The sequence below is a fragment of the Tabrizicola sp. genome, from assembly GCF_022842145.1.
Lineage (GTDB): Bacteria > Pseudomonadota > Alphaproteobacteria > Rhodobacterales > Rhodobacteraceae > Tabrizicola.
The window spans coordinates 1-109,131 of sequence record NZ_JALHQD010000008.1 but is presented as its reverse complement, the minus strand read 5'-3'; the positions used below and the strand labels follow the sequence as shown (position 1 = coordinate 109,131).

The 109,131-nt window shown below is 64.8% G+C and carries 117 protein-coding genes and 3 tRNA genes (1 of these 120 only partly in view); 54 read left to right on the top strand and 66 right to left on the bottom strand.

The genetic code is table 11. The features are described from left to right. On the bottom strand, positions 1 to 157 hold the 5' portion of the coding sequence (locus Q0C42_RS17420) for an ABC transporter ATP-binding protein (protein WP_295078874.1). 635 nt of this gene lie to the left of the window's left edge; 157 of the gene's 792 nt are visible here — the first part of the coding sequence; it begins with the start codon at positions 155 to 157; the stop codon falls past the left edge of the window. A 92-nt stretch (positions 158 to 249) separates the two neighbouring features. Here Q0C42_RS17420 and Q0C42_RS17415 point away from each other — a divergent pair, with 92 nt between their 5' ends. Continuing rightward, positions 250 to 390: a hypothetical protein gene (locus Q0C42_RS17415; RefSeq protein ID WP_295078871.1), complete on the top strand. Its 141-nt coding sequence runs from the start codon at positions 250 to 252 to the stop codon at positions 388 to 390. Between the two features lie 5 nt (positions 391 to 395). On the opposite strand, the gene hydA is transcribed toward Q0C42_RS17415, so the two are convergent. The 3 genes from hydA to Q0C42_RS17400 are packed head-to-tail and all read right to left on the bottom strand — an operon-like array spanning position 396 to position 3,595. Next, a complete protein-coding gene (gene hydA, locus Q0C42_RS17410; RefSeq protein ID WP_295078868.1) occupies positions 396 to 1,847 on the bottom strand; it encodes a dihydropyrimidinase in 1,452 nt (483 codons plus the stop codon). A gap of 21 nt (positions 1,848 to 1,868) precedes the next feature. Then, positions 1,869 to 2,348, bottom strand: a complete 480-nt coding sequence (locus tag Q0C42_RS17405; protein ID WP_295078865.1) for a hypothetical protein — start codon at positions 2,346 to 2,348, stop codon at positions 1,869 to 1,871. Continuing rightward, on the bottom strand, positions 2,345 to 3,595 hold the full coding sequence (locus Q0C42_RS17400) for a Zn-dependent hydrolase (RefSeq protein WP_295078862.1): 1,251 nt from the start codon (positions 3,593 to 3,595) through the stop codon (positions 2,345 to 2,347). The genes Q0C42_RS17405 and Q0C42_RS17400 overlap by 4 nt, the downstream gene beginning before the upstream one ends. Positions 3,596 to 3,715: 120 nt before the next feature. Between Q0C42_RS17400 and Q0C42_RS17395 the strand changes: the two genes are divergently transcribed. The 4 genes from Q0C42_RS17395 (at position 3,716) to Q0C42_RS17380 (ending at position 6,143) form a co-directional block, all read left to right on the top strand. Next, entirely contained in the window at positions 3,716 to 4,363 is a 648-nt protein-coding gene (locus Q0C42_RS17395; protein ID WP_295078858.1) for a TetR/AcrR family transcriptional regulator, read from the top strand. Between the two features lie 9 nt (positions 4,364 to 4,372). Continuing rightward, on the top strand, positions 4,373 to 4,825 hold the full coding sequence (locus tag Q0C42_RS17390; RefSeq protein ID WP_295078855.1) for a heme-binding protein: 453 nt from the start codon (positions 4,373 to 4,375) through the stop codon (positions 4,823 to 4,825). Positions 4,826 to 5,145: 320 nt separating this feature from the next. Next, positions 5,146 to 5,766: a TetR family transcriptional regulator C-terminal domain-containing protein gene (locus tag Q0C42_RS17385; protein WP_295078852.1), complete on the top strand. Its 621-nt coding sequence runs from the start codon at positions 5,146 to 5,148 to the stop codon at positions 5,764 to 5,766. Positions 5,767 to 5,849: 83 nt separating this feature from the next. Continuing rightward, positions 5,850 to 6,143, top strand: coding sequence for a hypothetical protein (locus tag Q0C42_RS17380; protein ID WP_295078849.1), 294 nt, complete (start codon positions 5,850 to 5,852; stop codon positions 6,141 to 6,143). Between the two features lie 81 nt (positions 6,144 to 6,224). On the opposite strand, the gene preA is transcribed toward Q0C42_RS17380, so the two are convergent. From preA to Q0C42_RS17365, 3 genes are all read right to left on the bottom strand, one after another. Then, the gene (gene preA, locus Q0C42_RS17375) at positions 6,225 to 7,523 is read right to left on the bottom strand and encodes an NAD-dependent dihydropyrimidine dehydrogenase subunit PreA (RefSeq protein WP_295078846.1); all 1,299 of its coding nucleotides are present in this window, start codon (positions 7,521 to 7,523) and stop codon (positions 6,225 to 6,227) included. Between the two features lie 69 nt (positions 7,524 to 7,592). Further along, complete coding sequence (locus tag Q0C42_RS17370; RefSeq protein WP_295078843.1) at positions 7,593 to 8,123, bottom strand: DedA family protein; 531 nt, start codon at positions 8,121 to 8,123, stop codon at positions 7,593 to 7,595. A gap of 66 nt (positions 8,124 to 8,189) precedes the next feature. Next, a complete protein-coding gene (locus Q0C42_RS17365; RefSeq protein WP_295078840.1) occupies positions 8,190 to 9,509 on the bottom strand; it encodes an NAD(P)-dependent oxidoreductase in 1,320 nt (439 codons plus the stop codon). Between the two features lie 249 nt (positions 9,510 to 9,758). On the opposite strand from Q0C42_RS17365, the gene accB reads away from it, so the two are divergent. The 3 genes from accB (at position 9,759) to aat (ending at position 12,354) form a co-directional block, all read left to right on the top strand. Then, positions 9,759 to 10,244, top strand: coding sequence for an acetyl-CoA carboxylase biotin carboxyl carrier protein (gene accB / locus Q0C42_RS17360; RefSeq protein WP_295078837.1), 486 nt, complete (start codon positions 9,759 to 9,761; stop codon positions 10,242 to 10,244). A 12-nt stretch (positions 10,245 to 10,256) separates the two neighbouring features. Next, positions 10,257 to 11,603 carry an acetyl-CoA carboxylase biotin carboxylase subunit gene (gene accC / locus Q0C42_RS17355; RefSeq protein WP_295078834.1) on the top strand — a complete coding sequence of 449 codons (1,347 nt, stop codon included), beginning with the start codon at positions 10,257 to 10,259 and terminating at the stop codon, positions 11,601 to 11,603. An 82-nt stretch (positions 11,604 to 11,685) separates the two neighbouring features. Further along, the gene (aat, locus tag Q0C42_RS17350) at positions 11,686 to 12,354 is read left to right on the top strand and encodes a leucyl/phenylalanyl-tRNA--protein transferase (protein WP_295078831.1); all 669 of its coding nucleotides are present in this window, start codon (positions 11,686 to 11,688) and stop codon (positions 12,352 to 12,354) included. Here the strand turns inward: aat and Q0C42_RS17345 are convergent. From Q0C42_RS17345 to Q0C42_RS17325, 5 genes are all read right to left on the bottom strand, one after another. After that, complete coding sequence (locus tag Q0C42_RS17345) at positions 12,276 to 12,698, bottom strand: DUF2155 domain-containing protein (protein ID WP_295078828.1); 423 nt, start codon at positions 12,696 to 12,698, stop codon at positions 12,276 to 12,278. The genes aat and Q0C42_RS17345 overlap by 79 nt on opposite strands. Continuing rightward, the gene (gene mlaD / locus Q0C42_RS17340) at positions 12,695 to 13,174 is read right to left on the bottom strand and encodes an outer membrane lipid asymmetry maintenance protein MlaD (protein ID WP_295078824.1); all 480 of its coding nucleotides are present in this window, start codon (positions 13,172 to 13,174) and stop codon (positions 12,695 to 12,697) included. Before mlaD ends, Q0C42_RS17345 begins: the two co-directional genes overlap by 4 nt. Further along, positions 13,174 to 13,548 (bottom strand): NADH:ubiquinone oxidoreductase subunit NDUFA12, encoded by a 375-nt coding sequence (locus tag Q0C42_RS17335; RefSeq protein ID WP_295078821.1) that lies wholly within the window; start codon positions 13,546 to 13,548, stop codon positions 13,174 to 13,176. The genes mlaD and Q0C42_RS17335 overlap by 1 nt, the downstream gene beginning before the upstream one ends. A gap of 214 nt (positions 13,549 to 13,762) precedes the next feature. Next, positions 13,763 to 15,025, bottom strand: coding sequence for an ATP-dependent Clp protease ATP-binding subunit ClpX (gene clpX / locus Q0C42_RS17330; RefSeq protein ID WP_295078819.1), 1,263 nt, complete (start codon positions 15,023 to 15,025; stop codon positions 13,763 to 13,765). A gap of 120 nt (positions 15,026 to 15,145) precedes the next feature. Then, a complete protein-coding gene (locus Q0C42_RS17325) occupies positions 15,146 to 15,778 on the bottom strand; it encodes an ATP-dependent Clp protease proteolytic subunit (protein ID WP_295078817.1) in 633 nt (210 codons plus the stop codon). Positions 15,779 to 15,933: 155 nt separating this feature from the next. Between Q0C42_RS17325 and Q0C42_RS17320 the strand changes: the two genes are divergently transcribed. Further along, positions 15,934 to 17,094 carry an FAD-binding domain-containing protein gene (locus tag Q0C42_RS17320; protein ID WP_295078814.1) on the top strand — a complete coding sequence of 387 codons (1,161 nt, stop codon included), beginning with the start codon at positions 15,934 to 15,936 and terminating at the stop codon, positions 17,092 to 17,094. Here the strand turns inward: Q0C42_RS17320 and Q0C42_RS17315 are convergent. Next, positions 17,091 to 17,699, bottom strand: coding sequence for a CDP-alcohol phosphatidyltransferase family protein (locus tag Q0C42_RS17315; RefSeq protein ID WP_295078811.1), 609 nt, complete (start codon positions 17,697 to 17,699; stop codon positions 17,091 to 17,093). The two genes, Q0C42_RS17320 and Q0C42_RS17315, sit on opposite strands and share 4 nt — an antisense overlap. 314 nt (positions 17,700 to 18,013) lie before the next feature. Here Q0C42_RS17315 and Q0C42_RS17310 point away from each other — a divergent pair, with 314 nt between their 5' ends. Beyond that, positions 18,014 to 18,400: a CAP domain-containing protein gene (locus Q0C42_RS17310; RefSeq protein WP_295078808.1), complete on the top strand. Its 387-nt coding sequence runs from the start codon at positions 18,014 to 18,016 to the stop codon at positions 18,398 to 18,400. 2 nt (positions 18,401 to 18,402) lie between these two features. On the opposite strand, the gene Q0C42_RS17305 is transcribed toward Q0C42_RS17310, so the two are convergent. Continuing rightward, positions 18,403 to 19,722, bottom strand: a complete 1,320-nt coding sequence (locus Q0C42_RS17305; protein WP_295078805.1) for an ATP-binding protein — start codon at positions 19,720 to 19,722, stop codon at positions 18,403 to 18,405. A gap of 44 nt (positions 19,723 to 19,766) precedes the next feature. On the opposite strand from Q0C42_RS17305, the gene Q0C42_RS17300 reads away from it, so the two are divergent. Beyond that, entirely contained in the window at positions 19,767 to 20,633 is an 867-nt protein-coding gene (locus tag Q0C42_RS17300; RefSeq protein ID WP_295078802.1) for an MBL fold metallo-hydrolase, read from the top strand. A gap of 69 nt (positions 20,634 to 20,702) precedes the next feature. Then, positions 20,703 to 20,777, top strand: a tRNA-Asn gene (locus Q0C42_RS17295). Between the two features lie 733 nt (positions 20,778 to 21,510). Here Q0C42_RS17295 and Q0C42_RS17290 read toward each other — a convergent pair. Continuing rightward, positions 21,511 to 21,747 (bottom strand): hypothetical protein, encoded by a 237-nt coding sequence (locus tag Q0C42_RS17290; RefSeq protein WP_295078799.1) that lies wholly within the window; start codon positions 21,745 to 21,747, stop codon positions 21,511 to 21,513. Between the two features lie 489 nt (positions 21,748 to 22,236). Here Q0C42_RS17290 and Q0C42_RS17285 point away from each other — a divergent pair. The 3 genes from Q0C42_RS17285 (at position 22,237) to Q0C42_RS17275 (ending at position 23,105) form a co-directional block, all read left to right on the top strand. Next, positions 22,237 to 22,310, top strand: a tRNA-Gly gene (locus tag Q0C42_RS17285). 71 nt (positions 22,311 to 22,381) lie between these two features. Next, positions 22,382 to 22,693: a hypothetical protein gene (locus Q0C42_RS17280; protein ID WP_295078796.1), complete on the top strand. Its 312-nt coding sequence runs from the start codon at positions 22,382 to 22,384 to the stop codon at positions 22,691 to 22,693. Between the two features lie 58 nt (positions 22,694 to 22,751). Next, positions 22,752 to 23,105, top strand: a complete 354-nt coding sequence (locus Q0C42_RS17275; protein ID WP_295078793.1) for a RidA family protein — start codon at positions 22,752 to 22,754, stop codon at positions 23,103 to 23,105. A 70-nt stretch (positions 23,106 to 23,175) separates the two neighbouring features. Here Q0C42_RS17275 and pgi read toward each other — a convergent pair whose 3' ends face one another. The 6 genes from pgi to Q0C42_RS17245 form a co-directional block, all read right to left on the bottom strand. Then, the gene (pgi, locus tag Q0C42_RS17270; protein WP_295078790.1) at positions 23,176 to 24,774 is read right to left on the bottom strand and encodes a glucose-6-phosphate isomerase; all 1,599 of its coding nucleotides are present in this window, start codon (positions 24,772 to 24,774) and stop codon (positions 23,176 to 23,178) included. A 1-nt stretch (position 24,775) separates the two neighbouring features. Next, positions 24,776 to 25,447 carry a 6-phosphogluconolactonase gene (gene pgl, locus Q0C42_RS17265; RefSeq protein ID WP_295078787.1) on the bottom strand — a complete coding sequence of 224 codons (672 nt, stop codon included), beginning with the start codon at positions 25,445 to 25,447 and terminating at the stop codon, positions 24,776 to 24,778. Continuing rightward, a complete protein-coding gene (zwf, locus tag Q0C42_RS17260; RefSeq protein WP_295078784.1) occupies positions 25,444 to 26,898 on the bottom strand; it encodes a glucose-6-phosphate dehydrogenase in 1,455 nt (484 codons plus the stop codon). Before zwf ends, pgl begins: the two co-directional genes overlap by 4 nt. Positions 26,899 to 26,992: 94 nt before the next feature. Beyond that, entirely contained in the window at positions 26,993 to 27,691 is a 699-nt protein-coding gene (locus tag Q0C42_RS17255; protein WP_295078781.1) for an MgtC/SapB family protein, read from the bottom strand. 77 nt (positions 27,692 to 27,768) lie between these two features. After that, the gene (locus Q0C42_RS17250) at positions 27,769 to 28,704 is read right to left on the bottom strand and encodes a DMT family transporter (RefSeq protein ID WP_295078778.1); all 936 of its coding nucleotides are present in this window, start codon (positions 28,702 to 28,704) and stop codon (positions 27,769 to 27,771) included. An 84-nt stretch (positions 28,705 to 28,788) separates the two neighbouring features. Then, positions 28,789 to 29,373, bottom strand: a complete 585-nt coding sequence (locus Q0C42_RS17245; protein ID WP_295078775.1) for an HNH endonuclease — start codon at positions 29,371 to 29,373, stop codon at positions 28,789 to 28,791. Between the two features lie 320 nt (positions 29,374 to 29,693). Between Q0C42_RS17245 and Q0C42_RS17240 the strand changes: the two genes are divergently transcribed. Genes Q0C42_RS17240 through Q0C42_RS17230 form a run of 3 tightly spaced genes read left to right on the top strand, consistent with a single transcriptional unit; the run spans position 29,694 to position 31,900 of the window. Then, on the top strand, positions 29,694 to 30,161 hold the full coding sequence (locus Q0C42_RS17240; protein ID WP_295078772.1) for a lytic transglycosylase domain-containing protein: 468 nt from the start codon (positions 29,694 to 29,696) through the stop codon (positions 30,159 to 30,161). 24 nt (positions 30,162 to 30,185) lie between these two features. Continuing rightward, positions 30,186 to 31,106, top strand: a complete 921-nt coding sequence (locus Q0C42_RS17235; protein WP_295078768.1) for a diacylglycerol kinase family protein — start codon at positions 30,186 to 30,188, stop codon at positions 31,104 to 31,106. Continuing rightward, positions 31,103 to 31,900 (top strand): metallophosphoesterase, encoded by a 798-nt coding sequence (locus Q0C42_RS17230; protein ID WP_295078765.1) that lies wholly within the window; start codon positions 31,103 to 31,105, stop codon positions 31,898 to 31,900. The genes Q0C42_RS17235 and Q0C42_RS17230 overlap by 4 nt, the downstream gene beginning before the upstream one ends. Position 31,901: 1 nt before the next feature. Here Q0C42_RS17230 and Q0C42_RS17225 read toward each other — a convergent pair whose 3' ends face one another. From Q0C42_RS17225 to Q0C42_RS17200, 6 genes are all read right to left on the bottom strand, one after another. Continuing rightward, the gene (locus tag Q0C42_RS17225) at positions 31,902 to 33,533 is read right to left on the bottom strand and encodes an alpha-D-glucose phosphate-specific phosphoglucomutase (RefSeq protein WP_295078762.1); all 1,632 of its coding nucleotides are present in this window, start codon (positions 33,531 to 33,533) and stop codon (positions 31,902 to 31,904) included. Then, a complete protein-coding gene (gene glgX, locus Q0C42_RS17220; RefSeq protein WP_295078759.1) occupies positions 33,530 to 35,656 on the bottom strand; it encodes a glycogen debranching protein GlgX in 2,127 nt (708 codons plus the stop codon). The genes Q0C42_RS17225 and glgX overlap by 4 nt, the downstream gene beginning before the upstream one ends. Further along, a complete protein-coding gene (gene glgA / locus Q0C42_RS17215; RefSeq protein ID WP_295078756.1) occupies positions 35,653 to 37,077 on the bottom strand; it encodes a glycogen synthase GlgA in 1,425 nt (474 codons plus the stop codon). The genes glgX and glgA overlap by 4 nt, the downstream gene beginning before the upstream one ends. A gap of 64 nt (positions 37,078 to 37,141) precedes the next feature. Further along, entirely contained in the window at positions 37,142 to 38,413 is a 1,272-nt protein-coding gene (glgC, locus tag Q0C42_RS17210; RefSeq protein ID WP_295078753.1) for a glucose-1-phosphate adenylyltransferase, read from the bottom strand. A 37-nt stretch (positions 38,414 to 38,450) separates the two neighbouring features. Then, positions 38,451 to 40,622, bottom strand: a complete 2,172-nt coding sequence (glgB, locus tag Q0C42_RS17205) for a 1,4-alpha-glucan branching protein GlgB (RefSeq protein WP_295078750.1) — start codon at positions 40,620 to 40,622, stop codon at positions 38,451 to 38,453. A 34-nt stretch (positions 40,623 to 40,656) separates the two neighbouring features. Further along, entirely contained in the window at positions 40,657 to 43,050 is a 2,394-nt protein-coding gene (locus tag Q0C42_RS17200; protein WP_295078747.1) for a glycogen/starch/alpha-glucan phosphorylase, read from the bottom strand. Between the two features lie 252 nt (positions 43,051 to 43,302). Here Q0C42_RS17200 and Q0C42_RS17195 point away from each other — a divergent pair, with 252 nt between their 5' ends. After that, a complete protein-coding gene (locus Q0C42_RS17195) occupies positions 43,303 to 43,500 on the top strand; it encodes a heavy-metal-associated domain-containing protein (protein WP_295078744.1) in 198 nt (65 codons plus the stop codon). Here the strand turns inward: Q0C42_RS17195 and Q0C42_RS17190 are convergent. Both Q0C42_RS17190 and argE read right to left on the bottom strand, forming a co-directional pair. Then, positions 43,497 to 44,837: an FAD-binding oxidoreductase gene (locus Q0C42_RS17190; RefSeq protein WP_295078741.1), complete on the bottom strand. Its 1,341-nt coding sequence runs from the start codon at positions 44,835 to 44,837 to the stop codon at positions 43,497 to 43,499. The two genes, Q0C42_RS17195 and Q0C42_RS17190, sit on opposite strands and share 4 nt — an antisense overlap. Continuing rightward, a complete protein-coding gene (gene argE, locus Q0C42_RS17185) occupies positions 44,834 to 45,991 on the bottom strand; it encodes an acetylornithine deacetylase (protein ID WP_295078738.1) in 1,158 nt (385 codons plus the stop codon). The genes Q0C42_RS17190 and argE overlap by 4 nt, the downstream gene beginning before the upstream one ends. Before the next feature lie 249 nt (positions 45,992 to 46,240). Here argE and Q0C42_RS17180 point away from each other — a divergent pair, with 249 nt between their 5' ends. From Q0C42_RS17180 to Q0C42_RS17160, 5 genes are all read left to right on the top strand, one after another. Beyond that, positions 46,241 to 47,263: an ABC transporter ATP-binding protein gene (locus Q0C42_RS17180; RefSeq protein ID WP_295078735.1), complete on the top strand. Its 1,023-nt coding sequence runs from the start codon at positions 46,241 to 46,243 to the stop codon at positions 47,261 to 47,263. Continuing rightward, positions 47,256 to 48,302, top strand: a complete 1,047-nt coding sequence (locus Q0C42_RS17175; RefSeq protein WP_295078731.1) for an ABC transporter ATP-binding protein — start codon at positions 47,256 to 47,258, stop codon at positions 48,300 to 48,302. Before Q0C42_RS17180 ends, Q0C42_RS17175 begins: the two co-directional genes overlap by 8 nt. Continuing rightward, positions 48,299 to 50,002: a peptide ABC transporter substrate-binding protein gene (locus Q0C42_RS17170; RefSeq protein ID WP_295078728.1), complete on the top strand. Its 1,704-nt coding sequence runs from the start codon at positions 48,299 to 48,301 to the stop codon at positions 50,000 to 50,002. Before Q0C42_RS17175 ends, Q0C42_RS17170 begins: the two co-directional genes overlap by 4 nt. A gap of 75 nt (positions 50,003 to 50,077) precedes the next feature. Next, the gene (locus Q0C42_RS17165) at positions 50,078 to 51,085 is read left to right on the top strand and encodes an ABC transporter permease (protein WP_295078724.1); all 1,008 of its coding nucleotides are present in this window, start codon (positions 50,078 to 50,080) and stop codon (positions 51,083 to 51,085) included. Beyond that, positions 51,078 to 52,016: an ABC transporter permease gene (locus Q0C42_RS17160; protein ID WP_295078721.1), complete on the top strand. Its 939-nt coding sequence runs from the start codon at positions 51,078 to 51,080 to the stop codon at positions 52,014 to 52,016. Before Q0C42_RS17165 ends, Q0C42_RS17160 begins: the two co-directional genes overlap by 8 nt. A gap of 66 nt (positions 52,017 to 52,082) precedes the next feature. Here Q0C42_RS17160 and Q0C42_RS17155 read toward each other — a convergent pair whose 3' ends face one another. The 5 genes from Q0C42_RS17155 to Q0C42_RS17135 form a co-directional block, all read right to left on the bottom strand. Then, a complete protein-coding gene (locus Q0C42_RS17155; RefSeq protein ID WP_295078718.1) occupies positions 52,083 to 53,366 on the bottom strand; it encodes a DUF3422 family protein in 1,284 nt (427 codons plus the stop codon). A 290-nt stretch (positions 53,367 to 53,656) separates the two neighbouring features. Then, positions 53,657 to 53,932 carry a hypothetical protein gene (locus Q0C42_RS17150; protein WP_295078716.1) on the bottom strand — a complete coding sequence of 92 codons (276 nt, stop codon included), beginning with the start codon at positions 53,930 to 53,932 and terminating at the stop codon, positions 53,657 to 53,659. Positions 53,933 to 54,051: 119 nt separating this feature from the next. Next, positions 54,052 to 55,485, bottom strand: a complete 1,434-nt coding sequence (locus Q0C42_RS17145) for an NAD(P)(+) transhydrogenase (Re/Si-specific) subunit beta (protein ID WP_295078714.1) — start codon at positions 55,483 to 55,485, stop codon at positions 54,052 to 54,054. Positions 55,486 to 55,495: 10 nt separating this feature from the next. Then, positions 55,496 to 57,070 carry a Re/Si-specific NAD(P)(+) transhydrogenase subunit alpha gene (locus Q0C42_RS17140; RefSeq protein ID WP_295078710.1) on the bottom strand — a complete coding sequence of 525 codons (1,575 nt, stop codon included), beginning with the start codon at positions 57,068 to 57,070 and terminating at the stop codon, positions 55,496 to 55,498. A 100-nt stretch (positions 57,071 to 57,170) separates the two neighbouring features. Next, entirely contained in the window at positions 57,171 to 57,632 is a 462-nt protein-coding gene (locus tag Q0C42_RS17135; protein ID WP_295078708.1) for an isoprenylcysteine carboxylmethyltransferase family protein, read from the bottom strand. Between the two features lie 172 nt (positions 57,633 to 57,804). Between Q0C42_RS17135 and kynU the strand changes: the two genes are divergently transcribed. From kynU to Q0C42_RS17115, 4 genes are all read left to right on the top strand, one after another. Continuing rightward, positions 57,805 to 59,001 (top strand): kynureninase, encoded by a 1,197-nt coding sequence (gene kynU / locus Q0C42_RS17130; RefSeq protein WP_295078705.1) that lies wholly within the window; start codon positions 57,805 to 57,807, stop codon positions 58,999 to 59,001. A 15-nt stretch (positions 59,002 to 59,016) separates the two neighbouring features. Then, on the top strand, positions 59,017 to 60,228 hold the full coding sequence (locus Q0C42_RS17125; protein WP_295078702.1) for a cellulase family glycosylhydrolase: 1,212 nt from the start codon (positions 59,017 to 59,019) through the stop codon (positions 60,226 to 60,228). A 125-nt stretch (positions 60,229 to 60,353) separates the two neighbouring features. Continuing rightward, on the top strand, positions 60,354 to 61,193 hold the full coding sequence (gene kynA / locus Q0C42_RS17120) for a tryptophan 2,3-dioxygenase (protein ID WP_295078699.1): 840 nt from the start codon (positions 60,354 to 60,356) through the stop codon (positions 61,191 to 61,193). Positions 61,194 to 61,379: 186 nt separating this feature from the next. Beyond that, positions 61,380 to 62,333, top strand: coding sequence for a L,D-transpeptidase (locus Q0C42_RS17115; RefSeq protein ID WP_295078696.1), 954 nt, complete (start codon positions 61,380 to 61,382; stop codon positions 62,331 to 62,333). Positions 62,334 to 62,393: 60 nt separating this feature from the next. Here the strand turns inward: Q0C42_RS17115 and Q0C42_RS17110 are convergent, their stop codons facing one another. Together Q0C42_RS17110 and Q0C42_RS17105 are read right to left on the bottom strand one after the other, a co-directional pair. Further along, a complete protein-coding gene (locus tag Q0C42_RS17110) occupies positions 62,394 to 63,077 on the bottom strand; it encodes a D-lyxose/D-mannose family sugar isomerase (protein ID WP_295078693.1) in 684 nt (227 codons plus the stop codon). Positions 63,078 to 63,139: 62 nt separating this feature from the next. Then, positions 63,140 to 64,696: a helicase HerA-like domain-containing protein gene (locus tag Q0C42_RS17105; protein ID WP_295078690.1), complete on the bottom strand. Its 1,557-nt coding sequence runs from the start codon at positions 64,694 to 64,696 to the stop codon at positions 63,140 to 63,142. Between the two features lie 434 nt (positions 64,697 to 65,130). On the opposite strand from Q0C42_RS17105, the gene Q0C42_RS17100 reads away from it, so the two are divergent. Next, positions 65,131 to 65,853, top strand: coding sequence for an invasion associated locus B family protein (locus Q0C42_RS17100; protein ID WP_295078687.1), 723 nt, complete (start codon positions 65,131 to 65,133; stop codon positions 65,851 to 65,853). Positions 65,854 to 65,906: 53 nt separating this feature from the next. Here Q0C42_RS17100 and Q0C42_RS17095 read toward each other — a convergent pair whose 3' ends face one another. The 5 genes from Q0C42_RS17095 to Q0C42_RS17075 are packed head-to-tail and all read right to left on the bottom strand — an operon-like array spanning position 65,907 to position 70,375. Continuing rightward, positions 65,907 to 67,103, bottom strand: coding sequence for a beta-ketoacyl synthase (locus tag Q0C42_RS17095; protein ID WP_295078684.1), 1,197 nt, complete (start codon positions 67,101 to 67,103; stop codon positions 65,907 to 65,909). Beyond that, a complete protein-coding gene (locus tag Q0C42_RS17090) occupies positions 67,100 to 67,372 on the bottom strand; it encodes an acyl carrier protein (RefSeq protein ID WP_295078681.1) in 273 nt (90 codons plus the stop codon). The genes Q0C42_RS17095 and Q0C42_RS17090 overlap by 4 nt, the downstream gene beginning before the upstream one ends. 3 nt (positions 67,373 to 67,375) lie before the next feature. Beyond that, entirely contained in the window at positions 67,376 to 68,464 is a 1,089-nt protein-coding gene (gene lpxD, locus Q0C42_RS17085; protein ID WP_295078678.1) for a UDP-3-O-(3-hydroxymyristoyl)glucosamine N-acyltransferase, read from the bottom strand. Between the two features lie 27 nt (positions 68,465 to 68,491). Next, positions 68,492 to 70,099: a L,D-transpeptidase family protein gene (locus Q0C42_RS17080; protein WP_295078675.1), complete on the bottom strand. Its 1,608-nt coding sequence runs from the start codon at positions 70,097 to 70,099 to the stop codon at positions 68,492 to 68,494. Next, complete coding sequence (locus Q0C42_RS17075) at positions 70,100 to 70,375, bottom strand: hypothetical protein (protein ID WP_295078672.1); 276 nt, start codon at positions 70,373 to 70,375, stop codon at positions 70,100 to 70,102. A gap of 49 nt (positions 70,376 to 70,424) precedes the next feature. Here Q0C42_RS17075 and Q0C42_RS17070 point away from each other — a divergent pair, with 49 nt between their 5' ends. Beyond that, positions 70,425 to 70,994, top strand: a complete 570-nt coding sequence (locus Q0C42_RS17070) for a DUF882 domain-containing protein (RefSeq protein ID WP_295078669.1) — start codon at positions 70,425 to 70,427, stop codon at positions 70,992 to 70,994. A 120-nt stretch (positions 70,995 to 71,114) separates the two neighbouring features. Here the strand turns inward: Q0C42_RS17070 and Q0C42_RS17065 are convergent, their stop codons facing one another. Both Q0C42_RS17065 and Q0C42_RS17060 read right to left on the bottom strand, forming a co-directional pair. Beyond that, positions 71,115 to 71,897, bottom strand: coding sequence for an RlmE family RNA methyltransferase (locus Q0C42_RS17065; RefSeq protein ID WP_295078666.1), 783 nt, complete (start codon positions 71,895 to 71,897; stop codon positions 71,115 to 71,117). Continuing rightward, positions 71,894 to 73,048 (bottom strand): Ppx/GppA phosphatase family protein, encoded by a 1,155-nt coding sequence (locus Q0C42_RS17060; protein ID WP_295078664.1) that lies wholly within the window; start codon positions 73,046 to 73,048, stop codon positions 71,894 to 71,896. The genes Q0C42_RS17065 and Q0C42_RS17060 overlap by 4 nt, the downstream gene beginning before the upstream one ends. A 185-nt stretch (positions 73,049 to 73,233) precedes the next feature. Between Q0C42_RS17060 and Q0C42_RS17055 the strand changes: the two genes are divergently transcribed. The 5 genes from Q0C42_RS17055 (at position 73,234) to Q0C42_RS17035 (ending at position 77,422) form a co-directional block, all read left to right on the top strand. Then, entirely contained in the window at positions 73,234 to 73,911 is a 678-nt protein-coding gene (locus tag Q0C42_RS17055) for an outer membrane beta-barrel protein (RefSeq protein WP_295078661.1), read from the top strand. A gap of 220 nt (positions 73,912 to 74,131) precedes the next feature. Beyond that, positions 74,132 to 74,434, top strand: a complete 303-nt coding sequence (locus tag Q0C42_RS17050; RefSeq protein ID WP_295079209.1) for a virulence factor — start codon at positions 74,132 to 74,134, stop codon at positions 74,432 to 74,434. Positions 74,435 to 74,477: 43 nt separating this feature from the next. Continuing rightward, complete coding sequence (locus tag Q0C42_RS17045) at positions 74,478 to 75,395, top strand: methylenetetrahydrofolate reductase (RefSeq protein WP_295078658.1); 918 nt, start codon at positions 74,478 to 74,480, stop codon at positions 75,393 to 75,395. A gap of 15 nt (positions 75,396 to 75,410) precedes the next feature. Continuing rightward, a complete protein-coding gene (locus Q0C42_RS17040) occupies positions 75,411 to 76,391 on the top strand; it encodes a methyltetrahydrofolate cobalamin methyltransferase (protein WP_295078655.1) in 981 nt (326 codons plus the stop codon). Between the two features lie 494 nt (positions 76,392 to 76,885). Next, on the top strand, positions 76,886 to 77,422 hold the full coding sequence (locus Q0C42_RS17035) for a DUF4157 domain-containing protein (RefSeq protein ID WP_295078652.1): 537 nt from the start codon (positions 76,886 to 76,888) through the stop codon (positions 77,420 to 77,422). Between the two features lie 90 nt (positions 77,423 to 77,512). On the opposite strand, the gene Q0C42_RS17030 is transcribed toward Q0C42_RS17035, so the two are convergent. Continuing rightward, on the bottom strand, positions 77,513 to 78,238 hold the full coding sequence (locus Q0C42_RS17030) for a GNAT family N-acyltransferase (RefSeq protein WP_295078650.1): 726 nt from the start codon (positions 78,236 to 78,238) through the stop codon (positions 77,513 to 77,515). A 52-nt stretch (positions 78,239 to 78,290) separates the two neighbouring features. On the opposite strand from Q0C42_RS17030, the gene msrB reads away from it, so the two are divergent. After that, positions 78,291 to 78,683 (top strand): peptide-methionine (R)-S-oxide reductase MsrB, encoded by a 393-nt coding sequence (msrB, locus tag Q0C42_RS17025; RefSeq protein ID WP_295078646.1) that lies wholly within the window; start codon positions 78,291 to 78,293, stop codon positions 78,681 to 78,683. Positions 78,684 to 78,686: 3 nt separating this feature from the next. Here msrB and Q0C42_RS17020 read toward each other — a convergent pair whose 3' ends face one another. Beyond that, positions 78,687 to 79,175: an outer membrane protein assembly factor BamE gene (locus Q0C42_RS17020; protein WP_295078644.1), complete on the bottom strand. Its 489-nt coding sequence runs from the start codon at positions 79,173 to 79,175 to the stop codon at positions 78,687 to 78,689. A gap of 143 nt (positions 79,176 to 79,318) precedes the next feature. Here Q0C42_RS17020 and Q0C42_RS17015 point away from each other — a divergent pair, with 143 nt between their 5' ends. From Q0C42_RS17015 to Q0C42_RS16975, 9 genes are all read left to right on the top strand, one after another. Beyond that, complete coding sequence (locus Q0C42_RS17015) at positions 79,319 to 79,894, top strand: YceD family protein (protein ID WP_295078642.1); 576 nt, start codon at positions 79,319 to 79,321, stop codon at positions 79,892 to 79,894. Between the two features lie 181 nt (positions 79,895 to 80,075). Then, positions 80,076 to 80,282, top strand: a complete 207-nt coding sequence (gene rpmF / locus Q0C42_RS17010) for a 50S ribosomal protein L32 (RefSeq protein ID WP_295078639.1) — start codon at positions 80,076 to 80,078, stop codon at positions 80,280 to 80,282. Between the two features lie 24 nt (positions 80,283 to 80,306). After that, entirely contained in the window at positions 80,307 to 81,443 is a 1,137-nt protein-coding gene (gene plsX, locus Q0C42_RS17005) for a phosphate acyltransferase PlsX (protein ID WP_295078636.1), read from the top strand. Next, entirely contained in the window at positions 81,440 to 82,411 is a 972-nt protein-coding gene (locus Q0C42_RS17000; protein WP_295078633.1) for a beta-ketoacyl-ACP synthase III, read from the top strand. Before plsX ends, Q0C42_RS17000 begins: the two co-directional genes overlap by 4 nt. A gap of 90 nt (positions 82,412 to 82,501) precedes the next feature. Beyond that, positions 82,502 to 82,804: an integration host factor subunit alpha gene (gene ihfA / locus Q0C42_RS16995; RefSeq protein ID WP_295078630.1), complete on the top strand. Its 303-nt coding sequence runs from the start codon at positions 82,502 to 82,504 to the stop codon at positions 82,802 to 82,804. Between the two features lie 9 nt (positions 82,805 to 82,813). Continuing rightward, positions 82,814 to 83,467 (top strand): MerR family transcriptional regulator, encoded by a 654-nt coding sequence (locus tag Q0C42_RS16990; protein ID WP_295078627.1) that lies wholly within the window; start codon positions 82,814 to 82,816, stop codon positions 83,465 to 83,467. A 60-nt stretch (positions 83,468 to 83,527) separates the two neighbouring features. Next, positions 83,528 to 83,605: transfer RNA gene (locus Q0C42_RS16985), tRNA-Pro, on the top strand. Between the two features lie 67 nt (positions 83,606 to 83,672). Next, entirely contained in the window at positions 83,673 to 84,752 is a 1,080-nt protein-coding gene (locus tag Q0C42_RS16980) for a 2'-deoxycytidine 5'-triphosphate deaminase (RefSeq protein WP_295078624.1), read from the top strand. A gap of 47 nt (positions 84,753 to 84,799) precedes the next feature. Further along, positions 84,800 to 85,273 carry a hypothetical protein gene (locus Q0C42_RS16975; protein WP_295078621.1) on the top strand — a complete coding sequence of 158 codons (474 nt, stop codon included), beginning with the start codon at positions 84,800 to 84,802 and terminating at the stop codon, positions 85,271 to 85,273. Here the strand turns inward: Q0C42_RS16975 and Q0C42_RS16970 are convergent. The 11 genes from Q0C42_RS16970 to epmA form a co-directional block, all read right to left on the bottom strand. Beyond that, a complete protein-coding gene (locus Q0C42_RS16970; protein WP_295078618.1) occupies positions 85,251 to 85,451 on the bottom strand; it encodes a hypothetical protein in 201 nt (66 codons plus the stop codon). The two genes, Q0C42_RS16975 and Q0C42_RS16970, sit on opposite strands and share 23 nt — an antisense overlap. Positions 85,452 to 85,522: 71 nt before the next feature. Next, a complete protein-coding gene (gene scpB, locus Q0C42_RS16965; RefSeq protein ID WP_295078615.1) occupies positions 85,523 to 86,161 on the bottom strand; it encodes an SMC-Scp complex subunit ScpB in 639 nt (212 codons plus the stop codon). After that, complete coding sequence (locus Q0C42_RS16960) at positions 86,161 to 86,952, bottom strand: ScpA family protein (RefSeq protein WP_295078612.1); 792 nt, start codon at positions 86,950 to 86,952, stop codon at positions 86,161 to 86,163. The genes scpB and Q0C42_RS16960 overlap by 1 nt, the downstream gene beginning before the upstream one ends. Continuing rightward, positions 86,945 to 87,940, bottom strand: coding sequence for a glycoside hydrolase family 3 N-terminal domain-containing protein (locus tag Q0C42_RS16955; RefSeq protein WP_295078609.1), 996 nt, complete (start codon positions 87,938 to 87,940; stop codon positions 86,945 to 86,947). The genes Q0C42_RS16960 and Q0C42_RS16955 overlap by 8 nt, the downstream gene beginning before the upstream one ends. Further along, entirely contained in the window at positions 87,937 to 88,929 is a 993-nt protein-coding gene (locus tag Q0C42_RS16950; RefSeq protein ID WP_295078606.1) for an SPOR domain-containing protein, read from the bottom strand. Before Q0C42_RS16950 ends, Q0C42_RS16955 begins: the two co-directional genes overlap by 4 nt. Before the next feature lie 71 nt (positions 88,930 to 89,000). Then, complete coding sequence (gene argS / locus Q0C42_RS16945) at positions 89,001 to 90,746, bottom strand: arginine--tRNA ligase (protein ID WP_295078603.1); 1,746 nt, start codon at positions 90,744 to 90,746, stop codon at positions 89,001 to 89,003. 70 nt (positions 90,747 to 90,816) lie between these two features. After that, on the bottom strand, positions 90,817 to 91,290 hold the full coding sequence (locus tag Q0C42_RS16940) for a holin family protein (RefSeq protein WP_295078600.1): 474 nt from the start codon (positions 91,288 to 91,290) through the stop codon (positions 90,817 to 90,819). Beyond that, a complete protein-coding gene (locus Q0C42_RS16935) occupies positions 91,281 to 91,892 on the bottom strand; it encodes a holin-associated N-acetylmuramidase (protein WP_295078597.1) in 612 nt (203 codons plus the stop codon). The genes Q0C42_RS16940 and Q0C42_RS16935 overlap by 10 nt, the downstream gene beginning before the upstream one ends. Before the next feature lie 69 nt (positions 91,893 to 91,961). Next, positions 91,962 to 92,417, bottom strand: a complete 456-nt coding sequence (gene ccmE, locus Q0C42_RS16930) for a cytochrome c maturation protein CcmE (RefSeq protein ID WP_295079207.1) — start codon at positions 92,415 to 92,417, stop codon at positions 91,962 to 91,964. A 98-nt stretch (positions 92,418 to 92,515) separates the two neighbouring features. Beyond that, complete coding sequence (gene argC, locus Q0C42_RS16925; RefSeq protein ID WP_295078594.1) at positions 92,516 to 93,544, bottom strand: N-acetyl-gamma-glutamyl-phosphate reductase; 1,029 nt, start codon at positions 93,542 to 93,544, stop codon at positions 92,516 to 92,518. A 367-nt stretch (positions 93,545 to 93,911) separates the two neighbouring features. Then, positions 93,912 to 94,964, bottom strand: coding sequence for an EF-P lysine aminoacylase EpmA (epmA, locus tag Q0C42_RS16920; RefSeq protein ID WP_295078592.1), 1,053 nt, complete (start codon positions 94,962 to 94,964; stop codon positions 93,912 to 93,914). 84 nt (positions 94,965 to 95,048) lie between these two features. On the opposite strand from epmA, the gene efp reads away from it, so the two are divergent. Both efp and Q0C42_RS16910 read left to right on the top strand, forming a co-directional pair. Further along, a complete protein-coding gene (gene efp / locus Q0C42_RS16915; RefSeq protein ID WP_295078589.1) occupies positions 95,049 to 95,615 on the top strand; it encodes an elongation factor P in 567 nt (188 codons plus the stop codon). A gap of 159 nt (positions 95,616 to 95,774) precedes the next feature. Next, positions 95,775 to 96,554 (top strand): formate/nitrite transporter family protein, encoded by a 780-nt coding sequence (locus Q0C42_RS16910; protein WP_295078586.1) that lies wholly within the window; start codon positions 95,775 to 95,777, stop codon positions 96,552 to 96,554. A gap of 52 nt (positions 96,555 to 96,606) precedes the next feature. Here the strand turns inward: Q0C42_RS16910 and Q0C42_RS16905 are convergent, their stop codons facing one another. Next, positions 96,607 to 97,347 carry a DUF1684 domain-containing protein gene (locus Q0C42_RS16905; RefSeq protein ID WP_295078583.1) on the bottom strand — a complete coding sequence of 247 codons (741 nt, stop codon included), beginning with the start codon at positions 97,345 to 97,347 and terminating at the stop codon, positions 96,607 to 96,609. After that, on the bottom strand, positions 97,347 to 98,159 hold the full coding sequence (gene murI / locus Q0C42_RS16900; protein WP_295078580.1) for a glutamate racemase: 813 nt from the start codon (positions 98,157 to 98,159) through the stop codon (positions 97,347 to 97,349). The genes Q0C42_RS16905 and murI overlap by 1 nt, the downstream gene beginning before the upstream one ends. Positions 98,160 to 98,348: 189 nt before the next feature. On the opposite strand from murI, the gene Q0C42_RS16895 reads away from it, so the two are divergent. Then, entirely contained in the window at positions 98,349 to 99,254 is a 906-nt protein-coding gene (locus Q0C42_RS16895) for a LysR family transcriptional regulator (protein ID WP_295078577.1), read from the top strand. A gap of 236 nt (positions 99,255 to 99,490) precedes the next feature. Here the strand turns inward: Q0C42_RS16895 and Q0C42_RS16890 are convergent, their stop codons facing one another. The 5 genes from Q0C42_RS16890 to Q0C42_RS16870 all read right to left on the bottom strand — a co-directional run bounded on the left by Q0C42_RS16890 (position 99,491) and on the right by Q0C42_RS16870 (position 102,597). Further along, complete coding sequence (locus Q0C42_RS16890; RefSeq protein WP_295078574.1) at positions 99,491 to 99,985, bottom strand: hypothetical protein; 495 nt, start codon at positions 99,983 to 99,985, stop codon at positions 99,491 to 99,493. A gap of 100 nt (positions 99,986 to 100,085) precedes the next feature. After that, a complete protein-coding gene (locus Q0C42_RS16885) occupies positions 100,086 to 101,285 on the bottom strand; it encodes a DUF6596 domain-containing protein (RefSeq protein ID WP_295078571.1) in 1,200 nt (399 codons plus the stop codon). Then, positions 101,285 to 101,632, bottom strand: coding sequence for a YciI family protein (locus Q0C42_RS16880; protein WP_295078568.1), 348 nt, complete (start codon positions 101,630 to 101,632; stop codon positions 101,285 to 101,287). The genes Q0C42_RS16885 and Q0C42_RS16880 overlap by 1 nt, the downstream gene beginning before the upstream one ends. Positions 101,633 to 101,811: 179 nt before the next feature. Next, complete coding sequence (locus tag Q0C42_RS16875) at positions 101,812 to 102,174, bottom strand: YciI family protein (protein WP_295078565.1); 363 nt, start codon at positions 102,172 to 102,174, stop codon at positions 101,812 to 101,814. 30 nt (positions 102,175 to 102,204) lie between these two features. After that, a complete protein-coding gene (locus tag Q0C42_RS16870) occupies positions 102,205 to 102,597 on the bottom strand; it encodes an MAPEG family protein (RefSeq protein WP_295078562.1) in 393 nt (130 codons plus the stop codon). Positions 102,598 to 102,822: 225 nt separating this feature from the next. On the opposite strand from Q0C42_RS16870, the gene purL reads away from it, so the two are divergent. From purL to grxD, 5 genes are all read left to right on the top strand, one after another. Next, positions 102,823 to 104,976 carry a phosphoribosylformylglycinamidine synthase subunit PurL gene (purL, locus tag Q0C42_RS16865; RefSeq protein ID WP_295078559.1) on the top strand — a complete coding sequence of 718 codons (2,154 nt, stop codon included), beginning with the start codon at positions 102,823 to 102,825 and terminating at the stop codon, positions 104,974 to 104,976. Beyond that, the gene (locus Q0C42_RS16860) at positions 104,976 to 105,476 is read left to right on the top strand and encodes a GNAT family protein (protein ID WP_295078556.1); all 501 of its coding nucleotides are present in this window, start codon (positions 104,976 to 104,978) and stop codon (positions 105,474 to 105,476) included. The genes purL and Q0C42_RS16860 overlap by 1 nt, the downstream gene beginning before the upstream one ends. A gap of 27 nt (positions 105,477 to 105,503) precedes the next feature. Continuing rightward, positions 105,504 to 105,740, top strand: coding sequence for a BolA/IbaG family iron-sulfur metabolism protein (locus tag Q0C42_RS16855; RefSeq protein ID WP_295078553.1), 237 nt, complete (start codon positions 105,504 to 105,506; stop codon positions 105,738 to 105,740). Between the two features lie 83 nt (positions 105,741 to 105,823). Beyond that, positions 105,824 to 106,027, top strand: coding sequence for a hypothetical protein (locus Q0C42_RS16850; protein ID WP_295078550.1), 204 nt, complete (start codon positions 105,824 to 105,826; stop codon positions 106,025 to 106,027). Positions 106,028 to 106,217: 190 nt separating this feature from the next. Continuing rightward, positions 106,218 to 106,577, top strand: a complete 360-nt coding sequence (grxD, locus tag Q0C42_RS16845; RefSeq protein WP_295079206.1) for a Grx4 family monothiol glutaredoxin — start codon at positions 106,218 to 106,220, stop codon at positions 106,575 to 106,577. Between the two features lie 45 nt (positions 106,578 to 106,622). Here the strand turns inward: grxD and Q0C42_RS16840 are convergent, their stop codons facing one another. From Q0C42_RS16840 to Q0C42_RS16830, 3 genes are read right to left on the bottom strand one after another with little or no spacing between them, the layout of a single operon-like run. Continuing rightward, entirely contained in the window at positions 106,623 to 106,940 is a 318-nt protein-coding gene (locus tag Q0C42_RS16840; protein ID WP_295078547.1) for an MliC family protein, read from the bottom strand. Then, a complete protein-coding gene (locus Q0C42_RS16835; protein WP_295078545.1) occupies positions 106,937 to 107,302 on the bottom strand; it encodes a cell division protein ZapA in 366 nt (121 codons plus the stop codon). The genes Q0C42_RS16840 and Q0C42_RS16835 overlap by 4 nt, the downstream gene beginning before the upstream one ends. After that, positions 107,295 to 107,789 (bottom strand): hypothetical protein, encoded by a 495-nt coding sequence (locus tag Q0C42_RS16830; RefSeq protein ID WP_295078542.1) that lies wholly within the window; start codon positions 107,787 to 107,789, stop codon positions 107,295 to 107,297. The genes Q0C42_RS16835 and Q0C42_RS16830 overlap by 8 nt, the downstream gene beginning before the upstream one ends. Before the next feature lie 209 nt (positions 107,790 to 107,998). Here Q0C42_RS16830 and Q0C42_RS16825 point away from each other — a divergent pair. Beyond that, positions 107,999 to 109,131 (top strand): 1-deoxy-D-xylulose-5-phosphate synthase N-terminal domain-containing protein (locus Q0C42_RS16825; RefSeq protein WP_295078539.1); only part of this gene is annotated, 1,133 nt, incomplete at its 3' end.

Sequence of the window (109,131 nt, the reverse complement as noted above, 5' to 3'; positions counted from 1 at the left end):
TCTTGCCGCAGCCGGACGGCCCGATGAAACTGACGAAATCCCCCCGGTTGACGGTCAGGTTCACATCCTTCAACGCCTGCACCGGGCCGTCGGCGGTCTGGAACACCAGGTTCACCCCCTTCGCCTCGATCACCGGCTGGCTCACTCCGTCCTTCACGCCGCCTTCCCTTCACATTCCCGTTGCCTGTCGCTGCGACACTTGTGCCGCGCAGGGAGCGTCCCCACCTCGTCCCGATAAGGAGGACCGCCATGCTTATCAACGCCTTGCAGACGACCCTCGCCTTTGCTCCCGCCCCCGAGGACCTGGAAGAGGTTTTCTTCGACGCCCCCATCATCGCTTTCGCGCCCGCCGAACGGGACGAGGAGGAAAGCGAACAAGGGGAGCCCTGACACCGTCAGACCCCCGTCGCCGGAATGCCGGTCCGTTCGACGGGCCGAGGTGCAGTCAGGTCCTTCCACTGGGTCAGCGCACGGTTGACCGCCGGACGCGCCTGCCGCGCGACAAACTTGCCGTGGCCTTCCTGCGTGCGCACCTCGCCATCGTGGATCGCGACGTGGCCACGGGTCAGGGTGAAACGGGGCAGGCCCTTCACGGCATGACCCTCGAAGACGTTGTAGTCGATCGACGACTGCTGTTTCCCTGCGGCGATGGTTTTCGTCTTTTCGGGGTCCCAGACCACAAGGTCGGCATCCGCGCCCACCAGAACCGCGCCCTTCTTCGGGTAGCAGTTCAGAATTTTCGCGATATTGGTTGAGGTTACGGCGACAAACTCATTTGGCGTCAGTCGACCCGTTGCGACCCCATGGGTCCAGAGCATCGGCATCCGGTCCTCAAGCCCTCCGGTCCCGTTCGGGATCTTGGCGAAGTTACCGACGCCGAAGCGCTTCTGTTCCGTGGTGAAGGCGCAGTGATCGGTGGCGACGACGGAGAGACTGCCGGACATCAGCCCAGCCCAAAGGCTGTCCTGATGCTGCTTGTTGCGGAAGGGTGGCGACATCACGCGGCGGGCGGCATGGTCCCAGTCAGGATGGAAGTATTCGCTTTCGTCCAGCGTCAGGTGCTGGATCAGGGGCTCGCCCCAGACCCGTTTGCCTTGGCTCCGTGCGCGCCGGATCGCCTCGTGCGCGTCCTCGCAGCTTACATGGACCACGTACAGCGGCACGCCCGCCATGTCGGCAATCATGATCGCGCGGTTGGTGGCCTCACCCTCCACCTGCGGCGGGCGGGAATAGGCGTGACCCTCTGGCCCGGTGTTGCCCTCGGCCAAGAGCTTTGCGGTCAGTTCGGCCACCACATCGCCGTTCTCGGCGTGGACCATCGCAAGGCCGCCCACGTCGCCTACCCTGCGGAAAGAATTGAACAACTCATCGTCATTCACCATCAGCGCGCCCTTGTAGGCCATGAAGTGCTTGAAGCTGGTGATCCCGGCCTTGGCGGACTCTTCGATCCCGGTCCAGACCTTCTCGCCCCACCAGGTGACAGCCATGTGGTAGGAATAATCGCAGGTCGCGCGGGTGGATTTGTTCGACCAGACCTTGGCCGCATCCATCAGGTCCTGACCTTGCCCCGGCAGGATGAAGTCGACGACCATCGTGGTCCCGCCGCTGAGGGCCGCCCGGGTGCCGGACTCAAAATCATCCGCCGAGTAGGTGCCCATGAAGGGCATCTCCAGATGCGTATGCGGATCAATGCCGCCGGGCATCACATAACAGCCGGTCGCGTCGAGTTCGGTGCCACCCTTGAGGCCCTGCCCGATCTCGGTGATCACCCCGTTCTCTACCCGCACATCGGCCTTGTAGGTGAGGTCGGCGGTGACGACGGTGCCGTTCTTGATGATGGTGGTCATTTAAAGGACTCCCCGACCGAGTTATTCTTTGAAGTGGCTACGCATCAGCGATTTGAGGTCCGTAAAGCCATCAATGCTGACAACGAGAAGAAAGGTCGGTTCAAACGGCACCAGCGCCGCAACCTGATCGCACTGGTAAAGACCGCCAAAACCGGAAAACCAGTTCGCCTTACGTGAGGCATCTGCGCTTGCACCAGTGACAACCTGGCCAGTTACCGAGTTATTCACTTCCCGCTTTAGCTTCAGGTTATAGCCGTATTCACTTAGCGAGCTGATCGGCATATTCGCTAGTAGCTTAAGTGTGGAGCCATCGACGCAAAGGCTAGAGATATAGGCATAGGCTTCTTCACCAACAGCAAGTTCCGAAAAGAAGGGTTCGTTCCCAAATTTGCGAAGTCCCTCCTTATCCGCATCCAACTGGAAGCCTTCTGCAGAACCGACGGACGGAACGAGCTGGGCAAACAACAGAGCTGAGCCGATCAAACTCCTGATTTTCGTCACCCCACCACCTCCGCCACCTCAAGCACCGCGTGCAGCAGTACGTCCGTCCCCGCCGCCGCCCACTCCGGGCTGATCTCCTCGGCCTCATTGTGGGAAAGCCCGTCCACGCAGGGGCACATCACCATCACCGTGGGCGCGACGCGGTTGATCCAGCAGGCATCGTGGCCAGCGCCGGAGACGATGTCCATGTGGGAATAGCCCAGCTTTTCCGCCGCTTGCCGGACGATCTTCACAAGGCCGGGGTCGAAGGTGACGGGGTCGAAGTGGCCCACATCCTCGATCTCACACCCCAGCCCCAGCTCCTTCGCCACCGCAAGGGCGGCCCGCGTCACTTCGGCCTTCATCGCGTCGAGCTTGGCCTGTTCTGGGGACCGGATATCCACCGTGAAGACCACCTTCCCCGGGATCACGTTGCGCGAGTTCGGGAAGACCTTGACCTGCCCCACCGCGCCCACGGCGTTCGGCTGGTGGCTCATCGCGATCTGATGCACGCGCTCGGTGATCCGCGCCATGCCAAGACCCGCGTTGACCCGCAAGTGCATCGGGGTCGATCCGGTGTGGGCGTCCTTGCCCGTCAGCGTGATCTCCAGCCACCAGAGGCCCTGGCCGTGGGTGACGACGCCAATCTCCTTGCCCTCGGCCTCGAGGATCGGGCCTTGCTCGATGTGCAGTTCCAGCATCGCGTGCATTTTTCGGGCGCCGACTCTCTCGTCGCCAACCCAACCGATGCGGGCCAGTTCGTCGCCGAAAAGCTTGCCTTCCGGGTCCTTCCGCGACTTTGCGTAGTCCTCGGTATGGATGCCTGCGAAGACGCCCGATGCCAGCATTGCAGGGGCGAACCGGGCGCCTTCTTCGTTGGTCCAGTTGGTCACCACGATGGGATGCTTCGTCTTCACGCCCATGTCGTTCAGCGTCCGCACCACCTCCAGCGCACCAAGGACGCCGAGGACGCCGTCATACTTCCCGCCCGTCGGCTGGGTGTCGAGATGCGAGCCCATGTAGACCGGGAGGGCGCTGGGGTCGTTTCCGGGGCGGGTGGCAAACATGTTGCCCATCGTGTCGACGCCCATCGACATGCCGGCCGCCGCGCACCAGCGCTGGAAGAGATGCCGCCCTTCGGAATCCGCGTCGGTCAGGGTTTGCCGGTTGCAGCCGCCCGCAACGCCGGGGCCGATCTTGGCCATTTCCTCCAAGGAATCCCACAGGCGCGCAGGATCGATCCGCAGGTTGTCCCCGGTAGCTGGCATCGTAAGCTCCCTGTGCAGCGGGGCCATGCTGCCCCTTGCCGCGACTCGTTTCCTGACCGTATGGTCAAGGTGAAGCGCACCACAACCTGACCAGACGGTCAACGAAAATATGGGAACGGCATGAGCGGCGATGCCCAGATTTCGCGCCTGAAACCCGGCCGCCGCACAGATATCCGGCGCGAGAACGAACGCGCCATTCTGGATGCCGCGGAAAAGGTGTTTGCCGAAGCCGGGTTCGGCGGCGCGACCATGCAGCTGATCGCCGACATGGCGGGGCTGCCGAAGGCAAACCTGCATTACTACTTTGCCACCAAGGAAGACCTTTACCGCCGGGTCGTGCAGCAGATCTTCGAGATCTGGCTGGATGCCGCTTCCAGCTTCGACAACGCGCCGGGGCCGGTCGAAGGCATCGGGGCCTATATCGATGCCAAGATGGACATCAGCCGCACGCATCCGCATGGCTCGAAGGTCTGGGCGTCCGAGGTGATGCACGGCGCGCCGGTGATCCAGGACTATCTGGAGACGACCTTGCGCGACTGGACCAATGGCCGGATCGCGGTGATCCAGCGCTGGATCGACGAGGGGAAGATGCAGCCGATCAACCCGCGGCATCTTCTGTACATGCTCTGGGCCACCACGCAGCACTATGCGGACTTCGGACATCAGATCCAGACGTTGAACGACGGCAAGCCCCTGACCGATACGCAGTGGCGGGAGGCGAAAACCAGCGTCAGGGACATGGTCCTGCGCGGGATCGGGGCGATCTAGGGGATGACGATGGATATTGCCGAACTGGAGGCGGAGTTCGCCTCGCTTCACCTGCCACACTTTGACGAGGCGCAGGCGCTGGCCCTGGGTCGCATCCTGGTCGACATCGCGCTGGCCGAGCGGCTGCCGGTGGTGGTCGACATCCGCACCGCGGACCGAACCCTGTTTCATGCGGGGCTGCCGGGATCGGCACCGCTGAACGACCTTTGGGCGCGGCGCAAGTCCAATACGGCGCTGATGTTCCAGCTTCCCTCGATGCTGGTGGTGGCACGCAACCGGGTGAAAGGTGAGCCTCTGGACAAGCACGGGCTTTCCGGGGCGGATTATGCCGACAGCGGGGGCGCGGTGCCGATCCGGGTGACCGGGATCGGTGTCGTAGCGGTTGCAACGGTGTCCGGTCTGCCCCAGGTCGAGGACCACAGGCTGGTCGTCCGGGCCATCAGGGCCTTGGCCGCTGGGTAAGGCCCGCTGCGGAGCAGATTGCGCAAAGCACGGGCCTCGCAGGTAGGACCTGCGACGCTTCATCACAGGTGCCTTGCATCAGGCTCCTGATCTCCTAGCTGAAGCCGAGGCCAATCAGGGAGAAACAAATGTTTTCAGGCATCAAGCGGTCGCTTCTGATCATCACGGCGATGTTCACCTTGCTGCCTTGGGGCATCATGCAGGCGGTGAACTGAACCGTCGCTGCGCCTCACGACAATGCCTGTCGGGTCTTGCGAATGATTTGACCTGACAGTCGCCCGCGCGCTATCCAAGGGGTCCGCAGCAATCATCCCGGATCCATGTCGCCCACCGCCCGTCCCCGATCGCGCATCCAGCAACGCAACCGCGAGCTTATCCTGGATGCGGCGCTGGAGGTGTTTTCGTTGCAAGGCTTCCGGGGCGCGACGCTGGACCAGATCGCCGAGGTGGCGGGGCTGTCAAAGCCTAATCTGCTGTACTACTTCCCCTCGAAGGAAGAGGTGCACACGGCGCTTCTCACCGGGCTTCTGGACACCTGGCTTGATCCATTGCGCGAAATGGACGCGCAGGGCGAGCCGCTGGCGGAAATCATGGGCTACGTGCGGCGCAAGCTGGACCTCGCCCGCGATTTTCCGCGAGAAAGTCGGCTCTTCGCCAACGAGATCCTGCAAGGGGCGCCACGCATGCGCGAGGCGATCGAAGGAGACCTGCGGCGGCTGGTGGACGAAAAGGCGCGGGTTCTGACGGCTTGGATGGAAGAGGGACGCATCGCCCGCGTCGATCCGGTGCATCTGGTGTTCTCGATCTGGGCCTTGACCCAGCACTACGCCGACTTCGATGTTCAGGTGCGCGCGGTTCTGGGCCCGGGCCATGACCCTTTTGCCGAGGCCGGCGGATTTCTCGAAACCTTGTTCACCCGACTGCTTGCACCACAAGGCTAGAGTTTTACGCAATCTTCAGCTGATAAGACGTTGCTTTTGCGTTAACATCCGCCCGCGTGCATTTACAGACGGAAGGGCAAAACATGATCAGCAATATCCGGGCTTCACTGCCGCTGGCCGACAATCCGCTTGCCACGCCTTTGCATGAACCAAAGCCGGCCGGCCAGTATCCTTCCGGCACCTCCGGTCCGGTTGCTGCCCCGTTGCAGGTGCAGGCCGTCCAGCAACCCCCGCCAAAACCTGGCGCAGGTGACCGGCATCTGGTCGAGGCGCGGATGGCCACCGAGAACAACGCGGCCGCAGCGGCAAATGCTGCGCGAGAAGCCTACATACAGGCCAGCATCGCGGCCGGAATCAGCCCGCTGCCCCTGCCCTAGACTAGGTCCAGCACCAGGTCGAAGTGGTGGCCCTTGCGTCGTGAAGAAAGGCCTTCCGCGTCGCCGCAGTCGGCGTAGCGTTCACTCTGCTGCTTGGGCCATCGGGTTGTTCGGATGCGTCGTCCAGTCGGCGTAATCTCCGACCACCTTGCCGGTGCGCGGATCAACGGTCCCCTTCGGCAGTTCGCGCATGGTGATGCAGCTTTCCACCGGGCAGACGTCGATGCAGAGGTTGCAGGCCACGCATTCGTCGTCCATCACGGTGAACACCCGGTCGGGCGACATGGCGATGGCCTGGTGGCTGGTGTCCTCGCAAGCCGCATAGCAGCGCCCGCAGGAGATGCAGAGGTCCTGGTCGATCTGGGCCTTGGTGACGTAGTTCAGGTTCAGGTGCTGCCATTCGACAAAGTTCGGCACCGCGCGGCCGACCAGGTCGGACATCGCCATCTGCTTTTCGTCGAGATACTGCGACAGGCCCGAGATCATCTCCTGCACGATCTTGAAGCCATAGGTCATGGCGGCCGTGCAGACCTGCACGTTTCCTGCGCCAAGTGCCATGAACTCCGCCGCATCGCGCCAGGTGGTCACTCCGCCGATGCCGCTGATCGGCATGCCGCGGGTTTCCTCGTACCGCGCAATCTCGGCCACCATGTTCAACGCGATGGGCTTCACGGCCGGGCCGCAATAGCCGCCGTGCGACCCCCTGCCGTCGATCATCGGGAAGGGCGAGAAGTGGTCAAGGTCGACATTGGTGATGGACTTCACCGTGTTGATCAGGCTGACCGCATCCGCCCCGCCCCGATGTGCTGCGATCGCGGGCGGCAGGATCGAGGTGATGTTGGGCGTCAGTTTCACGATGCAGGGCATGCGGGAGTACTGCTTGACCCAGCGCGTGACCATCTCGATGTATTCCGGCACTTGGCCCACAGCCGAGCCCATGCCGCGTTCGGCCATGCCGTGCGGGCAGCCGAAGTTGAGCTCGACCCCGTCCGCCTCGGTATCCTCGATGCGCTTGAGGATGTCCTTCCAGGACTCTTCGTCGCAAGGGACCATAAGGGAGATGACCAGCGCGCGGTCCTTCCACTTGCGCTTGACCTCCTTGATCTCCTGCAGGTTCACCTCCAGCGGGCGGTCGGTAATAAGTTCGATGTTGTTCAGGCCCAGGAGCCGCCGGTCCGCCCCCCAGATCGCGCCGTAACGCGGGCCGTTCACGTTGACGATCGGCGGGCCTTCCGCGCCCAAGGTCTTCCAGACCACGCCACCCCAGCCCGCCTCGAACGCGCGCTCGACGTTGTACTTCTTGTCCGTCGGTGGCGCCGAGGCCAGCCAGAACGGGTTCGGCGACTTGATGCCAATGAAATTCGAGCTGAGGTCAGCCATGATCAGCCTCCTTGCGACGGGCGGAGAGGGATGCGGGGGAAGTAAGGTGGGCGATCCGCCCAGCGTTGGTCAGAACAGCGACCAGATCCAGCCGATAAGATCGCCGCCGAACTGGCCGAGCTTCGGCACGATGAAGGCCCAGGCGACGCAGCCAAGCGTGTTCCAGAACATGAACCGCGGCAAGGACATGCCGCTCATTCCGGCCATCAGAAAGACCACGGGCCGGAAGATGGTGGTGAAATGGCCGATGAAGATCGTCACCGGGCCGTATTTGTCGAAGGTGGCCTGCGCCTTTGCCACCCAATCCGGGTGGTCGCGCAAGGGCCGCATCGTCAGGATGTGCGTGCCGTAGCGGCGCCCCAGCCAGTAGCTGAAGGTCGACCCGATCAGCGCGCCGATCGTCGCCCCGATCCAGAGCGCGGTGAAGGACAGCGCCCCGGTTGCTGCCAGCGCACCCACGGCTGCCAACACGGGCGTCGAGGGGATAAGCAGCGACAGGAAAGCGGTCGTCTCGGCCGCCGCGAAAAGCACCATGATGAACGGAAACCAGGTCTGGTTCTGTTCGATGAAGGCGATGATACTTTGCGCGAACTCTTCCAACGGCCACCTCTTCCGGCGCCCGTTCTGGCGCGGGTTCCCAAATAAAGCAAGGGAGCAAAGCAGCCATTACAGAGCCATAAGCTGGATGTGCATCGCCTCGGCAGCATCGCGGCCCTCGGCGACGGCGGTGACGGTCAGATCCTCGCCCCCCGCCGCGCAGTCGCCGCCGACCCAGACCTTCGCCGACGCACCTGCCAGCTTGCCGCCCGCGACGGGCAGCGTATCGGGCGCTCCGGTCAGGGTTTGGCCGATGGCCTTGAAGACCTGGTCGGCCTTCAGGGTAAAGGTCTCGGAGCTGAGGGTCAGGCCGTTCGGTCCTTCGGCGGTATAGGCAAACTCCACCGCTTCGGCACTGCCGTTGCCCAAGACGCGGACCGGGGCCGCGTTGTGGATGATCCGGACCCCCGCCTGGGCCGCATGCTCTTGCTCATAACCCGAGGCGGACATCTTTTCCTGGCCACGGCGGTAGACGATGGTGACGTTCTCGGCGCCAAGAAGCTTGGACTGCACGGCGGCGTCGACGGCCGTCATGCCGCCGCCGATCACCACCACGTCACGGCCGATGGGCAGGGTCGAGACATCGGAGGCCTGGCGGAGCTCGGCGATGAAATCGACGGCGTTGCGGACGCCGGACAGGTCCTCGCCCGCGGCCCGGAGCGCGTTGACGCCCGCAAGGCCGATCCCAAGGAACACCGCGTCGAAGTCACCGGTCAACTGGTCAAGACTGATGTCGCGGCCAAGCTCGACGCCGGTCCGGATCTCGATCCCGCCGATTTGCAGCAGCCAATCGACTTCCTTTTGCGCAAAGCCGCCGGTGGCCTTGTAGCTGGCGATGCCATATTCGTTCAGTCCCCCGGCCTTTGGCCGACGTTCGAAGATCACCGCGTCATGACCGTGCATCGCCAGCCGGTGCGCGCAAGCCAGACCCGCAGGCCCTGCGCCGACCACGGCAATCCGCTTGCCGGTCCTGGCGGCACGCGTGAAGGGGTGCAGGCCCTTGGCCATCGCCACGTCGGTGGCAAACCGCTGCAGACGCCCGATCTCGACCGGCTTTCCCTCGGCTGCTTCGCGGACGCAAGCTTCTTCGCAGAGGGTCTCTGTGGGGCAAACCCGGGCGCAGATCCCACCCAGGATGTTCTGGGTCCAGATCGTCGTCGCAGCCGCTTCGGGCGTACCGGTCGCGATCTGGCGGATGAAGAGCGGGATGTCGATCGAAGTCGGGCAGGCCGTGATGCAGGGTGCATCATGGCAGAAGTAGCAGCGATCGGCGGCGACCCTGGCCTCATGTCTGTCCAGCGCCGGTTCGTGGTCGGCGAAATTCCGGGCATAGGCTTCGGCTGGCAGGCGACCCGGAACGATGCCGGGCGTCAGCGGGCTGTGCGTCATGGGACGTCTGGTCCTCCCCTGTGCTTGTTTTCAGGAAGGCTGGCACAGGTCAATTTTTTTATCAAATGGTAAAGTTTCTTATCCCGAGAATTTCCCGGTGATTGCACGTTTTTCAAGCAACCCGGCTGATAGCGCCAACGCTTTCGCGGCTTTTCAGCCCCGGCCCGGTCGCGTATAAGCGCCCAATACCAGACTGTCGGGGGCTTTGGCCAACCCGCGCGCCCAGGGCAGAGAAGAACAGAGGATCCGATGAGCAAGCAGAACACCGACACCGATGTCGCCTTCATCTCGGCGCTTGCCGAGCTTCTGAACAAGAACGACCTGACCGAACTGTCGGTGAAGCGGGAATACGGCGAGGATGACAGCCTGGAAGTCCGGGTCGTCAAGCAGTCGAACGTGGTGACGGTGTCCGCGGCCCCTGCCCCGGTGCAGTATGCAGCGCCTGCGGGGGTTGCGGCGGCACCGACTGCTGCGGCAGCGCCGGAGGACCCCGCCCAGCATCCCGGGGCCGTAACCTCGCCGATGGTCGGCACGATCTATCTGGCTGCCGAACCCGGAGCCACGCCCTTCGTCGCCCTTGGCGCCCAGGTGACCGAAGGCCAGACCGTCCTGATCATCGAAGCGATGAAGACGATGAACCACATTCCGGCCCCGAAGTCGGGCACGGTGAAGCGCATCCTGGTCGAGGATGGCCATCCGGTCGAATACGGCGCCCCCCTGATGATCATCGAATAAGGGAATACACCCATGTTCGATAAGATCCTGATCGCCAACCGGGGTGAGATCGCGCTGCGCGTGATCCGGGCCTGCCAGGAAATGGGGATCAAGTCGGTCGCCGTGCATTCCACCGCCGACACCGACGCGATGCATGTCCGCATGGCAGACGAGTCTGTCTGCATCGGCCCGGCCCCGTCCTCGGAAAGCTACCTGTCCAAGGCTGCCATCATCTCGGCCTGCGAGATCACCGGCGCGCAGGCGGTACATCCCGGCTACGGTTTCCTGTCCGAAAACGCGGCCTTTGCGCAGGCATTGGAAGACCACGGCCTGACCTTCATCGGCCCTTCGGCGGAACATATCCGCATCATGGGCGACAAGATCACCGCCAAGGTCACGGCGAAGGAGCTTGGAATCCCGGTCGTCCCCGGCTCGGACGGCGGGGTTCCGGACTACGAGACCGCACGCACCGTCGCCGAGGAAATCGGCTATCCGGTGATCATCAAGGCCACCGCCGGCGGCGGCGGGCGCGGGATGAAGGTCGCCACCAACGCGACGGAACTGGAAATCGCTTTCCGCACCGCCCGGTCCGAAGCGAAGAACGCCTTCGGCAACGACGAAGTCTATATGGAGAAGTACCTCCAGCGTCCGCGGCACATCGAGATCCAGGTGTTTGGTGACGGCAAGGGCGACGCGGTGCATCTGGGCGAGCGCGACTGTTCCTTGCAGCGCCGCCACCAGAAGGTGTTCGAGGAAGCCCCCGGCCCGGCGATCACCCCGGAACTTCGCAGCAAGATCGGCATGATCTGCGCCAACGCGTTGAAGAAGCTGAAATACATCGGCGCGGGCACGATCGAGTTCCTCTACGAAGACGGCAACTTCTACTTCATCGAGATGAACACGCGGCTACAGGTCGAACATCCGGTCACCGAAGGCATCTTCGGCGTCGATCTGGTGCGCGAACAGATCCGCGTCGCCAGCGGCATGGGCCTGTCGTTCCGCCAGGAAGAGCTGGAGATCAACGGCCACTGCATCGAGGTGCGGATCAACGCCGAAAAGATCCCGAACTTCTCGCCCTGCCCCGGCCGGATCACCCAGTTCCACGCGCCGGGCGGCCTTGGCGTGCGGATGGACAGCGCGATCTACGACGGCTACCGCATTCCGCCCTATTACGACAGCCTGATCGGCAAGCTGATCGTGCACGGCCGCGACCGGCCCGAGGCATTGGCGCGGCTGAAGCGGGCACTGTCGGAACTGATCATCGACGGCATCGATACCTCAATCCCGCTGTTCCACATGCTTTTGGCCGAGCCGGACATCCAGAACGGCGAATACAACATCCACTGGCTGGAAAAGTGGCTGGAAAAGCAGTTCAACTAAGATGAGCGGGGCGTCCATCGTCGGGCGCCCTGCCGCAAAAGTCTTCGAAGACTTTTGCAAAATCCTTCGAAGGATTTTGTAGGTGGACGAAGTCCTTACCCCCGATATCCTGCTTCGCGCCTATGCGATGGGCATCTTTCCGATGTCCGATGGCCGCGACGACCCCGAGATCCACTGGGTCGACCCGCGTCGTCGGGGTGTGCTGTCGCTTGACGGTTTCCACCTGTCGCGATCTCTGGCCAAGCGCATTCGGTCCGGCCGGTTTCGCGTGACGACGGATACCGCGTTCCAGGCAGTCGTCGAGGCTTGCGCCGCGCGCGAGGAAACCTGGATCAGCCACCGTATTCAGCGACTTTACCTGCAACTCCATCGACTGGGCTTTGCCCACAGCGTCGAAGTGTGGTGCGGCGAGGAGCTTGTCGGCGGGGTGTACGGCGTTGCCCTGGGGGGCGCTTTCTTCGGAGAAAGCATGTTCTCGACTGTGACCGATGCCTCGAAAGTGGCACTCGCCTACGCCGTTCACCGCCTGCGCGAAGGGGGGTTCCGGCTGTTTGACACCCAGTTCGTCACGTCGCATCTGGCAAGTCTGGGCGGAGCCGAGATTTCCCGGGCCGATTACCATCGCCTGCTGGCCGAAGCACTGGAGACGACTGCAGACTTCTATCCGGAAAGCTACTCGCCCTCGGCCGGGGCCGTCGCTTCTTCCAGCGCGGCTGCGGGTAGAATGCAGTTCAGCACCCAGACATCGTAGCGCGGATGGTCAAGCGCGGAGAGCGCGGGAGACGATGCCAGCATCCATCCCGTGAAAAGCTCCGCCTCGGTCGTTTCTTCCAGAATTGTCAGATGCGCCTCGGCGTCCGATGCGGGGTTGCCTGTCGGATAGCGGCAACTGTCCAGCTGGACCACAAGGCGACCGAACTTCGCGGCCTGTCCCACGCTCAACTCGACATCGCCGGTTTCGCTGGTGAGCTTGTCCAGAAAGCGCAGTTCGGCACCATCCGAGTCGGTGAATTCAGGCCCGGGTTGCGGATCAGGATCACCCTCTTGCGCTGCGGCCGGGAAGGCCAGCGCAAGCACCAAGAAGAACGCTTTCATGGCGCTGCTGCCTGGTCCGCAGCGGCGTCGCCTTCGGCTCCACCGCCCGCAAACTTCATCAGAAGCGTGATCAGACTGACCGCGCCCTGGGTGTCCTCGATCTCGCCTCCGGGTTCCAGCGCCTCCAGCGCGCCGCCGGGTTGGACCTCGACAAAGGTCCCGCCCAGCAATCCTTCGGAAGAAACGAGGAGTGTTGAATCTACCGGGACCGCCACGTCGTTGCGCATCGAGATGGTGGCGTCGGCGAAGAAGGTTTCGGGGTTCAGCGACAGGGCGGTCACGGTGCCGACCTTGACTCCGGCAAGTCGCACGTCGGTCCCAACACTGACTCCTTCAATCGACCGGAAGCTTGCCGTCAACGGGTAGCTGGCGGGTTGGCTCAGCATGCCCGAGCCCTGCACCGCGTAGAGCGCAAAGCCCGCTGCCACGGCCAGAACCGCAGCCCCGGCCAGGATTTCTGCACGTTCGTAAGCCATCACTCGGGCTGCCAGGCCTCGTAATCGCGGCGCGCGACGGGTTCAATGCGACGGATCGAGCCCGGGGGCGCATAGGCCGCTTCGGTGCCGGTAAGGTTTTCCTGGTGCGGCTTTTCCCAGACCTTGTGTTTCAGCGGCGACTTGGTCGGCGGCTCGTCCCAGGTGTAATGCAGCCAGCCGTGCCAGTCGGGAGACACGCGGGAAGCTTCCATGTCGCCATTGAAGATCACCCAGCGGCGCTTGGCATCGGCAGTCTGGTAGAAGATGTTCCCCGCCTCATCCTCGCCGACCCGCACACCCTTGCGGGCGGTGAACAGCTGGGTGCCGATGGTCTGGCTGTTCCACCAGGTCAGCAGGCGTTTCAGAAAATACATGGGCGGCCTCCGTTTGCGCCACTTATGCCGGATGCCGGAAGAAAGGTCTAGGGCGGGCTGGGCAGAGTGGCGCGTTGCCGGACGTATCGGGTCGTGCCAAATACACCGTTTCCGCCATCTCGCGCCAACGGCCGTCGATCACAAAGCAAGCAGAGTGACCGTGGCAACACGCAGCATCGCACCGCCTTGCTAGAACCCAGCGACTGAGGTCGGATCAGGCCTTCACCGGCTCTTTCTTCTTTGTCTCGGTATAGACGAGCATCGGCTTCGCACCCGAATGAACCGCTTCGTCCTTGACGACAACTTCCTCGACCGAATCCATGCCCGGCAGTTCGAACATGGTGTCGAGAAGGATGTCCTCCATGATCGACCGCAAGCCCCGCGCGCCGGTCTTGCGCTTGATCGCGCGCTTTGCGATCGCGACCAGGGCATCGGAGGTGAAGGTCAGCTTGACGCCTTCGATCTCGAACAGGCGCTGGTATTGCTTGACGAGCGCGTTCTTCGGTTCGGTCAGGATCGTGACCAGCGCCGCCTCGTCCAGGTCGGTCAGCGTGGCGATGACGGGCAGGCGACCGACGAACTCCGGGATCAGACCGAACTTGAGCAGATCCTCAGGTTCCAGTTCCTTGAAGAGCTCGCCCACGCCGCGTTCTTCCGGACCCTTGACGTCGGCCCCAAAGCCGATGCCCGAGCCCTTGTTGCGCTGCGCGATGATCTTTTCCAGACCCGCGAAAGCGCCACCGCAGATGAAGAGGATGTTCGTCGTGTCGACCTGAAGGAATTCCTGCTGCGGGTGTTTGCGGCCGCCCTGCGGGGGAACGCTGGCCACGGTGCCTTCCATGATCTTCAGAAGCGCTTGCTGAACGCCCTCGCCCGACACGTCGCGGGTGATCGAAGGGTTGTCAGACTTGCGTGTGATCTTGTCGACCTCGTCGATGTAGACAATTCCGCGCTGTGCGCGTTCGACGTTGTACTCGCTGGCCTGCAGAAGCTTCAGGATGATGTTCTCGACATCCTCGCCCACGTAGCCAGCTTCGGTCAGCGTGGTCGCGTCGGCCATCGTGAAGGGCACGTCCAGGATGCGGGCGAGAGTCTGAGCCAGCAGCGTCTTGCCGCAGCCCGTGGGGCCGATCAGCAGGATGTTCGACTTCGACAGCTCGATGTCGTTCTTCGACGAATGGTTCAGCCGCTTGTAATGGTTGTGCACCGCGACCGACAGCACGCGCTTGGCGTGGATCTGGCCGATCACGTAATCGTCCAGAACCTTGCAGATTTCCCGTGGGGTCGGCACGCCGTCCGAAGATTTCAGACCGGTGGTCTTCGTCTCCTCGCGGATGATGTCCATGCACAGCTCGACGCATTCATCGCAGATGAAGACGGTCGGGCCCGCGATAAGCTTGCGCACCTCATGCTGGCTCTTGCCGCAGAACGAGCAGTACAAAGTGTTCTTGCTGTCGCCGCCGGTGTTGTTCGCCATCCGCAGTCCTCTAGTGCTTTGCCACCGGTGAAGGGGCCGGTGCCTTGCTGGAAGTTTAGGCCAACCCCCAAGGCACCACAATGCGAAAATCCCGCCGGACCATCCGGCGGGAATGGGGCGTCACTTCGACGTATCGTCGGCCTTTCCGCGGCTTTCCAGGATCTGGTCGATCAGGCCCCAGGCCTTGGCATCTTCGGCCGACATGAAGTTGTCCCTCTCGAGCGCCGCTTCGACAGTGTCGTAGTCGTTGCCGGTGTGTTTGACGTAGATCTCGTTCAACCGGCGTTTCAGCTTCTCGGTTTCCCGCGCGTGGATCATGATATCCGTCGCCTGGCCCTGATAACCGCCCGAGGGCTGGTGCACCATGACCCGGCTGTTCGGCAGGCTGAAGCGCATGCCCTTTTCCCCGGCCGTGAGCAGAAGCGAGCCCATCGAGGCCGCCTGTCCGATCACAAGGGTCGAAATCTTCGGCCGGATGTATTGCATCGTATCGTAGATCGACAGGCCCGCGGTCACGACACCGCCGGGGCTGTTGATGTACATGCTGATTTCCTTGGACGGGTTTTCCGATTCCAGGAACAGCAGCTGGGCGCAGATCAGGCTGGACATGCCGTCGTGCACGGGACCGCCCAGGAAGATGATCCGTTCCTTCAAGAGGCGGCTGAAGATGTCGTAGGCGCGTTCCCCTCGGCTCGTCTGTTCGACGACCATGGGGACGAGCGTGTTCATGTAGTGATCAACGGGATCGCGCATCGGTGCCTGCCTCTTCTGTCTTTTCCGAGGAATATCGTCGAATGTATTGCGAGAGTCTTAGTGGGGTGACACGGGGGCTGCAAGGCACCCCCGTCGCTTTTGCCGAAGGGGTGATGCAGGCTTGAATCACCGGCCCGGCGACCTAGACCCTAGCCATGTTCACGCCCACCCGCGCCGCCGGCCTTGGCCGCTTGACCGCCTTCCTGCCCCGCGCTGGCCGCGACTATGCGGCTCTGCGGAATCTTGAGCTTCCCGGCCATCCGCATGTCTCGACACTGTCGCCCTGGCTGCGGCACCGGATGGTGACAGAGGCCGAGGTGATCGCGGCGACATTGAACTCGCATTCGGGGGGTGCCGAGAAGTTCCTGGCCGAGGTCTGGTGGCGAACCTACTGGAAGGGTTGGCTGGAATTGCGGCCCGGTGTCTGGTCGGCCTATCGACAGGGCGTCACGGCGGCGTTGAACCGGCTGGCGGTGGAACCCGGTCTTGCAACACGCGCCGAGACCGCGATGCTGGGAGAGACGGGGATCGACGGGTTTGACCACTGGGCGAAGGAGCTGGTTGCCTCGGGCTACCTCCACAACCACGCGCGCATGTGGTTCGCCTCGATCTGGGTCTTCACCCTGGACCTGCCTTGGGAGCTTGGGGCCGACTTCTTCCTGCGCCACCTGATCGACGGTGACCCGGCTTCGAACACCTTGTCATGGCGCTGGGTCGCCGGGCTGCACACTCCGGGCAAGACGTATCTTGCGACAGCCGAGAACATAGCCACCAACACCCACGGCCGCTTCCGCCCCGACGGTCTGGCCCCGGCGGCACGACCACTGGCTTTGCCCCCCCTGCCCGCCCCGCTTCCTCCACCACCGGGCGACGACCCCGACTGGGACGCCCCCACGCTTCTTCTTGTCACCGAAGAGGACCTTTGCCCGCAGTTCCTGCTGGACCAGGGCTTGCGCCCCAAAGCGGTGGGTGTCCTGACCTTTGCTGCGGGTCGTTCGCCCCTTGCCGTCGCGGAACCCGTGCACCACTTCACGCGCGCGGCCATTGCCGATGCGCTGGAAAACCTGCAGGCACCCGATGCGCCGGTCGAAACTGAGCCCCGGATGATCCTGGATCTCGCAGAGCGCGAAGGGTGCCGCCAGATCGTCACCGCCTACGCGCCGACCGGCCCGATTGCCGAACAGCTGGCCATTCTCCAGCACATGGCAGACCCGCGCGGCATCCGGCTGGTCCGGGTCCTTCGGCCGCATGACCGGGCGGCTTGGCCGCATGCGACGCATGGGTTTTTCCGGTTCCGTGAAGCCGTGATGGGTTAGCGGAAGGTCCGGACCGCCAGCGTCACGCGAGCGGCGGCTGTGACCAGGCACAGGGCACCAAAGGTCCAGGCCGCAGGGACGAACAGCACCGGGAAAAGGACGATCAGCAGGAAGAAGACGATGGTTTCCGTCCCTTCCAGAAGTCCCGCGGTGAAATACAGCGACTTTTCTCCCCGCGACCGGGTTTCCATGCCCTGCTTTGCGGCAAGGACCGCATAGCCCAGAAAGGTCGCGCCGTTGACGTAGAAACTGGCCAACAGGAATGCGCCAGCCGCCCCGTTCGCGCCGGGATCAAGAAGTACGAAAGCCAGAGGGATAGCGCCGTAAAAGGTGAAGTCGCAGACGATGTCCAGGTAGCCACCGAAATCGGACTTGCCCCGCGCCCGCGCAACTGCACCGTCCAATCCGTCCGCCAGACGGCTGGCAAGGACCAGCGATGCGACCAGGAAACCGCTGTAGCCGAGCCCGACCATCCCCGCCGCAGTGAGACCGACCAGCAGCCCGACAAGTGTGACCACGTCCGCCGAAGCGCCACGGGCGGCAAGCCAGCGTCCACCCCGGTCAAGGGGCACATCGATCACTCCGCGGATCATTCCGTCCAGCATGTCGCCTCCCTGCCACCACGGCACCATGGCACGAACCGGCTGCAACAGTTTTCACGTTTCCGCAGGCCAGCGGCGAGACTTGGCGTATGCAACCCAGGATTGAGTGGCAACCAGGACCTTTCTCGCGTATTTCACGGTTTGCGCCACATTCTGCCTGATTCTGGCCCAACTGATGCGGAATCTGAAATGGTGCTACTGATGGGGGACCAATCATGCCGAAGTGCTCGACTGTTGCGGCTGCCACCGCAGCTGTTTTTCTCAGCCTCGCTGCCGCGGCCCAAGCCGGCTGCACAGTTCCGGGCAATTCCGCGGGCATGCAGCAGGAGCTGCTCAGCCACCTGAATGCCGAGCGCAAGGACCGCGGACTTCCTGCGCTGGTGATTTCGGCCAAGCTCGACAAGGCCGCGCAGGGTCATGCCTGCGACAATGCCAAGCGCAAGTCGATCAGCCATACGTCGTCAGATGGCGGGACGCTGAAGACCCGGCTGCGGCGCGCGGGATACGCATTCCGCACCGCCGCCGAAAACACCGGACGCGGGTTTGCCTCGGGGGCGCGGGCTGTCGAATGGTGGATGAACTCGCCAAAGCACAAGGACAACATCCTGCTGCGCAAAGCGCGCGAAGTGGGAGTTGGCATCGCCGTCAGCCCGGCGCCTGACAACAAGCTGCACTGGATCATCGTAGTCGGCGCCTCGAAATAGGCTTACCGCGCGATCACCAACTCGGCCCTGAGACCGCCAAGCGCGGCGCTTTGCGAAAGCCGCAGCGCGCCGCCATGGCTGAGGGCGATGTCCGACGCGATCGACAATCCCAGCCCGACCCCGGCTCCCCGGTTCGGATCGCGTGAGGAGTCAAGCCGCGTGAACGGCCGCAGCGCTTCTTCCCGGCGCTCGGTCGGAATCCCCGGGCCGTCGTCTTCGACCACGATCCTCAGACTGCGCTCCAGGAAGATCAGCCGCACTTCCACCCGCTTGCCGTAACGCTGGGCGTTTGCAATAAGGTTATCCACCGCCCGGATAACCGCTTGCGGCCGCATCTCGACGCTGTCCGGCACCCCGTCCACTGCCACCAGGGCAACCGCGCCGTCGGTCTTCTCTACAACGCCCCGGACCAGGGCCACGGCATCGGTCGACTGCGAGCCCTCCATCGCATCGCCGCGGACAAACGCCAGAAACTCGTCCACCATGCGCTCCATCTGCACGACGTCGGCTTGCAATGCCTCAACCTCGGGATCCTCGGGCATCAGCGACAGCGCCAGCCGCATCCGCGTGAGCGGCGTGCGCAGGTCGTGGCTTACACCGGACAGCATAAGCGTCCGCTGCTCGATCTGGCGCTCGATCCGGCCCCGCATGTCCATGAACGCCCGCCCTGCGGCTCGCACCTCCTGTGCCCCGCGTGGCCGGTAGTCGACAGTACGCCCCTTGCCGAACTCCTCGGCCGCTTCGGCCAGCTTGGTAATCGGGCGAAGTTGCCGACGCAGGAAGATGTAGGCGATGATCGTCAGGAGAATCGAGGCAAAGATCATCAGCACCATCAGCTGGTGCGGATTCGCGGCCGACATCCGGCGTCGGCTCACCTCGGCCAGGATGGGACCGACCGCGGTGTCGAAGCGCAACGCCACCATGCGGTTTTCGCCGGTCAGATCGACGGCCACCAGGGTGGGCAAACGCTCACGCAGCGTCGATATGATCGTATTGCCCGACAGATCGATGAAGGGTCGCTTGTCCACCAGCGGCGCATCGGGTCCGGCGGGAATCGTCAGCCCGATCTCCAGAGCCGCGGCCAAAGGCACAACCCGCGCGCGGGCGTCTGCAATGTCGGCACTGGCCTCGACCTGGTCCAAAAGGAACTCAAGGTCGATTGCGACGCCTTGCGTCATCTGGCTGGTGACATCTTCATAGAAGCGCTGGATGAATTCCGACGAGAAGACCAGCTGCAAGGCCACGATCGGCACGATCAAGATCAGTGCCGCGCGACCATATAGACCTCTGGGAAGAAGACGCTGAAAGACAGACATTGCCATTGCAGACTATCGTTACCTTCCCTGCTTGGAAAGCCGAGACCCAGATGACCAGCGACCCGCCGATCCGACATCTTCTTGCGCCGAACCCGTCGCCCTTGACCGGAAGCGGGACCAACACCTGGCTGGTGGGTGCCACCAACCTCGCCGTGATCGACCCCGGCCCCGACGACCCAGCGCACCTTGCGGCAATTCTCCACGCCGTCGGGCCGGGACAGCGCATCGGCCATATCCTGGTGACGCATGCACATCTTGACCACTCCGCGCTGGCTCGCCGCCTTTCGGATGCAACGGGCGCAGCCATCCACGCCTTCGGCGGCGCGACGGACGGCCGCAGCCCGATGATGACGGCTCTGGCCCCCACCCTGCCCGACCAAGGCGAGGGGCTGGACCGCGCCTTCGCTCCGGATCACCGCGTCGTCGACGGCCAGAACCTTCATGGTCCGGACTGGAGCCTTGCCGCCCTGCACACCCCGGGCCATCTGGGCGGACATCTTTGCTTCGCTTTGGGCGATACGCTGTTTTCGGGCGATCATGTGATGGGATGGTCGACCTCGATTGTCTCGCCGCCCGATGGCGACATGGGGGCCTATATGGCTTCGCTCGCCCAGTTGGAGGATAGCCCGTGGCAGCGTTTCCTTCCGGGACACGGGGCGGCTGTGGATCACCCCACCGAACGGGTTCGGGACCTGATCGCGCACCGATTACAACGCGAACGGCAGATCCTGGAGGCGCTGGAGACCGGCCCCGCCCGCATTCCGCAACTGACCGCGCGCATCTATCACGACATCCCGTTCCATCTCGTGCCCGCAGCCGCCCGGAACGTCTTCGCCCATCTCATTGATCTGGCTTCCAGAAGCGAGATCACTGCCACGCCGTCCTTGCTTCCCGATGCCGAATTCAGCCGGTTGTGAGACTGCCCATCTTTTCCCGCGATTTGCCCTTGCCGCACCGGAAGGGCCTTGCTATAGACCGCCCCGTGTTCCGGCGTAGCTCAGCGGTAGAGCAGTTGACTGTTAATCAATTGGTCGTAGGTTCGATCCCTACCGCCGGAGCCAAATTCTTAGGTTTACAGCTGGTTAAGAGACCGGGCGAAAACCGCCTTTCTCTCAATTGCTGGCAGGTCAACTAATTCATCACCAGAAACGAAATGCTTCGCCCAAGCGGTGCCAGTCGGTAGAAGCACTCCTGGTCAGGCGGCTTTACCGAGGCGGTTCTGGCGGTGGCCGGCGCCCCGATGAACGGACCATTAACAGCCGATTCCGCTCACCCTAAACTACCAAAAATATTGCAATTTCCTTCCAACGGGCCGGAACACTTCCGGATTGCACAGAGTTGGATCGGCATAAGTGGCAAGAATTTTCGGGATATTCGGCGGCACCTGTCTACGGCTGCGTCGAGGTGCCCGGCATTTCATTCCCTTTGCCGGGCACCTACTTTCCATCATGGCTGGTGCACATTGATCCGGCTGCGCCCTTTGGAGTTGGTCCGACTGAATGCTGTCCGGCTTCTCCACTCCATGCTCTTCCGACAAGTCGCGCACCTCGCCCGGATCTCGGCCGAGCCGTGGTTGCGGAGGTCGAGGACGCCGTTGGCATGACGACGATAGCCAGCGGGAATAGAGCGAAGCCGGACATGCAAGAACTTATCGCGACCTTCCCTCGTCTCGCAGGGTGCTGCCTTCCAACAAGGGCACCGGGTCAGTGGCACGGGCAATTGAGGCCGCACCAGCTTTCACTGATGCAGCTAGATCGCGGATCAGAGCCCGACGAGACCTGCAACCAGAAAAGCCTAGCAGGTGCACTGACCTGCTTCGCCGGGCGTATTGCAGGGGCAGTCGTCGGACCCGCCACCGCCCAAAAGAAACGCTCCGACCAGGATAAGTCCTGCGGTAAGGGCAATCTTCTCGCCGGGTGACAGGATCGCAACAGGGCGTCCCTCTTCGGGTGGTTCATCGATGATCACTGGTCCGCCCGCGTTAGCTGGTACTGCGACGAGGAGCGTCAGGGTCAAGGCAAGCAGTTTCATTGGATTTTTTCCTTTTGGTGAAAGTTGGTCGTGCCGCCTGTCAGACGAAGGCCGGTCCGTAGCCCTTGAGAAACTTCCACCGGTGTGAATTTGATCCAAGCTGAGGTCGAAAATGCACTTTCCTCGATCATTATGTCACACTGGGTCTGCCCTGGTCGCCGTGAGAGCGGAGGAGTTCCCTGCGCGCCCCGTGTCGATCTTCCGTCGATCGGCGATGAAGCTGACAGCTTCATCCACAGGCTCACGTCCCATGCATCCGGGTCGTGCAGGCAACTCCACAGACGGCATGCCAAACCCGCGCGCAATCCAATCCGACGGTGCCGCACAGGTCTCTAGAAGACTGAGATCGACCGAAACCACCTCCTGACAAGAACCCACTTCCAGACAGAAATCTCTACTCATGGCAGGCATTCCGCGTGTATGGATGCACGCAATATGCCCCGCGAGCGGCTTGCCTTCCTGCACTGGAATGGCTAAATCCAGAACTACGCGGGTGTAGCTCAATGGTAGAGCAGAAGCTTCCCAAGCTTACGACGAGGGTTCGATTCCCTTCACCCGCTCCACCGCCTCTCCAGGATTGACACGGTGGCTCCGGCGCTTATGCCTTGGTCAGTCGCTTATCCGGAGGCTCTGTATGTCCGCACGTTTTCTGGCCCTGCCTCTCTGCCTCGCGCTTGGCGCCTGTGTCCAGAAAAACGGCCCATCCGAACCCTATGACTTCGTCGGCAGCTGGGATTGCGGAATCGAGACCTTCACCTTCACCAACGCCACCTACAACGACGGCACGACGACCTATCCAATCGGAAATGTGGCGAGGAGCGGCGACAATTACACGCTGCGGTTCTCGAACGGCTATGTCATCGCCCTTGGAGCGGTCACCGCGACGGGCCTGACCTGGGTTTCGGGACAGTCCGGCGACCAGTTCAACTGCGTTCGCGTGAAGTAGCTTTCGTTCGGACCCCGAACCGGCTAATCAGCCGCCCGACGCCATCAGGAGAAACCACATGAACACCGACATCATCCGCCACGGCATAGGCCCCCGCATGTCCGAGGCCGTCGCCTACAACGGCATTCTCTGGGTCGCCGGCCAGTTGGGCGAGCCCGGCGGTTCGGTCGCCGACCAGACCCGTCAGGCTTTGGCTGCCATCGATGCGATCCTGGCAAAGGCTGGCACCGACAAGACCCGGATTCTTTCGGCGCAGATCTGGCTGGCGGATATGGCGACGTTCCCGGAAATGAACTCGGTCTGGGATACCTGGGTGCCGCAGGGTCATACCCCGGCCCGCGCGACCGGCGAGGCGAAGCTTGCGACGCCCGACTACAAGGTCGAGGTCATCGTCACCGTCGCATTGAAGTAACGTCGGCTCCCAGGGGCCTGAAATGCAAAGGACCGGAGCGGAAAGCTCCGGTTCTTTTGTCTTGCACGGTTCAGGTCCGCAGGAAGCTGACAAGCGCCGCAGTGGACCCGTCCTTGCCCGAGGTCTCCGCCTTGCCCTCCAGCACCGGCTGAAGCGCCAGGGCGAGCTCCTTGCCCAGCTCCACCCCCCACTGGTCGTAGGAGTTGATCCCCAGGATCACGCCTTCGACGAACACGCGATGCTCATAAAGCGCGATGATCTGACCCAGGACGAAGGGCGTCAGCTGGTCATAGGCGAGCACCGTCGACGGGCGGTTTCCCGGGAAGACCCGATGTCGGGCCTGGCGTTCCAACTCGGCACCGGTAGCCCCCTTCTTCGCCATGATCGCCCGCGCCTCCTCCAGCGACCGGCCGCGCAGAAGCGCCTCGGCCTGCGCAAGGCAGTTCGACACCAGAAGCAGGTGCTGATCCGCAAGGTCGGGCTCGTGGCCACGGCGGGCCACCAGGAATTCGCAGGGCACCACGCGCGTCCCCTGGTGGATCAGCTGGTAAAAGGCGTGCTGACCGTTCGTCCCCGGCTCGCCCCAGACCACGGGACCGGAGTGGGTTTCCAGGTCTGAACCGTCGATGGCAACCCGCTTGCCGTTGGATTCCATTTCCAGCTGCTGAAGATATGCGGGAAGGCGGCTAAGTCGCTGATCATATGGCAGAACCGCTCGGGTGGTATGCCCGCAGATCTGGTTGTGCCAAACGCCCACCAAGGCCAGCATAACCGGCATGTTCGCCGCAAGCGGCGCGTTCAGGAAGTGCTGGTCCATCGCCCGGCCACCGGCCAGGAACTGGTCAAACGTCTCCGGTCCAACGGCGATCATCAGCGACAGGCCAATCGGCCCCCACATCGAATAGCGCCCGCCAACCCAATCCTCGAACCCGAAAACCCGCGCCGGATCAATGCCATAGGCGGCGGTCTTGTCGCCCGCCGTGCTGACGGCCGCGAACTGCGCGGCGGGGTCCGCGACCTTCGTCTCCATCCAGCGTTTCGCAGTATCGGCGTTGGTCATCGTCTCGATCGTGGTGAAGGTCTTCGAGGCAACGATCACCAGCGTCGTTTCCGGGTTCAATCCGCGCAACGTGTCGTGGATATGCGCCCCGTCGACGTTCGAGACGAAATGACAGCGCGGCCCGTCCGCAAACGGGGCCAGCGCGAGGTAGGCCATTGCCGGCCCGAGATCAGAGCCACCTATCCCGATGTTCACCACATCGGTGATCCTGCCGCCCTGCCCCTTGAAGGCGCCCGATCGCACATCCCGCGCAAAGCCAGCACAGTCCGCGCGAATGCGACGCACGGCGGGCAGCACGTCCGCACCATCGACCGTGATCACCGCATCGTCGCCGGCCCGCAGTGCCACGTGCAGCACCGCCCGGCCTTCGGTATCATTGATCTTTGCACCTCCGAACATCGCGGCCCGCTTGTCGGCCAGGCCCGACACCTCGGCCAGCTTCACCAGAGAAGCGCGAATGTCCGCATCGATGCTGGTCTTCGAATAGTCGAACAGCATTCCGTCGACAGAAACGGAGAACTCCGCCGCGCGATTATCGTCAAACAGATCAAGGATATGTCGGCCCTTGTTCAGGTCCTGCAGGCGCTGCAGGTCAGCCCATTTGCTCATTTCATTCCGCCCAGTGCACGGTTGCGTTGTCAAGGACGGCGCGCACCGGCGCCTCCATCGGGGTCAGGGTCATCGCTCGCTCCAGCGCCGCGCGCTTCTCTGGCCCGGTGATCAGGATGTGGATGTTGAACGCCCCGCGCAGCACCGGGGCGGTCAGCGTGATCCGCGGCTCGCCCGCCGCTTCGGCCCGCATCGGCAACACAAGCGGCGCCGAGGCCGACAATGCCTCCTCCAGCCGGTCTGCGCCGGGAAAGAGACTTGCGGTATGCATGTCCGCGCCCATGCCAAGCAGCAGCACGGAGATCGGCAGATGCGGCTTCAGCCCGTCCTCCAGCGCGGCCAGGATCTCTTCCGGCTGATCCGCCGGGGCGTAAAGCGGCACGAGCTGCGCCTGTGCTGCCCGGCCGCGCAGCAACCGCTCACGCACCAGCCGGGTATTCGACCGTTCGCTGGATTCGGGCACCCAGCGTTCGTCGTTCAGCACGACCGCCACGTTGGCCCAGTCAAGATCCACCCCCGACAGCGTGTCGAAGATCGGTCCGGGAGTCGTCCCGCCTGGCACCGACAATGTCGCCTTCCCCTCCCGCCGCAGGAAATCTGCAAGCTGCCCGGCGATGGTATTCGCCAGACCCAGCATCAGGAACTCCCGGTCCGGATAGGTTTCCAGTCTCATTCGCGTATCTCCCGCCAGCGCCGCCCGTCGCGGTGCATCAGCATCAACGCGTCCTCCGGACCCGAGGATCCGGGGTCGTAGGTCTGCGGCTTGTCGCCCCGGCCTTCCCAACCCTCGATGATGGGATCGGTCCAGGCCCAGGCGGCTTCGACTTCGTCCCCGCGCATGAAGAGCGTCTGGTTTCCGCGGATGACGTCCATGATCAGGCGCTCATAGGCATCGGGGGCTTCGTCCGCCTCCGCCCCCAGGACGGCGGCAAAGGACATGTCCAAGGGCACCTGCATTAGGCGCATGCCGCCCGGCCCCGGTTCCTTGATCATCACCATCAGATTCATCCCCTCATTCGGCTGCAGCCGGATGACCAGCACGTTCTCATGCCAGCCGCTTGCGTCGTCAAAGATCGCATGGGGCGGCTGTTTGAAGGTGATTGCAATCTCGGATGCCCGCGCCCGCAGGCGCTTGCCGGTGCGCAGGTAGAACGGCACCCCCTGCCAGCGCCAGTTCGACACCTGCACCTTCAGCGCGATATAGCTTTCTGTCTTCGACGCCGGGTTCTCGCTGTGCGCCACATACCCCTTCTCTCCTCCACCCGCGCCATACTGGCCGCGAACAATGTCCTCGGGCGGCACCGGCTTCAGTGCGCGGATCACCTTGAGCTTTTCGTCCCGCACCGCGTCGGGGTCGAAGTGGTACGGTGGCTCCATCGCGATAAGGCACAGAAGCTGCATCAGGTGGTTCTGCACCATGTCCCGCATCGCGCCCGACTTGTCGTAATAGGCCCCACGCCCGTCGACGCCGACGGTTTCCGCCACGGTGATCTGGACGTGGTCGATGTATTCGGCCTTCCACAAGGGCTCGAACAGGATGTTGGCGAAACGGACCGCCATCAGGTTCTGGACTGTCTCCTTGCCCAGATAGTGATCGATCCGGTATATCTGCGTTTCGTTGAAGTGCTTGGCCAACACGGCGTTCAGCGTCCTCGCCGAGGCCAGATCCCTGCCGAACGGCTTTTCCACCACGATCCGGCTCCAGGCGTCGGCGATCCCGTGTTCGGAAAGCCGCTGTGCGATGTCGCCGAACAGGCTGGGCGCGACCGAGAAGTAGAAGGCCCGCACCACATTTTCGCGCATCAGCGCCTTCAGCGCCGCCCAACCCCCGGTCCCCGTCGCGTCGATCGAGACATAGTGGATACGGCCCAGAAACGCCTCGATCGCTGCCGCGTCCTGCCGGGCTTTGGGCACGAATTCCGCGATGGCTGCACGGACCTGCTCGCGGAAGCTTTCGTCGGTCAGATCCGCGCGGGCGGCACCGATGATCCGGCTTTCGGCCACCATCTGCCCCGCAAGAAAGCGCCGGTAGAGGCCCGGCAGGATCTTTCGACGTGCCAGGTCGCCCGTGCCGCCGAAGATCACCAGATCGAAGACATCCACCGGAATGACGCGCGAAACCATGATTGTCTCCTGCGAGGGCTGTGTTAGCGCTAACGGCGGCCTTCTACAGCCTGCATCGCCCCCTGTCTAGCATTGCCGGACCCCGGGGGAAACATCAGCCGTCCTCCAGCGCCTCCCACCGCACGCGCATCAGGCCCGGCTCGGCGGCCAGGCGCTGCACCGCCTGTTCCAGCGCCACTTCGCCAACGATTTCCGCCGTCACTGTCGCCGAAAGGTCCAGCACCTGTCCCGTTTCCGCTGTGGTGACCCCAATCTCCGAGATATGCAGCCCCCCCAGCGACAAGGTCCGCAGCATCAGGCTGCGCACCTCGGCCTCCTGCGCCGGGTTTACCGCGACCTGCACCCGGTAGGCTTTGATCACCGGCACACCCGCCCGGGTATAGCGCTTCAGAAGCTTGACCAGCGGTCGCAGGCCAAGGTTCACGAAGACCACCATCGCGGTCAGCAAGAGCGCATGTTCCCAAGCGCCATGCCCGGCCATCATCCCCACCCCGGCCGAGCACCACAGCGTCGCCGCCGTGTTCAGCCCGTGGACGTTGAACCCGTCGCGGAAAATGATCCCCGCCCCCAGAAAGCCGATCCCCGACACGATCTGCGCGGCCACGCGGGTCGGACTGACCTCATCCGGGTACAGCCCCGAGAAGATGACGAAGCTTGCGGCCCCCAGCGCGACCAGCGCATTGGTCCGCAGACCTGCCATCCGCTGCCGCATCTGGCGCTCTGACCCGATGACCGCCCCACAGGCAAGCGCCACTCCGAGGTTGATCGCGGCGACTTCAAGTGGAGTGAACATGGTAGGCCTCCTGCGCACAGAATCGCGCGGACGCCCGTTCCGCTCCGAGTTTTCGGAAAGCCCTGATGGCCGCGCCATTACTCTAGAGCCGGATGGGCCCGTTCCGACCACCATAGCAGCACCATTGCCCCCATCACCAGCGCGCACCCAATGGATTCTGCCGGCCCCAGCCGCTCGGATAGGACCATCCAGGCCAGAAGGGCCGCCAGTCCGGGTTCGACCATCGAGGCGATCAGCCCCAGTCCGGCGGACCGACAGCGGGCCATGCCCGAACAGTAGACCACATAGGCCAGCGCAGTTGGCCCGAGGCCAAGATAGAGGGTCACGCCCAACACCTTCCAGCTTTCCTCCGCCGAAAGAGCAACTGAAGCCGGATCGACCAGAAGAAGCGCCGCCAGCATCAGAAGTCCCGCCAGCGTCAGCCCGGCCCCCACGACCACCAGAGGGCCCACCGCGCGTGTCATCTCCCGCGCGGATGCCGTCATCGCGACAAAGGCAACCGACGCTATCACCGCCAGCGCCAGACCCGGCACCAGCGCTTCGGGTGCGGTGGCCGACCAGTTCCCTGCGGCAAAGACAATCAGTCCGGCCGAGGCCAGAGCCAGCGCCCCAACCGCCGCAGGGGTCAGGACGGCCCGCCCGCGCAGAAGCGACCAGCCGCAGGCCAACAAGGGCGGCAGGCAGACCGTGAGGAACACCGTCGCCGTTACGCCCAGAAGGGTGAAGGCGCGGAACAGGCAAAGCTGGAACACGGCGCAGCCCACAGCAAAGCCAAAAAGCGCACCAGGCTCCAGCCTGCGGAACGGGTGCAGCCCCTCGTGCCGGATCACCAAAGCAATCGCCAGAATGACGGGGCCACCCACCGCCAGCCGCGACACCCCAAGCGCCAGATCCGACAGGGTCTCGGTGGCCGGGACCAGTTTGCTTGCGACCCCGACCGTAGCCCAAAGCGCCGCGGCGACCATGACCTGGATCACGCCCGCGGACGACCCACCGTGAACCGCTGCAACCATCGCCGAACTCCTGCCCCGTGACATCTCGTCGGGGCAAGGTAGACGGGGCGCGGCATCCGCGCTGTTCCTGGGGGAACAGTCGGGCTAGGCCTCCAGTTCGGCGTCCCAGTAAAGATAGTCCATCCAGCTTTCATGCAGATGGTTTGGCGGGAACCGCCGGCCATGTGCCTGCATCTCCTCGGCCGAAGGGGCGCGCGGCTGCCGGTTCAGGTACATCCCCGCCTGTTTGAGGGTCCGCGAGCCCTTGCGCAGGTTGCACGGGGAACAGGCCGCGACCACGTTCTCCCAGCTGGTGATCCCGCCCTTGGACCGGGGCAGCACGTGGTCGAACGTCAGGTCCCCCTTCGCGCTGCAATACTGGCAGCAGAATTCGTCCCGCAGAAAAAGATTGAAGCGCGTGAATGCCACGCGCTTCTGGGGTCTTACGAATTCTTTCAGGACCACGACGGAAGGTATCCTGAACTCCTGCCGCTGGCTTCGGACGGTCTGGTCGTATTCCGCGACGATCTGCACGCGGTCCAGGAAGGCGGCCTTGATCGCCTCCTGCCAGGGCCAGAGACTGAGGGGGTAGTAGCTTAGCGGACGATAGTCGGCATTCAGCACCAGCGCGGGGTAGTGCTTCAGTGCCGCCGGATCGCGCACAAACTGGGTTCTGAAATCGCCGTCCATTCCGTTCAAGACTCCGCACCTATCCCGTCGACCGCAGGGCCAGCAGGGCGGGGAGTCCCGCCCCGTGTTTCGAAACTATATCTGGCGTTTCAGGCGTGACAACCCCCAAGCGCCAGAGTGACACCAAGTGCCGCAGAGCAGCGCCCAAAGGCTTCGCACACCTCGGCAACGGCAGCATGACAGCAACCACCGACCGACGGCCATTGCGGCAGACGCCCGAAAACTTGGCACGCCGGTTCCCGCCGTAGGCTCCGACCCGGGCTTGTCAGCGCGGAATGCCACGTCTAACCCTCATCCTGAAAAGCCACGGAGCCGGTGCAATGTTCCCCAATCGTCGCAATATCCTCCTGATGGCCGCCGCCGCGTTGGTGGCCGGATGCGGTCGGCGTCCGCCTGGAGACCGGGCCTCCCGCGGGGATCTTCACCCCGGCGAGACGCCCGAGATGCGGGTGCTGATCCGCCGCTATGCCGCGATTCACGACATCCCGGAAAGCCTTTTGCACCGCGTCATCCAGCGCGAAAGCGGCTACAACGCCGGGGCCCGCAATGGCCCCTATTACGGGCTTATGCAGATCCTGCCGCAGACCGCCCGCACGATGGGCTATGCAGGGCCGCCCGAGGGTCTTCTGGATGCCGAAACCAATCTTGCCTATGCCGGCAGGTATCTGCGCGGCGCCTGGATGGTTTCGGGCGGGGACGAGGACGAGGCAATCCGCTGGTACGCGCGCGGCTACTACTACGAGGCCAAGCGGAAGGGCCTTCTGGAAGAAACTGGTCTGCGCACCTAGATACCCTGCAGCAAAGGGGGTGTGATGCCTGACCGAACAGCGGACATCTGCGTCTTGTCGAACCCCCGATCCGGAACTGCCATGCGCAATCCCGGGGCCGTGGACCGTGCAATGGCGGTCTTCGGGAAGCGGGCCGAACTGCGCGCCTTTTCGGGCGATCCAGCCGACGAAGCGGCCCGCGCAATCCGGGACGGCTTCCGCATCATTGTCGCGGCGGGTGGCGATGGCACGGTGGCAGGCGTGGCCCATGCGCTGGCCGGAAGCGATGTCGCCCTGGCCGTGCTGCCGATGGGGACCTTCAACTACTTCGCTCGCGGCCTGAAGATGCCCGAAGAAGCCGAAGCCGCTGCCCGCGCCATCCTCGACGGCGCTCCGCACGACATCGCCGTCGGCACGCTGAATGGCCGCGTCTTCCTGAACAACGTCTCGATCGGACTTTATCCGGCCATCCTGGAAGAACGCGAGGCGACCTACGCGCGCTATGGGCGCTACCGGATCCTGGCCCATCTTGCCTCGCTCCGGACGATCCTGCGGTTCCAGCGGCCCTACCGGATGGACCTACTGCAGGACGAAACCCGGCACCGCATCCGCACGCCGATGCTGTTTGTGGCGCGCTCGGCTTACCAGCTCGACCAGTTCGGCCTTGAGGGAGGGCAAGCCATTTCGGACGACCGCTTCGTCCTTTTCCTGGCACATCAGCAAACCCGGCTGGCTTTTCTGCACCTGGCCTGGAAGCTGATCCGCCGCAAGGTCGACCACGGGCGCGATATTCTTGTCTCGACGCCGCGGCAGATCGCGGTGGCGGTGCAGGGGCGACGCCGGATTGCGGTGGCGCTGGACGGTGAAAAGCTGAAGATGCAACTGCCGCTGCGCATCCAGATCGCCGATCACCAATTGCAGGTGATCCTCCCATCGAACAACCCGGCCGTGGTGAAGTCGGGATGACACGGCTTCTGCATCTGTCCGATGTCCATTTCGGCGCGGTCGACCACCGTTTGGTGCAACCGTTGCTTGATCTTGCGCACAAGCTCCAGCCGGACGTCACCGTGATCTCGGGCGATCTGACCCAGCGCGCGCAGCCGGACCAGTTCGCGGCCGCCCGGGCATTCATCGACCAGCTGCCGGGACCTGTCCTCAGCGTGCCCGGAAACCACGACGCTCCGCTGTGGAACCTGCCCGTTCGACTTGCCGCACCCTTTGCACGCTACCGTCATGCCATCGGACGCGAGCTTGAACCGCTTGTTTCACTGCCGGGAGCGGTCCTTCAGGGGATAAACACCGCCAATCCTCTGGTCTGGAAGGCAGGGCACCTGACTGACGCATCGGCAGGCCGTCTGGACACCGCATTTGCCAGGGCTCCCACCCAGGCGATGCGCATCGCGGTGATGCATCACGCGCCGGTACCAGCCTCGGACGGCACACCGGCCGATCTGGCCGCGCCTGCCGCCGCGCTTGCGGCACTGGCGCGCGCGGGAACCGACATCGTCCTCTCTGGCCATACCCACATGCCCCACGCGGGCTTTGCAGAAACCGCAGCAGGTGTCCTGTTCCTGCAGGTCGGAACCGCGATCTCCACCCGCCTCAAGACCAGGACCAACGACTTTGCACTGATCGAACTGGGTTCCGGCAGCGTCACGCGACACGATTGGCTTTCGCACGGCGGAGGCCCTTTCCTGCCGTCGGCCCCCCAGCGCTTCCTGAAGACTGCCGACGGTTGGAGGCGGCTCGCCGAAAGCTAGCTCAGGTTACAACATCAGGCGCAGTGCGCCCGGTATGGGCCGCGACTCCTGCCAGTTCGTGCGCGGCGCGGATCACAGGGGCAAGCGCCTCCTGCGCGTCGTGGGCCAGCCCGTCCGGACCGGGGGCATAGCGTTCCAGGTAGACCCGCAGCGTTGCCCCTTCGGTTCCGGTTCCGGACAATCGGTACACGATCCGCGAGCCATCCTCGAACATCACGCGCACGCCCTGTTTCAGGCTGATCGAGCCATCGACCGGATCAGTATAGGCGAAATCATCCGCCGCCTGGATGGTCATGCCTTCGACCGTGAGGCCCGGCAATGCACCCAGAGACGCACGCAGTGCGGCCATCATCGCGTCGGCACGGCCCGTTTCGATCGCCTCGAAGTCATGCCGGCTGTAGTAGTTCCGCCCGTACCGCGACCAGTGGCCCTGCAGGATGTCCGACACCGACTGCTTCCGGACCGCCAGAATGTTCAGCCACAGCAGAACCGCCCAAAGCCCGTCCTTTTCGCGAACGTGATCGGACCCGGTACCGAAGCTCTCTTCGCCGCAGATCGTCGCCTTCCCGGCGTCCAGAAGGTTCCCGAAGAACTTCCACCCGGTCGGCGTCTCGAACTTCCCGATCGCCAGCGCATCCGCCACCCGGTCCGCCGCCGCACTGGTTGGCATCGACCGCGCGACACCCTTCAATCCTTTGGCATAACCCGGCGCCAGGTGCGCATTCGCCGCCAGTACTGCAAGACTGTCCGAGGGCGAGACATAGATCCCCCGCCCGACCACCATGTTGCGGTCGCCGTCGCCATCCGAGGCCGCACCAAAATCGGGCGCTGCGTCCGAGAACATCTCGTCCATCAGCGCCTTGGCCCAGGTCGGGTTCGGGTCGGGGTGCATGCCCCCGAAATCCGGCAATGGCGTCGCATTCACGCAAGTCCCCTTCGCCGCGCCCAGGCGTTTTTCCAGAATCTCCACCGCGTAAGGCCCCGTCACGGCGCACATCGAATCCATCCGCATCCGGAACCCGCCTGCGAACATCTCGCGGATTGCGGGGAAGTCGAACAGCGTCTCCATCAGCGCGGCGTAATCCCGCACCGGGTCCACGACATCCACCAGCATCGTGCCCAGTTGGTGCCGCCCGACCCGCGACAGGTCCACGTCCTGAGCCTCAAGCACCTTGTATTCGGTAATCTCGGTCGTGCGCTGGTACATCGCCTCGGTCACGCCTTCGAGCGCGGGCCCGCCGTTGGGCATGTTGAACTTGACGCCGAAATCCTCCTCCGGCCCGCCGGGGTTGTGGCTCGCCGACATGATGATCCCGCCATCGGTCTTGTTCAGCCGGATCAGGTGGCTCGCGGCGGGAGTCGACAGGATCGCCCCCTGCCCCACGATCACCCGTGCCGCGCCATTGGCCGCCGCCATACGCAGGATCACCTGCGCTGCGCGGTCGTTGAAATAGCGCCCGTCCCCACCAAGGACGAAGGTCTTCCCCTCCGCCCCCACAACATCAAAGATCGCCTGGACGAAGTTCTCCAGGTAATGCCGTCCCATGAAGACCGGAGTCTTCTTCCGCAACCCGCTGGTCCCCGGCCTCTGCCCTGCAATCGGCTGCGTCCGGACGGTGGTGATCTGGCTCATGGTCTTCCTCCCTTGCCGGTCAGTGACCGGAATAGCAGAACGGATTGCGCAGGCGCGGTTGTCAGGTCCGAGGCAAGGCCCAAGGGCGCGAAATCCGGCCGCGTCGTGTCCAGCAGCAACTCCCATCCGGGCGCAGTGTCAGGCAGGTGCAGCGCCGCCACCGCGCCGGTGTTGAAGACGGCAAACACCGCCTCGGGATTGGGGTCGCCGCCTTCCGCCTGCATGCGCATCTCGACGCAAAGGCAGCGGAATGCCGGATCGTGCCATTCTTCGGATTGCGGCACGGTCCCGTCCGGCCGCCGCCAGATCACGTCCGGCAACCCGTCGGCCAGCCGTTTGCGCGCATGCAGGAAACGGCGCTGGCGCAGGACCGGAAGCTCCCGCCGCAGCTCGGCCAGCCGTGCGACATAGCTTACCAGCCCCTCGTCCGTCTTCGCCCAGTCGATCCAGGACGTCTCGTTGTCCTGCGCATAGGCGTTGTTGTTGCCGCCCTGACTGTGTCCGATCTCATCCCCCGCCAGCAGCATTGGCACCCCTTGGGACAACATCAAGGTCGCCAGCAGGTTCCGCTTCCGAAGCGACCGCGCCGCGAGCACCTTGGCGTCCTTCGTCGGACCCTCGACCCCCATGTTGTCACTGTGGTTCTCGTGATGACCGTCACGGTTGTCCTCGCCATTGGCGAAGTTGCGTTTGATGGTGAAGCTGACCAGGTCCTCCAGGGTGAAGCCGTCATGGCTGGTGATGAAGTTCACTGACGAAGTCGCTGCCCTCCCAGAATGGTCAAAGCGTTCCGCGCTGCCCAGGATGCGCGCCGCCAGGTCGCGGGTCAGCCCCGCATCGCCCTTCCAGAACCGGCGCATACCGTCGCGGAACTTGTCGTTCCATTCCAGGAACGGATGTGGATAGGCCCCGAGTTGATAGCCGCCAGGGCCGATGTCCCAAGGCTCTGCGATCAGCTTCACGCGGCTCAGCGTCGGGTCCTGCCGGATCGCATCGAAGAAACCGCCGTTCGGGTCAAACCCGTGCGCCTCGCGTCCCAGGACCGTGCCGAGGTCAAACCGGAAGCCGTCCACATGAGTCATCTCGACCCAGTAGCGCAAGGAATCCATCACCATTCGCAGCACCATCGGATGCGTCAAGTTCAGCGTGTTGCCGGTTCCCGCGTCATTGGCATAGGTCCGACCGCCCCCGCTCAAGCGGTAGTAGCTTGCGTTGTCCAGACCCCGGAAGCTGATCGTCGGGCCCCACTCGTCGCCCTCCGCGGTGTGGTTGTAGACCACGTCCAGGATGACCTCGATCCCCGCGGTATGGAACCGGCGGACCATGGTCTGGAACTCCCACAGCGCGCCTTGGCTCATGTAGCGGGGTTCCGGCGCGAAGAACGCCATCGTGTTGTAGCCCCAGTGGTTCCGCAGTCCCTTCGACACCAGGAAGCGGTCGTCGATATAGGCCTGCACCGGCAGAAGCTCGATCGCAGTGACGCCCAGCTTCACCAGATGGTCGATCACCCGGTCCGACGAAAGGCCCAGGTAGGTCCCCCGCAACCCCTTCTCCACACCCGCATGCAGGGCGGTCATCGACTTGACGTGGGCCTCATAGACCACGGTATCGATCCGCGGGGTCCGGGGCGACTGGTCGTTGCCCCAAGTGAACGACGGGTCCGTCACCACCGCCTTCGGCACCGCAAAGGCGCTGTCGCGGGTGTCGAAGCTGAGGTCGCCGCGGGGGCTGCCGATCTTGTAGCCCATCAGCGCGTCCGACCACTTCAGCCGCCCCTCCAGCGCGCGGGCATATGGGTCCAGAAGCAGCTTGTTCGGGTTGAACCGGTGCCCCTGCTCCGGCGCATAAGGCCCATGCGCGCGAAAGCCGTAAACCGTGCCCACCGTCAGACCGCCCACATGGATGTGCCAGATGTCCCCGTCGCGCTCGATGATCGGGAGGCGGCACAGCTCCTTGCGGCCGTCCGGCGTGAACAGGCAAAGTTCGATCCGTTCGGCATGGGCCGAGAAGACCGCGAAGTTCACCCCGTCGCCGGTCAGGCTTGCGCCCATCGGCCATGGCCGGCCCGGACTGACCGCATGGCCCTGCAGCCGCGCGGGCAGCGAGACGGTCTGCGGTGTCACGCGGTCAGCCTTTCGTAAAGACCCGCATAGGCCACGGCCGAGGTTTCCCACCCGACCGGCTGCGCCATCGCGTTGGCCCGCAGCTTGGACCAAAGCTTCGGCAGGTGGTGCAGTTCCAGAAGTTGCGTCAGTGCGCGCCCGAAGGCCAGCGCATCAACGGGATGGAAGGTCACTCCGGTTGCCGCCCCCGCCGCCAAAGCCGCCGGAGACGCCCCGATTACCGTGTCTGCCAGCCCGCCGACCATGCTTACGACAGGCAAGGTGCCATAGCGAAGCCCATACATCTGTGTCAGCCCGCAGGGCTCGAACCTGCTGGGCACCAGCACTGCATCCGCCCCCGCAAACAGCCGGTGGCTTAGCTTCTCGTCATAGCCGATCTGCACTGCGACCCGCCCCGGGAACCGCCCCGCAAGGTCGCGCATAGCGGTTTCCAGATGTGGCTCGCCCGACCCCAGCACGATCAGCCCACCCCCGCCGACCACAAAGTCGGGGACCACCTGCGGCAAAAGGTCGATGCCCTTCTGGTCTGTCAGTCGGCTGACGACGATGGCCAGCGGGCCCGGCACCTCCAGCCCGAATTCATCGCACAGCTTCGTGCGCCAGGCGGCCTTGCCCGTCAGCGCCTTCGGCCCGAACGGAGGGTCCTCGACCTGCGGCGACCAGCTTTCTGTATCGACCCCATTGAGGATGCCCGAGACCACGGCAGCGCGGTTACCGATGACACCCTGCAGCCCCATCCCGAACTCTTCCCGCATGATCTCGGCCGCATAGCTGGGCGAAACCGTGGTGATCCAGTCCGCCGTCACCAATCCTGCCTTCAGGGTCGAGATACCGCCGTAATACTCCAGGGCGTCCGCGTGGAAGGCGTGGCCCGGCAGGCGCAGGATGCCCAGCATGTGTCCCGGCGCCCAGCCCTGGAAGGCGATGTTGTGGATGGTGATGACCGACTTGCAGCCGCCATTGCCGTGATAGGCAAGATAAGCCGGAGCCAGCCCCGCCTGCCAGTCATGCGCGTGCAGGACATCGGGCTTCCACCCGTCCAACCCTTCCCGCGCGATCCGGGCGGCGACCCAGGACAGCGCCGCAAAGCGGATCGCATTATCCGGGTGCTCCCCGGTCGGCCCGGAATAAGGCCCCCCCTCCCGGTCATAAAGATGCGGCGCGTCCAGAAGCAGAAGTGGTACGCCTGCTTCTTCACCCGCCAGCACCCGCCCGGCGCCACCCCAAAGGTCCGGCTCCTCCCAGACCACCGGCCAATGCGCCGAACGCTCCCGCAGCGCGCGGTAGGCTGGCAGCAAGACCCGCATGTCCCAGCCGGTCCCTGCCAGCGCCCGGGGTAAAGCACCCACCACATCCGCCAGCCCGCCAGTCTTCACCAGCGGGACGCATTCCGAGGCCACCGACAGAACCCGACCGCCCATTCGCCATGCCTTTCCGTAACTTCCCGCCCGGAGTTAACGTTTACCCCGGGCAAGGTCCAGTCGTTCAGCCAAGCGCCTTGGCCCGGGCGTCCAGCATGTCCTGGGTAATCAGCACGATCCCGCCTTCGGACCGCCGGAACCACTTCGCGTCTTCCTCAGGGTCCTCGCCCACCACTAGGGCCTCCGGGATGATGACCCCCCGGTCGATCACGCAGTTCTTCAACTGCGCCTTGCGGGCCACGCAGACCTGCGGAAGCGCCACGACGTATTCCAGACTGGACCAGGAATGCGTCCTGACCCCGGTAAACAGCAGCGAATTCGACACCGACGAGCCCGACACGATGCAGTCTCCACTGACCAGCGACGACACCGCCGACCCGCGCCGCCCATCCTCGTCATGGATGAACTTTGCTGGCGGCAGGATCTCGGCATAGGTCCAGATCGGCCACGAGCTGTCATAGATATCCAGCTTCGGGGTGAAATCCGTCAGGTCGATGTTGGCCTGCCAGAACGCGTCGATCGTCCCCACGTCGCGCCAGTAGGGCTCCGTCTCCAGCCCGCTGGTGACGCAGCTGTCCGAAAACTTGTGCGCCACGGCCTTGCCGTTCTTGACGATGTTCGGGATCAGGTCGAATCCGAAATCGTGGCTTGAATTGTCGTCCTGCATGTCCTGCAGCAGAAGGTCGCGCAGGAAGGCCCAGTCGAAAACATAGATCCCCATCGACGCCAGCGCGTGATCCGGATCGCCTGGGATCGCCGGCGGGTCCTTCGGCTTTTCCAGGAAATCGGTGATCCGCATCGTGTCATCGACGTGCATCACGCCAAAAGCCGTCGCCTCCATCCGCGGTACGGTCAGGCACCCGATGGTCACGTCCGCCGCCTGCTCGACATGCTGGCGCAGCATCACCTCGTAATCCATCTTGTAGATGTGGTCGCCTGCCAGCACGATCACGTACTTGATGCCGTAGCTGTCGATGATGTCGATGTTCTGCGCGATGGCATCCGCCGTCCCGCGATACCAGTTCACCTCGTCCATCCGCTGGCTGGCCGGCAGGATGTCCAGGTATTCGTTCCGCTCGGCCCGGAAGAAGCCCCAGCCGCGCTGGACGTGGCGGATCAGGGAGTGCGCCTTGTATTGCGTGGCAATCGCCATCTTCCGGATGCCCGAGTTCAGCGCATTCGACAGCGCAAAGTCGATGATCCGCGTCTTGCCACCGAAGTAGACCGCCGGTTTCGCGCGCCGGTCGGTCAGCTCTTTCAAGCGACTGCCACGCCCCCCCGCCAGGACGAACGCCATGGCCTGGCTCGACAGGCGCTGGTTCGGTCTTGCCTTCATCACTCTTCCCTCCCCAAAGCGGTTCAACCCGCCGAAATCAATCCTGTTGCAGATAGACTGCCGACAAGGGCGGCAGTGTGACAAGCGCCGATTGAGTAAGCCCATGCCAGGGCGTCTTTTCCGTGGTCACCCCTCCCAGGTTGCCACGGTTGCCCCCGCCGTACGCCTCGGCATCGGTGTTCAGGATCTCATGCCATTTGCCCGCGGCCGGCAGACCCAGCCGGTAGGTGCGCTCCACCGGGGTCATGTTCACCACGGCCACGACCTGCTTGTCGTTGTCGGCACCCTTGCGGATCCAGGAAAAGACACCGGCATCCGCATCATTGGACTCTATCCAGGCAAAGCCCTCGGGCCGCGTGTCGTTGACGTGCAGCGCCCGCGTTTCGCGGTAGACCCGGTTCAGATCGCGCACCAGCCGCTGCATTCCCTTATGTTCCGCAATATCAAGCTGATGCCAGTCGAGGCTCTGGTTGTGGTTCCACTCGGCGCCTTGGGCAAACTCCTGCCCCATGAACAGCAGTTTCTTGCCCGGGTGCGCCCACATGAACCCGTAATAGGCGCGCAGGTTCGCGAACTTTTCCCAAGCGGTGCCAGGCATCTTCGACAGCATGGAGCCTTTGCCGTGCACCACTTCGTCGTGGGAAATCGGCAGGATGTAATTCTCGGACCAGGCATAGACCATGCCGAAGGTCATCTGGTGATGGTGATACTTCCTGTAAAGCGGGTCCTTCTGCATGTACGAAAGGGTGTCGTTCATCCACCCCATGTTCCATTTGAACCCGAAGCCCAGCCCGCCCCAGTTCGCGGGCCGCGATACCCCCGGAAATGCCGTCGATTCCTCGGCGATCGTCATGATCCCAGGCACTTCGCCATAGGCGATGATGTTGGTCGACCGCAGGACGTCGATTGCCTCATAGTTCTCGCGGCCACCGTCCTTGTTCGGGACCCACTCTCCTTGCTTGCGGCTGTAGTCGCGGTAAAGCATCGAGGCCACCGCATCGACCCGAAGGCCGTCGATGTGATACTCCTCCAGCCAATACAGGGCGTTGCTGACCAGGTAGTTCTTTACCTCGACCCGACCGTAATTGTAGATCAGCGTGTTCCAGTCCTGATGGAACCCCTCGCGCGGGTCGGCGTGTTCGTACAGCGCCGTGCCGTCGAACTGGCCCAGCCCATGCGCATCCGTCGGGAAATGCCCCGGAACCCAATCCAGGATCACGCCCAGCCCCTTGCGGTGTGCCGCATCGACAAAGGCCCGGAACTCTTCGGGCGTGCCATGCCGGATCGTGGGTGCAAACATGCCGACCGGCTGGTATCCCCATGATCCGTCGAAGGGAAACTCGCTGACCGGCAGGCACTCGATATGGGTGAAGCCCATGTCGGCGGCATAGTCCACCAACTGCTCGGCCAGTTCCAGATAGCTCAGCATCCGGTCGCCGGGCGCACGCCGCCAGGACCCCAGATGCACTTCGTAAACGCTTATCGGGGCGTCGATGGTATGCGCCGCAGCTCGGCTTTCCATCCAGGCGCCGTCGCGCCAGTCGCCGCGAATTGTCCTGACAACAGAGGCATTTGCAGGTGGATGTTCAGAACCGAACCCCACGGGATCGGCTTTCAGCGGCAGCACCACGCCCCCTTGGCCCTTGATCTCGTACTTGTAGGCCGTGCCCTCGCCCACGCCGGGAATGAAGATCTCCCACACCCCCGTCGCGCCCCGCCGACGCATCGGGTTCCGCCGCCCGTCCCAGACGTTGAAGTCGCCCACCACGCTGACGCGTTCGGCGTTGGGTGCCCAGACGGCGAAATGCACGCCATCCACTCCCTCATGCGTTATCACGTGCGCTCCAAGCGCCTGCCACAGGCGGCGGTGAGTCCCTTCGCCCAAAAGGTACTCATCCATCTCGCCCAGCACCGGGCCGAAGCGATACGGGTCCTCGAATTCCCACGCGGAACCATGGCCTTCTGCGCGGAAGCTGTAACCGACCTTGCGCGCGATCTGATGGGTGAACACGCCCGGAACACCTGGATAAGGAATCGCCTCTGCTTCGGTCTTGCCAGTCCGGACCCACAGCCGTTCCGCACCCGGCACAAAGGCCGTGATCTCCCAGCCCTTGGCCCGCTTGTGCGCCCCAAGGACCGAGAACGGGTCGCCATGCAAGCCCCCGGCAATCGCCTCGGCCGCGCCTTTGTCGAGTGTCGTCTCAGCCATGCTTCCCCTCCCGAAAGCCTGTCGGACTGCGCCCTTAAAGCGCGGACGTCGCCTGCCAGATCTCTTCCATGTAGCTGCGGATCGTGCGGTCGGACGAGAAGAACCCGCTCCGCGCCGTGTTCATCACCGCCATGCGCCACCAACGGTCCCGGTCGAGATAGGCCGTGTCGACCTCACCCTGGGCCGCGTGGTAGGCCGCGAAATCTGCCGCCACCAGGAAGTAGTCATGGTGCCAGACCCGGTGAACCAGTCCGTGATACCGGTCCGGCTCCTCGGGCGAGAAGCGTCCTTCGGCAATCATCTGAAGGACGTCCATCAAGGGCTGGCTCGCCTCGATCGCCTTCTTGGCGTGATCGGGGTCTGCGCGGCGCTTGCCGACTTCCTCGGCAGTCAGTCCGAAGAGGAAGAAGTTCTCCTCCCCAACCTCCTGAAGAATTTCGACATTGGCCCCGTCCAGCGTCCCGATGGTCAGCGCCCCGTTCATCATGAACTTCATGTTCCCGGTGCCCGACGCTTCTTTCCCGGCGGTGGAGATCTGCTCGGACAGGTCCGAAGCCGGGATCACCCGCTCGGCCATCGTCACGTTGTAGTTCGGCGGATAGACGATCTTCAGCAGGTCACCCGTCAACGGGTCATTGTTAACAACCTCGGCCACATCATTGATCAGCCGTATGATTTCCTTCGCCACCGCATAGCCCGGCGCGGCCTTTCCGCCGAAAATCTTGACCCGGGGCACCCATCCAGCCTTCGGGTTCGCCCGGACCCGCTGCCAATGCGCGACGGTCTGGAGGATGTTCAGCAGCTGCCGCTTGTATTCATGGATGCGCTTGATCTGCACGTCGAACATCGCGTCGGGCGAGACCTGCACCCCCATCTCGCGCCCGATCCAGTTCGACAGGCGCACCTTGTTCTCGCGCTTGGCCGTCGCGAATTCCGCCCGGAACCCGGCTTCCCCTGCCAGCGGCTCCAACTGACGCAGACGGTCAAGGTCAGCCTCCCAGCCCGGGCCGATGCTGTTGGTGATCAGCGTCGAGAGGGGCCGGTTCGCCATCCGCAACCAACGACGAGGCGTCACGCCGTTGGTCTGGTTGATGATCCGCCCCGGGTGCAAGGCGTTCAGCTCGGGGAACAGGTTCTGCTTCACCAGGTCGGAATGCAGCGCCGAGACGCCGTTGACCTTGTGGCTCATGATGAACGCAAGCTCGCCCATCCGCACTTCCTGGTGCTTGACGATGCCCACGTAATGCGGCCGGTTCGGATAGGCGCGGCGATGCCAGCTGTCGATCTTCTCGACGATCTGCATGTGGCGCGGCAGCACGTTGCCGAAGGTGAAAGTCGCCCACTTTTCAAGCGCTTCCGGCAACAAGGTGTGGTTGGTATAGCCCAGACAGGCCCGCGCCACGGTCAGTGCTTCATCAAACGGCAGCCCATGCTCGTCCGACAGCAGCCGGATCAGTTCCGGCCCCGCGATCGCCGGATGCGTGTCGTTCATCTGGATCGCCACGTGCCGCGGCAATGCCCGCAGATCGGAATGGTTCGACAGGAACCGCCGCAGGATGTCCTGCAAGGCAGCCGAGGTCAGGAAGAATTCCTGCTTCAGCCGCAATTCCTTGCCCTGATAGGTGGTGTCGTCCGGGTAAAGCACCCGGCTCAACGTACGCGCCAAGGTCTCAGGCTCTGCAGCCGCGGTGTAATCGCCGCGGTTGAAGCGTTCGAGATCGAAGTTCGTCGTCCCCTTCGCCCCCCAAAGCCGCAACGTGTTGGCCCACTTGCCCTGCCAGCCCACGACCGGAGTATCAAAGGCCTCCGCCGTCACGGTTTCCTGCGGATACCAGGTGTCACGGCCGTCCCGGCTTTCGACATGACCTTTGAAGCCGATGGTATAGCGGCTTTCAGGGCGCGCGAATTCCCAGGGATGCGCCTGCGCCAGCCAGTTCTCCGGCGTCTCAATCTGCCGGCCCTGGTCGAAGTGCTGGCGGAAAAGACCGTGCTCGTAGCGGATGCCATAGCCATAGGCCGGGCAGCCCAGCGTCGCCATCGATTCCATGAAACAGGCCGCAAGCCGCCCCAACCCGCCGTTGCCCAAGGCCGCGTCCGGCTCGTCGTCGATCACCACCCGAATGTCTTGCCCGAAATGCGCCATCGCTTCGGCGGCCATGTCGTAAAGGCCCAGATTGATCGTCGCATCTTCCAGGATGCGGCCGATCAGAAACTCCATCGACAGGTAGTAGACGCGCTTGCGGTCTTCCGCCCAGGTCCGGCGGGTCGAGGCGAACCAGGGCTCGACGATCTGGTCGCGGATCGCATGGGACAGCGCCATGCGCCAGTCATGCGCGCTGGCGTGCGGCGCATCCTTGCCCACGGTAAACGTCAGGTGGCGCAGGACACTTGCCTGCAGAATGTTCGGGGTTACGCTCAGATCGGTCACGGATTTGTCCAGCAAGGTCTACTCCAGGGAAAGCCTAAGCGCCTTGAGGCGGCGGTCAAGCGGGCTTTCGGCAGCGGTCAGTCGGATCACCCCTGTTACCGCAAACAATAAGTCTCTCTAAGTGATTTAAAGCGTTTTGGAAACGTGATTCGGCGATTTTTGCGGCAGATTGGCCGAGGTGTGACAGCCTGACTGCAACCCCTTGACGCGGCGGGCGCGGTCTGGACCAATCGATGGCTGAAAGGATACTCCATGACCACACTTTCCGTTCCTGACATGTCCTGCAACCACTGCAAGGCAACGGTTGAAGCCGCGCTTGGCTCCGTGCCTGAAACCGGTTCTGTGACGGTGGATCTTTCCACCCGCAAGGTCGAAGTGACCGGCCCTGCCCTCGCGGCCGAGTTGATCAAGGCGCTGGACCAGGCGGGCTATCCGGCCACTGTCGCCTAAAGACTGGGGCCGGGCCGGATCGGGCTGCCGTCGCTGAAGCGCGACAGGCGGAACCGGCTCAGGTCGTGCCCCGCCGGTCTGCCGGTGACCAGATCCGCCACCACGCGGCCCATGCCGGGCCCGATGCCGAAGCCATGCCCGCTCATGCCCGTGGCGATGGTCAGTCCGGGGATCGGCGCATGGTCGACGATCGGCACCACATCCGGCAGGCTGTCAATCATCCCCGCCCATGCCGATTTCAGCTTCGGGCGCCCCAGCGACGGGAAGGCGCGGGCAAAACTCTCCTGCACTGCGGACAAAGTCCGCATTTTTGGCGCAGGGTTCAGGACGCGCTGCCGCTCGAAAGGACTTTCGCGGTCCAAAGCCCAGCGGCGCGGTGTGCCCCAGCCATCCGGAAAGCCTTTCGGAGCGGCGGCGCGGAAGTTGGTCGACCGAAAATCCTTTTTCAGTACGGGCAGATAGACGCCAAAGCTTTCAAACGCATCCCGTCCGATGAAGAAGTCATGCCGCGCGCCTGGGGCGATGGAATATCCCCCGTCCGCCCGACGCCGAAAGGCGAAATCATCATCCGCCGCATTGCCAGGGAATATTTCCGGCATTGGTTCGGTCGCGGCGACCGAGGCCAGCACCGAAAGCTGCGGGATGCGGATGCCAAGGCTCCCCAGGAACAGCCGCGACCAAGCCCCCGCCGCGACGACCACATGGTCGCAGGCGATCCGCCCCGCCTCCGTCACCACGCCCGCAACCTTGCCCGCCGAAAGGTCCAGCCCCCTGACAGCGCAGGCCTCGCGGATCATGACGCCCTTCTCGACAGCTGCCGTCGCCAGCGCCGGGACCGCCACCCAGGGCTCCGCCCGCGCGTCGGAGCCGGTGAAAAGCCCGCCCTTCCACGGCGATACAGCGCCTTTCAGCATTCCCAACGTCTCGTCGGCCGTCAAAAGCCGCGTGTCCAGCTGATGCGCGCGGGAATGTTCCGTCCAGGCCTCGAACCCGGCGATCTCCGCCTCGGTTTTCGCCAGATAAAGGACGCCGGTCTGCTTGAAGCCCAGACCGTCGCCCATCTGCAATGCCAACTGCTTCCAGATCGACAGGCTTTCCACCATGATCGGCAACTCGCCAGGGTCCCGCCCCTGCTGGCGCACCCAGCCCCAGTTGCGACCCGACTGTTCGGCTGCGATCCGGCCCTTCTCACAGACAACGACCGACAGGCCCTTTTCGCGCAGGAACCAGGCCGTCATCACCCCGATCACCCCGCCGCCGATCACCACCACGTCGGCCCGCGCGGGCAGAGCGGCAGAAAACCGGATCGGAGAGGCCTCCGAAATCGGAAAGCTCACTGCAGCCGCTCCAGGAGCCGCTCCATGAACCTTTGCCCGGCCTGGAACTCGCTGACCTCCAGATATTCATCCGCCTGATGCGCCTGGGCGATATCTCCCGGCCCGATCACCACCGCCGAGTACCCTGCATCCTGGAACTGCCCAGCTTCGGTGCCATAGGACACCACGCCCGTGGCATTCTCACCGGTCAGCGCCCGCGCCAAAGCCTCCGCTGGGCCATCCACCTCGGGCCGCAAGGGCGAGACATCGAAGAACTTCTCCAGCCGCACCCCCGCCTCGGGCCGCCGCGCCTTCAGCGCCGCATCCAGCCGCTGCGCCTCGGCCCGGAAGGCCCCCGCATGCGCTTCGGCGTCGTCATCCGGCACGCAGCGCATCTCCACCGCGAACCGGCAGTCCGCTGCCGTGATGTTGTCCGCAGTTCCGCCCTGGATGCGGCCGACATGCAGCGTCGTGAACGGCGGATGGAACCGGCCCCCGATCGCCCCGCGCGGCCGCGCCTGGATCGCGTCGTTGTGGTCGTTCACCCACCCGATCAGCCGCGCCGCCTCCATCACCGCCGAAACCCCCTCGGGCAGCAGCGAGGAATGCACCTCATACCCCTTCACATGCACGTTGTAGCCAGTGCCGCCCTTGTGCCCGGTGATCACCTTCATCCGCGACGGCTCGCCGATCAGCGCGATGGCCCCTTTCGGCACCACGCCCTGCATCGTCTCGATCATCGGCGGCGCACCCGTGCACCCGACCTCCTCGTCATAGGACAGCGCCAGTTGCACCGGCTTCGCCACGCCCCGACGCTGCGCCTCGACTACCGCCCAGACCGCCAGCGCGACGAAACCCTTCATGTCGCAGGTCCCGCGCCCGTAAAGCCGCCCGTCCCGTTCCACGACCGTCCAGGGGTCCGAGGTCCAGGCCTGCCCTTCCACCGGCACCACGTCCGAGTGCCCCGACAACACCACGGCTCCCTCGACCCAAGGGCCGGCATGGGCGATCAGCGCCGCCTTCTGCCGGTCCTCGTTCCAGTGCCGGAAGCACTTCACCCCCTGGCCGACCAGGTAGCCTTCCAGCCAGTCGACCAGCGCAAGATTCGAATCGCGGCTGACCGTCGGGAAATTGACCAACTGATCCAGAATCTGACGCGGCGTCAGTGCGGTCATCGTGATTTCCCTTGCCAAACCTATATCTGGTGGCCAGCCTGTCGTTCAGGCTCGCCTTAGTCAATATCTGGCAGATTGATGTGAAGATCGGTCATAATGCCGGGGGAACAGGGTAGAATCGCGCCGCAAATCGGGATTGATAGAAGTCCAAGAATCGTAAAGAGTTGACCACAAGATAGCGGTACAAAGCCGTAAGGTTGAAAATTCAGCCAATAATAACAATAACTAGACCGTCGCGGGGAGAACTGAATGGCCGAACCGGCCGCGTCCGTCCTTGATGTCAGGGACCTCAAGACCGTGTTCCGCACCCGCGGTGGTGAAATCCACGCCGTGAATGACGTGAGCTTCCATCTCAAGCCGGGTGAGCTCTTGGGCGTCGTGGGGGAAAGCGGTTCGGGCAAGTCCGTGACGATGATGTCGCTGCTGCGACTTCTGCCCTCCCCTCCGGCCGATATTCGCGGCGGCAAGGCGCTTCTGAACGGCCGCGACCTCTTGGCAATGTCGGACGAGGAACTGCGGTCCGTCCGCGGCGCCAAGGTCGGCTTCGTCTTCCAGGACCCGATGACCAGCCTCAACCCGGTCTTCACTCTGGGCAACCAGATCATGGAGCCGCTGATGAAGCACATGCGGATGTCGCGGTCCGAGGCCGAGACCCGCGCGGTCGAGCTCTTGGATCTGGTCGGCATCTCGGATGCGCGGAACCGGCTTTACCAGTATCCGCACCAGTTCTCCGGCGGAATGCGTCAGCGCGTGATGATCGCCATCGCGCTGGCCTGCGACCCTGACGTTCTCATCGCCGATGAACCCACGACCGCGCTCGACGTGACCATCCAGGCGCAGATCCTGGAACTGGTCAAGGAACTGCGCCGCAAGCTTGGCATGGCGATCATCTGGATCACCCACGACCTTGGCGTCATCGCGGGCATCGCCGACCGGGTCATGGTCATGTACGGCGGTCAGGTCGTCGAGCACGCCCCCGTGCGCGAGCTTTTCGCCAACCCGCAGCATCCCTATACCCGCGCGCTGCTGCAGACGATCCCGCGCATCACCGGCCCGCGCACCACGCGGCTGCGGGTGATCGAGGGCCAACCGCCGATCCTGACCGGCCCGCTGACGGCCTGCCCCTTCCGCGCCCGCTGCGAGCACCGCTTCGACACCTGCGATGCGGTGAACCCTTCCCGCCGCGCTATCGACGGCCAGCCCGTCGGCCAGGGCCACGACGTCGCATGCCACTGGGTCGCCCCTGCCCGGCAGGAGCCCGCCCATGCTTGACGCAGCTCCCACACCCCTGGTGCAGGTCCAGGACCTGAAGATGCACTTCCCGATCTACACCGGGCTGTTTCGGAGGCACACCGGCGACGTCAAGGCAGTGGACGGCGTGTCCTTCGACATTACTGCCGGCCAGACCCTGGGGCTGGTCGGCGAATCCGGTTGCGGCAAGTCCACTGTCGGGCGTGCCATGCTGCGGCTTTACGAACCCACCGCCGGGCGCGTGGTGATCGACGGCGACGACGTCGCCACCCTCACGGCCGAGGCGCTGCGCAAAAAGCGCCCGACCATGCAGATGGTCTTTCAGGACCCGCAGGCCAGCCTGAACCCGCGGATGACGCTGGCCGAGATCGTCAGCGAACCGCTGGAAGAACACACGAACTGGACCCGCGACCAGAAACTGGAACGCGTCTACGAACTGATGGATCAGGTCGGCCTCAACCGGCGCTTCGTGAACCGCTTCCCGCATGAATTTTCCGGCGGCCAGCGCCAGCGCATCGGCATCGCCCGCGCCTTGGCCCTGAAACCGCGCTTCATCGTCTGCGACGAACCGATCGCCGCGCTGGACGTGTCGATCCAGGCGCAGGTCGTCAACCTGCTGGAAGACCTGCAGGAAAAGCTGGGCCTGACCTACCTTTTCATCAGCCACGACCTTTCGATGGTCCGCCACCTCGCGCAGCGCGTCGCTGTCATGTACCTCGGCCGCATTGCGGAACTGTCGCCGTCCAAGGACCTTTATGCCCGCCCGCTGCATCCTTACGCCGAGGCGCTTCTCTCTGCCGTCAACGAACCCGACCCCGAGCTTGCTGCGCGTCGCAACCGCATCATCCTGAAAGGCGATGTCCCTTCGCCCGCGAACCCGCCCAAGGGCTGCAACTTCTGCACGCGCTGCCCGAAGGTCATGGACATTTGCCGCACCGTGAAGCCCGACCTGCTGGAGGTCGAGCCCGGCCGCCTGGTCGCCTGCCACCTATATACCGCCGCCGGATCAACCGGCGCATCCGAGGCCAACGAGCGTAACCAACAAGGAGAAGACCAATGAAGATGAGAGCCGCCCTTCTGGGCGCAGTGGCCGCGCTGGGGATCGCCCCCGCCGCCTTCGCCGAACGCGGGGCCGATGGTGAAGTGAAGCTCACCTTCCCGCAAGCCGTGTCCATCGTGAACCCCTACCTATCGGGCGGGACCAAGGACATCCTGGCCGCGGCGATGATCCTGGAGCCGCTGGCCGTCGTCGATCCGGATGGCGTCCTGGTCCCGCGTCTGGCCGTTGAAATCCCGACGATGGAAAATGGCGGCGTGTCGGCCGACATGACCTCGATTACCTGGAAACTGCAGCCGGGCCTGCTGTGGTCCGACGGCACCCCCGTCACCGCCGATGATGCGGTCTTCACCTGGCAGTATTGCACCCATCCGGAAGGCGGCTGCAGCCAGGCGACCAAGTACGAAGGCGTCGCCTCGGTCGAAGCGGTGGATCCGTCGACCATCAAGGTGACCTTCGCGGCGCCCAAGCCGAACCCCTACACCGCTTTTGTCAGCGGCCTGTCGCCGCTTCTGCAGAAAGCGCAGTTCGAGGCTTGCCTCGGCGCGGCTGCTCCGACTTGCACCGATGCGAACAACATGCCGATCGGCACCGGCCCCTTCATGGTCACCGGCTTCACCGTCAACGACACCGTATCGATGACCGCGAACCCGAACTACCGTGATCCGGCCAAGCCGGCCTTCGCGACCGCGGTGATCAAGGGCGGTGGCGATGCCGAAGGTTCGGCGCGCGCGGTGATGGAGACGGGCGAATTCGACTACGCCTGGAACACCCAGATCCCGCCGGATAGCCAGGCAGCAATGGCCGCCGCCGGCAAGGGCCAGTTCGTCGTCGCTTTCGGCACGCTCGTCGAGCGGATCGAGATGAACATGACCGACCCGTCGGCTGACCTGCCGGAAGGCGAACGCGCCACCGTCAAGCACCCGCACCCGATCCTGTCGGACATCAAGGTGCGCACGGCCCTGTCCAAGGCCATCGACCGCTCGATCCTAGTCGAAGTCGGCTACGGCGCCGGCGGCAAGCCGACCTGCAACATCATCCCCGGGCCGGAAGCCTGGGCGTCGGACAACCCCGCCTGTCTCACGCAGGACATGGAAGGCGCAAAGGCGCTTCTGGAAGAAGCGGGTTGGACCGACAGCGACGGTGACGGCATCCGCGACAAGGACGGCAAGAAACTGTCGATCCTGTATCAGACCACCGTCAACCCGATCCGCCAGGACTTCCAGGCGCTGATCAAGGATTGGTGGACCGAGCTGGGCGCCGAGGTCGAACTCAAGGCCATCGACCCGGGCGTCTTCTTCGGCGGTGACGCTGGCTCGCCCGACACGTTCCAGAAGTTCTACGCCGACGTCGAGATGTACGCCAACAACTCCGACAACCCTGATCCAGAGACCTATCTGGGCCAGTACCAGTGCAAGAACGCTCCCTCGCCAGAAACCCAGTGGCAGGGCGAGAACATCAACCGCTTCTGCGATCCGGCCTATGACGCTCTGCATGCCGAGCTGACCCAGACGACCGATATCGCCAAGCGGCAGGAGATCGCCAAGAAACTGAACGACATGGTGACGAAGGACTCCATGGTCGTCGTTCCGCTGGTCCACCGCGGCACGCTCTCGGCGCATTCCAACACCCTCGGTGGCGTGCAGATCAACGCCTGGGACATGGAAACCTGGAACGTCGCGGACTGGTTCCGCGTGAAGTAACCTGATCCTTGCGGGGCCGGACCGATCCGGCCCCGCAGCTTCCTTCGTACCCCCGTTCCCCAAGGCGACAGCCGCATGCTCACCTTCACGCTTCGCAGGCTTCTGCTGGCCATTCCCACTTTGCTGGTCATCAGCCTGGTGATCTTCCTGCTGGTCGATCTTGCTCCCGGCTCGCCGATGTCCGACATTCCACTGACCGTCCCGCCCGACGTTCGCCAGAAGATGATCGAGGCGCTTGGCGCCGATCAGCCGGTCTTCGTCCGCTATGTCCTCTGGCTGCGCCAGTTCTTCTGGGTGGAACCCGCCTATCTGTTCGACAGCTGGTTCGGCACCACCCTTTCGGAAGGCGAGCAGCGCATCCTCTCCTGGCAATCCCGCAGCCCCGTCTTCACCATCATCGGCCAGCGCCTGCCGCAGACCCTGACCGTGATCGGCACCGCCTATCTTGTCGGCGTCCTGATCGCACTCCCCATCGGCATCTACTCGGCCTACCGTCAGTATTCGCTTTTCGATCAAGGCGGCACGCTCTTCGCGATGATCGGCTTTTCCGTCCCGACCTTCTTCTCCGGCACGCTCTTCATCATCATCTTCGCGGTCTGGCTGGGCTGGTTCCCCACCAAGTACGATACCCAGCTCGAGGTGGTGGATTGGGACACCTTCTGGGAACAGATCCGCCAGATGGCCCTGCCCGTCATGACGCTTGGCCTCGCCAATGCCGCCGCGATCAGCCGCTACATGCGCTCGTCCATGCTTGACAACATGACGATGGACTATGTCCGCACCGCCCGCGCCAAGGGCATGACCGAACGCACCGTGGTCCTGAAACACGTCCTGCGCAATTCGCTGATCCCCGTCGTCACCGTGATCGCGCTTGGCATCCCCTCGATCTTCGGCGGCGCCATCATCACCGAGAACCTCTTCGGCGTGAACGGCATTGGCGCCGCACTCATCGGTGCGATCCACGCCTCCGACCTGCCGATGGTCCAGACGCTGGCCTTCATCTTCGCCGTGCTAATCGTTCTCTTCAACCTGATCGCCGATATCCTTTACGGCTTCCTTGACCCCCGGATCCGCTATGACTGACGCGCCAACGCCGCCCCCGACGTCGGCACCAGCATCGGCGCCGCCCAAGCCCGCCAGCGCCGCCCGCGACATCTGGCAGCAGTTCCGCACGCACAAGGGGGCCTTGTTCGGGCTGATCGTGCTGGGTTTCCTGATCATTGCGGTGATGATCGGCCCGTACATCTGGATTCCTGAAAAGCTGACGGTGGCCGAGGCGATCAAGCTGAAGAACCAGGGGCCAAGCTGGCGCTTTCCGCTGGGCACCGACCAGTTGGGCCGCGACATGCTGGCCCGGATGCTGCTCGCGGGCCGCGTCTCGCTGGCCGTGGGACTGGTGGCAATGCTGATCGCCATCGTCTTCGGCACCCTGATCGGCATCCTTGCCGGCTACTTCCGCCGCCTCGACGGACCCTTGATGCGGCTTACCGACATGTTCCTGGCGCTGCCGCTGATCCCGCTTCTTCTCGTGATGGTGATGCTGTTCCGCGACAAGATCGCGGGAATGATTGGTCCGGAACTCGGTGCCTTCCTCCTCATCGTGTTTGCCATCGGCATCACCTCCTGGATGGCCACCGCCCGCATCGTCCGGGGCGAGGTGCTGACCCTGAAGGAACGCGAATACGTGCTGGCCGCCCGCTCCATCGGCGCGCGACCGCATCGGATCATCCGCCGCCACATCCTGCCGAACGTGATTTCACCCGTCATGGTCGCCGCCACCCTTGGTGTGGCCGAGGCGATCATCACCGAATCCGTCCTGTCGTTCCTCGGCCTGGGCTTCCCGCCCGACTTCCCGACCTGGGGCCGCCTCCTCTTTGACGGGCTGCAATACATGCAGGTCTACCCGGAACGCGTGGTCTGGCCCGGCCTGGCCATCTCGCTGACGGTGCTGTCGGTGAACTACATCGGCGACGGGTTGCGCGACGCCCTCGACCCCCGCATCCGCGGCCGGTAACGCTCATCCGAACCTTCGGCGCTCCTCGCTCGCGACGAGAAGCCGAAGGCGCACGAGGAGCCGCCCCTAGTGCAGTGATTTCCGGATACGCCGGACCATCAGCCAGACGCCCAGCACCACCACCGGCACCAACCCGGCCAGAAGCACCCCGTGGCTGATGTGCAAGGCATGCGCCGCGGGCTCCAGGAAATATGCCGCTAGGTTCACGGCATAATAGCTGATCGCCACGGTCGATAGTCCCTCGACCGTGCGCTGCAGCCGCAGTTGCAGGTCCGCGCGCTCGTCCATGCTCTTCAATAGCTTCTGGTTCTGCGCCGACCGCTCGACGTCCACCCGTGTGCGCAACAGTTCCGCCGCGCGCTCCGCCCGCTCCGCCATCGCGGCCAACCGGCTTTCCGCCGATTTCACCGTCCGCATCGCCGGATCATAGCGGCGCATCATGAATTCGCCAAAGGTCTGCCGCCCCTCGATGCGCTGTTCACGCAGCACCTCGATCCGCTGGCTGACAATCGCCTCATAGGCCGCCGTCGCCCCGAAGCGGAAGGAAAACTGCACCGCCAGGCTTTCCAGTTCCGCCGAGATCGTCAGCAGGTTGTGCAGCGCCACTTCCGGCGCGGGCTCGGCATTGTCGAGACCGGAGACCAGCGCCGACAGCTTCGGGTCCAGCGCATTCAGCCGCCCCGACAGGTCGCGCGACCGCATGAGGCCCAGCATCGACATCGCCCGGTAGGTCTCGATCTCGCACAGCCGCTGCACGATCCGCCCCACTCTGCGTGGCCCAGTGCCGGGGGCCACGAAGACCGCAAACCGCATGTGCCCCGCCGGATCGATCCGGAAATCCCCCGCCACCACCGCCGCCCCATCGACGACCCGGCTGACCGCAAGGCTCTCGGGGACGAACCACTCGTCCACCCGCCGCAGACGCTCATCCTCCGAGGCCGGCATCGCCTCGATCCGGATCAGGACCGATGTCAGCCGCTTGCCGGGCGCCTCGGCCATCCAGTCCTCGGGCAACACTTCTGCCTCGGCCGGATCGAAAGGCCGCGCCGATAGCCCCTTGGTGAAGGCCGTGTAAGTGACAAACTCGGTGTGGCTCTCCCACTTCACCTCGGCCCGCCCGATCGGCCCCTGGAAATGCGTCGCCCCCGGTTGCGGATGCGCGCTGGCGTGGCGGTCGAGCAGTGACAGAAGATGCGTCAGGTCCTTGCCCCGGTCCCGGTTCTGCGCCTGTAACGGCTCCTTGATTGCCACATAGACCGCGGTCGAAGGCACCTCCAGCGACGGAAACGGCCGGGCATGCAGCTCGTTCACGGTGGCATAGCGCAGCGGGTGGTCAGGGATCGGCATCATTGTCCTCGAACGGCTTCAAGGCCGAGAGGTAGGGCGCGGACTGAGAAGGTTCCAGAAGAATACCGGAATACAAGGGTATGCTGCACAGGTGTTGCCCAATCGCCGATCTTCAAGGCGCGCTCCGCCCCGCAAAGCGGCGATTTCGCAATCCCGCCGTGCTGGACCCGGAAATGTCTTAAGGCATCCCTAACGTCCGCGACCAAGTCCTTGATACTCAATGGCATCCAGACTTTGTCCACCGTGGACACATACCGGCAAAGTAGGGTGGGCGATACCGCCCACCCTACCTTTCAGTTCCCGCGCAGGATCCGCCGCCAGGTCCGCCGTTCGTGCCGGTCGACCCGGTTGCTGATCTCGTAGCCCTGGTCGTCGAACTGATCTTCCAGCGTGTCAGCCCGGTCCTCGGCCAGATCCAGCCGCCCTCGGTCCACCGCCTCATCCCGGACATTCTCCGCCCGGTCGATCCGGTCCTCGACCGCATCCACCCGCTCGCCCTTCGCCATGACCGGCGAGGCCAGCATCACCACCGCGGCCACAGCCACGGCCCGTCCCATGAGTCCCTGCATCGCGAACTCCTTTCCTTGGTTGCGATGCAGTCCTCACGGCCCCCCGGACCCATTCCGTCGCCCCCGAATCGAAAAGGCCGCCACAAGGCGGCCTTTCCATACCTTCAGATGGCGTCAGTTCACTCGATCATCGGCAACAGGCTGTCGAGCGACTTCTTCGCGTCGCCATAGAACATCCGGGTGTTCTCCTTGTAGAAGAGCGGGTTCTCGATCCCCGAATACCCCGTCCCCTGCCCACGCTTCGAGACAAACACCTGCTTGGCCTTCCAGCACTCCAGCACCGGCATCCCCGCGATGGGGCTGTTGGGGTCTTCCTGCGCGGCCGGGTTCACGATGTCGTTCGACCCGATGACGATGGCAACATCGGTTTCCGGGAAGTCCTCGTTGATCTCGTCCATTTCCAGCACGATGTCGTAGGGCACCTTCGCCTCGGCCAGCAGCACGTTCATGTGCCCCGGAAGACGACCCGCAACAGGGTGGATCGCGAAGCGGACGTTCTTGCCCTTGGCGCGCAGCTTCCGGGTCAGCTCGGACACCGATTGCTGCGCCTGCGCCACCGCCATCCCGTAGCCCGGAATGATGATGATCGAATCCGCATCGTTCAGCGCCGCCGCGACACCCTCGGCATCGATGGCGATCTGCTCGCCCGTCACTTCCATCGCCGGCCCCGTGGTGCCGCCGAAGCCGCCCAGGATGACGCTGATGAACGACCGGTTCATCGCCTTGCACATGATGTAGCTCAGGATCGCACCCGAGGAGCCAACCAGCGCACCGACGACGATCAGAAGGTCATTGGACAGCGAGAAGCCGATCGCCGCCGCAGCCCAGCCGGAATAGCTGTTCAGCATCGAGACCACGACCGGCATGTCCGCCCCGCCGATCCCCATGATTAGGTGGTACCCGATGAAGAGCGCCGCCAAGGTCATCCCGATCAGCGCCAGCGAGCTTCCGGACTGCAGGTACATGACCAGCAGCACCAGCGAGATGATCGCCGCCGTGGCGTTCAGCACATGCCCGCCCGGCAGCTTCTTCGCCTTGCCATCCACTTTCCCGGCCAGCTTGCCATAAGCAATGACCGAGCCGGTGAAGGTCACCGCGCCAATGAAGATGCCAAGGAAGGTCTCGACCCGCAGGATGGTGATCTCGACCCCGGTCTTGTGCGCGATGGTTGCCGCAAAGCCGGTCAGGGCAGCCCGCGCCGCCTCGTCCATTGCGGCCACCCGCACCATCTCGATATGCGTGTTGAAGCCGATGAAGACCGCCGCAAGACCGACAAGCGAGTGCATCGCGGCCACAAGCTGCGGCATCTCGGTCATCTGGACGCGCTGTGCGACGATCCAGCCGATGGCTCCGCCGCCCGCGATCAGCGCCAGCGACAGCCACCAAAGGCCGAAGCCGGGTCCGTAGATGGTCGCGGCCACGGCAAGGGCCATGCCGACGATCCCGTACCAGACCGCGCGCTTGGCGCTTTCCTGGCCCGAAAGCCCCCCCAGAGAGAGGATGAACAGAACTGCCGCAACAACGTAGGCAGCCGTGGTGAATCCATATGCCATGTCTGCCCCCTTACGACTTCTGGAACATGGCAAGCATGCGCCGAGTGACCATGAAGCCACCGAAAATGTTGATCCCGGCCATGAAGACCGACAGCGCCGCGAGGATGATCACCAGGAACGACCCCGACCCGATCTGCATCAGCGCGCCAAGGATGATGATCGACGAAATCGCGTTCGTCACCGCCATCAGCGGCGTGTGCAGAGAGTGCGAGACGTTCCAGATCACCTGGAAGCCGACGAAGACCGCCAGCACGAAGACGATGAAGTGGCTCATGAAACTTGCGGGAGCGTACAGCCCCGCCAGCAGCATCAACCCGCCACCAATGGCCAGAAGTCCGACCTGATTGCGCGTCTGCGCCTTGAAGGCCGCCACTTCCTGCGCGCGCCGCTCCACCGGTGTCAGTTCGACCGCCTTCGGTTTCGGCTTCGCCGCCGCGATGGCTGCAATCTTCGGCGGAGGTGGCGGATAGGTCACCGCCCCCATATGCGCCGCCGTCGCTCCACGGATGACATCGTCTTCCATGTTGTGCGCGATAACCCCATCCTTCTTCGGCGTAAGGTCGGTCAGCATGTGGCGGATGTTGGTCGAATACAGCGTCGAGGCCTGCGCGGCCATCCGGCTGGGGAAGTCGGTGTAGCCGACGATGGTCACGCCATTGTCGCTGACGATCTTCTGGTCCGGCACCGTCAGGTCGCAGTTGCCGCCGCGTTCCGCCGCGAGGTCGACGATGACCGACCCCGGCTTCATCATCTTGACCATATCCTCGGTCCACAGCTTCGGAGCCGGGCGCCCGGGGATCAGGGCGGTGGTGATGACGATGTCCATCTCCGGAGCAAGCTCGCGGAATTTCTTCAGCTGTGCCTCGCGGAATTCGGGCGAAGAGGGTGCTGCGTAGCCGCCCGTCGCCGCTCCGTCGGTCTGCTGTTCGGCAAAGTCGAGGAAGACGAAGTTCGCCCCCATCGATTCAATCTGCTCGGCGACCTCGGGGCGCACGTCGAAGGCGTGGACGATGGCACCCAGCGACGTGGCCGTGCCGACCGCCGCCAGACCCGCGACGCCCGCACCCACCACCAGCACCTTTGCCGGGGGCACCTTGCCCGCCGCCGTCACCTGCCCGGTGAAGAAGCGACCGAAGTTGTTCCCGGCCTCCATTACCGCCCGATACCCGGCGATGTTCGCCATCGACGACAGCGCGTCCATCTTCTGCGCACGGCTGATCCGCGGCACCATGTCCATCGCGACGATGGTGAGGTTCTTCTTCGCGGCGGCTTCCAAAAGCTCGGCATTCTGCGCCGGCCAGAAGAAGCTGATCAGCGTCTGGCCGTTCTGCAGCTTAGCCAGTTCGGCCGCATCCGGTCCGCGCACCTTGACGATCACGTCCGCCGCCGCGACCACCGAGGCCGCATCGGCCAGCACCTCGACCCCGGCCGCCGCATAAGCCGCGTCCGAGAACCCGGCCTTCGCGCCCGCACCGGACTGGATCACCGAAGAATGCCCCAGCTTCGCCAGTTGCGTGGCCGAATCCGGCGTCATCGCAACCCGGTTTTCACCCGGAAAAACCTCTGTCAAAGCGCCTATCTTCACTCGCGTCCCCCGATCTTGCCTGCGCGGTCATAAACTGACCCGACGCACATAGCATTGCGCAACATTATTTCAAACCCCACTTTTCGGCCCGGCCACCACGTCACCTTCTCCCGAGCCAACGCCTTGTGCGGGCAGCCCACAGGTCGAACTCCGGCCCGAACGCCTCGGTCAGGCGCGCCTCCTCATCGCGGATGAAACGGACCTGGATCAGCGAGATGAAGCTGGCGACCAGCGGCAGGCCCAGTGCCACATCCAGCCACAGGATCGCCCCCAACAGGATTACTGCATCGGCCAGGTAGATCGGGTTCCGTGACCAGGCAAAAACCCCGCCCGTCACCAGGGCCGAGGGGTTCCGCCGCGGGATCACCGTCGTCCGCGCCTGCATCATCTGCAGCGCCGCCGCCGCCATCACCAGCACTCCAAGCCCGACAAGCCCGGGCCCCAGCACCGCGCCCCAGGCCCCGAATACCGGCGGCGAGACGAGCGACATCACCCAGGCCGCGCCGATGTGCAGGGCAAGCCAGGTGGGAGGAATGTCGATTTCGCGCAGGATCCGAGGCACGGGCGGGCTCCTTTTCCCTTGGGTCTAGACGCTGGGTCAGGCTGCCGCAAGGGCAGCTGTCGCCCTTTGCGCCTCAAGCGCCGCTTTCGGCACAGGGCCTGGCGCCAATAGTTCAAGCTTGAAATTTCTCGCTCTCGCCCCCATAACCGGACAAACCCGGAAGGACCCGTTCATGCCCATCGACTTTGCCGCCACCAAGGCCCTGTTCCACTTGCCCGAGGGCATCATCTACCTGGATGGGAACTCGCTTGGCCCGATGGTGAAGTCCGCACCCGCACGCATCGACCGCGCCATGAAGGACGAGTGGGCCGAACTTCTGATCCGCGGCTGGAACAAGGCCGGCTGGATGGCGCAACCCGCGGTCATAGGCGACCGGATCGGCAAGCTGATCGGCGCCGCGCCCGGCACCGTCGTCCTGGGCGACACGCTGTCGATCAAGGTCTACCAGGCCCTTGCCTCGGCGCTGGAGATGAACCCCAAGCGCCGCGTGATCCTGTCGGACACCGGCAACTTTCCCTCGGACCTTTACATGGCCGAAGGTCTTTGCCGCACCTTGGGCGGTCAGTATCGTCTGAAGACCGTGGCACCTGAAGAGGTGATGGCCGCGATCGACGACACCATCGCCGTGACCCTGATCACCGAGGTCGACTACCGCACCGGGCGCCGTCACCACATGGCCGACATCACGCGCCGCGCACATGAGATGGGGGCGCTCACGATCTGGGACCTTGCCCACAGCGCCGGCGCGATTCCGGTCGACCTGGCCGCGGCAAAGGCCGATTTCGCGGTCGGCTGCACTTACAAGTACCTGAATTCCGGCCCCGGCGGCCCAGCCTTCATCTACGTGGCCCCACGCCACGCCGACACGGCGCGTCCGGCCCTTTCAGGCTGGCTCGGCCATGAATCTCCCTTCGCGTTCGACCTGTCCTACCGCCCCGGCGCCGGGATCGAGCGGATGCGCGTCGGCACGCCGCCGGTGTTGCAAATTGCCGCGCTCGACGCCGCCCTCGACGTCTGGGATGGCGTCGACCTCGCCGAGGTGCACGCCCAGTCCCTGCGCCTGCAGGACCAGTTCATCAAAGGCGTCGAATTGCGCGCGCCAATGCTGCAACTTGCCACGCCCCGGTCGCACCAGATGCGCGGCAGCCAGGTCTCGTTCCGGCACCCCGAAGGCTATGCCATCATGCAGGCCCTGATCGCCGAAGGCGTGATCGGTGATTTTCGTGCCCCCGACATCCTTCGTTTCGGCTTCACGCCTCTCTATATAGACGAGGACGATGTTGCGCGGGCCGTCAGCGTGCTGGCGAAGATCATGGAGTATGGCAGCTGGGACAAGCCCGAGTTCAAGCAGCGCGCCCGGGTCACCTGACCGACTGGAGGATCGATGCCGCGCCTTTCGCTTCCGCTGCTGGCCTTGCTGGCAGGCACCGCTCAGGCCGAGCCGATCTCGCTGCAAAGGGGGGTCAACACCACCCTCTGGCTGGAATGGCCCAGCATCGGCGACATGCTGACCGATCCTCGGCACCTGGAAAGCTATCCGGACGTCCGCCGTGACGTGACCCCGGCGATGTATGAAAGTCTGCTCGCGCAGGGCTTCGACTTCGTCCGCATGCCGATCGATCCCGGCCCGCTGGTGGCACTTGGCCCTGGCGAGCGGCAGGACAGGTTGATCGATGGCATCCGCATCGCGACCGAGACCGCGCTTGATGCGGGCCTCAAGGTCGTGGTCGATCTGCACCCCATCCCGCGCGGTGAGGACATTGGCGGCGTCGAAAGCATCATCGGCGACCATTGGCCCGACTACGTGACCCTTGTCGGCCGCATCGCCGAAGGCCTGAGCGACCTTCCCGCCGATACCGTCGCGCTGGAACTGCTGAACGAGCCCCCCTTCGATTGCGACGCGGTCTATGGCGACACCCCCGCCCGCTGGCCCGCCATGCAGTCCGAGGCTCATGCCGCCGCGCGGGCGGCTGCGCCCGACATGACGATCGTCCTGACCGGCGCCTGCTGGAGCCAAGCCAACGCGCTGGCTTCGCTGGACCCGGCCATGATCCCCGACGACAATGTGCTCTGGACCTTCCACAGCTACGAGCCCTTCCTCTTCACCCACCAGGGTGCCGGCTGGACCGGACCGCCCGCGAAATACATCTGGGACCTGCCCTACCCGCCTTCGGACGTCACCGACGAGATCGCAGCCCGGGTTGCGGCCGACGCCATCGCCCGGATGGAGGCCGCGGAAGGCCAGGCTGACCGCGAGATGATCGAGAAGGCGATTGCGGATTACCGCGCGATTTCAGCCGAAGCCACCGCCTACGACGTGAACCGCGCTGCCGAATGGGCCGACCAGCACGGCATCCCGCGGTCACAGCTGTTCTTCGGCGAGTTTGGCGCACTCCATACCGATGGCGACCGCCGCCTGCCGCAGGAATGGTTCCATGCCTTCCTGTCCGAAAAGCGCAGCGTGGCCGAAGAAGCCGGGATTCCTTGGGCCGTGCTCACCTATGTCGGCGGCATGGGTATCGCCCCCGCGGACGATCCCCTGCGCCGACTTGCCCCCGAAACCTGCGCCGCCTTGGGTCTGCCATGCGGCAACTGACGCTTCCGCCCTTGTGCCGCCCCTCGGGTTGGGTCGCCCAATGGCGGCGCATGGGCAATCTGTCGATCCTGAACCGGAAGGCCCGTCTCTCCCGCTGAAAACCCCTTTCACATCGGAGACACGCCATGACCACCTACCCCTTCAACCCCGCCGAAGACGGCGCGCAAATGGCCTTCGACGGCCGCATGTCCTATGGTGACTACCTCCACATCGACCGCATCCTTGGGGCACAGACGCCCCTCTCGGACGCGCATGACGAGATGCTGTTCATCATCCAGCACCAGACCTCCGAGCTTTGGATGCGTCTTGCGCTGCACGAACTGGACGGCGCCCGCCGGATGATCGCCGCCGACCGCGCGCAGGAAGCCTTCAAGATGCTCGCCCGCGTATCGCGGATCTTCGAACAGCTGAACTCGGCTTGGGACGTGCTGCGCACGATGACCCCGTCCGACTACACCACCTTCCGCGAGGCTCTGGGCCAATCCTCCGGCTTCCAGTCCTGGCAATATCGGCTGGTCGAATACGCCGTGGGAAACCGCAACCTCGCGATGCTGAAGCCCCACGCCCACCGCGCGGACATCATGTCCAGGCTGGAGGCCGAACTCGCCCGGCCCACACTTTATGACGAGGCCCTGCGTCACCTCGCCCGCCAAGGCCTTCCGGTTCCGCAGGATGTCCTGACCCGCGACCTGCGCCAAACCTGGACGCTTCACCCCGGCGTTCAGGCGGTGTGGGAGACGGTCTACCGCGACCCGACCGCGCATTGGCAGGCCTATGAGCTGGCCGAGAAGCTGGTGGATTTCGAGGACTACTTCCGTCGCTGGCGCTTCAACCACCTGACGACCGTCGCCCGGGTCATCGGCATCAAACGCGGCACCGGAGGCACGTCCGGCGTTTCCTATCTGCGCCGGATGCTGGACGTCGAACTCTTTCCGGAACTCTGGGCCTTGCGCACCACGCTCTGACCACAGGCCCGCGCGCCGAAACCTGCGGCACGCGGGCAACTATGCCTTGGAAATCAGCAGTTTTCACAGGTCCGTGATCCGATTCAAAACCCTGCGTGGTTTGACCTGCAAGGGACGCTCGGTTAGCGTGCGGGGGAACGGACCTGCGACATTGTGCCGATGGGTCGAAAAGGTGTGGATCTTTTTATGCTGCAGACTTCCCGTCGTTTTCTGCGTCTGACGCCGGCGCTTCTGGCCGTCGCGCTTCTTGCCGCCTGCGTCGATCCTGCCGCGGGACCGACCGCTTCGACCCAAGGCATGCCGAAGCCGGGCGAGAACGTCTATGTCGCTTCGATGGACTCCGGCATCGCGATCCCCGCCCTGCCGGTCGAAAAGATCCCCGAAACCCACCGCCGTCAGGTCGTCGCCTACGAGACGGACCAACCCGCCGGCACGATCATCATCAATCCGAAGACGCGGCTGCTGTACTACGTCGTGGGCAAGAACAAGGCGATCCGCTACGGCATCGCGGTCGGTCGCGCCGGGTTTGAATGGTCGGGCGAGGCCATCGTCTCCGAGAAGAAGCCCTGGCCGACCTGGACCCCGCCGAAGGAAATGATCGCCCGCGACCCCAAGCTTGCCAAATGGGAAAATGGCCAGCCCGGTGGTCCGACCAACCCCCTGGGTGCCCGCGCGATCTATCTGACCTCGGGCGGCAAGGATTACGGCTACCGCATCCACGGGACGCCGGAATGGCAGTCGATCGGCCGCAACGCCTCGTCCGGCTGCATCCGGATGATCAACCAGGACGTGATGGACCTCTATGGCCGCCTCAAGGGGGGCGAGAAGGTCATCGTGCTGACCGCCTCCGGCGAGATGCCTAAGGGTCTCTACATCCCGAAGCCACCTGCCCCGAAAGTTGCAGCCAAGCCGAAAGAAGCCGCTGCGGTCGTGGTGCCTGCGGGTGCCGTCCCGGCCTTGAAGGTGCTGCCAACGCCGTCGATTGCGGTCGGCACGCCAGTCGTCGCGCCAGCCGTGGCTCAGGCAACTCCGGCTCCGGCGGCCACGACCACCACCGCACCGGCCGCAACGGATTCGGCCGCAACCGCACCGGCCTGCAAGGTTCCCCTGGTCAACGGCGTCTGCCCGCCCGGGAACTGATCCGACGTCGAAATGCAAAAGGGGGCGCCCAGCGGCACCCCCTTCGTCATTTCCGGGCCGTCACTTCAGCCAGCGGTCGTAATCGCTGACCAGAAGGTGCCAAGGTGCTTCGTCCTCGTCGATGTCGGCGAAGCGGCCGATGGGCTCGCGGAAGACGTTGTCCGTCACGTCGTCGTTCACGGTCGAGACTTCGCCGATCAGCACATCCCCGCCCTCACCCCAGAAGGCGTGCCAGTCGCCCGGCATGAGCGTCACGCTTTCACCGGGTGCAAGCTTCAGCTTGGTCCCCGGCCCGTAGGGGGTGTCGATCCCGTCGCAGCGCACCATCCCGCCCTTGTCCGAAGCGAAGTTGCCTTTGTCGTCGCTGCCGTAAAGCTCGATCACCAGGGTGGCACCGCCGCGGTTGATGATGTCCTCGGCCTTGATGACATGGGTGTGCATCGGCGAAAGCTGGTCCTGACGCGAAATCAGCAGCTTCTCGGCATAGCACATGCCGCCCCCCCGCTGCAGGTCGGCCAGCCGCCCGTTGCGCAGGGTGAAGAGGAACAGGCCCATCTCGTCGTACCTGCCCTGACCATAGTCGGTGATATCCCAGCCACAGCGCGCCTCGATGATGGCACTCACGTCCTTCCGGGCCTTGAACTCGGCCGGCGACCAGTTGGCAAAGGGCGGCAGCACAAAGCCATAGTGCCGGATCATCTCATCCGCCGCGCGCATGATCTCGTTGATGCGTGACCGTTTCATTCTGTCTCCTCCCGGGTTGCGGGCACTATAGGGATTACGGAAGCCGCCTCAACGGGCTTCGGCTACCGTTTCCCGAAGATCGAACCAAGGATGCCCCGCACCAGCGCCTGGCCGGACCTGGTGCCCAACTGCCGCGCAAAGCTTTTGGCGAAAGCGGTGCCAATCGAATCCGACCGGCCGGACGTGCTGGTCCGCTTCCGCTTGTCCGCACCGTAGCCGTCCGCATCATACCGCCGCGCGCGTTCGAACTCGCGCTTTTCTTCGACCTGCCGTTCTTCCAGATCGGCTGCCTCACGCGCGGCCGTCTCGGCCCGCGCACGCAGCTTCTCGAACGCGCTGTCCCTGTCCAGTACCTGCTCATACTTCCCCTTGACCGGAGAGCCCGCCATGACCGCCGCCCGCGTCGCCTCGTCCAGCGGCCCCAACTGGCTGGACGGTGGCCGCACCAGCGTCCGCTCGGCGATCCCCGGAATGCCCTTCGCCTCCAGAAGCGAAGTCACCGCCTCGCCGGTGCCGACATCGCGGATCGCCTCGTCGATCTTGAAGCGCGGGTTTGGCCGATAGGTCTCGGACGCCTTGGCCAGGTCCTTCTGGTCCTTCGCCGTAAAGGCCCGCAGCGCGTGCTGCACCCGGTTGCCCAGCTGCCCCAGGATATCGTCCGGCACGTCCGCCGGGTTTTGGGTGATGAAATAGACCCCCACCCCCTTCGACCGGATCAGCCGCGCCACCTGTTCCACCTTCGACACCAGCGCCTTCGGGGCGTCGTCGAACAGCAGGTGCGCCTCGTCGAAGAAGAAGACGAGCTTCGGCTTGTCGGGGTCGCCCACCTCGGGCAGCATCTCGAAGAGCTCGGACAAAAGCCACAAGAGGAACGTCGCATAAAGCCTGGGCGAGTTCATCAGCTTGTCCGCCGCCAGGATGCTGATCCGCCCCGCACCCGATGCGTCCACCGTCATCAGGTCCGCAAGGTCCAGCGCCGGCTCCCCAAACAGGTTGCCACCGCCCTGGTTCTCCAGCACCAGAAGCCGCCGCTGGATCGCGCCCACGGATTCCTTCGACACCAACCCATAGCGCGCCGAAATCGCTTCGGCATTCTCGGCCACGAAGGTCAGAAGCGCCTGCAGATCCTTCAGATCCAGCAGCGGCAGTTCTTCTTCGTCCGACAACCGGAACGCCACGTTCAGCACGCCCTCCTGCGGCTCCGACAGCTCCAGCAGCCGCGACAGCAGCAAGGGACCCATCTCCGCCACCGTCGCCCGCACCGGATGGCCCTTCTCGCCGAAAAGGTCCCAGAAGATCACCGGAAAGGCGCGGTACTGCAACTCAAGGCCGATCTGGGCCGAGCGTTTGGTGAAGGCTTCGTGCAGCTTGTGATCGGACGAGCCCGACGCCGCGATCCCCGCAAGGTCGCCCTTCACGTCGGCCATGAAAACCGGAACCCCGGCGGCTGAAAAGCCTTCTGCCAGGATCTGCAGCGTCACCGTCTTGCCGGTGCCCGTCGCGCCCGCAATCAGCCCGTGCCGGTTGCCGTACTTCAGCAAAAGCCGTTGCGGCACCGCATAGCCTTCGCCGCCGCCACCCACGAAAATGCTGTCCGCTGCAATCGTCTGTTCCGTCACGTCTGACCCCTAACAACCTCTGGTTGAAACTCGCCCGCGCCACCATCCGTGACACCGACGGGTCCAACCATACATCGTTAACTTCATTCTGCCAGATTCATCTGGCCAGACCCGGCACTTGGTCGGGGCTGGCGGTGACTTCCTCCCTGTCGACTGGCCGCGCCCTTGAAAAGGCGCGGTTTTTTTCTAGCTTGTTCCGCAAAAGAACCCGTTGACGGCTTGCGGTTTCCACCGTAGCGTCCGTTCCCATGAAGTCGGCCAGTCCGACAGGGAGCAAAAAACAACATCCGAAAAGGGCCGGTCTTCCGGCCCTTTTTCATTTTTCGGCCCGCTGCGGGCAGAACCGCGCCGGACACGTTTTTCTCACCTGACTTGCCCAGCACCCCATGCTAGAGACCCAGCCAAAGATCGACCGACCAAAGGACATGTCGAAGATGGCAAAGACCACGAGCACCGCGTTGGCCCTTATCCTGGCGCTGGCAGCCACTCCGCTGATGGCCCAGACGGAAGCGGCCCCCGCGACCGAAGAGGCCGCCCCCGCAGATGGCGCCACCGCCGAGAACCTGGCGATGGGACAGGAGGTCGGCGCCGCCGACGGGCCGGGCAGCACCTACACCGCCGCAAACTTCGAAGCCTGGGAACAGAAGTGCGTCCGCACCGAATCCGGCGTCGATCCTTGCCAACTCTACCTCCTCCTGAAGGACCAGGAGGGCAACTCGGTCGCCGAGTTCACCATGTTCAACCTGCCCAAAGGCTCGGAAGGCCCCGCCGTTGCCGGAGCGACCTTCATCGCGCCGCTGGAAACCCTTCTGCCCGCCGGGATGTCGCTCCAGATCGACGCGACCAAGGGCAAGGTCTATCCCTTCACCTTCTGCGCCCCGATCGGATGCGTCGCGCGGATCGGCTTCACGGCCGAAGAGATTACCGCCATGAAGGCCGGCGGAAGTGCGAAGATCACCATCGTCCCCTTCGTGGCACCTAACGAAAAGGTTGAACTGACCCTATCGCTCAAGGGCTTCACGGCTGGCTACGACGCGGTGACGGCCGCCAACGACGCCGCGGACGCGGCAGCGCAGACGGCGGCCCCGGCCGCAGCGGCTGCTACCGAAGCTGCACCGGCAGAGGCAGCACCGGCCGAAGGCGCGGCGAACGACTGACCCTGCCAGGTTGTGAATATCGGGCCGGTCCCTCGGGGCCGGCCCGACTGCATTCAGGCTTGGCGAAAGGCCAGGACCGCGTTCAGGCCGCCAAAGGCAAAGGCGTTGGACAGGACGGCCGAGACCGAGGCCGCTCGGGCAAGGTTCGGCACCACGTCCAGCGCGCAGTCCGGATCGGGGGCGAGATATCCGACCGTCGGCGGCAGCACCGCTTCCGTCAGCGCCAGCACGCAAGCCAAAGCCTCCAGCGCGCCGGTTGCCCCGATCGCATGGCCATGCATCGCCTTGGTCGATGACACAGGAGGCAGGGCCGCGCCGAATACCGCCCGGATTGCCGCCGTCTCGGCCCGGTCGTTGGCAAGCGTCCCCGTGCCATGCGCATTTATGTAGCCGATCTCTCCAGCCCCCATCCCCGCATCCGCCAGAGCCGCCCGCATCGCCCGCGCCGCTCCCTCCGCACTGGGTGCCACAATGTCGCCCGCGTCCGCCGTCATGCCGAAGCCCGCCACCTCGGCCAGAACCCGCGCCCCCCTGGCGCGCGCATGCTCCTCGGCTTCGAACACCAGCACCCCGGCCCCGTCACCGATCACCATGCCCTTGCGACCCAGGCTGAACGGCCGGCACGCATCCGGCGCCAGCACCCGCAGCCCTTCCCAGGCCTTCACGCCCCCAAAGCACAGCATCGCCTCTGCCCCGCCGGTCAGCATCACATCCGCAACCCCCGACCGGATCTGCTGCATGGCCAGGCCCATCGCATGATTGGCGCTGGCACAGGCCGACGACACCGCGAAGACCGGCCCGGTCAGCCCGTGCAGGATGGACAGGTGCGAAGCCGGGGCGTTGTGCATCAAGCGGGGCACCACCAGCGGCGAGACGCGGTTCTTTCCTTCGGCAAAGACCGCGCGATAGCTGTCTTCCCAGGTCTGGATACCGCCCGCCGCCGTGCCCAGGATCACCCCACCGCGGGGACCCAGACCGGGCGGCAGCCCCGCCATCGCCATCGCTTCGGCCCCAGCCACCAGCGCGTATTGCGCCACCCGGTCCAGAAGCGGCAACTCGTTCGACGCGAAGTGATCCTCGGGCCGCCAGTCCCGCACCTCTGCGCCGATCCGCACCGTCAGACGGTCCGCATCGCGAAATCCCAGCGGGCCGATCCCGCAGCGTCCCTCACGGAAGGCGCGAAATGTTCCGGCAACGTCCGCGGCCAAGGCATTCACCGTGCCGATGCCGGTGACGACAACCCGCCTCATGCCGTCTGCGCAGCGATCAGGCGCTCGACGCCCTGCACGATGTTGAACACGCTGGTAAAGTCAAAGTCCGGCTGGTCCGGCTCGTTGGCATTGAACGGGATCGCGATGTCGAACTGCTCTTCCAGTGCAAAGATGGCCTCGACCTTGCCCAGAGAATCCAGTCCCAGATCATCGATCAGCGCGTCCCGTGCGATTTCCTCGGGCGGCAACAGCAGCTGCCGCGCCAGGATCGCGATCACCGCCTGCTCGATCTCGTCACGTTCCGCCATCGCCTAGTCTTCTCCGGTCCCGGAGCGACCCTTTTCCAGCCCTGCGACCCGAGAGGCAAGACGCGGCAGCCGGCGCAACGCCTTCTGGATTTCGACATGGGTCTCCATCTTGACCGCAGGATAACCCAGCAACACCCGCCCTGCCGGGGCGTTGGTGAAGATCTTCGTGGCCCCACCTGCAATGACGTCATTGCCGACGAAGATGTTGTCGTTGACCCCGCATTGTCCGGCCAGCACCACCCGGTCACCGATCCGGGCCGAGCCTGCGATGCCGACCTGGCCGCACAGCAGGCAATCCTGGCCGATCTGCACGTTGTGGCCGATGTGGACAAGGTTATCCAGCTTGGTTCCCGACCCGATCTGCGTGTCCCGGATCGTGCCCCGGTCGATGCAGACGTTTGCGCCGATTTCGACGTCATGGCCGATGGTTACGGCGCCCAGTGAATGGATCCGGGTCCAGGTCTGGTCCTTGATCTCGGCGCGGCTGCCCAAGGTCTCGCGGATCTCCTCGACCCCCGACTTCTCGGGCGTCACAAAGCTGAATCCGTCTGCTCCGATCACCGCACCGGGCTGGCAGATGAAGCGGTCGCCGATGGTGACCCGCGCCCCGATCCGCGCGCCTTGCAGGATCAGCGGTTCGGCCCCGATCCGGGCCCCTTCGGCAATCGTCACGTGGCTGGCAATCCGCGCGCCGGGACCGATGCGGACCCCCGCGCCGATCACCACGAAGGGTCCGACCGCTGCCCCCGCGCCGATCTGGGCGGTGGGGTCGACCAGCGCCATCGGATGCACGCCTGCCGCAATCGCCGGCCCCGGGTCCATCAACCGCGTCAGCCCGGCCATCGCCAGTCGTCCGCGCGGAGCGAAGATCGCGGCCTTCAACCCCATTCCGCGCCAGTCAGCCCCCGGCCAGACGATGGCGGCACGGGCCCGGCCCTTGCCGATCCCGTCCGCATACCTCGGGTCCATCGCCAGCGCCAACTGGTCCGGCCCCGCGGCTTGCGGCTCGGACGCGCCCGTGACCTCAAGGTCAAGGTCGCCTTCCGCCTCGGCCCCAAGCGCGCGCGCGATATCCCCGATCCTGTGGGCCATGTCGTCCTCGGCTGTTCCGCCCCAGACTTACCCCTGAACGCCTGGCAGTTCCACCCCGGCGTCCGACAGCGCCTGCCACAGCGCCGCATCCCGCCCATAGACGTCACGGCGATAGGTCATGCGGCCCTTCGCATCCGGATATGCGGTGAAATAGACCAGGTGCACCGGCAGATGCTGCTTCAGCTTCACCGTGGTTTCCTTGCCGGTTTCCAGCGCCGCGTTGAACTCGGCCTCGGCATCGTCGGTCTGCCAGGACAGAAGCTCATGTGCCAGGGCAAAGGGGTCCGCAACCCGGATGCAACCGTGGCTATAGGCGCGAACCTCCTTGTCGAACAATGACTTGGACGGAGTGTCGTGCAGATAGATGTTGTGCACGTTCGGGAACATGAACTTCACCTTCCCCAGAGCGTTCCCGTCCGACGGCGGCTGACGCATGCCGAAGGGAAAAGACCGCGCACTGTAGGCCGCAAAATTGACCGAGCCGCGCGACACCACCCGCCCCCGCCCGTCGATCACCTGGATATGGCTGACCGCGTTCGGGTTGCGCTGCAGAAGCGGCAGGTATTCCTTGACGATGATCGACCGCGGCACCCCCCAGGAGGGGTTGATCACCATATGCTCCATCTCGTCGGAAAACTCGGGGCTGCGCTGGTCGGGGACGTTCTTGCCGATCACCACGCGCGTCTCGAACACGGTCTTGCCGTCCTCCATGATCCGCGCGCGGAAGTCGGGCAGGTTCACCCAGATATGCTTGACCGAGCGGTCGAAGTGCATCCACCGCTCCCGCTCCATCGCCACCACGACGGACCGCAGGCGTTCTTCCGGGCCGATATTGATCTCGGCAACCGTACCCTCGCCGGCCGTGCCATCTGCGGTCAGGCCGTGGTTCAGCTGGAAGGCCGTCACCGCCGCCTGCATCGCCCGGTCATAGCTCGCCACCGCCGTCGGCGCGAGGTAGCCCATCCGCACCAGCCGGTCGCGCAGCGCGATCACCGCCGGCCCCGTGTCCCCAAAAGCCAGTGCTGTCGCCGGAACCGTCGTACCCCAGCCGCCCGCCGCGATCTGCGCTTCCAGCCCAAGCTTGGCCTTCATCAGCTGCATGTACTGCGGCGCCTTCGGAAGCAGCCAGTCCAGCACCGCCTCGGGATCGCCGTTGGCCATCCGCGTCAACAGGACCGCAGGTTCGATCCGGTTGATCTCGCGCACGATACCCGCATCGATCGCCTTGGGGTCCAGCACGCCCGAGGTCAGGTCCCGCGCCCAGGCCAGGTAGGCCCGCGTCATCTCGACTTCCACCCGGCCCCGGTCGCCTTCGGTTTCCGCACTCCTCAGCGCCGCCTCAAGCGAGCCGACATCGTAGCGCGGGGTCGGCAAGCCGTGGTCCTTCGCCGTCGCCAGCGCGGCAACAAGCGCCCCGCGCCGCGCCACATCGTCGGCACCTGTCCACAGGGTGTCGTAGCCCGTGCCGCGGTACCATTCGGCAATCGCCTCGTCGGTCGAGGCACTTGCCGCCAGCGATTGCGTGAAAGCCGTGGTCTGTGCATCGGCCATCGGCGCAAGCACCGGCGTCAGCACAAGGGACAGGGTCAAATACAGCGAGCGGCGCGACAGCTTCAGCGGGACGTCAAAGCGCATTCAACCCTCAATTCCAGATACTTGAGCTCTTTCTGGCATCTTTTCGCTGATCTGCAAACCCTGTCCAATCACAAACCCGCCGATCGCTGAACTGTCGCTTTTTCGTAAACAGTCCGTGGCAAAAACGATGCAGATCCACCACATCGGCAAGATTTTTACGGCGTTCAGCAAATATTTGCCGATGGAGGTTGAGCTGTCGGCACCGCAGTCAATCGGCGCTTGGGCTTCGATTCGACTTGTGCAATAAGATCCCTGCACTTGGGGAAGAAGTTGCACGAGAGCTGCGGAAACGGCAGTCGAAGACAGCACGGGGACAGGCGTTAGAATGACGGACAACAAGCTTATCGGCGTCTCGCGGCGCGGCCTTCTTGGTGCCTTCGCGGCGACGGCCATGATCGCCGCACCGACCTACACCAATGCATTCGGGGTTCTCAAAGGTGCTGGCGACATCCGCCGCATCCGCATGTATTCCGGTCGCACCGGCGAAGCGGTCGACACGATCTACTGGATCGAGGGCGAGTACATTCCGGAAGTCGTGAAAGAAATCAATTACTTCATGCGCGACTGGCGCTCGAACGACAGCATGAAGATGGACCTGCGCACCATCGATATCATGGCGGCGGCACATCGGCTGATGGACGTGTCCGAACCCTACATGCTTCTGTCCGGCTATCGCTGCCCGAAGACCAACGCGATGCTTCGGTCGAAATCGCGGGGCGTTGCCAAGAACTCGCTGCATATGGTGGGTCAGGCGGCCGATCTGCGTCTGCAATCCCGCTCGGTCGGGCAGATGGCCAAGGCCGCAGCGGCCTGCGCGTCTGGCGGCGTCGGCAAGTATTCACGCTCGAACTTCGTGCACATGGATTGCGGCCCGGTCCGCAGCTGGGGCGGCTGAACCCGCAGTCCCCGATGAAAACAGGCGCCTTCGGGCGCCTTTTTCGTTTGCATTTTAACGGGTCCGCTCCTCTGCTTGCCGTCCGAAGCCCCTCGCCCGCTTGGGGAGGGAAAAGGAAGATCAGCCCAGCGGACCGGCATCCGGATCATCCTGATCGTCCTGCCCTTCGCCGCCCTCGACCTGACGGCCACGGAACCCCATCGCGACGACGAACTTCTCGGAACTGTCGGCCCGGCTGGCCAGAGGCTTCACATTCGCCACCTTCTTGAAGTTCTTTTTCAGCATCGTCTGCATCTGATTCTCGGCCCCGCCCGCCAGCACCTTGGCGACAAAGGTCCCGTCATCTTCCAGAACGTCGAAGGCAAAGGCCAGCGCCGCCTCGACCAGGGCCACGATCCGCAAGTGATCCGTCGACTTGTGCCCTGAAGCAGAGGCCGCCATGTCGGACATGACCACATCGGCCCGACCGCCCAGCCAGCCCTTCACCATCTCGTCCGCGCCATCGGCCAGGAAATCCAGCTGGTGGATCTCGGCGCCCGAGATCGCCTCGACCTCCTGCAGGTCCACGCCCAGCACATAGCCGACGGGCTTTTTCGGGTTCTGCCCAAGCGCGTTGACCCGCAACGCCGCAACCTGACACCAACCCCCCGGCGCGCACCCCAGGTCCACGACCCGGGCACCCGGTTTCAGGAAGCCATACTTGTCGTCCAGCTCCAGGATCTTGTAGGCCGCGCGGCCCCGATAGCCTTCTTTCTTCGCCCGTATCACGTAAGGATCGTTCAGCTGCCGCTCCAGCCAAAGCGTCGAGGAAAGCTTGCGCCCCTTCGCCGTCTTGACGCGCACCCGCAGCTCGCGCTGACCGCGTCCCGATGTGGCCTTACCTGATGTCGGCTTTTCGTTCATGTGTAGGGCCCGTCTTCCAGCACGCCATCCGCGCTCATCTGCGCGTAAAGAAGCCCCTCCCTAAGCCCACGGTCGGCGACCGACAAGCGGTCCGTGGGCCAGATGCGCATCAACGCTTGCAGAATGGCCGAGCCGGACATGATCAGCGCGTGGCGGTCGCGACCGATCCGCGGGTCGGTCCGCCGTCCTTCCGGCCCCAGGGACAGGTACTCCCGGATCACCAGGTCGATCTGGTCGCTGGTCATCTGCAACCCGTCGACCTTGGTCCGGTCATAGCGTTTGAGGTTCAGGAAGCTTGCCGCCACCGTCGTCACCGTGCCCGAGGTCCCGACGATCTGGAACCCTTCCCGAGGATTTTCGGCGTTGTACGGACTGAAACTGGCCAGGTTCTCTTCGAAGAACCAACTCATCAGCGCGAACCGGGCCGCATCATCGTCGACATCGATGAACTGATCCTTCAGCGTCGCCACACCGAGTGGCACCGAAATCCAGTCCACCACCCGCGCCACTGCGCCCTCGCCCTGCGCATTGAACCCCATGTGCAGCCGCATGATCGCACGTGGTCGATCTGTCGGGGCAACGGCGCTCAGGTCGATCCACACAAGCTCGGTCGATCCGCCACCGATATCGACCACCAGAAGCTGCTCGGTCGACGGGTTGACCAGCGGGGCGCAAGAGATGACCGCAAGCCGCGCCTCTTCTTCGGGCGCGATGATCTCCAGCGCCAGTCCGGTCTCGCGCCGCACCTGACGGATGAAGTCCTTCGCGTTGCGCGCCCGCCTGCAGGCCTCGGTCGCCACCAGCCGCATCCGCTGCACGCCGTGCTTCTCGATCTTCTTTTCGCAGATCCGCAGCGCCTGGATCGTCCGCCCCATCGAGGCCCGCGACAACCGGCCCGAGGCTTCCAGCCCCACGCCAAGCTGCACCGATTTCGAGAAGCTGTCGATGATCGAAAACTGACTGCCCAAGGGCTGGGCAATCAGCATCCGGCAACTGTTCGTGCCCAGATCCAGCGCCGCATAAAGCGGCGCAGGCCCGGGATTTGGCAGGGCTGACGGCTCAGTCACGCGGGAAACGGCCACCTTCGCATCCTGGGGCGTCTCGACCGTCGCAGCTGTCGCGTCCGCCCTACGGGGACGCTCGGGCGTCATGACCGCCCTCCATCTGTGGTTACCCTCAAGGGTAGACGGCTTTTCCCGCCCTGACAAGCGCGGCGGCCGGGACTTTGGCTGTTGCATTCCTGCCTGATACCAAGGTCTTGGCCCGGCCAGCCTGCCCTCCGCGTTGACGCCCGCCGCAAGTGACGCCTATCGTTGGAAAAAACGTCGAGGCAGTCATGAAAATCACAGCAGGGCCCACCGTGGCAGGCGGCTTTCTGGCCGCCGTCCTTCTCGGGACATCCGCAGTCTTCGCCGAACCGATCCAGACCGCCACTCCGGTCCAAACGACCGACTGGTCGGGCTACTACGTCGGCCTATCCGCCGCCAGACCGACCGGGGACAACACCTGGCGCGTCAGCGAGTTCGAGCTTTTTCTGATCCCCGACGAATGGTCTGGCACACTGTCAACGTTGAGCCTTGGACGTGACTGGCAGATCGGGCGACTGATTTTCGGGGCCGTCCTTGGCGTTTCCAACGGGGAGATTGCTGCACAGCCGCAGTCCGACATTTGGTATACCTGCTTTCAGTGCGACACTTTGATCAGCAACCTCGTGTCGCTGCGCGGACGTGCCGGTCTCGACCTTGGCAAGACCATGGTTTACGCCGCAGGAGGCGTTACCCAGGCGGACGTCGCCGGTACCAGCGGTAACCGACAGACGGTCGTTAACAGCGACACCTTGGTGGGCTGGACTCTCGGAGTCGGCTTGGAACGCAAGATTACCGGGCAAATCTCGTTGACTGCTGGTTATGACTTTACCGACCTCGGCAATATCGCTCTGGAACGCCACGTCGAGGGAACCGACACCAGCATCGAGTTCGGCCTGATGCAGATCGGCGTGAACTACCGCTGGTGACCCCTGCCGTCCCCGCGATGATGAACCAGGCTCATCCTTACCTTGAGAACTTCTCAAGCCGCTGCCGCTGGCCTCGCTTGGTCGCCTCCGGTAGCCTGCCGCCGTCCCGGCCGGTCCGGGCACGTCGCTCCTTTGCCTCGCCATGTCGAAAACCGACACCGGCTGTCGTGGAACGGCGCATATCAACAGGGTCAGCACAGCCAAGGGGAATCACCGCATCATGGCCGAAGTCACCATCGTCTACTGGCGCGACATCCCGGCCCAGGTCATCGTCGGCAAGGGCCGCAAAGGCTCCAAGGTCCAGTTGACCGAACGTTTCGAACAGGCCATCGACCGCTGCGCCATGAAGATCGGTGCCAAGGACGCGGACGCCTATCTTGCCGAATGGCGCAAGATGGTGGTCGCCGATCTGGACGGCGAGCCCGACACCATCGCCTCCGATTATGCCGCAAAGCTGGAAGCCGAGTTCGACACTGCCCGCCTCAAACTGCTGATCGACGCCGAAGGCTGGGCCAAGGCCTGACTTCATGACCCTCCCTCCGCCTTCCACTCTCAAGGAGACCGTGATGGCCCTGTTCAATTTCCGCCGCAAGGAAGACACCGCCCCCGCGACCGGCTCGCTGGAACCCTTCCTCAAGGGCTACTCGATCGAGGTGATGCCGCGCACCGCCGAAAAGGTGGAAAGCTTCCGTGACCTGCTGCCGACCGGCACCCGCGTCTACATCGCCCACATCGACGGCACGCCGATCGAGGACATGGTCGCCACGGCAAAACGCATCGGGGCCGAGGGCTTCGACGTCATGCCCCACTTCCCCGCCCGCATCATCAAGGACAAGGCCACGCTGCAAAGCTGGGTCGCGGCCTACCAGGATGTCGGCGTCAGCCAGGGCCTCCTCCTCGCCGGTGGCGTCGCCCAGCCGGTCGGCGATTTCGCCACCTCGATGCAGCTTCTGGAATCCGGGGCCTTCACCGGCTTCAAGCGCCTCCACGTCGCCGGCCACCCCGAGGGCAACAAGGACATCGATCCCGATGGCTCGGACCGCATGGTCATGGAAGCCGCCCGCTGGAAGTCCGCCTTCATGGAGCGCACCGACGCCCAGATGGCGATGGCCACCCAGTTCTGCTTCGAGGCCCAGCCCGTCATCGACTGGGTCAACCGCCTCCAGGCCGAGGGCGTGAAGCTTCCCGTCCACATCGGCATCGCCGGTCCCGCCAAGCTGCAGACCTTGATCAAGTTCGCCATCGCTTGCGGTGTCGGCCCCAGCCTCCGCGTCCTGCAAAAGCGCGCGATGGATGTGACCAAACTCCTTCTGCCCTACGAGCCGACCGAGATCCTGGAAGGCCTGGCCGCCCACAAGGCCGCGAACCCCGGTTTCGGCATCGAACAGGTCCACTTCTTCCCCCTCGGCGGCATCAAGACCAATGCCCAGTGGGTCACCGAAAACGGCGGCGCCTCGGGCGTTCCCGCCTCAGCCTCCGCGTAAGAGAAAGCTTCAAGAATGACCCGTACTGTCATTGAATCCAAAACGAAAACCGTCATCATCGGCTTTGACGAACCCTTCTGCGTGATCGGCGAACGGATCAACCCGACCGGGCGCAAGAAGCTGGCGGCTGAACTGGAAGCCGGCAACTTCGAGACCGTCATCAGGGACGCGCTCGAACAGGTCGCCTGCGGGGCCACGGTTCTTGACGTGAATTCGGGCGCCGTCTTCACCAACAAGATGGCCACCGACCCGCGCTACGCCGACAACAACTTCGTCGAGCCGCCCTTGATGAAGGCCCTGATCGAGATCATCCAGCAGACCGTCGACGTACCGCTCTGCATCGACTCGTCGGTTCCCGGCGCGCTTGAGTCGGGCCTGATGGCCTGCGAAGGCCGCCCGCTCCTGAACTCGGTCACCGGCGAGGAGCACCGCCTCGAACTCGTCCTGCCCTTGGTCAAGAAGTACAATGTCCCCGTCGTTGCCATCTCGAACGACGACACCGGCATCTCCGAAGACCCGGACGTCCGCTTTGCCGTCGCCAAGAAGATCGTCGAACGCGCCGCCGATTTCGGCATCCCCGCGCATGACATCGTGGTCGACCCGCTGGTCATGCCGGTCGGTGCGATGGGGTCTGCCGGTCAGCAGGTCTTCACCCTCGTCCGCCGCCTCCGCGACGAGCTTGGCGTGAACACCACCTGCGGCGCGTCCAACATCAGCTTCGGCCTGCCCCACCGCCACGGCATCAACGGCGCCTTCCTGCCGATGGCCATCGGCGCGGGCATGACCAGCGCGATCATGAACCCGGTCCGTCAGCAGGAAATGGAGGCGATCCGCGCCGCCAACTTCCTGATGAACCATGACCCGAACGGCGGCGAATGGATTCGCTTCGCCAAGGTGCTGGAAGCCGTCGAAGGCGGCATGACCTTCGCCGAGGCCTCGGCTGCAGCAAGCCAGGCCAGCGCCGGCCGTCGTGGCGGTCGCAAAGGTCGGGCATAAGCACAAACCGCTCCAACTGGATGAACGGAGATCCCTCCCCTCATCCTTGAAACGACGCCGCCCGATCCGCCAGGCTTTCGCTGAGCACGGATCGGGCGCCATATGTCCAACGCGGACTTCGAAGACCACCTCAATCGGATCAAGTCTTAGGCCGGGCAAACGGCCGTGCCGACCCGCGGTCGTTGTGGCAGCAGATATCCATATGTTCCTTTTACTTTGGTGTCTTGCTGCTGATCTGCGGACTTCTCCTGATCAAGTTCGCGCCTGACTACCAGGAGGCCTGACAGGAAGCCCGCCCAACCCATTCACCTGTTTCCAAATATCCCCGCCGGAGGCACCCCGAGCGATTTTGCGTCCTTCACGCAAAATCGCGAGACAAAGGGACTTCGCGCGGCACGCGCTCCTCATGCCAGCCGCCCGCCCCCGGCTCACCTTTCCGGCACCCTAGGCTTTCCCCCGTTGCACCGACGTCCCGCCCTTGGCACCTTTCCCCCATGTTGCGCCGCCTGATCACCAGCCTCTGCCTTCTCACGACGCCCGCGCTGGCGCAGGGGACTGGCCTGCCCTACCCGTTGGAGGCGACCGGGCGCGCTGCACTGGAAGCCAGCCTGAACCTCGCCGCGGCCGCGCTTGTGAACGCGCTCGTCCAGTCGCGTGACGCCGCCTGGGCCGCCGGCACGCACCCGATGCCAATGCATATCCGCCAGTCCCTCCTTGCCTGGTATCCCGCCGATCTTCTGGACAGCATCGAATACCGCACCGGCGTGACCGAGGACGCAACGCTCCAGTCCCTTTCGATGCGCTACGGCGACGCGACTGCGGTGGCCATCATCGACACCATCATCTTCGCACATCCCTCGGACGCCGAAAACAACGTCGCGCTCTGGGCGCATGAGGTGAAGCACATCGAGCAGTTCCGCCGCTGGGGTCTTGTCGGTTTTGCCCAAAGGTATGTCCGCGACCATCAGGCGGTCGAGGCCGAGGCCTATGCCATCGGCGACGCGGTGAAGGCGACAAACGGCGGCGGCTGACGCCCGCCGAGGCGCGCTGGACGCCACATGAACAACCACCTGCAATCCATTGAAGTTGCGCACGTCCGACGTTCCGCCCTCCGGGGGCAGCTACCCCGCCACGGCCCGCAGGCTCGCCGCGCGGGCTGGCGGAATCCGCTCCACCTCGACGCAGGTGAAGACATGCAGCGTGTCCAGTTCCCGGTCCACCACGGCGTGATCGCTGACCCAGCCCCCCATCCCCAGATAGGTCCGCAACAGCGGCGGCAGCCCGGCCAGCGCGGCTCTGCGGTCCGTGACGGGACCGGCAAGCACCGGATAGTCCACCACCTCCGCAGCCCTCCGCCCCGGCAGATGCTCCGCCGGCCCCACGAACTCGGCCGCCAGCAAGGAAAGCCCCGCCCGGTGCGCTTCCCACCCGGCACCGCGAAAGCTGGAGCACCCCACCAGAAGCCCCGCCTGCCCCTCGTCCACCAGCCGCGTCATCGCCCCCCAGGCCAGGCGCAGCACGTCCGGATGCACCCCCCCCGGCGCCACGCAGAACCGGCCCATCTCCGCGATGGGCCGCGCATAGCCCGACAACGGCCCCACATCGTAGAACCGGGCGGCATAGCCCTGCGCCAGGCCCGCGCCCCAGCCGAACAGCATGACCCGGAAATAGCCCAGCAGACCGGCCTCGCCTTCGACCATCACATGAGCCGAGAGCGCGTCCTGCGCATCCTCCTCGCTGCCTGCCCGCCGCGGAAACGCGGCCCGCCGCAGCGCCATGACCCGGCCCATATCGGCTCGCCCCTCGGCCAGCCTCGCCACCAGCCCGCCCCTCCGAAGTGGCTCCACGCCCTTTCCTCCCGCGGCTGCAGCCCCTAGATTAACACCAAAGGAGACTTCCATGTCCAAGATCGTCAAGTCAGATGCCGAGTGGCAGGCCCAGCTTTCGGAACTCGCCTTCAAGGTGACCCGCAAACACTCGACCGAACGCGCTTTCACGCATGACAACTTCCCGAAGGACCCCGGCACCTTCCGCTGCATCTGCTGCGGCGCGCCGCTCTTCGACCAAGAGACCAAGTTCGACAGCGGCACCGGCTGGCCCAGCTTCTATGCCCCGCTCGATCCCGAAATGGTGGGCGAAAAGTCCGACAACAGCTGGTTCATGCGCCGGACCGAGGTGCACTGCAACCGCTGCGAAGCGCATCTTGGTCACGTCTTTCCCGACGGCCCGGCCCCCACCGGCCTGCGCTATTGCATCAACGGCGTCGCGCTGACCTTCGAGCCGGAAGACTAGACGTCACTCGCCCAGAAGATCGCCCGCCTGAAGCCGACCGAAGCTGCCCAGAAGCTGCTGGATGAACGAAAGGCCCTTGACGTTCGGCTCGGTCACCCGTCGCGAGATCTGGACGACCTTGCCGTCGTCCAGGCCGTAGCTGGCGATGTTCTCGACAGTTCCGGCCTCGTTGAAGGTCACCGCCAGCACTTGTCGCTGGATCTCCTGCGGGGCGCGCGGGCCGAAATGGCGATACTGGCTTTGCACGTAGAACCAGCCGACGTCGTTCAGAAGGCCGGACGTCGTCGGACGGCCGATCTTCTCCCCGACGGTTTCGCGCGTGTCGGTGCCGATCTCGACAAGTGCCAGTTCCTGCTCGGTCGGCACATAGCCATGATTTCGGATGACCGGCGAGCAGGCCGCCACCGATGCCACCAGGGCCAGCATCAGCCAGCCCTTGCGCGCAGCCCGACTTGTCGAAAGGACCGACCGCGCCATCCGGAAATCTGCCATGCCTGCCCTCATGCCCCGCTGGAACGCTCTCTGCCGATACGGGTTCTTCAAAACCCTTGGCATTCCGGATAACAGACTATGAGCCCCTTGTTCAAGAATGGAACGCCGGACCCCTCGGGGACGGCCCCGCGAAAGTCCCGACCATGACCGAAGCAGCCCAACCCCGCCCCACACGGTTCCGCACCGGCGGTCTCAGCCCGCGCAAGCCCACCCGGTTCAGCTACCGCCCCGAGGCCGAGGAGCGGAAGGCCTTGGCCGAGGAACTGGGCCTGCTGGCCCTGCCGGCACTGGAGTTGACCGGAGAGATCCGACCCTCGGGTCGGGACGAACTGGTGCTGGAGGCCCGCTTGACCGCCCGCGCCGATCAGCCCTGCAGCGTAAGCCTTGTGCCGGTTCCATCCAGAATCGATGAAACCGTCCGTCGGCGCTATGTCGCGGACTTCAAGACGCCCGAGGGCGACGAAGCCGAGATGCCCGAAGACGACACGGTCGAGGCCATGCCCGAGATGATCGACCTGCCTGCGATCGCCGCCGAGGCCCTTGCGCTGGCCCTGCCGCTGTATCCCCGCGCCCCGGGGGTAGAGTTCGCCCAGGCGCTTCATGCAGGCGAGGATGTCACCCCGCTGTCCGACGACGACGTCAAGCCGTTCTCGGCCCTGCAGGGTCTGGCGGAACAGTTGAAAGCCAAGGGAAATTCTGGGCCGGAGGGGGAGGCGTGATGCCCACCCAGACCTCCTGCTGCGTCCGCGAAAAGGGGCTTGCGCCGCCCCGGAATCCGAGTATGTTCCGCGCCTCATTCAAGCTGTGAAGCAGCATCCGTCCCGTATTGCCTTATGTTGCGGGAAGGTGCTGAATCGCAAAGGAAATCGGGGCATGTCCCCACTGCCCAAAGGTTGAGACATGGCTGTCCCGCAGAACCGCACCACGAAATCCAAGCGCAACATGCGCCGCGCACACGACGCGCTGGTTGCCGCGAACCCGAACGATTGCCCGAACTGTGGCGAGCTGAAGCGTCCGCACCACGTGTGCAGCGCTTGCGGCCACTACGATTCGCGTGAAGTCGTCTCGATGGCCCGTGAAGTGGATATCGACGAGGACGCGGCGTAAGCCGCGCTTCCCACGCGCGTCCCGATGGCACTCGGACCCGAGTCTGCACCTGCCCCGGTGAATGCGCGCGTAGTCATTTCCGTTGATGCGATGGGTGGCGACCGCGGGCCGGCAGCAGTCGTTGCCGGTCTTGTCGATTCGCTGATCCAGCATCCCCGGATGGACGCGATCCTGCACGGTGACGAATCCGCGTTGCGCCCATTGCTGGCACGACATCCGGACGTCGCCTCCCGCATCACCCTGCGCCATGCCGAGCGTGTGGTGAAGATGGAAGACAAGCCCGCCCAGGTGATGCGCCACGGCCAGGGCACCTCGATGTTCTCGACCATCGACGCGGTGAAGGACGGCGAAGCCGCGGCCGCCGTGTCCTGCGGCAATACCGGCGCGCTGATGGCGGTGTCGATGCTGCGGCTGCGCAAGCTGCCCGGGTTGAACCGTCCCGCCATCGCCAGCCTCTTCCCGACCCCCACGCCCGGCAAGATGAACGTCATGCTGGACATGGGCGCCGACGTGAAGGCCGATCCGGCCGACCTCTTGCAATATGCCTTCATGGGCTCCTCTTATGCCCGCAACGGCCTTGCCATTTCGCGGCCCCGCGTCGGGCTCCTGAACGTCGGGACCGAGGAACACAAAGGCCGCGCCGAGCTGCACGAGGCCCACGCCCTGATGGGGCGCAGCGCCGAAGCCGGCAGCTTCGATTACGTCGGCTTTGTCGAAGGTACCGACATCCTGTCCGACCGCGTCGACGTGATCGTCACCGACGGATTTACCGGTAACGTGGCCCTGAAGGCAATCGAGGGCACGGCCCGGCTGGTGGGCGATCTTCTGAAGCAGACCCTGACCTCGACCCTGCTTGCCAAGCTGGGGGCGCTCCTGGCCCGGGGCGCGCTGAAACGGCTGCAGATGCGCATCGACCCGCGCCGGGTGAACGGCGGGGTGTTCCTTGGCCTCAACGGCACCGTGGTCAAGTCGCATGGCTCGGCCGATGCCACCGGAGTCGCGGCCGCCATCGGCCTGGCCTACCAACTGGCGCAGGGCGGTTTTCTGGAACGCCTCGCAGCGCGGGTTGCATCCGCCGAAGCCGCGGGGCAGGATGCCGCGCAAATGGGGGCCGACCGTCAAGACGCGGGCCCAGGGACCGGAGGCAATCCTTCCGAATGACGATACGCGCCACAGTCAGGGGCGTCGGGCACTACCTGCCCGACCGTGTCGTCCCGAACTCTGAATTCGAGGCCATCGTCGAGACGTCCGATGAATGGATCCGCTCCCGCTCGGGGATCGAACGCCGCCACTTCGCGGCCGAGGGCCAGCTGACCAGCGACCTGGCCACGCGCGCCGCCACAGCCGCGCTGGCCGACGCGGGCCTTCAGGCCGACCAGATCGACACGATCATCGTCGCCACCTCCACCCCCGACCTGACTTTCCCTTCGGTCGCCACGATGGTGCAGCACGCACTCGGCATGACCCGGGGTTACGCCTTCGACGTCCAGGCGGTCTGCGCAGGATTCGTCTACGCGCTGGCCAACGCGAACGCCCTGATCCTCTCCGGACAGGCCACCCGCGTCCTCGTCATCGGGGCCGAGACCTTCAGCCGCCTGATGAACTGGAAGGACCGCGGCACCTGCGTCCTTTTTGGCGACGGGGCTGGTGCGCTGGTGCTGGAAGCGACCGAAGGCACCGGCACCACGGCCGACCGCGGCATTCTCGCGACCGACCTCAACTCGGACGGGCGCTACAAGGACATCCTTTACGTCGACGGCGGCACCTCGACCGGGACCACGGGTCACCTGGTGATGGAAGGCAAGGAAGTCTTCCGCCATGCCATTGAAAAGCTTGCCGAAACTGCGCACACCGCGCTGGACAAGGCCGGCCTCACACCCGAAGACGTCGACTGGATCGTGCCCCACCAGGCCAATATCCGCATCATCGAAGGCACTGCGAAACGCATGCAGGTCCCGATGGAACGGGTCGTCGTCACCGTGCAGGACCACGGCAACACCTCCGCCGCCTCGATTCCGCTGGCATTGTCCGTCGGCAAGGCCCGCGGCCAGATCAAGACCGGCGATCTTGTGGTGACCGAGGCGATCGGCGGCGGCCTGGCCTGGGGCTCGGTGGTACTCCGCTGGTAAGCGCCTTTAACGCCGCTTCCCAAGTGCTTGATATTGACTCGTAAATCCATCCGGCCCATCCTCGCCCGATAACAACTCGTGGGGGACGAGATGAGCGAGAAGACCCTGACCCGGATGGACCTCAGCGAAGCGGTGTTTCGCGAAGTCGGTCTCAGCCGAAACGAATCTGCCAATCTCGTCGAAGCGGTGCTGCAACACATGTCGGATGCCCTGTCCCAGGGCGAGACGGTGAAGATCTCGTCCTTCGGCACTTTTTCGGTCCGGTCCAAGACCGCCCGGGTCGGCCGCAACCCAAAGACGGGCGAGGAAGTTCCGATCTCTCCCCGCCGGGTCCTGACCTTCCGCCCATCGCACCTGATGAAGGACCGCGTGGCGGCCGGGAAAAAGCGCTAAGGGCGGCGCATGGACAAGTCGCCCGACGCCTTCCGCACCATCAGCGAGGTTGCTGAAAGCCTGGACACCCCAGCGCATGTCCTGCGTTTCTGGGAAAGCCGCTTTCCGCAGATCAAGCCGGTGAAGCGGGCCGGAGGGCGGCGCTATTACCGCCCCTCGGACGTGGCGCTGCTGACCGGGATCAAACGGCTTTTGCATGACGAAGGCCTGACGATCCGTGGCGTGCAGAAGATCCTGCGGGATCAGGGCGTGCGGCAGGTGGCGGGGCTCTCGGACGATTCGGTCAGCACCGATACGGTCGTGCCGGTCCCCCTTCGTACCGAGCCGGATTTGCCGGAAGACGTGGGAGAGGCCGGCTTCATCGCCATCGACGACGAACCGGACCCCGAAACCGCTACCCCCTGGCAGGCACCACCCGTTGAAAGCGGTCTGCCGCTGTTTGACACCCCACCTGCCCTGGCGCGAACGACGCCGCCGCCGCTCCCTGCGCCAACGACGCCGCGGAAACCCTCGCTTCGGGATGATGCGACATTTGCCAGCCTCATCAGGGCATTGCCCGCAGGAAGTCTGAAAACCCATCGGTCGGAAATCACCGCCTTGGCCCGTCGGCTGGCCACACTCCGGCTTCAGGTTGCATCCCGGGCCGAAGGCGGACGCAGCTGATAAGCCGATGTGCTTTCCTGCTTGCACCGGCCCGGAATACGGGTATGTATCGCCCCGTGTCGGGCCGTAGCGCAGCCTGGTTAGCGCGTCCGTCTGGGGGGCGGGAGGTCGAGAGTTCGAATCTCTCCGGCCCGACCATCGAAAACCCGCCCGCCTGCCAACCGGCATGGCGGGCGGTTTTATATCTGGCGTTTGGGGGACCGCGATGACATCCGGAGTGCTGCCCGCACAGGCCCTGCGCCAGCTCATTGCCCAGGGCGCGCTTTCGGCCCAGCCCGCAATCCGCGGCGACCAGATCCAGCCCGCAAGCCTTGACCTGCGCCTTGGCCCCGTGGCCTACCGCGTCCGTGCCTCGTTCCTGGCGGGGAATGGCCGCACGGTGCAGGACCGTCTGGACGAATTCACCATGCACAAGGTGAACCTGGGCGAAGGCGCAGTGCTGGAAAAGAACTGCGTCTATCTGATTCCCCTGGCCGAACACCTGGCGCTGCCGCCGGGCGTCACCGCAGTCGCCAACGCCAAAAGCTCTTCTGGTCGGCTGGACCTATTGACCCGCACCATCACCGACGGCGGCACCGAATTCGACCGCATTCCCGAAGGCTACCACGGCCCGCTTTACGCCGAAGTCTGCCCGCGCAGCTTTTCCGTCCTCGTCCGCGAAGGCCAGCGGCTGAACCAGATCCGCTTTCGCCAGGGCCAGGCGGTCCTGTCCGATACCGAACTTGCCGCACTCCATGCCACCGACCCGCTGGTTTCGGGTGAGGCGGTCATCTCCGAAGGTCTCGGCTTCTCGGTCGACCTCAAGCCCGCAGAAGGCACGCTGGTCGGCTACCGCGCCAAGCCGCATACCGGCGTCGTGGACCTTGACCGGATCGGCCACTACCCGGCCGCCGACTTCTGGGAGGAGCTGCATGCCACCGACGGCCGCATCATCCTGGACCCCGGCGCTTTCTACATCCTCGTCAGCCGCGAGGCGGTGACGATCCCTCCCGACTACGCTGCCGAAATGGCGCCTTATCTCGCGATGGTCGGCGAATTCCGGGTGCATTACGCCGGCTTCTTCGACCCCGGCTTCGGCCACGCCGCCGCCGGTGGGGCGGGATCACGCGGCGTTCTGGAAGTCCGCTGCCACGAAGCGCCCTTCGTTCTGGAACACGGCCAGATCGTCGGGCGACTTGTCTATGAACGCATGTCCGAACGGCCCGAGACGTTGTACGGCGCCGGCATCGCCTCGAACTATCAGGGCCAGGGACTGAAGCTCGCCAAGCAATTCCGGACGACCTGACACCGCTTTCGTGCTAGACTTTCCCACACCCACCGGGAGAGCGGCCAATGCGTGGCGCGCGCTGGCATGGTCTGGTCACAGGGCTGGCGGTCGGTCTGACCGCCCTGCCCGCCTGTGCCAACCGCCTGACCTTCGAGGTGCGTCCCGACCTTCAGCCCGACCACATCATCGCCTGCTCGGTCGCGCTGCAGGATGGCTGGATCAGCCTGGTGCAGGTCCGGGGTGTCGGGATGCCTGCGCGCCATCCAATCCGCTGGCGCATGTCCCAACGTGAGGAGGCCGCGATTCTGACGGCTCTCCAGGGCTTCATCGCTGGCGACGCAGCCTCGATCGATCCTTACGCGTCCCGCACGCCCGCGCCACCCTTCGTCAGCGTCACCTGGATGACCTCACTGGATGGCGACTTGGCTTCGGGCCTCTATTTCCAGCCCGGTCTGCACTTGCCAGGCTTCCTGAAAGCCAGTCTGACGACCCTTGGCCTTGAGAACACCTGCGGTCTCAGCGCCAGAGCCGCCGAGTGACCTTGGAGATTTCCTTCGCGCGCTGCGCAAGCTCGCGGCCTTTCCTGGCTTCCTCGCGTTCTTCGGGGGTCATCTCGGCCTCGGGCTTGCCGCGCCGGGCCGCATAGTTGATGCCGGCATCCACGGCGCTGCGGACGAACATCTTGGTCAGCATGTTGAAAAGACCGTTCAGGTTCACTCGCCCCTCCTGTTGCCGCCCGCCGAATATGGCTCAACCCGCCGCGAAAACCAGCCCCGCGCGGCGACGGGTCAATCCTCGAACAACTCGCTCTGGCCAGTCGTCGCTTCCTCGTCCTCGTCCCCGGTCGCGCCCTGCCCCGGCAAGGGTCGGCTGTCCAGAAGGCCCGCAGCCCGCAACTCCTTCAGCCCCGGCAGGTCCCGCGCCGATTCCAGGCCGAAGTGGTCCAGGAAAGCTTCCGTCACCACGAAGGTCACCGGCCTTCCGGGAGTCATCCTGCGGCGACCCAGGCGTATCCACTCCAGCTCCAGCAACTGGTCGACCGTCCCCCGGCTGACCGCCACGCCCCGGATCTCCTCGATCTCGGTCCGGGTCACCGGCTGGTGGTAGGCGACGATCGCCAGCGTCTCGATGGCAGCCCGCGACAGCTTGCGCACCTCCACCGTCTCGCGCCGCATCAGGAAGCCCAGGTCCGCAGCAGTGCGGAACGCATAGGCGTCGCCCACCTTCACCAGGTTCACCCCCCGCCCCTCATAGCGCTTCTTCAGATAGACCAGCGCCTCGGCCGGGTCCGCGCCATGCGGCATCCGTGCTTCCAGTTCCGCCAGCGTCACCGGCTCGGCGCTGGCAAAGAGGATCGCTTCGACCATCCGCTCCTGCTCACCCATCGGCGGCGCGTCGAACAGGCTCTCTTCGCTTTCCTCGGCCATCATCCGTCCTTCCGCCGCAACTCGATGGGAGAGAACGTCTCGCCCTGGCGCAGGACCACCTGGCCCCGCTTGGCCATCTCCAGCACCGCCGCGAAATGCGCGGCCAGCGACGACCGCCGCGCCATGGGAGTGCCGTCCCAGCCGTCCGGCAGGAAGCTGACCAGCGTGGCCCAGTCGCCCACGTAACCGATCAGCCCCCGCATCCGGTCCAGCGCCTGCTCCATCGTGTAGATATGCTCGCGGTCCAGCACGAAAGGCCGGAACTCGTCCTTGGTGCGGATCTGCGCATAGGCGCGCATCAGGTCCAGAAGCGTGGCCGTCCAGGTGACCTTGCGCAGGTGCGTCAGGTCCTCGGGCACGCCGCGCGCGAAGAAGTCCCGCCCCAGCTGGTCGCGCCCCATCAGCCGCGCCGCCGCATCCCGCATCGCCTGCAACCGCTCCAGCTGGAACGCCAGATGCGCTGCCAGATCCTCGGCCGACGGCCCCTCGTCCCCCGGCTCCGGCGGCAACAGCAACCGCGACTTCAGGAACGCCAGCCAGGCCGCCATCACCAGGTAATCCGCCGCAAGTTCGATCCGCAGGCTGCGCGCCTTCTCGACGAAGCCCAGGTACTGCTCGGCCAGCTGCAACACCGAGATCTTCCGCAGATCCACCTTTTGCGTCCGCGAGAGCGTCAGCAGAAGGTCCAGCGGTCCCTCGAACCCGTCCACGTCGATGATCAAAGCCTCGGCGGCAAGCCGGTCCTCGGGCGCGATGCGCTCGGGCTGCTCCCAGGCGTCTTCGTCAGCCATGCGCCAGCTCGGCCAAGGCAGCTTCAATATCAACGGTAGCCGGACGCCGTGCCGCCATCGCCGCCTCGGCCCGGGCCAGCGCATCAGGTCCCATCACGCCCGCCGCGCCGGCGACAGCCACCATTTCGGCCATGTCGCCCTTGCAGTGAAGCGCCACGTCCACCCCCGCCGCAATGGTCCGCGCCGTGCGTTCCGCCAAAGTCCCGGACAAGGCCTGCATGTTCAGGTCATCCGACATCAGCAGGCCCTGAAACCCGATCTCCTCGCGGATCACCCGGATCATCGCGGGCGACTGCGTGGCAGGCCGCTCACCATCCAGCGCCGCAAACACCAGATGCGCCGTCATCGCCATCGGCAGGTCCCGCAACGCCCGGAACGGAGCGAAGTCCACCGCCGTCAGATCCTTGTGCGAAACATCCACCGTGGGCAGATCGTGGTGCGTGTCGACGTGGGAAAGCCCATGCCCCGGCATGTGCTTCATCACCGGCAGCACACCCCCCGCGATCAGCCCCTCGGCCACCGCGCGCCCGATCCGGGCCACCATGTCCGGATCGCGGCCATAGCAGCGGTTCATCAGGAAGGGATGCGTCCCCTCGCGCACGACGTCCAGTGTCGGGATGCAGTCTGCGTCGATGCCCACATCCGCCAGTTCCGAGGCGATCACCGCGGCCCGCAGCCGCATGATCCGCTCCGCCGCCTCGACCGACCCCGCGCCGTCCACCGTATCCAGCGGAGGCGTCCATTCCCGCCAGTGCGGTGCGCGCAACCGCTGCACCCGGCCACCCTCCTGATCGACCAGGATCGGGGCCTGCCAGCCCACGGCGTCGCGCAGGTCCGCCGTCAACCGCCGCAGCTGCGCCGGGTCCTCGACGTTGCGCGCAAAAAGGATGAAGCCGAAGGGATCGGCATCGCGGTAGAAGGCACGCTCTTCGGACAGAAGCTTCGGCCCGGCACAGCCGAAGATCACCGCCCCGTGGCCTACGGTCATTTGTGTGGCACCGGGATGCAGACCGCGTCCTCGGTCACGAAGGCGGAACAGAACCGCCGCGCGTCATCCTCGCCCTCGAAACCATGCGCCCGCAGGCGATAGAAGGTGCGCCCTCCGCTTTCGGCGGGCTGCACCACCATCGCCTTGGCCGCCATCAACTCGCCGAAACGGCCCTGCAGCCGGGTCCATTCGGCCTTCGCCTCCTCGGCCGTGTCGAAGGTTCCGAACTGAACCAGCCGGGTGCCGGGGGTCAGCGTCGCGGGGTCAACCTCGTTCGGCGCAGGCAGGGTCTCGGCGGCCCGGGCGACCGGAACCGCGTCATTGCGCGCACCCGGACGTGCTTTGGGCCGGACCGATACGGTGATCGCGCCCTCGGGTGCGGGCTCGGCCAGCGGCTCCAGCGCGACCGTGTCCGTCACGGTCTCCTCCACCGCGGCATCAAGAGGCATTTCTCCCAACGCCTCCGCCAGCGCCGCATCGATGGCCACTTCAATCGGGGTCGCGCTTTCCACCGGCGGGGCTGCTGCCAGCACCAGATCGGCGTCGGCCGTCAGCGCTGCTGCGGGCGCCGAGGCTTCCTCCAGCCCTGGCATCGCGGTGGCACCAAGGCCGGCCGTGTCCTCGGGCGCAAGCTCCACCGGACGCGGGGCCAGCACTAGCTTTTCAGGCGGGGGTGCCGCCGTCCCGACGGCCGCCACCGCATTCACCGCAAGCCCCTGGTGATCCGCCACCTCGCCGCCCGGGTCGACCGGCGCGATCCGCATCGGACCTTCCATCGCCTGGATCACCGGAACGCCGCGCACATCGCGCACCGCCAGTTGATAGCCCCAGACGGCCAGGCCGACCACAAGGCCAAGCGAGGTCACTGCCCCGGCGACGTTGAATGTGCGTTGCACCTTGCGGGCGCCAAGGATTTCCCTGGCACCCTGCCGAGCGGGCTCCTCCCGATGAGAGTAGCCGCCGCCGAAGTCATAATCCGCGTCCGCCATCTGCTGCCCCTGCCTGCGAGGTGGTTGATCCACCCCTGCAATACGCCTCGTCTCCGGCGGGGCGCGGTTGGTCAGCGCATTTCCTCGACCGGAGTCACGCCAAGGATACCAAGACCAGCGCAAATGACAACGCCCACGGCCCGGACAAGGGCGATTTTCGCCGCAGAAATTGCGGTATCCCCCTGGAGGAACCGCAAGCTGTCGTCATCATTGCCCTTGTTCCACAACCCGTGGAAGTCCGAGGCGAGCTCGTAAAGGTAGAAGGCGACCCGGTGCGGCTCATGCCCTTTGGCGGCGATTTCGATCAGCCGGGGCCATTCGCCCAGCTTGCGGATCACTTCCAGTTCCGCCTCATGCCCCAGATGGGCCAGGTGCGCTGCGGAAAGCGAGGCATCGCTCACGTCCAGTCCCGCGTCGCCGCGCGCCTTCCGCAGGATGCTGTTGATCCGGGCATTGGCGTATTGCACGTAGAAGACCGGGTTGTCCTTGGACTGCTCGGTCACCTTGTCGAAGTCGAAGTCCAGCGCCACGTCGTTCTTCCGCGTCAGCATGACGAAGCGCACGACATCCGGTCCGACTTCCTCGATCAGGTCGCGCAGCGTGACGAAGGTCCCGGCGCGTTTCGACATTTTGACGATCTGCCCGCCCTTCAGAAGCTTCACCAGCTGGATCAGCTTGATGTCCAGCGTCACCCGGTTTTCCGACAGGGCGCTGACCACGGCCTTCAGCCGCTTGACGTAGCCCGAATGGTCCGCGCCAAAGATGTTGATCAGTTCGTCGTACCCGCGCATCACCTTGTTGTAGTGGTAGGCAATGTCCGGCGCGAAATAGGTCCAGGCCCCGTCCGACTTCTGCACCGGCCGGTCCTGGTCATCCCCGAACGCGGTGGACCGGAACAGCGTCTGCTCGCGCGGTTCCCAGTCTTCCGGCGCCTTGCCCTTGGGCGGTTCCAGCGTGCCCTGATAGATCAGGTCCAGCTTCTTCAGCCGCTCGATCGCCGCCTCGATCTGCCCCGTGCCATAAAGCGCCTTCTCCGACGAATAGACGTCCATCTTGACGCCCAGACCCGCCAGATCCTCGCGGATCATCTCCATCATCATGTCGGTGGAAAAGACCCGCACATCCGCCAGCCAGACGCTTTCCGGCTGGTCCAGCAGACTGTCGCCATACTTGTCCTTCAAGGCCTGCCCAACCGGGATCAGGTAATCGCCCGGATAAAGCCCCTCGGCGATCTCCGGCGACAACCCATGCGCCTCGCGGTAGCGCTCATAGGCGGACCGGGCCAGCACATCGACCTGCCCGCCCCCGTCGTTGATGTAGTATTCCCGCGTGACCTCGAACCCGGCATAGGCCAGCAGCGCCGCCAAGGCATCGCCCACCACCGCGCCCCGCGCGTGCGCCACATGCATCGGCCCCGTCGGGTTGGCGCTGACGAACTCCACGTTGACCTTTCGCCCCTGCCCCAGCGACGACCGGCCATAGCCCGTTCCCTGCACCAGCACCTCGCGCACCAGCCCCTGCCAGGCCGCAGGTTCCAGCCGCAGGTTCAAGAACCCCGGCCCCGCCACATCGGCCCCCGCCACGCGCGGGTCCGCCATCAACCGCGCCGCCAGCGCATCCGCAATCGCCCGCGGCTGCATCCCCGCCGGTTTCGCCAGCACCATCGCCGCATTGGTCGCCATCTCGCCATGCCCCTGGTCGCGCGGCGGCTCCACCGCGACGGCAGCAAGGTCCAGGCCCTGGGGCAGCACGCCCGAAGCCATCAGCCCCTGCAATTCGGCCACCACAAGCTCACGGATATCGGCGAACAGGTTCATTTGATCACATCCTCTGATGCGCCTAGGCCATGCCAGAGGTCCCATCAGAGGTCAAGGATCGGAGCGGGTTTCAAGCTCGCCGCCACTCCTCCAGCGCCGCATTCTCCTCCGGCACCGTGCCCGCGGCCGCAAACGGCGACACCACGGCCCGATTGCGGAAGTAATGCGTCTCCCGCGCGCCGAAGTAGAAGGCGACGATGGCACCCAAAAGCCACCACAATGGCTCCGGCACCGCATTCAGCCCCACCATCCGCTGCGCAAAGGCCACCGGGTCCACCATCGCATAGGTGAAAAGCCCCAGCGTCCCGAAGGCCAGACAGGGCCGCGGCAGCCGGTTCAGCCCGTTCACCATCCGGTCGAACCAGCTTAGCGCGGGGTGCTGGTACTCCTCGCCCAACTGCCGCAAGGCCGCCATCTGCGCCTCGGCCGACAGCTCCATCCGCTTGGTGGCGGATGGCACGAAGATCTCCGCCACCCCCTGTGCCGCTTCCCCAAGCGCCGATACCGCCGCCGGAGTCCCGATCAGCTTCCCGATCATCCCCATGCCGAGACCCGCGCCCGGTGCTGTGCCTCAGTCAGATGATACTTCGCCGAGATGAACTCCTCGGCCCGGACGATCCAGCCACCCTTGCCGCCATCCTTCCGCCGCGCGAACTTCCGGCTCGCGGGCCGCTTGTCCGCAATCGCATAGTAGTAATTCCGCCGCGCGATCCCGTAGGCGTCCGGCAGATGCGAGGGCGCCGCTTCATAGGCCATCTGCGCCGCCCGGATCGTCTGCGGCCCGATGGCCCCGTCGGGATCGCAAGGAAACCCCATGTCGGTCAGCAAGCGCTGCAGGATCTTCACCGCATTGCCGCCCGCGTTGACATACATGTCAAAGACCGACGCCTGCAGCACCTCCGGCAGCGCCGCGATCCCCGGTCCCTGGTAGTAATGCTTGAGGTAGATCTCCACCGCCTGCTTGCGGGTCAATGCCCGCACATCGGCCACGTCGATCCGCGTGTCCCGGTTCACGTCGATCCCCAGCCGCCGCATCGTGTGGATCGTCACCCCGTGATTGGTCGCCCCGCCCGGATCATCCGGATCGTTGACGAACCCGCCCTCGCGGGCCACGATTTCCTCGGCAATCTGACGGACTTCCGGCATCGGCCACCCCCTGTGCAACGGGGGCAACCTCGCAAACCGGCGTTAACGCGGCCCGACCAGGGCGCGCGCTCAGCTTTCCGGCTTGGCCTCGGGGTCGACGTAGACCCCCTGCTCCTTCAGCGAGTCGATGACTTCCTGGGGCATGTAGGTCTCGTCATGCTTGGCCAGCACTTCGGTCGCGATGAAGGTGTCGCCCTCCATCCTGCCCAGGGCCACCATCCCCTGCCCCTCGGAAAAGAGGTCCGGTAGAATGCCGGTGTAACGGACCGGCACAGTCGCGTTGGTGTCAGTCACGGCAAAGGACACCTCGGTGCCCTCGCCCCGCACGATCGACCCTTCCACCACCAGCCCGCCGATGCGGAACGTCTCCCCGGCCGAAGGCGGCTCGGACATCACCTGGCTGGGGCTGCGGAAGAAGTTGATCCCGTCCCGCATCGCATACCCGACAAGCCCCGTTGCTCCAAGAAGCGCCACGGCAGCCAAAGCGATGATCTGGATGCGCCGCTGCTTCTTCAGGCCCTTCAGCCCGCGGAATGCCGTCTTCTCACTCATACTGTGCGTCCCCTGCCGTCACCCGGCCTATGCCATGCCCAAGGTGGGCACGCCTTGATGCGCGTCAAGCCTTACGGGAAGACCGGGGCCAGCATCAGACCTTCCGCCTCGGGCAGCCCCAGCATCAGGTTCGCGTTCTGGATCGCCTGCCCCGAGGATCCCTTGGTCAGGTTGTCCAGCACCGCGACCACGACAGCAAGGCCCGGCCTGCGGTCGCCGACGACACCCAGATGGCAGAAGTTGGACCCGGCAATGTCGCGGGTCGAGGGCAGCGAGCCAAACGGCAGAACCTTCACGAACGGTTCGCTTTCATAAGCCTTATCAAGCGTCTGGTGCACGATCTTCGCGTCACCCTTCACATAGACCGTGGCAAGGATCCCCCGGTTCATCGGCAGAAGATGCGGCGTGAACTGCACCTGCACCGCACGTCCCGCGACCTTGGAAAACTCCTGGTCGAACTCGCCCAAATGACGGTGCTTGCCGCCAGCCGAATAGGCGTGTGTGCCGCCGGACAATTCCGCGTGAAGAAGGTTCTCCTTCAAGGACCGCCCCGCGCCAGAGACGCCCGCCTTCAGGTCGATCAGGATGTCGTCCAGGTCAATGCAGCCCGCCGCGATCAGGGGCCGCAGCGCGAACTGCCCCGTCGCCGCATTGCACCCCGTGCCCGCGACCAGCCGCGCGCCCTTGATCTCGTCCCGATAGAACTCCGTCAGCCCATAGACCGCCTCGGCCTGCAAATCCTGCGCGGCGTGGGGTTGACCATACCACTTCTCGTATTCCGCCGGATCGCGCAGCCGGAAGTCCGCCGACAGGTCGACGATCTTCAGATCCCGCGGCAGCTTGGCGATCACCTCCTGCGTCGTCGCATGAGGCAGCGCGCAGAAGCACAGGTCAACGTTGGAAAAATCGATCTCGTAGATCTTCTGCAACCGCGGCAGGTCCAGATGCCGCAGGAAGGGAAACACCTCCGCCATCGCCATGCCCGCCTTGCGGTCCGCCGACAACGCCACGATCTGCATCGACGGATGCGTGGCCATCAGACGGACAAGCTCCGCCCCCGTATAGCCCGAGGCTCCAAGGATGGCGATGCGATGGGTCATGGCGCGGCTCCTGCAAACGAAACGCGCCTTCTTTGCGCCCCGCAGCCCTTTAATGCAAGGCCACCGGATGTCACCGGCACAATTCCGGCCCAAAGCCTTTCATCTTTGCCCAAATATCCCCGCCGGAGGCACCAACACCCGAACCGGGATCATCCTTTCAGATATATCCTGGGGGTTCGGGGGGCGAAGCGCCCCCGACGACCGAGGAGGAGGCGCAGCCCGACGACGAGATCAAAGCCTTGCGCGTCAGCGCTCAATTCAACAGCCGCCCCAACCTTCAAGCAGCCCGAAGGTTAAAAAACCCTCAAAGACCACAGCCAAGCCCTTGAAATCAAAAGATCCCAAAACCTGCTCGCGCGCGGGCACATCACGGCACCGGCGTCCACATCACGTCGTCGATCCTCGGCGCGCCCGTGGCCAGCATCACCACCCGGTCGAACCCCATCGCGATCCCCGCCGCCGCAGGCATCCCCTCCAGCGCCGCCAGAAAGTCCTCGTCCAACGGGTAGGTCTCCCCATAGACGCGCGCCTTCTCGGTCATCTCCGCCTCGAACCGCCGCCGCTGCTCGCCCGCGTCGGTCAGCTCCCCGAACCCGTTCGCAAGCTCCACCCCGCAAGCATAGACTTCGAACCGCTCCGCCACCCGCGCGTCGCCCGGCACCTTCCGGGCCAGCGCCGCCTCCGCCGAGGGATACCGGTCCAGGATCGTCACCCGTCCCATCCCAAGCTTCGGCTCCACCTTCTCGGACAAGACCCGGCTCAGCATGTCCGACCAGGTGTCATCCCCCGCCCGCCGCACTCCGATCCGGTCCAGTTCCGCCCCCAGCCCGCCCGCATCCGTCGACCCATCCGCCCGGATCGAGCGCATCAGGTCCACCCCGGCGTGCAGTTCGAACGCCTCCGCGACCGTGATCCGTTCCGGCTCCGCAAAGGGATCGCAGGTCCGGTCCCGAAAGCGCAGTAGCGAGCCCCCCGCCTCCCGCGCTGCCAGTCGCAGGAAGGCCATCGTATCGGCCATCAGGACCTCGTACCCCTCGCCCACCCGGTACCATTCCAGCATCGTGAACTCGGGGGAATGGAGCGGCCCCCGCTCCCGGTTCCGCCAGACGTGGGCGAAGGCGTGGATCCGGGTTTCCCCCGCCGCGAGAAGCTTCTTCATCGCGAACTCGGGAGAGGTGTGGAGGTACATCCGCCGCCCCTCCCCGTCATTTCCGATCGCTTCGGTCGCAAAGCCGTGCAGGTGAGCCTCGTTTCCAGGAGAGATCGCCAGCGCGGCCGGATCGACCTCGGTGAACCCCTCCCCGGCAAGCCAGGCCCGGATCGCCGCCTGGATGCGGTTGCGGGCCAGAAGCAGCGGGCGGCGGTCGGCGTGGCGGTGGGGGGCCCACCAGGGGTTGGACGGGGGCGAAGCGGGATTCATCTGGAAATTCCGGTCGGGATGGGTTACGGGCGCGGGCAGATGCCGGTCCTGGGACCGGTCCCCGTTACAACAAGGACCCGACCTTTGAAAGTCATCGCCTCCTCGCTCCGCAAGGGCAACGTTGTCGAAATGGAGGGTCGGCTCTACGTCGTGCTGACCGCCTCGAACTTCCACCCCGGCAAGGGGACGCCGACCACCAGCGTCGACATGCGTCGCATTTCGGACGGCACCAAGGTTTCGGAACGCTGGCGGACCACCGAGATGGTCGAGAAGGCCACCGTCGACGAGCGGGAGTATGATTTCCTGTACGAGGACGGCGAGGGATTCCACTTCATGGACCCGATCAGCTACGATCAGGTCGTCGTGACCGAGGATATCCTGGGCGCGAACAAGGCCTACCTCCAGGAAGGCATGCGTTGCTATGTGAAGACCTTCGACGGCGTTCCGATCGCGATGGAAGTGCCGCAGAAGATCACCGTCGAGATCCTGGAGACCGAGCCGGTCACCAAGGGGCAGACGGCCTCGTCCTCGTACAAGCCGGCGGTCGTGCAGAACGGGCTGCGGGTCATGGTGCCCCCCCATATCGGGCCGGGCGTGCGGATCGTGATCAACACCGACGACGACAGCTACGTCGAGCGCGCCAAGGACTGATCTGCCCACGCGTGGTGGGTTTGGCCCACTCAACCTTATCAATGGGTTGGACGTGAACGTTAAGGTTTCCGAAAGGTTTGAAAGGCACGCCCCACGGCGTGCCTTTTTGCTTTGCCGGAGGCCGCAAAGGCCTATGCTGCGCCCAAAAGGGAGGCCGAGATGCCCGGGGAAAGTCACGATGCCTACAAGCCCGCCGAGATTGCGGCACTGATCGAGACGGCGGGCGTCGCAAAGGCGGCCCTGCCGCTGCACCGCGTGGCGACGCTCGCCCTGCTTGCCGGGGCCTTCATCGGATTTGGCTCGGCCTTCTGGTGCATCGCGATGGCCGGTGCGGACCCCGGATTTGGCCCGCAAAGGGTACTGGGTGGCGTGGTCTTTGCGCTGGGGCTGATCCTGGTCGTCGTGGGCGGGGCAGAGCTTTTCACCGGCAACGCGCTAATGGTGATGGCGGCGGTGGACCGGAGGATCACGCTGGGGGCGCTATTGCGCAACTGGGGGATCGTCTGGCTGGGCAATCTGGTGGGTGCTGTGGGTCTGGCGGTGGCCTTCGGGATGTCGGGCCTGCTGGACGGGCCGATGGGTACGGTGGCCGCAAAGGCCGCATCGACCAAAGCCGCCCTGCCCCCGGTCGAAGCCTTTGTCCGTGGCGCCTTGTGCAATGCACTTGTCTGCCTTGCAGTCTGGCTGAGTTTCGCGGCGCGGACGGCGACGGACAAGATCCTGGGCGTCCTTTGGCCCGTCGCGGCCTTCGTGACACTGGGGCTGGAGCATTCGGTGGCCAACATGTTCCTGTTCCCCGCCGGAGTTTGGGCCGGGTCGGAGGCGACGACGGCGGGAGTGCTGGGCAATCTGCTGTGGGTGTCGCTGGGCAATGTGCTTGGCGGAGCGGGCGGGGTCGCGTTGGCATACCGCTATGCCTATGGGTCGATGCGGGGATAAGGAGGGTGGGCGGATCATCCACCCTACGCCCGCGCAAAGCGCCCCCGTGGCGTCAGGGGGCCAGCTCACCCGCCTCAATGCGGAACGGAAGGATGTTGCCGGGGGGCGGCAACGGGCAGATGGCGAAATCGGTGAAGGCGCAGGGCGGCGAGATGGCGCGGTTGAAGTCCAAGGTGATCTCGGTGTCGGAAGCGTCCTCACCGAAGAGAAAGCGGCAGGCCGGATAGGTCTCGCCCGCCGTGGCGTCACGGAAGACGAACATCGGCTTTCCGGATTTCCAATGCGTCGGCGTCAGGGTGACGGTCTCGCCCTCATGCTGGAAGGTCGCGCGGTGGGTCAGGGTCACCGCGGCGGTGGAACCGTCTTTCATTGCTACATCATAGACTCGCGGTGCGAAGCTTTCCCAGTTTGCTCGGATCGTCCAATCCGGTGGATCAGCGAAATGTCGCAAGGTGATGGCGGGGGTCAGCGTCAGGTCGCGGACCCTCAGGGCCGGGACGCCGTCGACGGTGTGGATTTCCAGAAGGAACGTGCCCACCTGCAACTGCGGGAAAGCGTCAGGGATGGGCTGGAAGGGTTCGGGGGCCTTGCCCGGCGCGGCAAAGGTCGCGCCGCTGTCGCTGATTTCCAGGGTTCCCAGAAGGTCCGGACCGGACGGAAGCTGCACCTCTTGTGCCGCGCCGACAAGGTGGCGACCGGGGGCAAGCTCGATCCTGGCAACCAGATTCAGCCAGCCATCGGGTGCGGTGAGGGAAGCAAGGCGGGCGGAGCGCCACTCGGCCAGGGGAAGCATCAGACCGCCTCGAAGGTGATTTTCCGGCGCAGGAATTGCGTCGCCTTGTTCGACACGTAGGCCGGGTCGCCGGTCGTCAGGAACTTCGACTGCGTGCCGCTGCCGGCGAAGGCGGGGCGGCGGGTCAGGTAGTCGGCGAGGGATTCGGCCACCAGGTTTGCCTGGGAATAGACCTTCACCCCCTGCCCCAAGGCATCGGCGAAGACCTTTTCCATCAAGGGGTAATGCGTGCAGCCCAGGATCGCGGCCTCGGGCGTCGGCATCCGGCGCTTGAGCGCCTCGACGTGGGAGCGGACCAGGGCTTCGGCCAGGATCTCGTCACCCTGTTCGATGGCATCGACCACCCCGCCGCAGGGCTGGGCCTCGACGTCGACACCGATGGCGCGGAAGGCAAGCTCGCGCTGGAAGGCACGGCTGGCGACGGTGGCCGGGGTGGCGAAAAGGGCGACGTGTTTCACGGCCACTTCGCGCGGGGGGGAGTTGTCGCCCCATTGGCGTTCGGTCAGTGCCTCGATCAGGGGCACGAAGACGCCAAGGACGCGCTTGTCGGCGGGCACCCAGGTTTCCTGCATCCGCTTGAGAGCGGCGGCCGAGGCGGTGTTGCAGGCAAGGATCACCAGATCGCAGCCCTCGGCCCAGAGCCTTTCCGTCGCGGCGCAGGTCAGGTTGAAGATGTCGTCTGCGGTGCGGACGCCATAGGGCGCGTGGGCATTGTCGCCGAAGTAGACGAAAGGCACGTCCGGCAGGCGCTTTGTCAACGCATCAAGAACGGTCAGACCGCCCAGGCCCGAATCAAAGACGCCAACTGCCATGCCTGCCTCTTGCGCTGTCGGCGCAATCCTGATGCGCGCCTTATCCTGCTGGCGATCATAGGGCGGACCGGTGGAGGGCGAAAGGGCCAAGCCGGCGGAGACCGCCGCCGGCAGGGTTTACATGCGAACCCCTATCCCTATCTGGGGTCGGACATGTTACTGTGTCCGGTGATCAGGAAAGGGTAGCTCATGGATTGGGACAAGCTGAGGATCTTTCACGCCGTGGCGGAGAAGGGCAGCCTGACCCATGCGGGGGACGTGCTGCATCTGTCGCAGTCGGCCGTCAGCCGGCAGATCCGCGCGCTGGAGGAAAGCCTGAACGTGACGCTGTTCCACCGGCACGCCCGGGGACTGATCCTGACGGAACAGGGCGAGCTTCTGTTCGACGCGACGACGCAGATGGTGCGGCGGCTGGATGCGACCGCGGCGCGGATCCGCGACAGCGAGGACGAGGTCTTTGGCGAGTTGCGGGTCACGACGACGACGGGCTTCGGGACCCTGTGGCTGGCGCCGCGGCTCGCGCGGCTTTACGCCAAGTATCCGGCGCTGAAGATCGACCTGATGCTGGAGGAGCGCGTTCTGGACCTACCGATGCGCGAGGCCGACGTGGCGATCCGGATGAAGGAGCCGAGCCAAGCCGACCTGATCCGGAAGCGCCTCATGCAGATCCGCATGCAGCTTTTCGCGACGCCGGAGTATCTGGCCATCCATGGCGAGCCGCATTCGATGGACGATTTCAGCAGCCACCGGCTGATCAGCCAGCATGCCGGTACGCCTCAGGTCGCGTCGGGCGCCCTTTTGGTGGCCGAGCTGATGACGCATGACATCCCCTCGACCCTGACGGTGAACAACTATTTCGGGGTCTTGCAGGCGGTGCTGAACCATCTGGGGATCGGGGTGCTCCCGGACTATCTGACCGAGGATTTCCCCAATCTGGTGCGGGTTCTGCCCGAGGTGGAAAGCGCCGAGGTGCCGGTGTTCCTGGCCTATCCCGAGGAGCTGCGCCATTCCAAGCGGGTGGCTGCGTTCCGTGATTTCGTGACCGAGGAGATCATGTCCTTCCGCCGGCGTCAGGCCGAAGAGGCCGCTGCCTGAATTGCTGCTATGCAGCATTTGCATAGCGGCAATGCCCAAACGTCGGGCATTCCTGACTTGTTTGCGCAAGCATGTGGCACTATCTCAAATCTCGAAGCGGTGATGAGCTTGCTCTTGCCCCTTCGTACCTCCCTGTTGGACTTGGCCGAGCGCAAGCTCGGCCTTTTTTTTGGCCGCGGCCCATGAAAAAGGCCCGGCAGTTACCTGCCGGGCCGCATGTTGGATGGAAGCAGGCGTCAGCCGCCGGTGTCCGTGCTGTCGTCGGTGGCGTCGTCCGCGCCATCGGCCGCACCATCTTCCGACTTCTCGGTCTCGCTGTCGGCAGAGTCATCCAGGGCCGGGCTGGTGGCGTCGATATTGGACGAGATCGCAGCGATCAGTTCGGCTTCGGTCCAGCCCAAGGTCAGCGAGCCGTCGGCGGTCATGTCGCTGGCCAGCGGCACGGTGAAGGACTTGACGCTGGATTTCGCGCCGAAATCGCTGTTCAGGGTCACCACGGCGACCGGAGCGCCTTCGCTGTCATAGACGCTTTCGACCTGGCCGATGACGATCTGGTCCTTGGTGCGGACCTCGTTGCCGACGAAGGCGGAATCGCTCATCACCGTGACGGTGGTCATGTCTTCGGGCGAAGCGCCAAGCTTGGCGTCAGCCGAGAGTTCAAGGGCCAGGGCCGGCATTGCAACCAGCGCGAAAAGGGCGGCCGAGGCCGTAAGGGTCTTCGGATTGAACATAGTCATCTCCTCAAGTGAGCCGAAAATTCGGCATGCGGCAGTCAACCCGCGACGGATGAGGTTGTTCCCTTGCAGATCCCGGAGTGGCGGAGGACCGCCGTCAGCCGAGCCCTTGACGCCGCTGCATCAGAAAGGCGCGGTCTGCGGGCGAAGCTGCCCGCGCGATGGCCTGATCATAGGCGGCCTTTGCCGGCTCGTTCTGCCCCGTCCGCGCCAGAAGATCAGCCATGACGGCGTGGAACGGCTGGTAGTCGGAAAGCTGCCTCTCCAACTGCTGCACCTGCGCAAGGGCCTGCGCGGGATGCCCGGCTTCGGCCAGGGCCACAGCGTGGTTGAGGGTAACGACCGGGGTCGGCTCGAAATCCAGCAGGCGGGCATAAAGGGCGGCGATCTGCGGCCAGTCGGGGCCAGACGCGTCGGCATGGAGCGCGGCAATGGCAGCCTTCAGCTGGAATGGTCCGGGCGCTCGGCGGGCAATGGCGTGGTCAAGAAGCTGAAAACCTTCGTCCAGTTCCGTCCGGTTCCAGAGGCTGCGGTCCTGACGTGCGGGCGGCAGGGTCTGGCCATCCGGTCCGTTCCGGGCCGCGGCACGCGCATGGGTCAGCAAAAGCAGCGCCAGCGCAGCCTCGACCTCGGGCTGGTCGGGGGCAAGCTGAACCAGAAGACGCGCAAGGAAGATCGCTTCGGTGCAAAGGTCGATGCCGGTTTCCGGGCCCTGCGTGTAGCCTGCGGTAAAGATCAGGTAGACGGTGGTCAGAACCGAATTCAGCCGGTCGGGCAGGTCTTCGGGACCGGGGACGACGAAGGGAATGCGGGCGGCGGTGATCTTGGCCTTGGCGCGGCTGAGGCGCTGGCCCATCGTCGGCTCGGCATCAAGAAACACGGCCGCGACCTGAGGCGTGCTCAGCCCGCACAAGGAGCGCAGCGTGAGGGCGACGCGGGTCTTCTCCTCCAGCGCCGGGTGGCAGCAGGTGAAGATCAGCCGCAACCGGTCGTCGGGGATGGTCTGGGGGTCGGGGTCGGCAGCCTCTTCCTCGGACAGGACAGCAATGGCATCGCGGTGACGGGAGAGCGTGGCGTCACGGCGGTAGCCGTCGATGGCCTTTCGGAGTGCCGCACGCAAAAGCCAGCCCAGCGGGCTTGCCGGGACCCCTGCCCGGGCCCAGTGCACCAGTGCCGAGGTGGCGGCCTCTTGCAAGGCATCCTCGGCTTTCTGGAAGTCACCCACGCGGGAAACGAGGGCGGCCAGAAGCCGCCCCCGATCCTGCCGCAGCACCTGCCCCAGCGCTGCTTCAGACATCAGTACTCCATCACCGGGCGCACCTCGACCGAGCCGTAGCGGGCGGCCGGGATTTCGGCGGCAAAGCGGAGGGCGGCGTCAAGATCAGCGGCCTCGATCAGGTAGAAGCCACCCAGGTGTTCGCGGGTTTCGGCAAAGGGGCCGTCCATCGTCTCGATCTTGCCGCCGCGCTTGCGCAGGGTGGTGGCCGTTTCCACCCCCTGCAGACCTTCGCCCGCAAGAAAGGTGGCCACGCCGGGCATGCCTTCGCCAAGGGTCATGTATTCGCCCATCATCGCGTCGAACTCGGGTGTGCCATAGCCGGGCTCGGCGCCCGGGGCGGCGTAGAGGGTGATCATGTATTTCATCGTCCTGACCTTTCATCAGCGGCCGCTGGCGGGCTTGCCAGCCGGTCCTGCACCAAGGACGCGGGGCTGGCGCGGATTTCGACATGGGGGGCGGGAAAAGTCAAAAAAATCGGATGGGGTTGAGGAAAAACGACACCGCCCCCGCCGGTCGGACGGGGGCGGCGCAGGGGCGTGCGACCCTAGTTGCCAGCGGGATTGAAGTTCATCACCGGTCGGACCTCGACCGTCCCGAACTGCACGGCGGGAACCAGGGCTGCGTAGCTGAGTGCGGTGTCCATTTCCGGCACGTCGATGATGTAGTAGCCGCCAAGGTGTTCGCGGGTTTCGGCGAAGGGGCCGTCCATCGTCTCGACCTTGCCAGCGCGGAGACGCACCGATTTCGCCGTCTCGATGCCTTGCAACCCGTCGCCGCTGCGGATCACGCCATCGGCCTGCATCTTGCGGTTCAGGACGGTGTAGCCTGCCATCATCTCGTTGAATTCAGGCGTGCCGCAGGCCGGTTCAAGAGCAGGGTCGCCGTAGATCAGGATCATGTAGTTCATCGTCGGTCATCCTTGTGTGAGGAAACTGGCTCAGACGCCGAAGCGGGACATGGCGAGGACCACGAAAAGGATCACCGTGGCCAGAAGGTTCAACGAGTTGCCCATGACGCGCAGGACATGTGTCGGGTCGTCTGCCTTGAGTCCGAAGGGATGCAGGATGCGCCCCAGGACCAGGAACCCACCCGCGCAGTGCAGCGCGATGGAGTTGCCGCCGTTTGCTTCGGCCAAAGCAAGAAGCAGGAGGACGAAGGGAACCCATTCGACGAAGTTGCCGTGGTGGCGGATGCGTTCGTGCAAGATGGTGTCGTTGGCATGGCCGATCGAGGCCTTGAGTTCGGTCCGGCGACCGGAGACGCGGAAGAAGAACACGAGGAACAGCGGGATCAGGGGAAGCGCGTACAGCGTGGTAATCGGGAAAGACATTTCGGGGGTTTCCTTTGTGTTTCGGGTTTCGTGACCCAAGGACGCCGCTACTGTGCCGATTTCGACATGCGGTGGAGAAAAATCGCGCCGGGCGCGAAAGATTTTTGCCTTTGAAGCGGGGGTTGCGATTTTTCTGCGCAGAATCCGGGCCGGTAGGTGCGTCGGCAGTTTGCCCTTCCCCTGCCTTTCCCGTAAGAGGCGCGCAAACCTGCCAGAGGGGATGCCATGCAAGAGCCCGCCATCACGCCGGAATTGGTCGCCAGCCACGGGATCAAGCCCGATGAATGGGAGCGACTGCTGGGTATTCTGGAGCGGGAGCCGACCTTCACCGAGTTGGGTGTGTTCAGCGCGATGTGGAACGAGCATTGTTCCTACAAGTCGTCGAAGATCCACCTTAAGAAGCTGCCGACCACGGGGCCGCAGGTCATTTGCGGGCCGGGTGAGAACGCCGGGGTCGTGGACATCGGTGACGGGCAGGCGGTGATCTTCAAGATGGAGAGCCACAACCACCCCTCCTACATCGAGCCGCATCAGGGTGCTGCGACCGGCGTGGGCGGCATCCTGCGCGACGTCTTCACGATGGGCGCACGGCCGATCGCGGCGATGAATGCGCTGTCGTTCGGGCTGCCGAGCCATCCCAAGACCGCGCATCTGGTGAAGGGTGTAGTGGAGGGCGTCGGGTCTTACGGCAACGCCTTTGGCGTGCCGACGGTGGGCGGGGAAGTGCGCTTTCACCGCAGCTACAACGGCAACTGCCTCGTGAACGCCTTTGCGGCGGGCCTCGCGGATACCGACAAGATCTTCTACTCGGCGGCTTCGGGTGTGGGGATGCCGGTGGTCTATCTGGGTGCCAAGACGGGGCGTGACGGCGTCGGCGGGGCCACGATGGCATCCGCCGAGTTCGACGATACCATCGAGGAAAAGCGCCCGACGGTGCAGGTGGGTGACCCCTTCACCGAGAAGCGTTTGCTGGAGGCCTGTTTGGAGCTGATGGCTTCGGGTGCGGTCATTTCGATCCAGGATATGGGTGCGGCGGGGCTGACCTGTTCGGCCGTGGAAATGGGCGACAAGGGCGGGCTTGGGATCAAGCTGCAGCTGGACGACGTGCCGCAGCGCGAGACGGGGATGACGGCGTACGAGATGATGCTGTCGGAAAGCCAGGAGCGGATGCTCATGGTGCTGAAGCCCGAGATGGAGGCGGAAGCGCGGGCGATTTTCGTGAAGTGGGACCTCGACTTCGCCATCGTCGGCGAGACGATCCCCGAGGATCGGTTCCTGATCCTGCACGGCAACGAGGTGAAGGCGGATATTCCGCTGTCGAAGCTTTCCTCCAGCGCGCCGGAGTATGACCGGCCCTGGGTGCCCTCCCCTGCCCCGGCGCCTTTGCCGCAGGTTCCGGCGATCACGCCGATTGCGGCGCTGAAGGCACTGATCGGGTCGCCCAGCTATTCCCACAAGGCCTGGGTCTATGAGCAATACGACAGCCAGGTCGGCGCGGATACCGTGGTGGCCCCGGGCATGGGCGCGGGCGTGGTGCGGGTGCACGGGACGGGCAAGCTGCTTGCTTTCACCTCGAACGTGACACCACGCTATGTGAAGGCCAACCCGTTCGAGGGCGGCAAGCAGGCGGTGGCGGAAGCCTACCGGAACCTGATCGCGGTCGGTGCCAAGCCCTTGGCGACGACGGACAACCTGAACTTCGGCAACCCGGAAAAGCCCGAGATCATGGGCCAGTTCGTCGGTGCGTTGGACGGCATCGGTGCCGCAGTGAGGGCGCTGGACGTGCCGATCGTGTCGGGGAACGTGTCCTTGTACAACGAGACGGACGGGTCGGGTATCCTGCCGACCCCGACCATCGGTGCGGTCGGGATCATGCTGGCGGATGAGCTGATCGCGGGCCAACCCGCCGACGGCGACATCGTCGTCGTGATCGGCGAGACGCGGGGGCATCTTGGGCAGTCCGCACTCCTGGCCGAGGCCTTCGGGATCGAAGCCGGCGAGCCGCCCTATGTCGATCTGTCGGCAGAAGTCTCTGCGGCCAAGGCGTTGCTGTCGAACCGCAAGCGCATCCGCGCGGCGCGGGACCTGGGCGATGGCGGGCTGGCTCTGGCCGCGTTCCGGATGGCGGAGGGTGCGGGGATCGGTCTGACGCTGAAATCGGCCGAGATCGGCCAACTGTTCGGCGAGGATCAGGCGCGCTACGTGGTCGCGATCCGGCATGACGACCTTGCGGCCTTCATGGCGGCTGCGGGTGGGGTCAAGGTGGCTCAGGTCGGGCGCTTTGGCGGCGACCGCGTCACCTTCGGGACCGACGGCGCGCCGCTGGCAGAACTGTCGCGGCTTTACCGCACCGCCTTTGCGGCCACGGTCGGCGTCTGATGCTGCGTCCGGCGACTGCGGTGGATGTCCCGTTCATCCGGGCCATCGCCGGCCGCCCTGAGAACGCGCCCTTCATCACCGACGAGCCGGAGCCGGCGCTCTTGGCCTATCTGGCAGACCCATCGGCACGGGTGGTGATCTGGGAAAGCGGCGCGGGTCCGGCGGGATTTGCCTTGTTCTGCACGGTGGGCGACCCCTCGGCCGCAGTCGAACTGCGCCGGCTGGCGCTGGAGGGAACGGGCGACGGCAGGGGACAGGTGTTCCTGCGGGCGCTGTTGGACTACGGCTTTGCTACCTTGGGTGCGGCGCGGGTCTGGCTGGATGCCTCGTCCGAGAACCCGCGCGCGATGCGGACCTATGACCGCGCCGGCTTCACTCTGGAAGGGCGGCTTCGGCAGCACTGGTATCGTCCGGCGCTGGGGCGCGTGGTGGACGTGATGCTTTACGGCATGCTGCGAAGCGAATGGGAATCCCTTGAACCCCTTCCCACGCAAGCCTAGGTTTGTGGTGAAGAAGGAGATCGCCTGATGCCCATCGAAGCCCGCGACATCGAAGCCCTGATCCGGGAGTCTTTCCCGAATGCGAAGATCAGCGTGCAGGGCGACGACGGATCGCATTTCGCCGCCGAGGTCATCGACCCGTCTTTCAAGGGAATGAACCGCGTCCAGCAGCAGCGTGCGGTCTACGCGGCGCTGAAAGGCCGGATGGATGGCCCCAACGGCGCCTTGCACGCGCTGGCCTTGACGACCAAGGCACCGGAGTAGCGGCGAGCCCGGCGCTGTCTTGCAGCTTTCCGGGTTGAACCTTATCTCTTTGCGGACAACCGAAACAGCGAAGGGCGCTGGGAATGGCGACGGGTGCAGGACTTGGTGGGTTGATGTCGGCGGTGCTGCCGCTGCTTGGCCTGGTGACGGTGCTGAAGGCGCGCGCCAAGCGAAAGCGCGGCCAGCCCGAGCCGGTGGATGAAAGCTTCGAAAAGCGCCAGGCCGCAACGCTGGAAGCCGAGCGGCGGATGGCGGCCTATCTGGCCTCACGCGACAGTCGGGAGTAGAAATGGACCCGGGGCTTGCCGCCTGACTGATGGCGAAAGCACCTTGGGTAGCGCCGTGGCTGGTCGGATTGCTGTTGGTCTACGCCGCCATATCGGTTGCAAGCAACTGGCCGCTGTTGAAATATGGGCCAAGACACTGGCGGGTGACCCGGAAGTGGGGATTCCGCAGATGGAAAAGGAAGAACGGGCGATGAGCGCGCAGGACACGATCAAGGACACCATCGAGAAGAACGATGTGGTGCTGTTCATGAAGGGCACCAAGATGATGCCGCAATGCGGGTTCTCGTCCCGCGTGGCGGGGGTCCTCAACTTCATGGGAGTGGAGTTCGCCGACGTGAACGTGCTGGCAGATGCCGAAATTCGTCAGGGCATCAAGGACTTCAGCGACTGGCCCACGATCCCGCAGCTTTACGTGAAGGGCGAATTCGTCGGTGGTTGCGACATCATCACCGAGATGACCCTTTCGGGTGAGCTGGACCAGCTTCTGGAGACCAAGGGCGTTGCCTTCGACAAGGCAGCCGCCGAGAAGATCCGCGAAGCCAACGGCTGACGGCGGACCGGATGGGCCAGGGCCCGCTTCGGCGGGTCTTCTGGCTTATTCGGCCTTGCAGGTCAGCAGCAGGGTCTCGGCCTCTGGCGTCTTCCAGTACAGCGTCGCCGCGTCACCTTTCGTCCACCAGACGTAGATCGACCCGTCTGACGGCCAGCCATAGCGCGCGCCCGAGCCGGCGGGCTCATCCACCAGCGTGATCTGGTGGCCGTCGACGTTGATGACGACAAGGCTTTGATCGGGTCCGTTGACGTAGGTGGCCGGAACGCGGACGTCCCGGTCACAGACATAGGTCGCGCCGGTGAAATCCTGCGCGCTGGCGGGGAGCGGGACCAGCGCCAGAAGCAGCCAGTGCGCCCTCATGCCTTCAGTTGCTCTTCCACCCTCGCGGCCATCGCTTCGGCGCGGGCGGCGATTTCGGCCAGCGTCTCGTTCACCTGTGCAGGAATGACGGCGACGTCGCGGGTGGCGACGGGGCGGGCTTCCAGTTCCGCCACGCGGGTCCGGAGCGTGCGCAGCTCGTCTTCCACGGCGGCGGTCTTGTCGGCCAGCATCAGGCCCGCCATCAGCAGCATCTTGGCTTCCGGCAAGCGGCCCATCTGGGCGATGATCGGCGAGGCTTCGGCATCCAGCATCCCGGCGGCCGCGCGCAGGAAGTGTTCTTCGCCGGGCTGGCACGAGACCTGGAACGGGCGACCGCCGATGGTAACTTCAAGATCAGGCATTGCCGGCCTCCGTCAGGTGGGGTTCGAGGGCCGCCAGGATCTCGTCCATCTCGGCGATCTCGGTCAGGCGGGTGGCGCGCAGGGTCTCAAGCTCGGTCTGCATCGCCTTGTTGATGAGCTGGGGTTCGGTGACACCCGAAGCGGCGGCGGTGCGCAGCGCCTCAAGCTGTTCGCGCAGGCTGGCGTTCACGCGGCGCATGCGCTGCAACTCCAGACCCTTGACGTCAAGTTCCTGGGTCAGGCGGTCGACTTTTTCCTGCAGGTCGCCCTTCGACTCGCGGGCAGAGGCGGCGCGAAGGCGGGCCTGCAACTGCGCGGTAAGGGATTTTTCCTCCTCCAGCTGGGCGCGGAGGGTGGCGTCGGTCCCCGGAGTGGCGGGCGTCGCCGGGGCGGCAGCACGGGATTGCGAGGAAAGCCGGTCCACGCCCTTGCCGATCCGTTCCAGCGCGGCGGTAATCCGCTTTTCCAGTTCGGTTATGTCCTGCATCCCTGACCCCTTGCCCGTCGCACACCAGTCGATAACGGTTCAAGGGCGACGAATCGCCCCGTTCCCGGTCGGAACCGATCTTAACGTGAAACCTCGGAAAGGCGACCGGCCTTTCTTCCCAAGGCCTTGGGGTCCAAGCTTGATCTTGCCGGTCGTGGTGGGTAGGACGCTTGCGCAATCCCATGCCCCTTGCCAAAGGAATGAAGCCCGTGGACATCCAGACCCTTCGCCAGACGAACCCCGACCACTGGATGCGCGCGACCGCGATCCGGGCTCTGACGCTGGACGCGGTGGCGGCGGCGAACTCCGGGCACTCGGGGATGCCGATGGGCATGGCCGATGTGGCGACGGTGCTGTTCGCGGGTCACCTGAAGTTCGACCCCAAGGCGCCGCGCTGGCCGGACCGCGACCGGTTCATCCTGTCGGCGGGGCACGGGTCGATGCTGATCTATTCGCTGCTGCACCTGACCGGCTACGAAGACATGACGCTGGAGCAGATCAAGAACTTCCGCCAGTGGGGCGCGATCACGGCGGGCCATCCGGAATATGGCCATGTGGAAGGGGTCGAGACGACCACGGGACCGCTCGGTCAGGGCATCGCCAACGCCGTGGGCTTCGCGATGGCCGAAGAGTCGCTGCGGGCGCGCTGGGGGGCGAAGGTTCAGGATCACTACACCTGGGTCATCGCGGGCGACGGTTGCCTGATGGAGGGCATCAGCCAGGAGGCCATCGGGCTTGCGGGCAAGCAGCAGTTGTCGCGCCTGATTGTCCTGTGGGACAACAACGGGATCACCATCGACGGCAAGGTCTCGATCGCCGACGTGACCGACCAGAAGGCGCGCTTTGCTGCCTCGGGTTGGGATGTGTTCGAGTGTGACGGGCATGATCCAGCCGACATCGACCGGGCGCTGACCGCCGCCAAGGCCTCGCCCCGCCCTGCGATGGTGGCCTGCAAGACGCATATCGCCATCGGCCATGCCGCGCAGGACACGTCGAAGGGCCACGGCGCCTTGACCGACAAGGCGCAGCTGCAGGCGGCAAAGGACGGCTATGGCTGGAAAGGCGGGCCGTTCGAAATTCCCGCCGACGTGAAGACGTGGTGGGAGTCTCTGGGTGCGAAGGGTGCCAAGGCGCGGGCAGAGTGGGAGGCGCGGATGGCCGCCCTTTCCCCCGCCAAGCAGGCCGAATTCGCCCGGATCTTCGCGGCCGACGCCCCGGCAAAGCTGGCCTCGGTCATTCGCGGCGTGAAGAAGCAGGCCGTCACGGATATGCCGAAGCTGGCCACCCGCGCCTCGTCGGAAAAGGTGCTGGCCGCGGTGAACCCGGTGCTGCCGGAAACCAT

Excerpts from the sequence above, each read along its gene's own strand:
- Q0C42_RS17415 (WP_295078871.1), top strand. The coding sequence starts at position 250 with ATGCTTATCAACGCCTTGCAGACGACCCTCGCCTTTGCTCCCGCCCCC.
- hydA (WP_295078868.1), bottom strand. The coding sequence starts at position 1,847 with ATGACCACCATCATCAAGAACGGCACCGTCGTCACCGCCGACCTCACC.
- Q0C42_RS17400 (WP_295078862.1), bottom strand. The coding sequence starts at position 3,595 with ATGCCAGCTACCGGGGACAACCTGCGGATCGATCCTGCGCGCCTGTGG.
- Q0C42_RS17395 (WP_295078858.1), top strand. The coding sequence starts at position 3,716 with ATGAGCGGCGATGCCCAGATTTCGCGCCTGAAACCCGGCCGCCGCACA.
- Q0C42_RS17390 (WP_295078855.1), top strand. The coding sequence starts at position 4,373 with ATGGATATTGCCGAACTGGAGGCGGAGTTCGCCTCGCTTCACCTGCCA.
- Q0C42_RS17385 (WP_295078852.1), top strand. The coding sequence starts at position 5,146 with ATGTCGCCCACCGCCCGTCCCCGATCGCGCATCCAGCAACGCAACCGC.
- Q0C42_RS17380 (WP_295078849.1), top strand. The coding sequence starts at position 5,850 with ATGATCAGCAATATCCGGGCTTCACTGCCGCTGGCCGACAATCCGCTT.
- preA (WP_295078846.1), bottom strand. The coding sequence starts at position 7,523 with ATGGCTGACCTCAGCTCGAATTTCATTGGCATCAAGTCGCCGAACCCG.
- Q0C42_RS17365 (WP_295078840.1), bottom strand. The coding sequence starts at position 9,509 with ATGACGCACAGCCCGCTGACGCCCGGCATCGTTCCGGGTCGCCTGCCA.
- accB (WP_295078837.1), top strand. The coding sequence starts at position 9,759 with ATGAGCAAGCAGAACACCGACACCGATGTCGCCTTCATCTCGGCGCTT.
- accC (WP_295078834.1), top strand. The coding sequence starts at position 10,257 with ATGTTCGATAAGATCCTGATCGCCAACCGGGGTGAGATCGCGCTGCGC.
- Q0C42_RS17345 (WP_295078828.1), bottom strand. The coding sequence starts at position 12,698 with ATGAAAGCGTTCTTCTTGGTGCTTGCGCTGGCCTTCCCGGCCGCAGCG.
- mlaD (WP_295078824.1), bottom strand. The coding sequence starts at position 13,174 with ATGGCTTACGAACGTGCAGAAATCCTGGCCGGGGCTGCGGTTCTGGCC.
- Q0C42_RS17335 (WP_295078821.1), bottom strand. The coding sequence starts at position 13,548 with ATGTATTTTCTGAAACGCCTGCTGACCTGGTGGAACAGCCAGACCATC.
- clpX (WP_295078819.1), bottom strand. The coding sequence starts at position 15,025 with ATGGCGAACAACACCGGCGGCGACAGCAAGAACACTTTGTACTGCTCG.
- Q0C42_RS17325 (WP_295078817.1), bottom strand. The coding sequence starts at position 15,778 with ATGCGCGATCCCGTTGATCACTACATGAACACGCTCGTCCCCATGGTC.
- Q0C42_RS17320 (WP_295078814.1), top strand. The coding sequence starts at position 15,934 with ATGTTCACGCCCACCCGCGCCGCCGGCCTTGGCCGCTTGACCGCCTTC.
- Q0C42_RS17315 (WP_295078811.1), bottom strand. The coding sequence starts at position 17,699 with ATGCTGGACGGAATGATCCGCGGAGTGATCGATGTGCCCCTTGACCGG.
- Q0C42_RS17310 (WP_295078808.1), top strand. The coding sequence starts at position 18,014 with ATGCAGCAGGAGCTGCTCAGCCACCTGAATGCCGAGCGCAAGGACCGC.
- Q0C42_RS17305 (WP_295078805.1), bottom strand. The coding sequence starts at position 19,722 with ATGGCAATGTCTGTCTTTCAGCGTCTTCTTCCCAGAGGTCTATATGGT.
- Q0C42_RS17300 (WP_295078802.1), top strand. The coding sequence starts at position 19,767 with ATGACCAGCGACCCGCCGATCCGACATCTTCTTGCGCCGAACCCGTCG.
- Q0C42_RS17290 (WP_295078799.1), bottom strand. The coding sequence starts at position 21,747 with ATGAAACTGCTTGCCTTGACCCTGACGCTCCTCGTCGCAGTACCAGCT.
- Q0C42_RS17280 (WP_295078796.1), top strand. The coding sequence starts at position 22,382 with ATGTCCGCACGTTTTCTGGCCCTGCCTCTCTGCCTCGCGCTTGGCGCC.
- Q0C42_RS17275 (WP_295078793.1), top strand. The coding sequence starts at position 22,752 with ATGAACACCGACATCATCCGCCACGGCATAGGCCCCCGCATGTCCGAG.
- pgi (WP_295078790.1), bottom strand. The coding sequence starts at position 24,774 with ATGAGCAAATGGGCTGACCTGCAGCGCCTGCAGGACCTGAACAAGGGC.
- pgl (WP_295078787.1), bottom strand. The coding sequence starts at position 25,447 with ATGAGACTGGAAACCTATCCGGACCGGGAGTTCCTGATGCTGGGTCTG.
- zwf (WP_295078784.1), bottom strand. The coding sequence starts at position 26,898 with ATGGTTTCGCGCGTCATTCCGGTGGATGTCTTCGATCTGGTGATCTTC.
- Q0C42_RS17255 (WP_295078781.1), bottom strand. The coding sequence starts at position 27,691 with ATGTTCACTCCACTTGAAGTCGCCGCGATCAACCTCGGAGTGGCGCTT.
- Q0C42_RS17250 (WP_295078778.1), bottom strand. The coding sequence starts at position 28,704 with ATGGTTGCAGCGGTTCACGGTGGGTCGTCCGCGGGCGTGATCCAGGTC.
- Q0C42_RS17245 (WP_295078775.1), bottom strand. The coding sequence starts at position 29,373 with ATGGACGGCGATTTCAGAACCCAGTTTGTGCGCGATCCGGCGGCACTG.
- Q0C42_RS17240 (WP_295078772.1), top strand. The coding sequence starts at position 29,694 with ATGTTCCCCAATCGTCGCAATATCCTCCTGATGGCCGCCGCCGCGTTG.
- Q0C42_RS17235 (WP_295078768.1), top strand. The coding sequence starts at position 30,186 with ATGCCTGACCGAACAGCGGACATCTGCGTCTTGTCGAACCCCCGATCC.
- Q0C42_RS17230 (WP_295078765.1), top strand. The coding sequence starts at position 31,103 with ATGACACGGCTTCTGCATCTGTCCGATGTCCATTTCGGCGCGGTCGAC.
- Q0C42_RS17225 (WP_295078762.1), bottom strand. The coding sequence starts at position 33,533 with ATGAGCCAGATCACCACCGTCCGGACGCAGCCGATTGCAGGGCAGAGG.
- glgA (WP_295078756.1), bottom strand. The coding sequence starts at position 37,077 with ATGGGCGGTCGGGTTCTGTCGGTGGCCTCGGAATGCGTCCCGCTGGTG.
- glgC (WP_295078753.1), bottom strand. The coding sequence starts at position 38,413 with ATGAAGGCAAGACCGAACCAGCGCCTGTCGAGCCAGGCCATGGCGTTC.
- glgB (WP_295078750.1), bottom strand. The coding sequence starts at position 40,622 with ATGGCTGAGACGACACTCGACAAAGGCGCGGCCGAGGCGATTGCCGGG.
- Q0C42_RS17195 (WP_295078744.1), top strand. The coding sequence starts at position 43,303 with ATGACCACACTTTCCGTTCCTGACATGTCCTGCAACCACTGCAAGGCA.
- argE (WP_295078738.1), bottom strand. The coding sequence starts at position 45,991 with ATGACCGCACTGACGCCGCGTCAGATTCTGGATCAGTTGGTCAATTTC.
- Q0C42_RS17180 (WP_295078735.1), top strand. The coding sequence starts at position 46,241 with ATGGCCGAACCGGCCGCGTCCGTCCTTGATGTCAGGGACCTCAAGACC.
- Q0C42_RS17175 (WP_295078731.1), top strand. The coding sequence starts at position 47,256 with ATGCTTGACGCAGCTCCCACACCCCTGGTGCAGGTCCAGGACCTGAAG.
- Q0C42_RS17170 (WP_295078728.1), top strand. The coding sequence starts at position 48,299 with ATGAAGATGAGAGCCGCCCTTCTGGGCGCAGTGGCCGCGCTGGGGATC.
- Q0C42_RS17165 (WP_295078724.1), top strand. The coding sequence starts at position 50,078 with ATGCTCACCTTCACGCTTCGCAGGCTTCTGCTGGCCATTCCCACTTTG.
- Q0C42_RS17160 (WP_295078721.1), top strand. The coding sequence starts at position 51,078 with ATGACTGACGCGCCAACGCCGCCCCCGACGTCGGCACCAGCATCGGCG.
- Q0C42_RS17155 (WP_295078718.1), bottom strand. The coding sequence starts at position 53,366 with ATGATGCCGATCCCTGACCACCCGCTGCGCTATGCCACCGTGAACGAG.
- Q0C42_RS17150 (WP_295078716.1), bottom strand. The coding sequence starts at position 53,932 with ATGCAGGGACTCATGGGACGGGCCGTGGCTGTGGCCGCGGTGGTGATG.
- Q0C42_RS17145 (WP_295078714.1), bottom strand. The coding sequence starts at position 55,485 with ATGGCATATGGATTCACCACGGCTGCCTACGTTGTTGCGGCAGTTCTG.
- kynU (WP_295078705.1), top strand. The coding sequence starts at position 57,805 with ATGCCCATCGACTTTGCCGCCACCAAGGCCCTGTTCCACTTGCCCGAG.
- Q0C42_RS17125 (WP_295078702.1), top strand. The coding sequence starts at position 59,017 with ATGCCGCGCCTTTCGCTTCCGCTGCTGGCCTTGCTGGCAGGCACCGCT.
- kynA (WP_295078699.1), top strand. The coding sequence starts at position 60,354 with ATGACCACCTACCCCTTCAACCCCGCCGAAGACGGCGCGCAAATGGCC.
- Q0C42_RS17115 (WP_295078696.1), top strand. The coding sequence starts at position 61,380 with ATGCTGCAGACTTCCCGTCGTTTTCTGCGTCTGACGCCGGCGCTTCTG.
- Q0C42_RS17110 (WP_295078693.1), bottom strand. The coding sequence starts at position 63,077 with ATGAAACGGTCACGCATCAACGAGATCATGCGCGCGGCGGATGAGATG.
- Q0C42_RS17100 (WP_295078687.1), top strand. The coding sequence starts at position 65,131 with ATGGCAAAGACCACGAGCACCGCGTTGGCCCTTATCCTGGCGCTGGCA.
- Q0C42_RS17095 (WP_295078684.1), bottom strand. The coding sequence starts at position 67,103 with ATGAGGCGGGTTGTCGTCACCGGCATCGGCACGGTGAATGCCTTGGCC.
- Q0C42_RS17090 (WP_295078681.1), bottom strand. The coding sequence starts at position 67,372 with ATGGCGGAACGTGACGAGATCGAGCAGGCGGTGATCGCGATCCTGGCG.
- lpxD (WP_295078678.1), bottom strand. The coding sequence starts at position 68,464 with ATGGCCCACAGGATCGGGGATATCGCGCGCGCGCTTGGGGCCGAGGCG.
- Q0C42_RS17080 (WP_295078675.1), bottom strand. The coding sequence starts at position 70,099 with ATGCGCTTTGACGTCCCGCTGAAGCTGTCGCGCCGCTCGCTGTATTTG.
- Q0C42_RS17070 (WP_295078669.1), top strand. The coding sequence starts at position 70,425 with ATGACGGACAACAAGCTTATCGGCGTCTCGCGGCGCGGCCTTCTTGGT.
- Q0C42_RS17065 (WP_295078666.1), bottom strand. The coding sequence starts at position 71,897 with ATGAACGAAAAGCCGACATCAGGTAAGGCCACATCGGGACGCGGTCAG.
- Q0C42_RS17060 (WP_295078664.1), bottom strand. The coding sequence starts at position 73,048 with ATGACGCCCGAGCGTCCCCGTAGGGCGGACGCGACAGCTGCGACGGTC.
- Q0C42_RS17055 (WP_295078661.1), top strand. The coding sequence starts at position 73,234 with ATGAAAATCACAGCAGGGCCCACCGTGGCAGGCGGCTTTCTGGCCGCC.
- Q0C42_RS17050 (WP_295079209.1), top strand. The coding sequence starts at position 74,132 with ATGGCCGAAGTCACCATCGTCTACTGGCGCGACATCCCGGCCCAGGTC.
- Q0C42_RS17045 (WP_295078658.1), top strand. The coding sequence starts at position 74,478 with ATGGCCCTGTTCAATTTCCGCCGCAAGGAAGACACCGCCCCCGCGACC.
- Q0C42_RS17040 (WP_295078655.1), top strand. The coding sequence starts at position 75,411 with ATGACCCGTACTGTCATTGAATCCAAAACGAAAACCGTCATCATCGGC.
- Q0C42_RS17035 (WP_295078652.1), top strand. The coding sequence starts at position 76,886 with ATGTTGCGCCGCCTGATCACCAGCCTCTGCCTTCTCACGACGCCCGCG.
- msrB (WP_295078646.1), top strand. The coding sequence starts at position 78,291 with ATGTCCAAGATCGTCAAGTCAGATGCCGAGTGGCAGGCCCAGCTTTCG.
- Q0C42_RS17020 (WP_295078644.1), bottom strand. The coding sequence starts at position 79,175 with ATGGCAGATTTCCGGATGGCGCGGTCGGTCCTTTCGACAAGTCGGGCT.
- Q0C42_RS17015 (WP_295078642.1), top strand. The coding sequence starts at position 79,319 with ATGACCGAAGCAGCCCAACCCCGCCCCACACGGTTCCGCACCGGCGGT.
- rpmF (WP_295078639.1), top strand. The coding sequence starts at position 80,076 with ATGGCTGTCCCGCAGAACCGCACCACGAAATCCAAGCGCAACATGCGC.
- plsX (WP_295078636.1), top strand. The coding sequence starts at position 80,307 with ATGGCACTCGGACCCGAGTCTGCACCTGCCCCGGTGAATGCGCGCGTA.
- Q0C42_RS17000 (WP_295078633.1), top strand. The coding sequence starts at position 81,440 with ATGACGATACGCGCCACAGTCAGGGGCGTCGGGCACTACCTGCCCGAC.
- ihfA (WP_295078630.1), top strand. The coding sequence starts at position 82,502 with ATGAGCGAGAAGACCCTGACCCGGATGGACCTCAGCGAAGCGGTGTTT.
- Q0C42_RS16990 (WP_295078627.1), top strand. The coding sequence starts at position 82,814 with ATGGACAAGTCGCCCGACGCCTTCCGCACCATCAGCGAGGTTGCTGAA.
- Q0C42_RS16980 (WP_295078624.1), top strand. The coding sequence starts at position 83,673 with ATGACATCCGGAGTGCTGCCCGCACAGGCCCTGCGCCAGCTCATTGCC.
- Q0C42_RS16975 (WP_295078621.1), top strand. The coding sequence starts at position 84,800 with ATGCGTGGCGCGCGCTGGCATGGTCTGGTCACAGGGCTGGCGGTCGGT.
- scpB (WP_295078615.1), bottom strand. The coding sequence starts at position 86,161 with ATGGCCGAGGAAAGCGAAGAGAGCCTGTTCGACGCGCCGCCGATGGGT.
- Q0C42_RS16960 (WP_295078612.1), bottom strand. The coding sequence starts at position 86,952 with ATGGCTGACGAAGACGCCTGGGAGCAGCCCGAGCGCATCGCGCCCGAG.
- Q0C42_RS16955 (WP_295078609.1), bottom strand. The coding sequence starts at position 87,940 with ATGACCGTAGGCCACGGGGCGGTGATCTTCGGCTGTGCCGGGCCGAAG.
- Q0C42_RS16950 (WP_295078606.1), bottom strand. The coding sequence starts at position 88,929 with ATGGCGGACGCGGATTATGACTTCGGCGGCGGCTACTCTCATCGGGAG.
- argS (WP_295078603.1), bottom strand. The coding sequence starts at position 90,746 with ATGAACCTGTTCGCCGATATCCGTGAGCTTGTGGTGGCCGAATTGCAG.
- Q0C42_RS16940 (WP_295078600.1), bottom strand. The coding sequence starts at position 91,290 with ATGGGGATGATCGGGAAGCTGATCGGGACTCCGGCGGCGGTATCGGCG.
- Q0C42_RS16935 (WP_295078597.1), bottom strand. The coding sequence starts at position 91,892 with ATGCCGGAAGTCCGTCAGATTGCCGAGGAAATCGTGGCCCGCGAGGGC.
- argC (WP_295078594.1), bottom strand. The coding sequence starts at position 93,544 with ATGACCCATCGCATCGCCATCCTTGGAGCCTCGGGCTATACGGGGGCG.
- epmA (WP_295078592.1), bottom strand. The coding sequence starts at position 94,964 with ATGAATCCCGCTTCGCCCCCGTCCAACCCCTGGTGGGCCCCCCACCGC.
- Q0C42_RS16910 (WP_295078586.1), top strand. The coding sequence starts at position 95,775 with ATGCCCGGGGAAAGTCACGATGCCTACAAGCCCGCCGAGATTGCGGCA.
- Q0C42_RS16905 (WP_295078583.1), bottom strand. The coding sequence starts at position 97,347 with ATGCTTCCCCTGGCCGAGTGGCGCTCCGCCCGCCTTGCTTCCCTCACC.
- murI (WP_295078580.1), bottom strand. The coding sequence starts at position 98,159 with ATGGCAGTTGGCGTCTTTGATTCGGGCCTGGGCGGTCTGACCGTTCTT.
- Q0C42_RS16895 (WP_295078577.1), top strand. The coding sequence starts at position 98,349 with ATGGATTGGGACAAGCTGAGGATCTTTCACGCCGTGGCGGAGAAGGGC.
- Q0C42_RS16890 (WP_295078574.1), bottom strand. The coding sequence starts at position 99,985 with ATGTTCAATCCGAAGACCCTTACGGCCTCGGCCGCCCTTTTCGCGCTG.
- Q0C42_RS16885 (WP_295078571.1), bottom strand. The coding sequence starts at position 101,285 with ATGTCTGAAGCAGCGCTGGGGCAGGTGCTGCGGCAGGATCGGGGGCGG.
- Q0C42_RS16880 (WP_295078568.1), bottom strand. The coding sequence starts at position 101,632 with ATGAAATACATGATCACCCTCTACGCCGCCCCGGGCGCCGAGCCCGGC.
- Q0C42_RS16875 (WP_295078565.1), bottom strand. The coding sequence starts at position 102,174 with ATGAACTACATGATCCTGATCTACGGCGACCCTGCTCTTGAACCGGCC.
- Q0C42_RS16870 (WP_295078562.1), bottom strand. The coding sequence starts at position 102,597 with ATGTCTTTCCCGATTACCACGCTGTACGCGCTTCCCCTGATCCCGCTG.
- purL (WP_295078559.1), top strand. The coding sequence starts at position 102,823 with ATGCAAGAGCCCGCCATCACGCCGGAATTGGTCGCCAGCCACGGGATC.
- Q0C42_RS16860 (WP_295078556.1), top strand. The coding sequence starts at position 104,976 with ATGCTGCGTCCGGCGACTGCGGTGGATGTCCCGTTCATCCGGGCCATC.
- Q0C42_RS16855 (WP_295078553.1), top strand. The coding sequence starts at position 105,504 with ATGCCCATCGAAGCCCGCGACATCGAAGCCCTGATCCGGGAGTCTTTC.
- Q0C42_RS16850 (WP_295078550.1), top strand. The coding sequence starts at position 105,824 with ATGGCGACGGGTGCAGGACTTGGTGGGTTGATGTCGGCGGTGCTGCCG.
- grxD (WP_295079206.1), top strand. The coding sequence starts at position 106,218 with ATGAGCGCGCAGGACACGATCAAGGACACCATCGAGAAGAACGATGTG.
- Q0C42_RS16840 (WP_295078547.1), bottom strand. The coding sequence starts at position 106,940 with ATGAGGGCGCACTGGCTGCTTCTGGCGCTGGTCCCGCTCCCCGCCAGC.
- Q0C42_RS16835 (WP_295078545.1), bottom strand. The coding sequence starts at position 107,302 with ATGCCTGATCTTGAAGTTACCATCGGCGGTCGCCCGTTCCAGGTCTCG.
- Q0C42_RS16830 (WP_295078542.1), bottom strand. The coding sequence starts at position 107,789 with ATGCAGGACATAACCGAACTGGAAAAGCGGATTACCGCCGCGCTGGAA.